Source organism: Roseateles saccharophilus (assembly GCF_004342485.1).
Classification (GTDB): domain Bacteria; phylum Pseudomonadota; class Gammaproteobacteria; order Burkholderiales; family Burkholderiaceae_C; genus Pelomonas; species Pelomonas saccharophila.
In genome coordinates this window covers 54,480-152,666 of the sequence record NZ_SMBU01000011.1, presented here as the reverse complement: position 1 = coordinate 152,666, position 98,187 = coordinate 54,480, and the positions used below count along the sequence as shown (strand labels likewise).

The following is a 98,187-nucleotide window of genomic DNA, read 5'->3' as shown; positions in this document are numbered from 1 at the left end:
AAACTCGGCATGGGCGGGGCAATACGACGTCAGTTCGAGCAAGTAAAACGTCGACACGAAGCCGCGTCGAAATCGTCTACTTGTTCAGCACAGCCTTAAACCGACTGCGCCACGACATCTTGAAGGAGGAAGTACTTCCAGACGTCGTCATCGCCGTGGAGGATTCGCCGAGCATGAGGCGCAAGCCCCGCACCAATCGTCGCCAGGAACGGAGCGAATACCAGAGCAACTGGCCAGTTGCCGTCCTGCGTCCACTCAAGGATCTGCGGAAGCACTGGCTCGACTGCAGGATGCCCGTGTGCAATTAGAGCTTCAGCAGCGGACATGTCGCATTTGCTTTGAGGGAGGCGGTGAATCAGCTCGGAACTCATGGACCCAGGATACCCAGAAGTGGCCGGTCACGGCCGTCGGCTCATGGCCGGGAAGAGCCCCCAAGTCATTCGAATAGCAGTTCGGTCCCGCAGTGCGGGCATTTCTCTACCTCAGGCATTCCTGTGATCGCCTCAATTGGGAACAATTGCTTCCGTCCGGCGGACCAATCAGGTTTCAGTTGAGAGCGCTTCTGCACAATCGCCACGCTCTTGCCACATGTCGGGCATTTCAGCCTGAATGCCAAAACAATGGTGAGAAACCAGAGCGCGACCCACACCAGCAGGCCTCCAATCGCATAGGGTCTTCCGACCCCCAGCGGGATGAAGAAGAGCCAAAAGATGAATGCCCAAGATGCGGTCGCGGCCAGCAACGCCTGTGCGCGGGCAGTGCGAGGATTGGGGAACTTTGTCATGCGTTGACTATGAGCGAGTTGGTTGCAACTGAGCAGGTCGTTGCCGCTCTCATTCGGGCATCAAGCGCGGTGTTGGCTTGCTCCAAAGCTGTCCTTCGCGACAGACTGCTTCTGGCTGATCAGCAACATACACAGTGAACTCGCGTTGCGCTCGCTCATCCGAAGTCATTCAACCCGCTGCCTGATCGCGAAATGGGTTCAGCAGCTTGAGCCCGCTGGCGCGAAAGTGCCGCACATTCCGCGTGACCACGGTCAGATCGTGCACAAGAGCCGTGGCGGCGATCACCTTGTCGAGTTCGTGCTCCGGACGCGGCACGCGCAAACGGCCCCACACCTGGGCCGCCTCGACATCGAAGTCGAGGACCTGATCCTTGTATTCGCGAAGGACGGTTCTCATCCAGCGCTCCAGGAGAACCGCTTGGGGCTCATCGCCGCGGTGTCGGATGAGCTCGATGCCTCGGCGCAACTCGCCGATGGTGACGACCGACAGATACAAGGCTGCGCCTTCAGCCGCCGCTGTGCGGAAGAAGGCCACAACGCCCGCGTCAGCGCGTGCGCCTTTACGCGCCTCGCTGATCACGTTCGTGTCAACCAAATACATCCGGAGCCTTTGCGACGCCTTCGACGCGCTCGAAATCGCTGTCTTCACCGACGTCTGGCATGGCCGCAAGAACCGCTGCAAAAGTCCTCTTCCGAGGACGTCGTAGCGCCGCTGCCAAGATCTCGCGATGTTCCGCCTCGGCGCTGCGGCCGTGCGTCACCGCGCGCTCCTTGAGCGCCTTGACAAGCGCCTCGTCGATCCCGCGCACCAGCAAGTTCGCCATCTGCACCCCTTCGCATTCGAATGCAATCAATGATAGCAATTTGCGATGCGCGTCCGGTGACGGCGGCACCTGTTCGAATGCATCAGCCCGCCGGCCCGCAAGGGCTCAAGCTGCTTCCGCCTGCAACTCCCTGAACTGCCCCGGCGCCAGCCCGTGCCAACGCTTGAAGGCCTTGTTGAACGCTGCCTCGGACTCATAGCCCGTCGCCGCTGCGATCTCGGCCAGCGAGGCGCGGCGTTCGCTGACCAGCCGTGCCGCGGCCTGCATGCGCAGCCGCATCAGATAGGTCTGGGCCGGCTCGCCCACCACCTTGGCAAAGCGTGCCGAGAAGGCCGAGCGCGACAGATGCGCCAGCGCGGCCAGCGCCTCCACGGTCCACGGCTGCTCGGGCCGTTCGTGCACGGCCGCGAGCACCGGGCCGATCTGCGGATGCGACAGCGCGGCCAGCCAGCCCTGGCGCGGCGCGTGTTCGCGCATCCAGGCGCGCAGCACCTGGATGAAGAGCAGGTCGGTCAGCCGCGAGATGACGATCTCCGAGCCCGGCCGCAGTGAGCGCGCCTCCTCGCTCAGCAGGCCGGCGACGGCGCCCAGCCAGTCGGCGCGGTCGGGGCGCAGCCGCATGACGGGCGGCAGCAGCCGGGTCAGCGGGTGGTCGGCCGCGTGCTGCAGCGTGAAGGCGCCGCAGACGATGACGCTGTCCGGCTCGGCTGCGTTGTCGTGGTGCAGCTGCTGCATGCGGCCGGCGTCGTCCTCGGCGGCGAAGACGATGGGCGCCACGGGGCGCTTGCCGGGAAGATCGGCCAGGCGGTGTCCGCCGGGGCTGCGGATGACGAGCACCTCGCCCGGGCGCAGCGGCTCGGGCTCGGGCCGGCCCTCGATGCTCAGCCAGGCCTCGCCCCGCTCGACGAGGTGGAAGTGCAGCAGCTCCGAGCCGCGCACCTCGATGACCCAAGGCCCGGCGAGCTGGGTGCGGCAGTAGACGCGCGAGCGCAGGCCCAGCGTGCCCAGCACTTCGCTGAGCACGTCGAAGCCGGCCAGCTCGGCATGGACCTTGGGGGCTGTCTTCGCCATCGCATCTCTCGCTTGAAAACGGCCGCGATGCTGGCGTCAAGGGGGCCGTTTGGCAAGCCAGAACAATCCGACAACAGATCGCGACGCGCGGACATTGCCGCTGCAAGGGCCGCCTCGCAACATGCCGGCCATCGCAAACGCAGAGGGGATGGTCGCCGATGCCGGCATGGAAGTTGTGGTTCGCGCTGTTGGCCTGCCTGGGGCCGGGCCCCGCGTCGGCGGACGTGGTGGCCGATGCCGCACAGATCACCACGAAGGGCTATGCGCTGCGCGACCTCGGCGGCGGCGCCTGGTGGATCTGCGACGGCGCCTACAACACCCTCTTCGTCGTGAGCGAGACCGGCGTCATCGCCATCGACCCGCTGCCGACGCTGGGCGCCAACTACCTGAAGGCGATTGCCGAGGTCACACCGCTGCCGGTGACCCACATCGTCTACAGCCACGCCCACCTGGACCACATCGGTGCGGCGGGGTTGTTCCCGCGCACGGCCCGTATCGTCGCGCAGCAGCAGGTGGGCGAGGCGCTGGACCGCGCGGCCGACCCGCGCCGCCCGCCGCCGACGCAGCGCTTCGAGCGCCATCTGAGCCTGGACGTCGGCGGGCAGCGCCTGGAGCTGGACTACCGCGGCATCAACCATGCGGCGGGCAATCTCTTCATCCACCTGCCGCGCCAGCGCGTGCTGATGCTGGTGGACGTGGTCTACCCCGGCTATGCGCCCTATCCCGGCCTGGGCATCGCGGCCGATGTGCAGGGCTATCTGGAGGCCCACGAGCAGGCCCTGGCCTATGACTTCGACACGCTGGTGGCCGGCCACGTGGACCGCCTCGGCACGCGCGAGGACGTGCTGGCCTCGCAGCGCTTTGCGCGCGAGCTGCTGGCCACGGCGCGGCGGAACGCGGCGGCACAACCCTTCCCGGCCTTCCTGAAGACCCGCCCACCCGGCTCGACCTGGCTGCTGCACGACGACTACGAGGCCACCCAGGTGCAGGCCTGCGTCGACGCGCTGCTGCCGCGCTGGCGCGAGCGCCTCGTCGGCCTGGAGCGGTCGATCTCCAGCCATTGCTGCGCGGCCGTCGTCGCGCTCGCCGTCGCTCCACCCAAGGAATGAACCCGCCCATGACTGCCCCCCTGCTTCGCCCCGACCCCACGCGCCGCCGCCTGCTGCAGGCCTCGGCCGCGGGCCTGTTCGGCGGCTTCCTCGTCGGCGCCCAGGCCGCGCGCCTGGTGGGTGCCGCGTCGCTCGCGCCCGCTGCCGGCACGGTCGAGCTGACCGCCTGGGTGCGCATCACGCCCGGCAGCCGCGCCGTGACGCTGGTGGTGTCCCAGGCCGAGATCGGCCAGGGCATCAGCACGACGTTGCCGGCCGTGCTGGCCGACGAGCTGGGCGCGGACTGGGCCGCGGTGCAGCTCGTCACGGCGCCGCGGCGGGCGGAGTTCAAGAATCCCAAGTACCAGTGGCAGTTCACCGGCAACAGCGAGAGCATCCAGGGCTTCTACGACCTGGTGCGCCGCATGGGCGCGGCGGCGCGCGAAATGTTGGTGCAGGCCGCCGCCGCGCGCTGGGGCGTGCCGGCGGGCGACTGCGACACCGAAAACTCCGAGGTCGTTCATGTCACGAGCGGCCGGCGCCTGCATTTCGCCGACGTGGCCGAAGCCGCCGCCGTGCTGCCCGTGCCCGCGCAACCGCGGCTGCGCGAGGCCGCGCGCCAGCGCCTCGTCGGCCGTGCGCTGGCACGCGTGGACGTGCCGGCCAAGGTGGACGGCTCGGCCGTCTTCGGCATCGACTTCGCGCTGCCCGGCATGCTGGTGGCGGCCATCAAGACCCTGCCGCTGATAGCCGGCGAGCTGCAGCGCGTGGACATGCGCCGGGCGGCACGCGAGCCCGGCGTCAAGGCCGTGCTGCCGCTGCCCGACTGCGTGGCCGTCGTCGCGACGCGCTACTGGCAGGCGCGCCGCGCGCTGGAGAAGCTCACGGTGACGGCCAGGGCCACGCCCGCCTCGGCGAGCGTGGACTCGGCCGGCATCGAGGCCGGCTACCGGCGCGCGTTGGCCGAGGGGCCGTTCGCGACACCGGTCCACGAGGGCGGGGCGGTGGAGGGCGAGGTCTTCGAGGCCGACTACTTCAACGGCTTTGCCGCGCACGCGACGATGGAACCGATGAACTGCGTCGCCCACGTCACGGCGCAGCGCTGCGTGATCTGGGCGCCCACGCAAGGCCAGGACCTGGCCGCCGCGGCGCTGCAGGCCGTGCTGGGCCTGCCGGCCGAGCGCGTCGAGGTCAACCGCACGCCCTACCTGGGCGGCGGCTTCGGCCGGCGCCTGCTGCCCGACTTCGTCGTGCAGGCTGCGCTGATCTCCAAGGCCGTCGGTGCGCCGGTGCAGCTGATCTGGAGCCGCGAGGAGGACATGCGCCGCGACGCCTTCCGCCCCGCATCGGCGCTGCGCCTGTCGGCCACGCTGGCGGCCGACGGCCTACCCCGCAGCCTGCACGCGCGCCTGGTGTCGCCCACCATCCTGGCCCCGGTCTTCCCGCCCATCCAGAAGGTGCTGGGCGAGCAGCACGTCGACCCGAGCGCGCTCGAGGGCCTGGAGCAGCCGCCCTACCGCTTCGAGGCGCGGCGGCTGGACTTCCACCTCGCGAAGCTGGCCGTGCCGACCTCGGTGATGCGCACGACGGGCTACGGGCCGAATCTGTTCGGGCTGGAGAGCTTCATCGACGAACTCGCGCTGAAGGCCGGCAGCGACGGCCTCGCGCTGCGCCGGCGGCTGCTGGCGCACCGGCCCGACTGCCTGGCCGTGCTGGCCCGCGCGGCCGAGCTGTCGGGCTGGGGCCGGCCGCTGCCGGCCGGGCATGGTCGAGGACTGGCGTTTGCCGAGGCCTTCGGCTCGCTGCTGGCCAGCGTCGTCGAGGTGCAGGTCAAGGGCGATTCGGTGCGGCTGCTGCGCATCGTCAGCGTGGCCGACTGCGGCCGCGTGCTGGACCCCGGCATCGCGCGCGCCAACCTGGAGGGCGGCGCCGTCTTCGGCCTGGCCTATGCGAAGGCCGAGGTCACGTTCGAGCAGGGCCGGCTGCAGCAGGACAACTTCGGCGGCTACATGCCGCCCTTCCTGGCCGAGACGCCGCCCATCGTCGTGGACTTCGTCGAGAGCGGCCGGCCGCTGGGCGGCATCGCCGAGATCGGGCCGGTGACCGTGCCGCCCGCGCTGGCCAATGCCATCCACGCCGCCGGCGGCCCGCGCCCGCGCGCGCTGCCCATCGGCCGCAGCGGCCTGCATTTCGAACAACAGGAGTACGCGTCGTGATCAAGCTGAAGGTCAATGGCCAGCCGCACCAGCTTGCCGTGCCGGCCGACGTGCCGCTGCTGTGGGTGCTGCGCGAGGAGCTGCGGCTCACCGGCACCAAGTTCGGCTGCGGCATCGCGGCCTGCGGCGCTTGCACGGTGCACCTGGACGGCGAGGCCGTACGCAGCTGCAGCTACCCGGTCGGCGCCGCGGCAGGGCACAGCGTCACGACGATCGAAGCCCTGGCGGCCACGCCCCAGGCCGCGCTGCAGCAGGCCTGGATCGCCGAGCAGGTGCCGCAGTGCGGCTACTGCCAGAGCGGCATGCTGATGAGCGCCGCGGCCCTGCTGCGTGCCCACCCGCGGCCGACCGACGCGCAGATCGACACCGCGATGACCAATATCTGCCGCTGCGGCACCTATGGGCGGGTGAGGGCGGCCATCCACCGCGCGGCGGCGCAGATGGCCGCTGGCCCGCCGGGCTGAGTCTCCTGCTTTCCTGCGCTATCCCATGGCGCCATTTCCGCTGTCGTACAGGCTCAAGCTGCTTCTGCTACCGTGTCGCGCCCTGCATCGAACCGGACGCCATGGACGACAAAGAGACATTGCTCGGCATCCGCCGTGGCATCGAGAAGGAAAGCCTGCGTGCCCTGCCCGGCGGCGGCCTCGCGCTGACGCCGCACCCGGTCGCGCTCGGCTCGGCGCTGACCCACCCCCACATCACGACGGACTACAGCGAGTCCCAGCTCGAACTGATCACCGGCGTGCATGCGGGCGTGGACGACGCGCTGCGCGAGCTGACCGAGATCCACCAGGCCGTCTACCACGCCCTCGGCGACGAGCGCCTGTGGGTGGGCTCCATGCCCTGCGGCCTGCCGATCGACGAGACCATCCCCATCGGCCGCTACGGCAGCAGCAACGTCGGCCGCGCCAAGAGCATCTACCGCATGGGCCTGGGCCAGCGCTATGGCCGGCGCATGCAGACCATCTCGGGCATCCACTACAACTGGTCGCTGCCCGGCGTCGGCACGGACGGCTATTTCGGCGCGATCCGCAACTTCCGCCGCGAGGGCTGGCTGCTGCTCTATCTCTTCGGCGCCAGCCCGGCGCTGTGCGACAGCTTCGTCGCCGGCCGCGAGCACGGCCTGCAGCGCCTGTCCGGCCGCACCCTCTACCTGCCGCACGCGACCTCGCTGCGCATGGGGCGGCTGGGCTACCAGAGCGACGCGCAGTCCAGCATCGCCGTCAGCTACAACTGCCTGCAGAGCTATGCCGACTCACTGCAGGACGCGCTGAGCCGGCCCTATCCCGCCTACGAGGCCATCGGCGTGCGCACGCCCGGCGGCGACTACAACCAGCTCTCCACCAGCCTGCTGCAGATCGAGAACGAGTTCTACAGCACCATCCGCGCCAAGCGCGTGATCCGCCCCGGCGAGCGGCCGTTGCACGCACTGCGCGAGCGGGGTGTCGAATACATCGAGGTGAGGCTGATGGACCTCGACCCCTTCGAGCCGGTCGGCATCGGCGCCGACACGATGCGCGTGCTCGACGCCTTCCTGCTGCATTGCCTGAAGGGCGCCAGCCCCGAAGACACGCCCGAGGAGATCGCGGCCAATGCGCGCAACCAGCACCGCGTCGCCGCGCGTGGCCGCGAGCCGGGCCTGATGCTGGAGCACTGGCAGGGCGGCGAGCGCAGCCTCGCCGACTGGGCCGCCGAGATCCTGGCCGCCTGCGCCGCCCATGCCGACGCGCTGGATGCGGCCCATGGCGGCCGTGCCTACCGCGCGGCGCTGGAGCGCATCGGCGAGCGGCTGCGCCGCCCCGAGCTCTGCCCTTCGGCGCGCATGCTGGCGGTGATGGCCCAGGACTTCGACGACAGCTATGTCGGCTTCATCCGCCGCCAGAGCGATGCGACGCGCACGGCCCTGCTGGCCTTGCCCTATCCGGACGCGCTGCAGCAACGCTTCGCGGCCGAGGCGGCCGAATCGCTGGCCGCCCAGGCCCGCATCGAGGCGGCCGACACGCTGCCCTTCGAGGAGTTCCGGCGCTTCTATGTCGCGCCGGCGCGGATGGAAATCTAGACCCCCGCCCCGGCGTCCAGTCCGCCGTACAGCGACGCGCTGAAGCGCAGCCTTTCGGCCGGCGTGTCCTTGGCCCAGCGTGCCAGCTCCTCGGCCGGCATCGGGCGGCCGAACAGATAGCCTTGCAGCTTGTCGCAGCGCATGCCGCGCAACACGGCTGCCTGGCCGGTCGTCTCGACGCCTTCGGCAACGACCTCCAGGCTCAGCGCGTGGGCCAGCTCGACGACGGCCTTGACGATGGCGCGGGCGTCGGCGCTGGTCTCCAGGTCCTGCACGAAGCTGCGGTCGATCTTCAGCTGCGACACCGGCAGCCGGCGCAGGTAGGCCAGGCTGGAGTAGCCGGTGCCGAAGTCGTCGATGGACAGGGCCAGGCCGAGCGCTCCCAGGTGCTGCAGCACGGCCTCGGTCGCGGCGGCGTCCGCCATCGCGACGGATTCGGTGATCTCGCAGGTCAGCTGGCGCGCGTCGATGCGGTACCGGGCCAGCGCCTCCTCGAAGCGCTGCAGCAGCGCCTCGGGCTGGCGCAGCTGCTGCACGGACAGGTTGATCGCGACGCGCATCGTCAGCCCGTCGCTGCGCCAGGCCGCGAGCTGGCGGCAGGCCTCGGCGATGACCCATTCGCCCAGCGCGACGATGAGGCCGAAGCGCTCGGCCACCGGGATCACGGCGGCCGGGCCGACCGGGCCGCGCAGCGGGTGCTGCCAGCGCAGCAGGGCCTCGACGCCGGCGATCTCGTTGGAGCTGCCGTCGACCTTGGGCTGGTAGTGCAGCTGCAGCCGGCCGGCGCCGGCCTCGCCGTCCAGCGCTGCGCGCAGCTCGCGTGCGAGGTCGAGCTGGTCGCGCACGTCGGCCTGCATATGGGCCTCGAAGAAGGCGAAGCCGTTGCCGCCGGCGCGCTTGACCGATTGCGCGGCGGAGTCGGCCTGCGTGATCAGGCTCGCATCCAGCGTACCGCCGTCGTGCAGCGCGATGCCGATGGAGGCCGACAGCCGCAGCGGCTGGCGGCCCGCGCCCGGCACGCCGGCCATGGGTTCGGCCAGCGCGTCCAGCAGGCGCTGCGCGACCTGGGCCAGCGCAGCCTCGCCGACCTCGGTCTCCAGCAGCAGCACGAACTCGTCGGCGCCCAGCCGGGCCAGCGTGTCGTGGCTACGCGCCAGCGACTGCAGCCGCTGTGCGGCCTCGCGCAGCACGGCGTCGCCCGCGGCATGGCCGAAGCTGTCGTTGATGGGCTTGAAGCCGTCCAGGTTGACGGCCAGCAGCGCGAGGCGCTGGCCCTCGCGGCGGCCGCGTGCGGCGGCATGCTGCAGCCGGTCTTCCAGCAACTGGCGGTTGGCCAGGCCGGTCAGCGCGTCGCGCAGGGCCTGCTGCGCCAGCTCGGTGGTGGCCGCCTGCAGCGATTGCTGCAGCCGGCTGGCGCGGCGCTGGTTGCGCGCGTCCATCGCCGAGGTGGCGAGCGTGAGCAGCAACAGCGCGAAGGTGGCGCCGGCGACCAGGGCGACGAGGTTGTCGCCGCCCAGGCCGTCGACACTGCGGCAGACCGAGCCCGCTTCGATGCCGGCCGCGGCCATGCCGGTGTAGTGCATGCCGGCGACGGCCGCGCCCATCACCAGGGCCGCGGCCACCTGCCCCCAGCGCGCCTGGCTGCGCGTCAGCCGGCGCAGCCAGAAGAAGATGCAGAGCGCCGCCGCCGCCGCGCCGGTGGCGACCGCGGCCGAGGCGGCGACCAGGCCCCAGTCCCAGCGGATGCTGGGCGTCAGTTCGAGGGCGGCCATGCCGGTGTAGTGCATCGCGCAGATGCCGGCGCCCATGCTGACGGCGCCGCTGGCCAGCCGCGCCGTCGTCAGCGTGTCGGCGGCGGCCGTGCGCAGCGCGATGGCCGACACGAGGACGGCCGCGAGCCTGCTGATGCCGGTGACGACGGCGTCGTAGCCGACCGGGAAGGGCAGCTGCAGCGCCAGCATGCCGACGAAGTGCATGGCCCAGATGCCGGTGCCCATGGACAGCGAGCCGGCGATCCACCAGCCGCGTGCGACCTGGGCGTCCGGCGAACGCACGCGCTGCGCGAGATCCAGCGCGACGTAGGACGCGAAGGCGGCGGTCAGGTAGGAGAGCACGACGACCATGGGGTCGAAGCGCAGCACGAACTGGGCGGGCATGGCCGGAGTATGCGAGCGCGGCGAACCGTGGCCCCGTCCCGGCCACGGCGGGATGGCGGATTTGCCGCGCGGGCGCAAAAAAAGACCCGGTCAGCAGGCTGCCGGGTCATGAAGCCCTCGGGAGAGGGCGTCGTTGGGATGGGCAGACTTTAGGCCGCGCCATCGCGCCGCGGGGGGCAATATTCACGGCGACCCTGCCGATAATCGCGCCATGCCCAGCCCCCAGCACCGCGCCCCCGAAGCCCTGTCCGAAGCCGATCTGGAGCGCCTGCAGGCCCTGCTGGACGCGCTGCCGGCGCCGCTGGAGCCGCTGGACGTGAGCATGCTGGACGGCTACCTCTGCGGCGTGCTGCTGCAGCCCGAGCCGGTGCCGCTGGCCGCCTGGCTGCCGCCCATCCTCGACAGCGAGGGCCGGCCGACGCCGGCGCGCGTCGACGACGAACTGCTGGCCCTGCTGCGCCGCCGCCACAAGGAGTTGAACGTCGCCATCGCCGGCCGCCAGTGGTTCGACCCCTGGATCTTCGAGCTCGACGACGATGCCGAACCGAGCGAGACCCTGCTGCCCTGGGTGGCCGGCTTCGCGCATGCGCTGGACGCCCACCCGGCGCTGCTGCGCCTGCCCGAGGAGGCGCTGCTGGAGCCGTTGGCGGCCCTCTATCTGCACCTGGACCCGGACGACCTCGAGGACGCCGACGCGCTGCTGGAGGAGATCGAGTCGCTGGAGCCGCCGGCCGACCTGGAGGAGGCCGTGGAAGGCCTGGTCAGCGCGGTGCTGATGCTGGCCGACGTGTCGCGGCCGGTCAGGGCGCCGCCGGGCCGCTCCCAAGGGGACCGCGCCCCCGCAGGGGGCAGGCCGGGCGAGCCCGGCCGTGGGGGCGTCAATGCGCTGCCGCAAACAGCCGCTGGGCGTGCAGGCCCAGGCCGGTCGCGACCGAAGCAAAGCGGTCGCCGGTGACGCGCGCGGCGGCGGGGAAGCCCGCGGCCATGCCGTCCACCAGCAGGCGCAGGCCCGTGGAGCCGCCGGTGAAGTAGAGGGCGTCGATCTGCTGAGGGCGAAGGCCGGCCTGCGCCACCGTCTCGTGGGCCGTCGCGATGATGCGGTCGAGGTCGGCACGCAGCGCGTCCACGGCGGTCTTCTCGCTCAGCGCCAGCACCAGGCCGGGCTCGACATGGCTCAGGTCCACCGTCGTGTCGGCGCCGCCGGAGACGGCGATCTTGGCGCCCTCGGCGCGCGCGGCCAGCTCGTGGCCCAGGCGTTCCTCCAGTACCGTCATCAGCCGTGCGTGCTGGCGCACGTCGCCGAACCAGCTCTTCATGCCGCGCCATTCGGCCACACGCAGCGGCGCATAGCAGGTGTTGATGAGGTGCCAGGTGGCGAGGTCGAAGTAGATGCCGCTGGGCAGCTCGCGGCCGCTCGGACCGGTGGCGCGGTAGCCGAATTCCTGCAGCAGGCCGGCCAGCTCGATGTGGCGGTCGAAGTCGGTGCCGGCGATGTGCACGCCGTGGCTGGCCAAGATGTCGTCGCGGCGTGCCAGGCGCCGCGCGCGCTCGGGGCCGACGCGCACGATGGAGAAGTCGCTGGTGCCGCCGCCGATGTCGGCCACCAGCACGATCTGCTCGCCCCGGCCTTCGCGGATGGCCTGCTGCTCGAAGTCGAAGGCCGCGGCGATGGGCTCGTACTGGAACTGCACGTCGATGAAGCCCACCGCGCGGGCGCAGGCCTCGAGCTGGGCCTGGGCGGCCGCGTCGCGCTCGGGCTCGCCGTCGACGAAGAACACCGGCCGGCCCAGCACGGCACGCGAGGGCTCGCCGGCCAGGCGACGCAGCCGCTTCAGGTAACCGGAGACGATGTCCGAATACTTGGCGCCGCGCCCGCCGCCGACGTCGGTGGTCTGGTCGATGAGGCTGGAGCCGAGGATGCTCTTCATCGAGCGCATCAGCCGGCCGTCGTGGCCCTCGACATAGGCGGCCACGGCGGCGCGGCCGAAGGCGCGCGGCGGGCCGTCGGCATCGTGGCGGCCCTCGGTGAAATAGAAGACGGCCGTGGGCATCGTGCGCTGGCCGGGCTCGAGCTCGACTAGGCGCATCGTGCCCGCGCCATCGGGCACGGCGACCGCCGAATTCGACGTGCCGAAATCGATGGCGCAGAAACTGGGCGAAGTGCTCATGACAACTTGCCGGCCCTGGGGCCAGCCCTGAGAAAGGGCCGGGATTCTAGGAACACAATCCGCGCCGACAAGGAGACCCCATGAAATCGCGCGCCCTCGCCCTCATCCTGCTTGCCGCCCTGGCTGCCTGTGGCCAACGCTCCGAGCAGGACCTGCTCGCCGCCGCGCGCAAGCACCTGGAGCAGAAGGATGCCGCCGGCGCCGCCATCGAGCTGAAGAACCTGCTGCAGCAGAACCCCGACAGCGTGCAGGGCCGGCTGTGGCTGGGCAAGGCGCTGCTGGAGGGGGGCGACATGGCCGGTGCCGAGATCGAGCTGCGCCGGGCGCAGGAGCTGGGCGCGCCGCGCGACGAGCTGATCCCGTTGCTGGCCGAGACGCTGCTGAACTCGGGCCAGTCGCACAAAGTCATCGGCGAGTTCGGCGACCAGAGCCTGGCCGACCCGCAGGCCATGTCCGGGCTGCAGCAGCAGCTGGCGCTGGCCTATCTGAGCCAGGGCAATGTGCCCGATGCCAAGGTCGCCGCCGCGCGCGCGCTGCAGCTGACACCCGATGCCGAGGGCGCCGTCATCGTCAACGCGCGCACCAAGCTGGCCGCCAACCTGCCCGACGAGGCCCTGGCCGCGCTGGACGAGCTGCTGACGCGCAACCCCAAGGCCGCCAAGGCCCTGCTGCTGAAGGCCGAGGTGCTGCTCGCGAGTGGCAAGCCCGAGGCCGCCGAGCCGGTGCTGAGCCGGGTGCTGGAGGTGGAGCCGGGCAGCTACGACGCCCGCTCCCTGCTCGTGCGCCTGGCCTTCGGCCGCCAGAAGCTCGACGTCGCGACCAGGCTGGTCGCCGAGATGCCGCCGGGGCTGGCGAAGAAGCCGCAGGGCCGCTTCCTGCAGGCCCAGCTCGCGCTGGCCAAGGGCGACGCCGCCAAGGCCCGCGAGCTGGCGCTGCCGCTGCTCAAGCTGATGCCCAACTACCTGCCGCTGCTGCGCCTGGCCTCGGGTGCCCACCAGCAGCTCGGCGAGCTGGCCGATGCGGAGAACCTGCTGAACCAGGCGCTCAAGCTGGCGCCCACGGACCTGGCGCTGCGCCGCCAGTACGCCAGCCTGCAACTGCAGCGCCGCGCGCCGGCCAAGACGCTGGAGGCGCTGCGCCCGCTGCTGGACAGCGGCAAGGCCGACGCTGAGAGCCTGTTGCTGGCCGGCAAGGCCCAGCTGATGCAGGGTAATTTCGAGGCGGCCGACCAGGCCTTCGCCGCCGCCGCCAAGCTGCGCCCCGACGACCCCAAGACCAGCGCTGCGCTGGCGCTGTCGGTCATCGCGCGTGACACCGTCGGCGGTGGTGCGTCCAAGGCCAAGGCCGATGCGGCGCTGAACCAGCTGCGCGACATCGCGGCCAAGGACACGGCCGGCAGCAACTACGACCTGATGCTGATCAACGCGCTGACGCGCCGCGGTGACCTGCCCGCCGCGCTGGCCGCCATCGACAAGCTCGCACCCAAGATGCAGGGCAGCCCGGTGCCCGACGGCCTGCGCGGCCGCATCGACCTGGCGCGCAAGGACACGGCCGCCGCCCAGGCCGCCTTCGAGGCCGCGCTGAAGGCCGATGCCGGCTATCTGCCGGCCGTGCTCGGCCTGGTCGCCATCGACATCCAGGCCGGCCGCAACGATGCGGCCATCAAGCGCCTGGAGGGCTTCGTCGCGAGCCAGGCGCATGCGCCGCAGGCGCGCCTGGCGCTGGCCGAACTGCTGCTGCAGACCAAGGCGCCGCCCGAACGCGTCACCGAGGTGCTGGCAGCCGGCGTGCGCGCCGAGCCCACCGAGGCCGGGCTGCGGCTGGCGCTGATCGACCAGAAGCTGCGCCTGGGTGACACCGCCGGTGCGGCCCAGGCCGCGCAGGAGGCCGCGGCCGCGCTGCCGCAGAACCCCGACCTGCTGGAGCGCCTGGCGCGCACCCAGCTCGCGTCCGGCAACAGGGGCCAGGCCGGCAAGACCTACACCCAGCTCACGGCGCTGGCGCCGTCGCGCGCGACCGGCTGGCTGGGCCTGGCCCAGCTGCGCTTCATCGAGCAGGACTACGCCGGCGCCGAGCGCGAGGTCAAGCGCGCGCTGGAGGCCGAGCCCGCCTCCGTCGTGTCCCAGCGCATGCTGATCCAGCTCGCGGTGCGCCAGGGCCATGTCGACGAGGCGCTGGCCGCGCTGCACGAGCGCCAGAAGAAGAACCCGCAGGAGGCCTATGCGCTGATCGCCGAGGCCGACATCGAGGCCGGCCGCCAGCATTTCGATGCGGCCATCGCCGCGCTGCGCAAGGCTGCCGCGCTGCGCGAACCCAACGACGCCGCACCGCGCCTGTTCGCGATGCTGCTGGCCGCGAAGAAGCGCGACGAGGCGCTGGCCTTCGAGACCCAGTGGCAGGCGGCCCATCCGCAGGACGCCGGCTTCGCCGTGGCCGCGGCCGACGTGACGCTGGCGCGTGGCGACATGGACGGCGCGCTGACGCGCTACGAGGCCCTGCTCAAGCGCAGCCCCGACGCCATCCCCTTCATCAACAACGTGGCCTGGCTGCGCAGCAAGGCCGGCAAGCCGGGCGCGCGTGAACTGGCCGAGCGCGGCCTGAAGCTCAAGCCCGACGACAGCGCGCTGCGCGACACCTATGCCACGGTGCTGGCCAACGACAAGGACTTCGCCAAGGCCGTCGGCGTGCAGCGCCAGCTGGTCAGCGACCAGCCGGATCAGCCCATGTACCGCCTCAACCTCGCGCAGATCCTGATCCAGTCCGGCGACAAGGCCGCCGCCAAGGTCGAGCTGGACGGCCTGGCCAAGCTGGGCGCCAAGTTCCCGCAGCAGAAGCAGGTCGAGGCGCTGCTGAAGACGCTCTGATCAGACGCCATAGAAGCCGAAGGCCATGGCCGGCCGGCGGCCGGCGATCAGCTCGGCCAATGCATGGCCCGAGCCGGCGCCATGGGTCCAGCCCAGCGTGCCGTGGCCGGCGTTGATCCACAGGTTGCGCGCCTTCTTGCTGCGGCCGATGCAGGGGATGTTGTTCGGCGTGCTGGGCCGCAGGCCGGTCCAGTAGTTGGGCTCGGTGAGGTCGGCCACGCCGGGGAAGAGTTCCTCGTAGCGCCGCACCAGCGCCGCGCAGCGCACCTTGGCTGTGGCCGAGTCGAGGTTCAGGTCGAAGCCCGACAGCTCGGCCGTGCCGGCGATGCGGATGTGCCCGCCCAGCCGCGAGATCGCGATCTTGCGTGTGTCGTCCAGCAGGCTGACGACGCTGGCCGCCTCGGGTTTCTTCAGCCGCAGCGTGGCCGAATAGCCCTTGGCCGGGTAGATGTTCAGGAACTCGCCGAGCGGGCGTACCAGCGCGGGCGTGTAGGAGCCCATCGCGGCGACGAAGGCGTCGGCTGCAAGCAGCCGGCGTTCGCCGCTGCGGGTGTGGGCGATCCGCGCGGCCTCGACGCCGCCACCGTCATCACGCCGGAGGTCGAGGATGTCGTGCTCGTACAGGAAGGTCGCACCGCGTCCGGCGCACAGGCGCGCGAGCTTCTGCGTGAAGACCTTGGCATCGCCGCTCTCATCGCTGGGTGTGAAGGTGCCGCCGAAGATGCGGCTGCCGAAGGCGGCCAGCGCCGGCTCGACCTTGAGCACCTCGTCGCGGCCGAGCACGCGGCGGTCCACGCCGTGGCGGCGCATGATCTCGGCGCCGGCCGCGCCGTTGTCGAAATCGGCCTGGCTGGAGAAGAAGTGCAGGATGCCGCGCTCCAGCCGGTCGTACTCGATGCCGGTGCGGGCCACGAGGGCCTTCAGCGCCTCGTGCGAATAGCGGCCGAGCTGCACCAGCTCCTCGACATTGCGCTCGAAGGCGGCCGTCGTGCACTGTGTCAGGAAGGCCAGGCCCCAGCGCCACTGGTTGGGGTCCAGGCGCGGGCGGAACAGCAGCGGCGAGTCGTCGCGCAGCAGCCACCTGGCCACCTTGAAGGGCGCGCCGGCATTGGCCCAGGGCTCGCAGAAGCTGACCGAGATCTGCGCGCCGTTGGCGAAGCTGGTCTCCAGCGCGGCGTCGGCCTGGCGGTCGACGACGATGACCTCATGCCCCTCGTCCAGCAGATACCAGGCGGTGGCGATGCCGATGATGCCGGCGCCGAGAACGACGATCTTCATGGCTGTCCTTCGAGTTCTTAGGGCTGGAGCAGCAGTTGTAACCCCAGGCCGCCCATCAGCAAAGCGACGAGGGCGTCGATGACGCGCCAGGTGTTGCCGCCTTGCAGCCAGGGCGCCGCGGCGACAGCGCCAAAGCCGAGCAGCCCGAACCACATTGCCGATGCGAGTCCGGCACCGGCGGCGAAGGCCGCGCGCAGCCCGGCCGGCTGGCGCGCGCCCAGGCCGCCGAGCAGCACGACGGTGTCGAGGTAGACGTGGGGGTTGAGGTAGGTGAGGGCGAGGGTGGCCGACAGCGTCGCGCCCAGGCTTGACGCGCTGCCGGCGGCCTGCAGCCCCGCCATGGGTCGCCAGGCGCGCCGTGCCGCCAGCAGCGCATAGCCGAGCAGGAAGGCCGCGCCGCCGAAGCGGAAGGCGTCCAGCAGCCATGGGCGGGCCTGGATCAGCGCGCCGAGGCCGAAGACGCCGAGCGCGATCAGCAGCCAGTCCGACAGCGTGCAGACCGCGACGACGGCGCCGACATGCTCGCGCCTCAGGCCCTGACGCAGCACCAGCGCGTTCTGCGCGCCGATGGCGAGGATGAGGCCGGCGCCCATGGCCCAGCCCTGGGCGAAGACGGCGGCGGCGGTGGCGGGCGGCGTGTGCATCCGCGGATTCTGCTCAGCCCGGCCTTTGTAAAGAAGCTGCATTCATATTATTCGCAATACATTAGTTGTTCTTATGAACGAGTTCGATCCGGCCGCGCTCGACTGTCTGGCCGCACTGGCCGACGAACAGGGTTTCGAGCGTGCCGCTCAGCGGCTGGCCATCACGCAGAGCGCGGTCTCGCAGCGGCTGCGCGGCCTGGAGGCCCAGGTCGGCCAGCCGCTGGTCGTGCGCTCGCGCCCGCTGCGCCTGACCGAAGCCGGCAAGGTGTTGCTGCGTTTCGCGCGCCAGCTGCAGGCGCTGCGCGTGGACGTGGCGCGCGAGCTGGGCGAGCGCGTCGCGCCGCAGTCGCGACTGGCCATTGCGGTCAATGCTGACAGCCTGGCGACCTGGGTGCTGCCGGCGCTGGACGGTCTGGTGCAGCAGGGCCTGCGCGAGGGCTACGGGCTGGAGCTGGTCGTCGACGACCAGAACTTCACCCATGACCGCCTGCGCCAGGGGGCGGTGCTGGGCTGCGTGTCGACGGTGGCCGAGGCGCTGCAGGGCTGCCGGGTGCAGGCGCTCGGCGTCATGCGCTATATGGCGGTAGCGAGCCCTGACTTTCTGGCTGCACACCTGCCCGACGGCCTGCATGTCGGCAACTTCGCCGACACGCCCTTCCTGGTCTTCAACCGCAGGGACGACAGCCAGCTGCAGTGGGTGTCCCGGGCCTTTGGCGTGCGCTCACCGAGGCTGCGGGAGCGCTTCGTGCCGTCCAGCGAGGCCTATGTGAACGCGACCGTCATGGGCTGGGGCGTGGGCGTGGCGCCGGAAATCCAGGTCAGGCCCTTTGTCGAGGCGGGGCGGCTGACCGTGCTGAAACCGGAGATCGGTGTCGATGTGGCCCTGTACTGGCACCAGTGGCAGTTGCAGGGGCGCTTCGCGCTGCTGGACCAGATCGGCCAGGCCCTGGCCGAGGGAGCGCAAAAAGCCCTGGGCTGATCAGCGGGTGGTGGTGGGCGCCGAGGCGGCGCCATCGGCGGATGCTGCCACCTGGGCCAGCATCAGCGAGGCGGCGTCGCGCGGGCTGGACTGGACCGCCAGGGCCATCCCCAGCGTGCCGGCCACGACGAGGCCGATCACGCCATTGGCGAGCCATTTGAGTACTGCTGAAGTCATACGGGAAAGCCCGGGGGTCAGACGGAGGGCGGAGCTTAATCCCACCGGCGGCCATTTGGATCAACAAACCTGGGGAGCAATGTCTTCGATTTGCAATCGCGCAACGCCCGCCGGCTGACGCAAATCGGCCACAAACCCCGATGCCTATTGGGGCCGCGGCCCCCCCCGAGGTGTGTGGTATTTGCGGATGGGGCAATATTTACTCACAGATGGGGGGTTTTCTTGTCATATGTATCCCCCACACTGGCCGCACGGAGCCGATGCGGTTGTCGGCACTCCACCCCGAGAGGTTTGCCATGCGATTCGTTCCAGCGCTGCGTTTTTTCCGCCGTGACGCTGCCGTGCGCAGCGAACCCGATCCGGCCGACCTGGGTACCGCTTTCGGCCTGGACGCCTGCCTGGATGACGGCGCCATCAGCGAATACCGCAGCCAGCCGCCGAGCGATTTCCTCGAATCGCAATCGCCGCGGGTGGCCCAGGACTCGCCGCTGGGCTGGTTGTCCAGGCGCACCGCCTAGGTCCTGGCGCCCGGAGGACGGATGCGGCTCACCGCCGGTGCCGACGGGCGCTGCTGGAGGCCCGCGCTCCACCCAGCCCCGCGCCGCCCCGGGCTTCCGATCGCCAGGCGCGAAGGCGGCGTGTTTCACGCCCCGGTCGGTGGATTGCGCCTCACCCTGATTGGGGGGGGCGTCGATCCGGGCTCCGCCCGATAATTTGGCCGCGAGCACTGGGCTTGCACACGATAGGCACGCAGGGGAATTGCATGATCAGGAATCAGCTCGAAGGTGACCAGAACACGCCGCCCAGCGCGCCCGAAGTTGTCGACGCCGCGTTGGCGGCGTCCGTGAACGTCGGGCGCCGACGCCTGTTCCGTGGCATCGGCGGTGGCGCTGGCGTGCTGATGGCCGTCAGCGCGAAATCGGCGCTAGGGGGGAGCTGCCAGAGCCCCTCCGCCATGATGAGCGGCAACACCAGCCCGCGGCCTGGCACCGGCACCACCTGCTCCGGCGGCCTGTCGCCCGGCTACTGGGTCCAGCCTCAGCATTCGCCGAACTGGGTGACCGCCGGGGGCGTCTTCCCGCAGTTCGACGGCGCGGTGGTCACCTGCACGACGAGCCTGAACAAGGTCGGGTTCACCGACATCACCAACCAGGGAACGACGCTCCAGAGCGTCTTCACGGGCTGGACCCCTCAGGGCAGCTACCAAGGCCCCGTGAGCATGTGGTGGGTCATCGATTCGCCCAACGACACGATGTTCGGTGGGCCGGGCGGCATAGGCCAATTGCTGCGGGCCCTGAGCTGTGCATGGCTGAACGCCGGCTACTTCCAGAGCTCCTCCGCCAAATACCCGCTCACCAAGGCCCAGGTCGTCGACATGTGGGTACAGCTGAGCACCAAGGGCGGCTATTGCCCCGGCACGCTGACCTGCACCAAGCCCTGGTCGGCTTCCCAAGTCGTCTCGTACATCGAGGGCATGTACGACCAGAATGCGCCGGTCGACAACCTGTGCAAGAAATAGCGGATAGCTGCGCTGCCGGGTCGGCAGTGTGGTCCATCCGCTCGGGGCGCCTGCTCCGCTTCGGGCCGGCCTGGCCGGAGTCAGGCGACCGATTGACCTTTGATGCCTGCTCGGGCGACTACTGGGTGCTCGATGCGCTGGGGCATTACGTGGTGCAGCGCCTGCTCGATACGGGCGTCCTGTCGGCTGCTCAACTGCAGTCCGGCGCCGGTCGGACCCCCGGGTTGGCCGGCGACGTCGCCGAGCTTGAACCTGCGCTCGCGCGGCTGCGCGAGGCGGGGCTGATCCAACCGGCGCGCGTTTGCGTTGCTTGAGTGACGGTGTTCGACGCCACCCTGCACATCCCTCCCTTCAACGTCCGGCTCCGCTCGCCCTTTGCGGCCGTGCGCCGGCATGTGCACACCTTCTATCCTCGGTCCGTCCTGCCGCAGGACAGTCGCGTCTTCATCGACTTCGACATCGAGGTCCTGCCGGGCCGGGGGCTGCGCAGGGTCTGGCGGCCGCAGGCGCGCTTCCTGCTGGATGGTGCCGAACCCTTCTTTCCGCTGCCGGCCGCGCAGGCCGCGCCGATGTTCGAGTGGGGCATGAACTGGTGCGTTGCGCAGCGACCGATGGGCTGGCTCGTCATGCACGGGGCCGTGCTGGCGCGCGACGGCGCCGCCCTCGTCATGCCTGGCTTCCCCGGTGCCGGCAAGAGCACCCTGTGCGCGTCCCTCGCCTTCATCGAAGGCTGGCGCCTGCTCTCGGACGAACTCACCGTGCTGGATCCCTCGGACGGCCTGCTTGTGCCCCATCCCCGGCCCATCAGCCTGAAGAACAACTCCATCGGCGTCGTCACGGCCTTCCCGGGCGCACACCTGGGCCCGATCTACCGCGACACGCGCAAGGGGACGATCACCCACGCGGCCTGTCCACCGGCTTCGATGGCGGACGCAGCCCAGCGCGCACGCGCCGCCTGGATCGTCTTCCCGCGGTTCGAGGTGGGGGCCGCGCTGCGGATCGAGCAGATCAGCCGTGTCGAGGCCTTCACGCTGATCTCCGAGCAGTCCTTCAACGGCGAGCGCATGGGCGGCCCCGGCTTCGATGCCTTGTGTGCGATGTTCGACCACGTCACCTGCCACGAGCTGGTCTATGGGTCGACGGACGGTGGTCTCGAGGGCATCCGGCGGATCTGCACCCCATGAGTGCGTCAACGCAATCCCGCGTCGCGCTGCTGCAGACGCTGCGCGAGCCGCAGCGCGCGAACGCGCTCTCCGACGCCGACTGGTCGGCGCTTGTCGCCACGGCGCGCGACGCCAACCTGCTCGGCGCGCTGGCCAAACGGCTGGACGCCGCCGGTGTGCAGGCCTGCCCTCAGGCCCAGTTACACCTCGAGGGCGTGCGCCGGATGGGCGAGCGGCAACACCTGTCGATCCGCTGGGAAGCCCATCAGCTGCAGTCGGCGCTCGGTGAGCTCGATATCCCCGTCGTCCTGCTCAAGGGCAGCGCCTACGTCATGGCCTACCCGGAGCTCGGCCGGGGGCGCCTCTTTGGCGACGTCGACATCCTGGTGCCGCAGGACACGCTGGGCGATGTCGAGAGCCGCCTGATGCTGCACGGCTGGGTCAGCGCGAAGAGCGACCCCTACGACCAGCGCTACTACCGCGAATGGATGCACGAACTGCCGCCGATGAGCCATGTCCATCGCGGCACCGTGCTCGACGTCCATCACAACATCCTGCCGCGGACCGCCCGCAATGCGCCCGACCCCGCCGCCATCATTGCGCGCTCGCAGCCTCTGCCGGGCCTGCCGGCCCTTCGCATCCCCTGCCCCGAGGACCTGCTGGTGCACTGCCTCACCCACCTGATGCACGAGGGCGAGTTGCAGAACGGCCTGCGCGACCTGCACGATGCCGACCAGATGCTGCGCAGCTTCGCCGAAGTGGCGGGCTTCTGGGAGCGGCTGCAGGCCGTGGCCACCGGCAACGATCTGGCCGGCCCCGTCGCGTTGGGGCTGCGGCTGGTCTCACGCCTCTTCGGTACGCCCTTGCCGCCGGCATTGGTGGAGACGCTCGAAGCCGCGCTGGGGCCGTCCCAGTCTTGGAGCCGGTGGCTGGGCACCTACGAGGCGGCCTTGCTGGCACCAGCCACGGGCGCGGCCGGCCTGTGCGTGGCCTGGGCCCGGCAGCTGATCTATCTGCGCGCCCACTCGCTGCGCATGCCTGTGGGGCTGCTGGTCCGCCACCTGGCGCGCAAGGCCTGGATGCGAAGGCGAGCCGAGGCGGCCGGGAGCGCCGAGGGCTGAGGCGGCCCTCAGAGGGCCGACGCCGAGAACGTGTCGCAGGCCTTCAGGTCGCCGGCCGCGTTGCCGCGCTTGAACCAGCGCACCCGCTGGGCGCTGCTGCCATGGGTGAAGCTCTCGGGCACGACGGTGCCGCGGGAGTGCTTCTGCAGCGTGTCGTCGCCGATCTGGGCGGCGGCGTTCAATGCCGATTCGATGTCACCCTGTTCCAGCCAGCCCTTGCTGCGCTGGGACAGATTGGCCCAGACACCGGCATAGCAGTCGGCCTGCAGCTCCAGGCGCACGCTCATCGCATTGGCCTCGCGCTCGGACTCCTGGCCGCGGGCGCGGTCGACCTTCTCGGTCGTGCCCATCAGGTTCTGGATGTGGTGGCCGACCTCGTGGGCGACGACATAGGCCTGGGCGAATTCCCCTGGGGCGCCCAGGCGATCACGCAGCACGTCGTAGAAGCCCAGGTCGATATAGACCTTGCGGTCGCCCGGGCAGTAGAAGGGGCCCATGGCCGCTTCGCCGGTGCCGCAGGCGGTGGGGATGCTGCCGCGGAAGACCGTCAGCTTGGGCGCCGGATATTGCTGGCCGGCGCGCTGGAAATAGGCGCCCCAGACGTCTTCGGTGTCGGCCAGCACCACCTTGACGAAGCGGTAGGCCGGGTCCTGGGCATGGGAGTCCTGTGCCGGGGCCTGGACGGGTGCGCCGCCGCCGCTGAGCAGGCCCAGCACGGTCAGCGGGTTGATGCCCAGGGCCCAGGAGGCCAGCAGGGCGATGACGATGCCGCCGATGCCGATATGCCGCCCGCCTATGGGCAGGCCGCCGCCGCCGCTGCCGCGGGCGTCCTCGACGTTGTCGCTTTCACGCTGGCCTTCCCACTTCATGCCGGTCTCCTGTTGGTCGCGCCATCCTACGGCCCATCCCCGCCGCGGTGCAGTCCGTCGCCTGAGGCGGGCGGCCCGCTGGCGGGCTGGGGACACTGCGGCCCGCCCTGCCGACCAACGGAGCCCCGCATGAAACGCCTCGCCCTGCTGACCCTTGCCACCGCCCTTGCCGCCGGCGCCGCCTCTGCCGGCGACAACGACTGGCGATTGCGCATCAGGAAGGAGGTCGACGGCTGGTCGGCGAGCTTCAGCGGCCCGATGGACTATGGCAGCGGCAGGAGCCGGGTGCGCGGCTCGGGGGTCAAGGTCGAGAAGAGCCGGGCGCTCGCCGCCTTCACGAAGCTGCGCATCGACGGCCCCATCGACGTGCGGCTGAACCAGGCCGGCAGCGACCAGGCCACGGTCGTCGCGGACGACAACATCGAGCCGCTGATCGAGACGGTCGTGGAGGGGGACGCGTTGATCGTGCGGATGCGGCGCGACGCCGGCTTCACGACGCGTTCGGCGCCGCTCGTGCGCCTGGATGCGCGTGCGCTGCAGGCGATTGCCGTGAACGGCTCGGGCGACCTCGGCGTCGAGCATTTCAAGGGCGACAGCCTCGGCCTGAACGTGATCGGCTCGGGCGACGTGCATCTGGGCGCCGTCGAACTCAGGGAGCTGAACGTCAGCATCAGCGGTTCGGGCGATGTGCGCCTGGCCGGCCGTGCCGAGCAGCAGAGCTGGAGCGTCAGCGGCTCCGGCGATGTCGACGCCCGCTCGCTGTCGGGGCGCGCGGCCAAGGTCAGCATCAACGGCTCGGGCGACGTGGAACTGGGCGTCACCGAGCAGCTGGACGTGCAGCTGAGCGGCTCGGGCGACCTGAACTACGCCGGCCGGCCGCAGTTGCGCCAGAGCGTCAGTGGCTCGGGCGAAATCCACCGCCGATGACGCGACGGCCCAGAATCGGGCCGTGAACCAAGACAAGCCCTGGCCGCAGACGCAGGCCGATGGCCCGCTGCTGCTGGCCCTGTTCGATGCCGGCGACGGCCTGCTGCAAGCCAATGCCGCTTTCCGCCAGGCCTGGGGCCTGGCCGACACGGTCGCGCCGACCTGGGCCGGGATGGCCGAGGCGGCCCGCCGGGCCGGCGCCGGGCCGGTGGAACAGCTGCCGCGGCGAGGGCGCATCGCCCAGCGTGGCTACGAGCAGGCCTGGAGCGATGGCCGGCGGCTGTGGTGGGTGGAGCAGCGCCTGCCCGATGGCGGCCTGGCGCTGACCGGCGTGGACATCAGCGCGCTGGACCGGCCGCGCCCGCTGACGGGCCAGCTGCTGGCGGCGCAGGCCGGCCGCGAGCTGCTGCAGGCGCTGCTGGCCGACCCGCGCGCCTGGCCACTGTCCGTCGCGACGCTGGCGGCCGATGCGGACGCGGCTACGCTGCTGGCGCGCATCCGTGGCGAGGACGGCTGCATGCGGCTGGACGACGGGCGGCTGCTCGTCATGCTGCCGTCCACCGGGCCAGCCCAGGCCGCGGCCCTGGGTGAGCGGCTGGGTGCGCTGGTGCTGACCGAAGCCGTCTGGGGCGAACCGGCCGCGGCGTTGATCGCTAGGGCTTGAGTTTCAGGTCGTGACCCTGGGCCTGGGCCGGCGCGGGCAGGCCGGCGAGCGCGGCCAGCGTGGGTGCCAGGTCCGCGATCTCGACGCGCTCCTTCATTTCGCCCTGGCCGACATAGGCCGGACCCCAGAACAGCAGGGGCACATGGGTGTCGTAGCGGTGCGGGCTGCCGTGGGTGCTGCCGCCCGGGCGGTAGCTGAAGATCCAGTTGGGCTTGAGCACGATCTGCAGCTGGGCGGCGCGGCTCGGGTCGTAGGACTTGCGCATGGCCTCCAGGTAAGGCGTCGTCGTGTCGCTGCCCAGCAGCTGCTCGCGCGCGAACACGGCCGCCACGCCCGGCAGCTTCAGCAGCTCGTCGCGGGCGGCGGCTTCGACATCGATGAACTTCAGGCCGCGCTCGGTCGCCAGCTTCTCGTTCAGCAGCAGGCCCGAGGCGGAGAAGTTCCAGGCCAGCCTGTCGACGCCGAACTTCGCGGCCAGGCCGGCGTTCACGATGGCCAGCGACGGGCCGCTCGTGAAGCGCCCGGCATCGCGACCCTGGGTGGCGGCCCACTCGGGCGTGTCGGTGAAGCCGTGGTCGGCCGTCAGCGCCAGCACATAGTTGCCGGCGCCCACTTCCCTGTCGAGGAACTGGAAGAAGGCCTGCAGATGGCGGTCCAGCTGCAGCAGATGGTCGTGAGACAGGCGCGACTCGGGGCCGAAGGCGTGGTTGATGTAGTCGTGGCTGGACAGGCTGACCGACAGGATGTCCTGGGCGCCGCGCTGGCCCAGCTTCTCGTTCTTCACCGCGGCGCGGGCGAAGGCCAGCGTCAGCTCATCGCCGAAGGGCGAGGCCAGCAGGTTGCCGTAGAAGCGCGGGCCGGGCGCGTCCAGCTGGTCGCCGATGACGGCGGGCAGCCTGTTGCCATTGCCGCTGGCGATCTGCCAGGGCTGGCCGTCCGGCACGGAACGGGCGTAGGCGGCCTCGGGCAACAAGGGCGCCCAGGTCTTCTTGAAGAAGGCATCGGCCGGCTTGGCGGCGTTGAAGTCCTTCACCCATTGCGGCAGCGCGGCCATGTAGTAGGTGCTGGACGAGAACTGGCCGGTCTCTCCCATGTACATATAGGCCGTGCCCTTGTGGCCCGCAGGCAGGATGGCGCCGCGGTCCTTGCCCGAGATGCCGATGACCTTGGACTCCGGCGAGCGCTTGCGCAGCACATCGCCCAGCGTCTCGACCTTGAGGTTGCGCGGGCTGGTGCCGGCCAGCGGCGCCGTCGGGTTGTCGAGGTAGGTGTAGGCGGTGTCGCCGGTGTTGTAGACGGGCTCGTTGGTGAGCGGGTCGCGCCACTCGTTGCTGATGATGCCGCTGCGTTGCGGGTAGGCGCCCGACAGCATCACCGAGTGGCCGGCCGCCGTGACCGTGTGGCCGTGGCCGTAGTTGGCGTCGGAGAACCAGCGGCCGTGGTCCAGGAAGCGGGCGAAGCCGTCGGTGCCCAGCTGGTCGCGGTAGCCGGTGACCTGGCGCATCGGCAGGCCGTCGATGGCCACCAGCACGAGCAGCTTGGGCCGTTGCGGTGCGGGGGCCGGCGACGGCGCCGTGGCGCAGGCGCAAAGGGCGAGGGCGAGCGCCAGGCCCAGCAGGCGGCGGCGGGTATGCAACATGAAGGTTTCATGACGACGAAGGGGCTGCAAGCTTACGTCGTCACAATGCCCCGCTTGCCGATCCCATGATGCAGTCCACCGAACCTACCCCCAGACGCGCGCCGCTCGGAGGCTTCGCATGAGCCTCGGCCAGCCTCCCATGCTGCAGGTCGATGGCGGCGTTGCCCGCATCACGCTGCGGCGCCCGCGCCAGGCCAACCGCCTCGCGGTCGGCGACCTCGGCGTCTTGCGCCAGCTGCTCGAGGAGGTGGATGCAACGCCGTCCGTGCGGGCGCTGGTGCTGGCCGGCGAGGGGCGCCACTTCTGCAGTGGCTTCGACCTCGGCGCGCTCGGCGCCATCGATGCCGGCGCGCGCTTCGGCGAACTGGCCGATGCGCTGGAGGCCGTGCGCCCCATCACCATCGCGCGCCTGCACGGCGGCGTCTACGGCGGCGCGTCCGACCTGGCGCTGGCCTGCGACTTCCGGCTCGGCGGGCCGGCCGTCGAGATGTTCGTGCCGGCGGCGCGCATCGGCCTGCATTTCTACGCCGGTGGCCTGCGCCGCTTCGTCGATCGCCTGGGCCTGGCGACCGCCAAGCAGGTGCTGCTGGCCGGCCGCACGCTGGATGCGCACGCGCTGCTTTCCTGTGGCTATCTGGACCAGCTGCTGCCCGACGTCGACACGCTGGACGCTGCGCTTGCCGCCCTGACGACCGAACTGCTCGGCATGGCGCCGCTGGCCCTGCTGCCGATGAAGCAGCACCTCAACGCCATCGCCGCCGGCCGGCTCGACGCGGTGCGGCTGCAGGCCGACATCGAGAGGGCGCGCGACTCCGCCGATCTGGCCGAGGGACAGGCCGCCTGGGCGGGCAAAAGACCGGCCCAATTCAAGGGGTGTTGAAAGCCCTAGGGCGGATGGTTCGCTCATGGTGGAAAATACGGGGCCCGTGCGCCTGCCCGGCGCCTCCCCTACAACACTCTTCGACAGGACCAGCGTGGCCAAAGAAACCACCAAGACCACCATCGAAGCGGATGGTCTGCGCTACCGCTCCAAAGCCCCGGGCTCGCCGTTCGCGGCGACCTCCTCCTTCGGCGCAGCGACGATGTCATGCTTCCTCTGCGGCAAGCATCGCCCCCGCGCGATGCTCAAGTCCAAGAAGCTGCTGGGCAAGTCCCAGCCCGTCTGCTCGCCGTCCTGCAAGGAACTGGACGCGCAGATCGCCGCCAAATAGTGGCCCCCGGCCCGCGGGTAAGCGGGCTGACCCCCGAGGGGGTCGATTCATTGATGGGTCTTGGCCCCTCAATGAATCGAGCAGCGCCGTCTTGGGGCGGCCCGGCGGCGACGCTATTCAGGCACTACGCCTTGCATGTGCCCATGGGCGGCCGGCGGCCGCCTATCCCTGGCGGAAGCAACGGCCGCAGACCGAGCGATAGCGTGCATTGCCGCCGATCTCGACCTGGGCGCCCTCGGTGACCTTGCGGTTGCTCGCGTCGACGCGCATGTTCATCGTCGCCTTGCGGCCGCAGTCGCAGATGGTCTTCATCTCGTCCATCTCGTCGGCCATGGCCAGCAGGGTGGCCGAGCCCGGGAAGAGTTCGCCCTGGAAATCCGTGCGCAGCCCGTAGCAGATGGCCGGCAGATTGCGCAGATGCGCCATCTCGTGCAGCTGCTGCACCTGGCGCTTGGACAGGAACTGCGCCTCGTCGACGAGGATGCAGGCGATGCCGGGGCTGTCGTCCATCAGTGCGATGAAGTCGGTGCCGGCGTCGAACTGCTCGACCTCGCGCTGCGGCCCCAGCCGCGACGTGACATAGCCGCGGCCATAGCGGTCGTCCAGCCGGGCGGTGAAGATGCGCACGCGGTGGCCGCGCTCCTCGTAGTTGTGCGCCACCTGCAGCAGAGCGGTGGATTTGCCGGCGTTCATCGCCGCATAACGGAAAAACAGCTTGGCCATGGGGTCGGGGGGAGCAGGCGCGCATTGTCCTGCGGCCCGCCCCCTCAGGTCGGGGCAGGGAAAGCCCGCGATTTCGGGCGGCGGGGGCAACAACCTGGGGCTTGCGAGGTGGTGCTGTCATCTTCCCTGTGCGTCAATGTTCGTTTCGTCCTGACCCGAACGAAGATGAGCAAAGACACCGTGACCGCGGTTCGCGAAGATGGCCTGCGCTACCAGTCCAAAGTGGGCGGATCGCCCTTCCTTGGCAGTGGCCACACCCGCTCCTGCTTCAAGTGCGGCAAGCACCGCGCGCCGACCAGCCTGCAGTCCATCCGGCTGCTCGGCCGCAACGAGGTGGTCTGCAAGCCCAGCTGCAAGACCCTTCCATAGCTCGCAGGCTTCGTTAGTCGGAAGGATGTGGCGGCCGAGGCCGCCCGCCTAAGCTCCGCCGGTCAAATCTGACCGGGAGCCTGGAATGCCGATTCCATTGATCGCTGCGGCGCAGTCGGCGATTGCGCCCCGGCTCGCCCAGAAGGGGCTGGACCTGCTCAGCGGCGTGTTCCGCGGCCCGCCCGACCAGGGCGCCGCCGAAATTGCCCAGCTCATCCACGACAAGACCGGCATCGACATCAACGACGCCGCCGAGAACAAGCTGACGGACGCCCAGTGGGCCCGGCTGAAACAGTTCGAGTTCGAAACCCAGGACCGGCTGCTCGCGCTGCGCCAGCAGGGCGACGGCGATCGCATCGAGCTGGAACGCATCGCCGCCGCCGACCGTGCCAACGCGCGCCAGCTGCAGCAGGCGGCGATGGCGAACCAGGACCCCTGGGTGAGGCGCTTCATCTACGTCTACGCCAGCGTCATCACGCTGCTGACCTTCGCCTTTATCTTCGTGGCCGCCTTCGGGCCGCGCTACGAGGCCAATGACCCGCGCTCCCGCGTCATCGACACGGTGCTGGGCTTCCTGCTCGGCGTGTCGCTGTCGGCCATCATCCAGTACTTCTTCGGCTCCAGCGCCGGCAGCAAGGCCAAGGACGAGAGGATAGGTCAGCTCGGCGACGCGATTCGCGCGCAGAGCCACGCCATCCAGGGCGATCCCGGCAGCGACCGTGGAGGCCGCTCGTGAACGGCCTGGTGCGCGAGCAGTCGGTCTTCATGCAGCAGCTCGGCGAACTTCTGCGCCGGGCCGATGCCGAGGGCTTCGGCGTCGCCGGCGGCGAGCTCTACCGCACGCCCGAGCAGCAGGCGCTCTACATCCAGAACGGCCGCAGCGCGACGATGTCCAGTCAGCACCTGAAGCGCCTGGCCATCGACCTGAACTTTTTCCGTGAGGCGGGCGACGGCAGCGCCCAGCTCGTCAGCGACGCCGAGGCGCTGCGGCCGCTGGGCCAGTACTGGGAGGGGCTGGACCCGGCCAACGTCTGGGGCGGCAACTGGGGCAGCTTCAAGGACCTGACGCATTTCGAGCGCCGCGATGCCCCGGCTGCCGCGCCCGCGCCCGCCGCCGCGTTGGCGGCGCCTGCGGCGGCCGGCCCGGTGCGCGGCAAGGGCCTGACGACGGGCAGCGTGGGCGTGCAGTGCAGCAACGTGCACGACGACGTCGAGACCGTGCAGCAGCTGCTCAACCTCTGCGGCGAGGCCGGCCGGATGACTCTGCCGGACGGCCCGCTGACCTGCGACGGCGCCTTCGGCCAGAAATCCCTCACCGCCATCATGGCCTTCCAGCGCAGCGCCCTGGCCCAGGCCGAGCCCGACGGGCGCGTCGACGCCAACGGCGCGACGCTGCTGAGTCTGTGCGAATCCCTGCCCGACGCGATGCTGCCACCCTGGTTGGAGCTGCTCTTCCTGCGCGCCAAGGACAGCGATGCGGAAGACTTCTCGCCGCGCCTGCAGCAGGTCATGGCGGACCGCCACATCGACTCGCCGCTGCGCCAGGCCCATTTCCTGGCTCAGGTGGGGCACGAGTCCGGCGAGTTCCGCTTCCGCGCCGAGATCGCCAGCGGCCAGGCCTATGAGGGGCGGCTGGATCTGGGCAACACCCAGCCCGGCGACGGCCAGCGCTACAAGGGTCGCGGCCTGATCCAGCTGACCGGCCGCGCCAACTACGCCGAATACGGCCGCGCCATCGGCCGCGAGGCCGAGCTGCTCGAACACCCCGAGCTGGTCGAGACCGACCCCGGGCTCTGCGTCGACGTGGCCGGCTGGTTCTGGGCCCAGAAGAACCTGAACAGCCTGGCCGACGCCGACGACCTGACGACGCTGACCCGGCGTGTCAACGGCGGCCTCAACGGCCTCGACGACCGCCGCCGCCTGCTCATGCGCGCCAAGGCGCTGTTCGGCATCTGACGATCTCTGCTGCCGTGCCGCCGTTGACGGCTCTCGATCTATTGCATAGCATGATATGCATATGGATATCGAAGACGTCGTCAGGGAGCTGGGGCATCTAAGCCTGGGCACGCGGCTGAAGCGCATCGGCGAGACGCTGCAGGCACAGACGCAGGAGGTGCTGGCCGCGCGCGGCTTCGAGCAGCCGGCGGCCTGGTTTCCGCTGCTCGCGGCGCTGGACCGGCTCGGGGCCTTGAGCGTCGGCGAGCTGAGCCAGGCGGTGGGCGTCAGCCAGCCGGTCGTCACGCGCTCGCTGCGCGGGCTGGAGGACGACGGCCTCGTCGAATCTGGGACCGCCGAGGAAGACCGGCGCGTGCGCCGCATCGCGCTGAGCCGCAAGGGCCGCGGCCTGGTGCAGCGCTCCAAGGACCGGGCCTGGCCCGTCATCGAGGCCGCCGTGGCCGAGGCCTGCATCGGATTGAGGGGAGACCTGCTGGCCCAGCTGGCGGCGCTGGAGGACGCGCTGGCCGAGCAGCCGCTCGCCGAGCGCGTCAGGAGGCAGCAAGCATGAATCACGATCTCGATCAGCCTGTCTGGGCCAGCCTGCAGCATCAACCGCACTGGGCCGATGGCGGCGCGCTGGCGCGGCGCTTCAAGCCCGACATCAACCGCTTCGCCGCCGCGCGCGACGATGGCGCCGCCAGCCTGGCCGCGCTGGCCGAACTCGTGCGGCCGGGCGACGATGTGGTCTACCTGGCCCAGTCGCGGCCTGTCGCCGTGCCGCCGGGCCTGGTGGCAGTCAAGACTGCGGCCGCGGTGCAGATGGTGGCGATGCGTGCCGTCGAGGGCGACGAGGCCGGCATGCAGTTGCTGGGCGACGCCGATGCGGCCGAGATGCTGGCGCTGGCGACGCTGACCGAGCCCGGGCCCTTCCTGCCCCGCACGCACACGATGGGGCGCTTCGTCGGCATCCGCATCGATGGGCGCCTGGCCGCGATGGCCGGCGAGCGCATGCGCTTCCCCGGTTTTGTGGAGGTCAGCGGCGTCTGCACCCACCCCGATTTCCGCGGGCGTGGCCTGGCGCGCCGGATGTCGGCCGCCGTGACGGCCGACATCCAGCGCCGTGGCGCGCAGGCCTTCCTGCACGCCTGGGCGACGAACACCGCCGCGATCGCGCTCTACGAAAGTCTGGGCTTCGTCACGCGCACGGCAATGAACATCGCCGTGCTCAAGCGCCAGGGCTAGACCAGCCGCCGCCCAGCGCGCGGATCAGGCCGACCGTGGCCTGGTATTGCGCCGAGCGCACCTGCAGCGCGGCACGCTTGTTGGCGAGCTCGGTGCGGCGCGCATCCAGCAGTTCAAGCTGGCTGATGAAGCCGTTGCGATAGCGCGTGTCCGACAGCTTCAGCGCCTGTCCCGCTGCCGACACGGCGCGGGCGCTGGCCTCGGCCTGGGCCTGCAGCAGCGCCAGCGCGCCGAGCTGGTCCTCCACGTCCTTCAGCGCCAGCAGAAACTGCTCGCGCAAGGCGATGGTCTCGCCGTCGAGCTGGGCCTGGGCCGCGTTGACGCCGGCCTCGCGGCGGCCGCCGTCGAAGATCGGCAGCGCGCCGAGCAGGCCGACGCCCCAGGTGCCGGCGCCGCTCTTCAGCAGCCTGGACAGCTCGTTGGACACGCCACCGCCCTGGGCCGTCAGCTGCAGGCTGGGCCACCAGGCGGCGCGGGCCTCGCCGACGCGGGCCTGCGCGGCCTCGACCTGGCTGCGCGCGGCGGCCAGGTCGGGGCGGCGCTGCAGCAGCTCGGAGGGCAGGCCGGCAGGCACGGCGGGCAGGGCCGTCGCCCAATTGGCGGGCGCCAGGCTGAAGCTGGACGCCGGTTCGCCGACGAGGACGGCCAGGGCCGTCTCCAGCTCGATGCGGCGGCGGTCCAGCGCCAGCGCCTCGGCCTCGTTGGCGGCCAGCTCGGCGCGCACGCGGGCCAGGTCCAGGTCGGCCACGTCGCCGGCGCGGGCACGCTTCTCGGTCAGCGTCAGCGTCTCGCCGTAGGCGGCCACGGTGTCGCGCACGATGTCGCGCTCGGTGTCCAGCGCCCGCAGCGCGAGATAGCCGCGCGCCACGTTGGCCTGCACGAGCAGGCGGGCATCGGCCAGCAGCTGCTCGCGGGCCTGCACATCCAGCGCGGCGGCATTGCGCTCGTGCAGCAGGCGGCCGCCGAGGTCCAGCTCATAGGCCAGGTTCAGGCCGGCGCTGTATTGCGTCGCGGGCTGCGGCAGGAGCTGGCCCGGCGTGGACGAGCGGCCTGCGCCGGCCGACACGCCGACCTGCGGCAGGCGCGCCGCCTGCGCCGTGCCCAGCGCGGCGCGGGCCTGGGCCAGCCGGCTGGCGGCCGCCTGCACGCTGGTGTTGGCGGCCATCGCGCGGCCGACGAGGTCGTCCAGCACGGGGTCGGCAAAAGGCTGCCACCAGCTGGCGGTCAGCGCAGACGCGCCGTTCGCGGCCTGAGCCTTGTAGGCGGCGGGTGCCTGCGGCAGCTGCGACGGGCCGACGCTGCCGACCGAGGCGCAGCCGGCCAGCAGCAGGGCCGCAAAAAGCGGGGTCAGGTTCAATTTCATGATGAGGCTCACTTTCCTCGTTGCGGCAGGGCGTCGACGATGGCGGTGGCGGGCTGCGCGGGCGCTGCGGGCGCGGCCACCTGGCCGCCGTGGTGGCGCAGCGGTGCGTTGCCGGTGATGCGACGCACGATGACGTAGAACAGCGGCGTCAGGAACAGGCCGAACAGCGTCACGCCGATCATTCCGGCGAACACCGCCACGCCCATGGCCTTGCGCATCTCGGCGCCGGCACCGGTGCTGAGCACCAGCGGCAGCACGCCCATGACGAAGGCCATCGACGTCATCAGGATGGGGCGCAGCCTGAGGCGCGCGGCCTCCAGCGCCGCCTGCACCGGTGTGCGGCCGGCGAACTCCAGCTCGCGGGCGAACTCGACGATGAGGATGGCGTTCTTCGCGCTCAGGCCGACCAGCACGATGAGGCCGATCTGCGTGAACACGTTGTTGTCGCCGTGGCTGAAATACACGCCCGCCATCGCCGCCAGCAGGCCCATCGGCACGATGAGCAGGATGGCGATGGGGAGGGTCAGGCTCTCGTACTGCGCGGCCAGCACTAGGAAGACGAGCAGGATGGCCAGCGGGAACACCCACACGGCCGAGTTACCGGCGATCTTTTCCTGGTAGGTCAGGTCGGTCCACTCGTAGCCGATGCCCGGGGGCAGGGTCTCGGCGGCGATGCGCTCGACGGCGGCCTGGGCCTGGCCCGACGAGAAGCCGGGCGCGGCGCCGCCGTTGATGTCGGCGGACAGGAAGCCGTTGTAGCGCATCGCGCGCTCGGGGCCGAAGCTGGGCTTGACCTTCATCAGCGCCGACAGCGGCACCATCTCGCCCGAGGCCGAGCGCACCTTCAGCGCGCCGATGTCCTCGGCCCGCGCGCGGTAGGCGGCGTCCGCCTGCACGCGCACGGAGTAGGTGCGGCCGAACTTGTTGAAGTCGTTCACATACAGGCTGCCGAGGTAGATCTGCATCGTGTCGAACACGTCCGTCACGGCCACGCCGAGCTGGCGGGCGCGGGTGCGGTCGAGGTCGGCATAGAGCTGCGGCACATTGACCTGGTAGCTCGAGAACAGGCCGGCCAGTTCGGGCGTCTTGTAGGCCTTGGCCATGAAGGCCTTGAGCGCCTGGTCCAGCGCCTCGTAGCCGACGCCGCCGCGGTCCTGCAGCTGCAGCTTGAAGCCGCCCGTCGTGCCCAGGCCCTGCACGGGCGGCGGCGGGAACATGACGATGAAGGCGTCTTCGATGGCGCCGTACTGCGCGTTCAGCTTGCCCGCGATGGCGCCGGCGGACAGGTCCGCGGTCTTGCGCTCGTCGAAGGGCTTCAGCGTCGCGAACACGATGCCGGAGCTGGAGCTGTTCGTGAAGCCGTTGATCGACAGGCCGGGGAAGGCCACCGCGTGCTCGACGCCGGGCGTCTTCAGCGTGATGTCGGTCATGCGGCGGATGACGTCCTCGGTGCGGTCCAGCGTGGCGCCGTCGGGCAGCTGGGCGAAGCCGATCAGGTACTGCTTGTCCTGGCCGGGCACGAAGCCGCCGGGCACGGCCTTGAACAGGCCGGCCGTGGCCGCGACCAGGCCGAGATAGATGAGCAACATCACGGCCTTGCGCGACATCAGCGCCTTCACGCCGCCGCCGTACTTCGTCGAGCCACTCGCGAACAGCCGGTTGAAACGGCCGAAGAAGCCGCCCAGCACGCGGTCCATGCCGCGGGTCAGCGCGTCCTTCGGAGCCGCGTGGTCCTTCAGCAGCAGCGCGGCCAGGGCCGGCGAGAGTGTCAGCGAGTTGATCGCCGAGATCACCGTCGAGATCGCGATGGTCAGCGCGAACTGCTTGTAGAACTGGCCCGTCAGGCCGGTGATGAAGGCCAGCGGCACGAACACCGAGATCAGCGTCAGCGCGATCGCGATGATGGGGCCGGAGACCTCGCGCATCGCGCGGTAGGTCGCCTCGCGCGGGCTGAGGCCCGACGCGATGTTGCGCTCCACGTTCTCCACCACCACGATGGCGTCGTCCACGACGATGCCGATGGCCAGCACCAGGCCGAACAGGCTCAGCGCATTGATCGAGAAGCCGAAGCCGTGCATCACCGCGAAGGTGCCGATGATGGACACCGGCACGGCCAGCAGCGGGATGATGGATGCGCGCCAGGTCTGCAGGAACAGGATGACGACCAGCACCACCAGCGCGACGGCTTCCAGCAGCGTGTGGATGACGGACTCGATGGACGCGCGCACGAACTGCGTCGGGTCGTAGACGATGGTGTAGTCCACGCCCTCGGGCATCGCGGCCTTCAGCTCGGCCATCGCCGCGCGAACGTTGGTGGAGATGTCCAGCGCATTGCCGCCCGGGGCCTGGAAGATCGGCACCGCGACGGCGGGCTTGTTGTCCAGCAGCGAGCGCAGCGCGTATTCGCTGGCACCCAGCTCCAGCCGGCCCAGGTCGCGCAGCCGCGTCACGGCGCCGTTGGCGCCGGTCTTCACGATGATGTCGCCGAACTCCTCGACCGACTGCAGCCGGCCCTGGGCGTTGACCGACAGCTGCAGGGCGATGCCCTGCAGGCCCGGCGATGCGCCGACGACGCCGGCCGCGGCCTGCACGTTCTGCTCGCGGATGGCCTGCACCACGTCATTGGCCGACAGGCCGTGCTCGGCCACCTTCTGCGGGTCCAGCCAGACGCGCATCGAGTAGTCGCCCGCGCCGAACAGCTGCACCTGGCCCACGCCCGGGATGCGCGCGAGGCGGTCCTTCACGTTGAGCAGCGCGTAGTTGCGCAGATAGGTCATGTCGTAGCGGCTGTTGGGCGAGGTCAGGTGCACGACCATGGTCAGGTCGGGGCTGCTCTTGACCGTCGTCACGCCCAGGCGCCTGACCTCCTCGGGCAGGCGCGCCTCGGCCTGCGAGACGCGGTTCTGCACCAGCTGCTGGGCCTTGTCGGGGTCGGTGCCGAGCTTGAAACTGACGGTCAGCGTCATCAGGCCGTCGGTCGTGGCCTGGCTGCTCATGTAGAGCATGTCCTCGACACCGTTGATGGCCTCTTCGAGCGGCGTGGCCACCGTCTCGGCGATGACCTTGGGGTTGGCGCCGGGATACTGGGCGCGCACGACGACCGAGGGCGGCACGACGTCGGGGTATTCCGAGATCGGCAGCGCGCGGATCGACAGCAGGCCGCCGATGAAGATCAGCAGCGACAGCACGCCCGCGAAGATCGGACGGTCGATGAAGAATTTGGAGAGATTCATGGGGGGCTCCAGGCAACACGCGCCCCGCGGGCCGGCTGAACCGGCCCGCAAAGCGGAGCGCGCGGTGAGAGGTGGGCTAGATCAGGAGTTCTTGGCGCTGGATTGCTGCGCGGCCAGTTCCGGCTTGGCGTCCATCGCGACGTCCTTGGGCGCCAGGACCGAACCTGGCCGCACCCGCTGCACGCCACCGACGACGACCCGCTCGCCGGCTTTCAGGCCCGAAGTCACGACGCGCAGTCCGTTCACGTCGGCGCCCAGCGTCACCGGCCGCCACTCGGCCTGGTTGCCCGCGCCGACGACGATGACATAACGCTTATCCTGGTCGGTGCCGACGGCACGCTCGTTGACCAGCAGCGCGGCCTCCCGCGAGGCCTGGCCCATGCGCAGCTTGGCGAACTGGCCCGGGATCAGCGAGCCGTCCTTGTTGTCGAAGACGGCGCGCACGCGCAGCGTGCCGCTCTTGGCGTCCACCTGGTTGTCGACCAACTGCAGGCGGCCGGTGACGGCCTTGTCGCTGCCCGCGAGCATCTCGACCGGGATGCGCTCCATGCCGCGGCGCTCACCCCCGGCCGGGCCATTCGCGCCCGGCAGCGAGGCCAGCGCATCGCGCACGACCTTCTCGTCGGCATCGAAGCTCGCGTAGATGGGGCTGACCGACACCAGCGTCGTCAGCACTGGCGCGCCGGCGCCTGCGGCGACGAGGTTGCCGGTCGTCACCTCGATCTTGCCGACGCGGCCGGCCACCGGCGCGCGCACCTGGGTGTAGCCGAGGTTGAGCTGGGCCGTCTGCAGCGCGGCCTGGGCGGCGCGCAGATTGGCGGCGGCCTCGCGGGCAGCGTTGTCACGCTCGTCGAAGTCGCGGCGGGCGACGGCGCGTTCCTCCAGCAGGGCCTTGGCGCGTGCCAGCTCGCTCTGCGTGTAGCTCACGCGGGCCTGGGCGGCGCTCACCTGGGCCTCGACGCGGGCGACCTCGGCCTGGTAGGGCGCGGGGTCGATGCTGACGAGCAGGTCGCCGGCCTTCACCAGGCTGCCCTCGCGGAAGTGCAGGGCCTGCACGGCGCCCGACACGCGGGCCCGCACGTCGACGCGCTCCACGGCCTCCAGCCGGCCGGAGAACTCGTTCCAGGCCGACACGTCCTGGCTGACGACCTGGGCGACCGACACCGGCGTGGCCGGCGGCGTGGCGGGGCCGGAGTTGGCGTGGGCGGCAGGGCTGCCGAACTGGCCGAGGCCCATGGCACCGAGGGCGACGAAGGCGGCCGCGCCGGCCACGAGGCCGAGGCGACGGTTGAAGCGGGGGGTGGATGGCATTTCTATTTCTCTCCGAAGGGTCTGGCAGGAATCAGGCGGGAAGCGACAGCGCGCGGCGGGCCGCCTCGCGCAGGAAGTCGTGGATGGGGTTCAGCACCTGCTCGGGCGCGATGGCGGGCAGGCTCAGGTCGCGCACGCAGCCGCCGTGCTGGCGCAGTGCCGCGGCATAGCGGCGCGACTCGTCGTTCAGCGGGTGGCCGGCCAGGCTCAGCACCAGGGCGGGCGCGAGGCCGTTGAGCCGGCTGGCGTTGACGGGCGTGGCGTAGGGGTGGTCGGCGCGGATGCCGTCGCCCAGATAGGCCTGCCAGCCCTTGGCATAGCTGCATTCGCAGCCGCCGCACTCGCCCTTGCGCATGGAGGCGCTGCCGAGCTGCGGGTCCAGCATGGGCGAGACCAGCAGCTGGCCGGCCAGCGTGGGGGCGTGCTGGTCGCGCGCCATCAGCGCCAGCGCCGCGGCGAGGTTGCCGCCGGCCTCCTCGCCGCCGACGAACAGCGCGGTGCGGGCCGAGCCGGTCAGCCTGGCCGGCTTGGCGGCCAGGGCCTGCAGCGCCTCGAAGCTGGCGGACAGGCCGGCAGGGAAGGGGTGCGCGGGGGCGAGCGGGTAGTCCAGCGCGACGACATCGGCGCCGGCCTCGGCCAGCAGCTCGCTGCGGGCGCGGGCCGAGGCCAGCGAGCCGTCGGTGAAGCTGCCGCCGTGCAGCCACAGCAGCAGCGCGCGCGCATCGCCGTCCAGCGGCCGGCGCGCCGTGTAGACATGGGCCAGCTGGCCCGGCGCGGGGCCGAGGCGCAAGCTGGCAGGGGCGACGGTCTTGTCCATGGAGCGAACCATAGAGATTGACGGCCTAGGGATAAACGGGCGCGAAAGCGACTCACTTTTCCTTCGCGTGGAACAATGACCTCATCCCCGCCTGCCCTGGGGCCTTTGGGCCCGCCGAAGCTCCGATGGACCGTCTCACCGCGATGCAAGCCTATGTCCGGGTCGTCGAGGCCGGCACCTTCACCAAGGCCGCCGACTCGCTGGGCCTGCCCAAGGCCACCGTCACGCGCCTGATCCAGACGCTGGAAACGCATCTGCGCACCAAGCTGCTGAACCGCACGACGCGCCGCGTCACGGTCACGCCCGACGGCGCCGCCTACTACGAGCGCGCGACGCGCCTGCTGTCCGACCTGGAGGAACTGGAAGGCAGCATGAACCAGGCGCGCGTGACGCCGCGCGGGCGCATCCGCATCGACGTGCCCGGCGTGGTGGGGCGCGAGATGATCATTCCCCACCTGCCGGACTTCTACGCCAAATACCCCGACATCCAGATCGAGCTCGGCGTCAGCGACCGCACGGTGGACCTCATCAGCGACAACATCGACTGCGTGATTCGCGGTGGCGAGCTGACCGACCAGAGCCTGGTGGCGCGGCGCATCGCCGAGTTCCGCTTCATCACCTGCGCCACGCCCGAATACCTGCGCCGCCATGGCACGCCGGCCCACCCGCGCGAGCTGGGCGAGGCGCCGCACCGCATGGTGGGCTATTTCTCGGCGCGCAGCGGCAAGGTGCTGCCGGACGTCTTCCGCCGCGGCGAGGAGGCTGTGGAGATCGTCGGCAACCATGTGCTGGCCGTGAACGACGCGAGCGCCTACCTGAACGCCGGCCTGGCCCACCTGGGCCTGGTGCAGCTGACCTGCTTCATGGCCGCGCCGCTGATCAGGAGCGGCGGGCTGGTGCGGGTGCTGGAGGACTGGGACGCCGAGCCGGTGCCGGTCTACGTCGTCTACCCGCCCAACCGCCACCTCAGCAGCAAGCTGCGGGTCTTCGTCGACTGGGTCGTCGAGCTGATCGGCCGCGAGGCGATGGGCGGGCTGAAGCTGCGCTGCACGACGGCCTGAGGCCATCGTGCAAGCCGTCTTCAGGCCTTGTCGGGCGCGCTGCTGGCGAACATCGCCTGGCCGAAGTCCTCGGCCGCGGGCGCCGGCGCGCTGATTGCCAGCAACATGCCCGCCGCCAGCGCCGTGACGGCCGTCGCGGCGGTGATCAGCGTGAAAAGGGATCGGGTGTTCATGTGACTCTCCTGCTCGGCGCCCTCTTGGTGGGGATGGGGTGTGCCGATAGGTTGCCACTTTAGGTATTCGGCCCCGCGAGAAAAAGCGGGCTGGATAGAACGGCGAGTTGCTGCGGGCGGAACAATCCGCCGCGATCAGGCCTTGCGCGGCGCGCCGCGCCCGCGCTCCTCCAGCCAGGCCTTGGCCGTCGAGAAATGCCCGCAGCCGATGAAGGGCCGCGGCGGCTTCAGCGCCGACAGCGGCGACGGATGGTTGGCCTTCAGCACAAGGTGGCCCTGGCGCGCGGCCTCGATCAGCGGCGCCTTGGCCTGGGCGTAGGCGCCCCACAGCATGAAGACCTTGGGGGCAGCATCTTCGGCCGCGGCCTTGATGAGGGCGTCGGTCAGGGCCTCCCAGCCGCGGTTGGCGTGGCTGGCGGCCTGGCCGTCCTCCACGGTGAGCACGGCGTTCAGCAGCAGCGTGCCGCCTTCGGCCCAGCGCACCAGGCTGCCGGTCGGCGGGAAGGGCTTGCCGAGGTCGCGCTGGATCTCCTTGAAGATGTTGCGCAGGCTGGGCGGAAAGGGCACGCCCTCGGGCACGCTGAAGGACAGGCCCTCGGCCTGGCCGGGCCCGTGATAGGGGTCCTGGCCGAGGATGACGACGCGCGTGCCGGCCAGCGGCGTCAGCCTCAGCGCGCGCAGCGGCTCGGGCGGGTAGATGGTGGCGCCGGCGGCCTGGCGCTCGGCCAGATAGGCCTGCAGCTTCTGACCCACGGGGCTGGCGGCCCAGTCCTCGACGACGGGGCGCCAGTCGGTGTCGGGAATCTCGAGCGGGAGCTTCATCCGAACAAGTTTGCCAGCGCCTGGCCCGGGTCCGGCGCGCGCATGAAGGCCTCGCCGACGAGGAAGGCATGCACGTTGGCGTCGCGCATGCGCTTCACGTCCGCGGCGCCGAGGATGCCGGATTCGGTCACCAGCAGCCGGTCGGCCGGCACGCGCGGCAGCAGGCCCAGGGTGGTGTCCAGCGTCACGTCGAAGGTGCGCAGGTTGCGGTTGTTGATGCCGACCAGCGGCGTCTTCAGGCGCAGCGCGCGGTCCAGCTCCGCGCCGTCGTGCACCTCGACGAGCACGTCCAGCCCGATGGCATGGGCAGCGGCCTCGAGGTCGGCCATCTGCGAGTCGGCCAGGCAGGCGGCGATCAGCAGGATGCAGTCGGCGCCCATCGCGCCGGCTTCCATGACCTGGTAGTCGTCGACCATGAAGTCCTTGCGCAGCACCGGCAGCTCGCAGGCCGCGCGGGCCTGCTGCAGATAGGCCACCGAGCCCTGGAAGAAGCGCTCGTCGGTCAGCACGGAGAGGCAGGCGGCGCCGTTGCGCGCATAGCTCTCGGCGATCTGCGCAGGCTTGAAGTCCTCGCGGATCACGCCCTTGCTGGGGCTGGCCTTCTTAATCTCGGCGATGACGCCGGCATGGCCCGCAGCGATGGTGGCGCGCAGCGAACGCTCGAAGCCGAGCTGCTCACCGCGGCGCGCCTCGGCCTCCTCGCGTTGCGAGGCCAGCGAGCGCTTGAGCCTGGCCGCGGCGACCTCTTCCCACTTGACCTCGACGATCTTGTTGAGGATGTCGGCCATCACTGCGCTCCCAGGCCCTGCGTGGTCTTCACGAAGGCATCCAGCTTGGCGCGCGCGGCGCCGTTGTCCAGCACCTCGCGGGCGCGCCGGATGCCGTCGGCAATCGAGCTCGCGACGTTGGCCGCATACAGCGTCGCGCCGGCGTTCAGCAGCACGATGTCGCGCGCCGGGCCAGGCTGGCCGTCGAGCACGCCGATCAGCATCTGGCGCGACTGCTCGGGGCCTTCGACCTTGAGGCTGCGGTTGCTGGCCATCGCGAAGCCGAAGTCCTCGGGATGCACCTCGTACTCGCGCACGGCGCCGTCCTTGAGTTCGCCAACCAGCGTCGTCGCGCCCAGCGAAATCTCGTCCATGCCGTCCTTGCCGTAGACCACCAGCGCATGCTCCGCGCCCAGGCGCTGCAGCACGCGCACCTGGATGCCGACGAGGTCGGGGTGGAAGACGCCCATCAGGATGTTGGGCGCGCCGGCCGGGTTGGTCAGCGGGCCCAGGATGTTGAAGATGGTCCGCACGCCGAGCTCGCGGCGCACCGGCGCGATGTTCTTCATCGCCGGGTGGTGGTTGGGCGCGAACATGAAGCCGATGCCGCATTCGGCGACGCTCGCGGCCACCTGGCGCGGCGTCAGCTGGATGTTGGCGCCCAGCGCCTCCAGCACGTCGGCGCTGCCGGTCTTGCTGCTGACGCTGCGGTTGCCGTGCTTGGCCACCTGGGCGCCGGCCGCCGCCGCGACGAACATCGAGCAGGTCGAGATGTTGAAGCTGTGCGCGCCGTCGCCGCCCGTGCCGACCACGTCGACCAGATGGGGCAGGGGGCCGAGCGGCACCTTGTTGCTCAGCTCGCGCATGACCTGGGCCGCGGCGGTGATCTCGCCGATGGTCTCCTTCTTCACGCGCAGGCCGGTGATCAGCGCCGCGGCGATGACGGGCGACATCTCGCCGGCCATGATGCGGCGCATCAGCGTCAGCATCTCGTCGTGGAAGATCTCGCGATGCTCGATGACGCGGGTCAGGGCTTCGTTGTCGGTGATGGGCATGGCTCAGCTCTTGAAGAAGTCGGCGGCGGCGGCGATCGCGTGGTCGATGCCGGCGGCATCGACATCGAGGTGGGTCACGAAGCGCAGGCCGATCATCCCCGTGGCCAGCACGCCGCGCGACTTCAGGTGCTCCAGCAGCGCCGGGCCCCGGTCGTCGCTGACCTGCACGAAGACGATATTCGTCTGCGGTGGCGTGACCGTGACACCGGGCAGCGCCGCCAGGCCCTCGGCCAGGCGCCGGGCCAGCGCGTGGTCGTCGGCCAGGCGTTCGACATGGTGGCTCAGCGCATGGTCGGCCGCGGCGGCCAGCAGGCCGACCTGGCGCAGGCCGCCGCCCACCATCTTGCGCACGCGGTGGGCGCGGCGGATGAGCTCGCGCGAGCCGACGAGCATGGAGCCTATCGGCGCGCCCAGGCCCTTGCTGAAGCAGATGGAGACGGAGTCGAAATGCCGCGCCAGCTCGGCCACCGTGCGGCCGGAGGCGACCGCCGCGTTGAACAGCCGCGCGCCGTCCAGATGCGTGAACAGGCCGCGCGAATGGGCCAGCTCGCAGGCGGCGGTCGTGTAGCTGGCCGGCAGCACATTGCCGCTCCAGGTGTTCTCCAGCGCCAGCAGCCGCGAGCGCGCGAAGTGCGGGTCGTCGGGCTTGATGGCCGCGGCGATGTCTTCGAGCCGGATCGTGCCGTCGGGCTGGTTGGGCAGGGGCTGGGGCTGGATGCTGCCCAGCACCGCGCCGCCGCCACCCTCGTAGCGGTAGGTGTGGGCGAGCTGGCCGACGATGTATTCGTCGCCGCGGCCGCAATGGGCCAGCAGGCCGCAGAGGTTGCTCTGCGTGCCGCTGCTCATGAAGAGGGCGGCCTCCTTGCCGAGCAGGGCGGCGACGCGCTCCTGCAGCGCGTTGACGGTGGGGTCGTCGCCGAACACGTCGTCGCCGACCTGGGCGCACGCGATGGCCTCGCGCATGGCCGGCGTCGGCTTGGTGACCGTGTCGCTGCGCAGGTCGACGACGGCGTTGCCGCCGCTGCCGCCGGAACCGGGCGCGTAGCCGCTCATTGGCGCACCCTTCGCGCTTCGCGCTGTCCCGCCGTGCGGGAATGAGCCCCTTCGGGCGGCCGTGCGTGGCTCATGCCTTCAGCTCCAGGAAGTTGCGCAGCATCGCGTGCCCATGCTCGCTGAGGATGGATTCGGGGTGGAACTGCACGCCCTCCATCGGCGTGGCCGTGCCGGCCAGCTCGCGGTGGCGCACGCCCATGATCTCGCCGTCGTCGCTGCGCGAGGTGATCTCCAGCACCGCCGGGCACGTCGCCTCCTCGATGACGAGGGAGTGGTAGCGGATGACGGAGAAGTCCTGGGGCAGGCCGGTGTAGACGCCGCGCTGGTCGGTCGTGATGGTGCTGGCCTTGCCGTGCATCTGGCGCTTGGCGCGGACGATCCTGCCGCCCAGCGCCTGGCCCATGGACTGGTGGCCCAGGCAGACGCCCAGCAGCGGCTTCTTGCCGAGGAAGTGCCGGACGGCCTCCACGCAGACGCCCGCCTCGGTGGGCGTGCAGGGGCCGGGCGAGAAGACGATGTGGTCGGGGTCCAGGGCCGCCATCTCGGTGACCGTGATCTCGTCGTTGCGCACCACCTTCACGTCCGCGCCCAGTTCACCGAAGTACTGGACGATGTTGAACGTGAAGCTGTCGTAGTTGTCGATCATCAGCAGCATGTCAGAACCCCTCTTCCACCAGTTCGGCCGCTCGGAGCAAGGCGCGTGCTTTCGCCTCGGTTTCCTGCCACTCCAACTCGGGGACTGAGTCCGCCACGATGCCCGCCGCGGCCTGTACATAGAGCATGCCGTTCTTGACGATGCCGGTGCGGATCGCGATGGCCAGGTCCATGTCGCCGGCAAAGCTGAGGTAGCCGCAGGCGCCGCCGTAGATGCCACGCTCGACCGGCTCCAGCTCGTCGATCAGCTCCATCGCGCGCACCTTGGGCGCGCCGCTGAGCGTGCCGGCCGGGAAGGTGGCCTTCAGCACGTCGAGCTGGCCCACTTCGGGGCGCAGCACGCCCTCGACGTTGGAGACGATGTGCATCACATGCGAGTAGCGCTCGACGTCGAAGGCCTGCGTCACCTGCACGCTGCCGGTGCGGGCGATGCGGCCGATGTCGTTGCGCGCCAGGTCGATCAGCATCAGGTGCTCGGCGCGTTCCTTGGGGTCGGCCTTGAGTTCGACCTCCAGCTGCTGGTCGCGCTCGGGCGTGCTGCCGCGCGGGCGGGTGCCGGCCAGCGGGCGGATGGTGACCTTGCGGCTGTCCTTGCCCTGCGCATCCACGGCATGCTCCTCGCGCACCAGGATCTCGGGGCTGGCACCGACGACCTGGAAATCCCCGAAGTCGTAGAAGTACATATAGGGGCTGGGGTTCAGCGCCCTGAGGGCCCGGTAGAGCGCGATGGGCTCGGCCTTGTAGGGCTTGGCCAGGCGCTGGCCGATGACGACCTGCATCAGGTCGCCTGCGGCGATGTACTCCTTGGCGCGCTCCACGGCGGCCATCAGCCCGGCCTTGGAGAACTCGCGCTGCACGGCGTGCGACTCGCTGCGCGGCACGCGCGGCACGCTGACCGAGTAGCTCAGCTTGTCGCGCAACGCGCTCAGCCGCTTGGTGGCGCGGAAATAGGCCTCGGGCTGGCGCGGGTCGGCCCAGACGATGAGGTAGAGCCGCCCGGACAGGTTGTCGATGACGGCCACCTCCTCGGTCAGCAGCAGCAGGATGTCGGGCGTGCCCAGGCCGCCTTGCTTGCGGGTGTCGGCCAGGCGCTTCTCGATGGCGCGCACGGCCTCGTAGCCGAAGTAGCCGGCCAGGCCACCGCAGAAGCGCGGCAGGCCGGCCGGGATCCTGGGCTTGATGCGCTCCTGGTAGGCGGCGATGAAATCCAGCGGGTTGCCCTCGTGCGTCTCGACGACCCGGCCGTCGGTGACGACCTCGCAGAGCGTGCCGGTGGCGCGGACCAGCGTGCGCGCCGGCAGGCCGATGAAGGAGTAGCGCCCGAAGCGCTCGCCGCCGACGACGGACTCCAGCAGGAAGCTGTTGCGGCCCTGGCCGCCGCCGGCGCAGAGCTTGAGGTAGAGGGACAGCGGGGTTTCGAGGTCCGCAAAGGCCTCGCTGATCAGCGGGATGCGGTTGTAGCCCTCGGCGGCGAGGCTCTGGAATTCGAGTTCGGTGATCACGTCAAACCTTGAAAGAAGCAGTCTTCAGGGCTTGGCGTGCAGCCCGGTGGAGAACGGGCAACGCGAGGAAGAGCGCGTCAGTGCGCGCCAAGCAGCATCAATCGGCAGTGAACCAGCGACGCCAGGGCCAGGCTCCCCGGTCGCTCGACCCCGTGATGTACTTCCGCGTGATGAACATGATCGGGCCAGTGTATCAGCCGGGTTTTTGGCGTGTCGGGCCATACTTCGGCACACGAAGATGCCGCCATCGCGGCACGACAACGGAGCGAGACATGCGCGCATTTTTTGTCGCGGCCCTGCTGGCCGCGGGCAGCCTGGGGAGCGCTGCAGCCTGGGCGGACACGGTCGAAGTGGCCAATGTGAAGTACGAGACGGCGCTGGACCTGGCCGGCCAGAAGCTGCAGTTGAATGGCGTCGGCATCCGCTACAAGTTCGTCATCAAGGTCTACACGGCGGGGCTCTACCTGAGCAGCAAGGCCGGCACGACGGCGGAGGTGCTGGCCGCCCACGGCCCCAAGCGCATCCACATCCAGATGCTGCGCGAGGTCGACGGCAACGAGCTCGGCAAGCTCTTCACCAAGGGCATGGAGGCCAACGCGCCGCGCGAGGAGTTCGTCAAGTCCATCAACGGCGTGCTCAAGCTCAGCGAGGTCTTCGCCAGCCGCAAGGCCCTGGTGGCCGGCGACAACTTCTCGGTCGACTTCGTGCCCGGCGTCGGCTCGACGCTGCAGCTCAACGGCAAGCCGCTGCTGAGCGAGCCCATCAAGGAGCCCGAGTTCTTCTCGGCGCTGCTGCGCATCTGGCTGGGCGACAAGCCCGCCGACGAGAGCCTCAAGGAAGCCCTGCTCGGCCTGAAGAAGGCGCGCCGCTGACGCGCGCTTCAGTCGAGGAGGCGCAACTGGTCCAGCCGGTCCAGATGCTGCAGTGCCGCCACGGCGCGGATGTCCTCGCCTTGGTTGTAGCCATAGCTCACCAGTACCAGCGGGCAGCCGGCCGCGTGCGCGGCCTCGGCGTCGTTGCGTGAGTCGCCCACCATCCAGGTCGCCGCTGGCGCCGTGCCTAAAGCAGCACAGGTCTTGAGCAGCGGCAGCGGGTCGGGCTTTTTGCGCTCGAACGCGTCGCCGCCGAAGACCTGGCCGAAATAGCCGTCCAGCCCCTTGCGCCTGAGCAGCTCGCGCGCCGGTTCGCCGGGCTTGTTGGTCAGCACGGCCAGCGGCAGGCCGCGCGCGCGCAACGCCTCCAGCCCCTCGACGACGCCGGGGTAGACGGCGGCGTGCTCGCCGTTCACGGCCGCGTAGTGCTGCTGGTAGAGCTGCCAGGCGTGGTCGAACAGCGCTGCGTCGGCGCCGACCTCGGCCAGCGTCGTGCGCACGAGGTGCTCGCTGCCGCGGCCGATGGTGTGCTCGACGAAGCCCCGCGTGACGCCCGGCAGGCCGAGGTCGGCCAGCACGAAGCCGAGCACGGCGACGAAGTCGCCCAGGGTGTCGACGAGGGTGCCGTCGAGGTCGAGGATGCAGGCCTGTGGCGCTTGCGGAGTCGTCATGGTTTCAGCAGTCCATCGGCCTTGAACATGGCCTTGATGCCGCGCACCGCCTGGCGGATGCGCGCCTCGTTCTCGATCAGCGCGAAGCGCACATGGCCGTCGCCGTGGTCGCCGAAGCCGATGCCGGGCGACACGCAGACCTTGGCCTTCTCCAGCAGCTGGCGCGCGAACTCCAGCGAGCCCAGCTCGCGGTAGGGCTCGGGGATGCGCGCCCAGATGTACATGCTGGCCTTGGGGCAGTCCACCGCCCAGCCGGCCTCGGTGAGGCCCTTGTGGAGCACGTCGCGGCGGCGCTGGTAGCTGGCGGCGATGTCCTTCACGCATTGCTGGTCGCCCTCCAGCGCGGCAATGGCCGCGACCTGCAGCGGCGTGAAGCTGCCGTAGTCGTGATAGCTCTTGATGCGGGCCAGCGCCGCGACGAGGTCGGCATTGCCCACCATGAAGCCGACGCGCCAGCCGGCCATGTTGTAGCTCTTGCTCAGCGTGAAGAACTCGACTGCCATGTCCTTGGCGCCGGGCACCTGCATGATGGATGGCGCGACATAGCCATCGAAGACGATGTCGGCATAGGCCAGGTCGTGCACCACGAGGATGTCGTGCTTCTTGGCCAGGGCCACGACGCGCTCGAAGAAGCCGATATCCACGCACTGCGCCGTCGGGTTGGACGGGAAGCCGAAGACCATCATCTTGGGCTTGGGGTAGCTGCCGCGGATGGTTCGCTCCAGCTCGGCGAAGAAGTCCACCTCGCTGCTGACCGGGATCGCGCGGATGTCGGCGCCGGCGATGACGGCGCCGTAGATGTGGATGGGGTAGCTGGGGTCGGGCACCAGCACGGTGTCGCCGCGGTCCAGCGTGGCCAGCATCAGGTGGGCCAGGCCTTCCTTGGAGCCGATGGTGACGATGGCCTCGGTGTCGGGGTTGATGTCGACGCCGTAGCGGCGCTGGTACCAGTGCGAGATCGCGCGGCGCAGCCGCGGGATGCCCTTGCTGGCCGAGTAACCGTGGGTGTCGGGCCGTTGCGAGACTTCGTTGAGCTTGGCGACGATGTGGGCCGGCGTGGCCCCGTCGGGGTTGCCCATGCTCATGTCGATGATGTCCTCGCCACGCCGTCGGGCCGCGAGCTTGAGCTCTGCGGTGATGTTGAAGACGTAGGGCGGGAGGCGGTCGATGCGCGCGAAACGGCGCTTGCCGCCGGAAGCGGAAGAAGAGGTCATTGCAGTGTTCACGTGAGCGCCCGGAACCGTCCGAGCGACGTGGGCGGCGTGGCGCCGCGCCGGGGCGGAACTTAGCACGGCTTTCTAGAATCGTGCGATGAACCCTTCTGCCGCCCCCATCGTCTGCATTGGCGGCCTCAATATCGATCGCAAGCTGCGCCTGCTGGCGCATGCGCTGCCGGCCTCCTCCAACCCCTGCGAGTCGCACGAGACGCCCGGCGGCGTCGTGCGCAACGTGGCCGAGAACCTCGCCCGCCTGGGCCTGCCGGTGGCGCTGATCGCCGTCGTCGGCGACGACGCCGGCGGCCGCCTGCTGCTGGAGCAGGCGGCCCAGGTCGGCATCGACACGCGCGCCGTCATCCGGCTGCGCCGCCACGCCAGCGACAGCTACACGGCCGTGCTCGCGCCTGACGGCAACCTGGTGCTGGGCCTGGCGGCCATGCCGCTGGTCGAGAGCCTCAGCCCCTGGGCGCTGGAGGCCAGCAAGGCCCTGCGTGCCGCGGCGGCCCTGGTCGTGGCCGACGGCAACCTGCCGCCCGACGCCTGGCCGTTGCTGCTCGCCGAGGCCCGGGCCGGCGGTGGCCGCCTCGTCGGCGTCGCGGTGTCCGAGGCCAAGATGGAGCGCCTGCCCGAGCAGCTCGCCGGCCTGCACCTGCTGATCCTGAACGTCGGCGAGCTCGGCACCGTGGCCGCCGACCGGGCCGCGGCCTTCGCGGCCCTGCATGCGCGCGGCGTCGAGCGCGTGCTGGTTTCCGAGGGCGCCAGGGGGTTGCAGCTCAGCGAAGCCGGCCGGCCGCTGCGCCATTGGCCGGCGCCCGAGGTCGACGTCGTCGACGTGACCGGCGCCGGCGACGCGCTGGCGGCCGGCATCTGTGCGGCCCTGCTGCGCGACGGCGGCGACTTCGCCACCGCCGCCCGCCTGGGCCTGGACCTGGCCGCGCTGACGCTGCAGACCGAGGACAGCGTCCACCCCGAACTCGACCCCAGCTTCCTGAAAGACCGATAGGCCCGCGATGAACGAACTGATCCAACTCTCGCCCGAAGTGGCCGCGGCCCGTGCCGAGGGCTGGCCCGTCGTTGCGCTGGAGTCCACCATCATTGCCCACGGCATGCCCTGGCCGCAGAACCTGGAGACGGCCCGCGAGGTCGAGGGCGTCATCCGCGCCGAGGGCGCCGTGCCGGCCACCATCGCCGTCATCGGCGGGCGCATCCGCATCGGCCTGACCGACGCGGAGCTGCAGCAGCTGGCGCAGTCGCCCGACGCGATGAAGCTCAGCCGGCGCGACCTGCCCTATGCCGTCGCCACCGGGCGCCTGGGCGCGACGACGGTGGCCGCGACGATGATCTGCGCCCAGCTGGCCGGCATCGAGGTGTTCGTCACCGGCGGCATCGGCGGCGTGCACCGCGGCGCCGAGACGAGCTTCGACATCTCGGCCGACCTGCAGGAACTCGCGCGCACGCCGGTGGCGGTGATCTGCGCGGGCGCCAAGTCCATCCTCGACCTGGCGCTGACGCTGGAATACCTGGAGACCCACGGCGTGCCGGTGCTCTCCATCGGCCAGGACAACTTCGCCGCCTTCTTCACGCCCGACAGCGGCCTGAAGGCCGACTTCCGCATGGACACAGCCGATGAACAGGCCCGCTTCATCCGCGCCAAATGGGCGCTGGGCCTGGGCGGCGGCGTCGTCGTCAGCAACCCGGTGCCGGCGGCCGCAGCCATGCCACGCGAGGAGATGGCCGCGATCACGGCCCAGGCGCTGGCGGAGGCCGAGGCGCAGGGCATCCAGGGCAAGGCCATCACGCCCTTCCTGCTGGCGCGCATCAAGGCGCTGACGGGCGGGCGCAGCCTGGCCACCAACATCGCGCTGGTGAAGCACAACGCGGTGGCCGGCACCCGGCTGGCGCGGGCGCTGCAGGGCTGAGGGCGCACAGGGAAGGGGTGACTGAAGTCTGGGCGGAGCCGGGCGATTAAGCTGGTCCGCTTTTGCCGTCAATCCCTCACTTTTGGTAGACCAGCCTCATGCGCGCGATTTCTCCTGCTTCCTTTCCCGTTCCGGCGCTGCTGCTTGCCACCGTCGTTCTGGCCGGCTGTGGCCGCAAGGCCGATGGCGACGGGGCTGCGGCGCCCGCGGTGGCGGCCAGCGCCGCGGTGCAGACGGTGGGCGTCGTCAAGGTGCTGCAGGCCGACGTGCCCGTCGCCGTCGAGGCCAGCGGTACCGTCACCGCGCTGCAGAGCGTGGACCTGCGCGCGCAGACGACTTCGACGGTCGCCCAGGTGCACGTGAAGGACGGGCAGATGGTGAAGAAGGGCGAGCTGCTGTTCCGCTTCGACGACCGCGCCGACCGCGCTGCGCTGGACAAGGCCCGCGCCCAGCTGGCGCGCGACCGCGCGGCCCAGGCCGACCTGGAGCGCCAGCTCGGGCGCGCCCGCGAGCTGGTGGCGCAGAACTTCATCGCCCAGAGCGCCGTCGACACGGCCCAGGCCAACCTCGACGCCGGTCTGGCCCTGGTGCGCAGCGACGAGGCCGTCGTGCAGGCCGCCCAGGTCGCGCTGGGCTACAACGAGCTGCGCGCGCCCATCAACGGCCGTGCCGGCATCGTCGGCGTCTTCCCCGGCAGCCTGGTGCAGGCCAGCGCGACGGCCGCGCCCCTCGTCAACATCGCGCAGCTGGACCCGATCAGCATCGCCTTCAGCCTGCCCGAGACCCAGCTGGGCGCGCTGCTGGAGGCCACGCGCAACGGCCGCCTGGACGTCGAGGCCCTGCCGCCGCCCGGCTCGCCGCGCGGCGCCGCGGCCGTGAAGGGTCATGTCACGGTCGTCGACAACCTCGTCGACACGACGACCGGCACCATCAAGGTCAAGGCCGAGTTCGACAACAGGGCCCAGGCGTTGTGGCCCGGCCAGTACCTGCGCGTGCGCGTGACGCTGCAGACGCTGAAGGGCGCCACCGTCATCCCGCAGGTGGCCGTCATCCTGCGCGGCAGCGAGCGCTTCGTCTACGTCGTCGCGGCCGACAACACGGCCCGGCTGCTGCCGGTGCAGCTGCGCGCCGGTCTGGGCGAGCAGGCCGTCGTCGAGGGCCTGGAAGCGGGCCAGCAGGTCGTCGTGGACGGCAAGCAGAACCTGCGCCCCGGCACGCCGGTGAAGTTGCAGGCGCCCATCGTGAAGCCGGCGGGCGTGGCCGCGTCCGGGGCGGGTCAATGACGCGGGCCGAGCGCTGGGCCGCCATTGGCCAGAGGCCAATGGCCTTCCGTAGGCACAAGCAGTCCGCAGGGACTGCTTGTGTCCGACTCCAGCTCGCCGAGCCGGCCCGCATCCCCTCGGGGGCTGAGGCCGGACATGGCAAGTCCAGTGGACTTGCCATGCCTGCCGAAGAGCAGCAGCTCCGCCCGCCGCGCGGCCTGCAAGGCCGGCCGATGTACTCATCGGACGAGGGGCAGACATGAGACTGACGGAGCTCTTCATCCGGCGGCCGGTGATGACCGTGCTGCTGAACATCTCGCTGGTCATCGGCGGCCTGGCGGCCTGGAGCCGCATTCCGGTGGCGGCGCTGCCCTCCTACAACACGCCCATCATCAATGTGCAGGCCGTGCTGCCCGGCGCCTCGCCGGACACCATGGCCTCCTCGGTCGCGCTGCAGCTGGAAAAGCAGTTCTCGACCATCGCCGGCCTGCAGACCATCTCGTCGGTCAACACGCTGGGCAACAGCTCGCTGACGCTGGAGTTCGACCCTGCGCGCGACATCGACGCCGCCGCCGTCGACGTGCAGGCCGCGCTGTTCCGGTCTTTGCGCGCGCTGCCGGCGGAGATGACGACGCCGCCGAGCTACCGCAAGGTCAACCCGGCCGACGCGCCGGTGCTGCTGGTGGCGCTGACCTCGCCGTCCATCAACCTGTCCGAACTGAACGACTACGCGGAGAACCTGCTGTCGCCGGGCCTGTCCACCATCGACGGCGTGGCCCAGGTGATGATCTTCGGCCAGAAGCGTTTCGCGGTGCGCATCAAGGCCAGGAACGAGCTACTGATCCAGCGCAATCTGACGCTGGAGGACCTGCAGAACGCCATCCGCCTCGCCAATGCGAACACGCCGGTCGGCGTGCTGGACGGCGCGCGCCAGACGCTGACTATCCAGGCCAACAAGCAGCTGCGCAATGCGCAGGAGTTCGGCGACGTGGTGGTGGCCTCGCGCAACGGCGCGCCGGTCTATCTGCGCGACGTGGCCGACGTGCAGGACAGCTTCGAGACCGTGAAGAGCTTCGGCAGCTTCCAGGGCGAGCGTTCCATCGTGCTCGCCATCCAGCGCCAGCCGGACGCCAACACCGTCAAGGTCGTCGATGCCGTGAAGGCCATGCTGCCGCGCTTCGCCGCGCAGATGCCGGCCTCCATCCACATGGACACGCTGAACGACCGCTCGGTGTCCATCCGCGAGTCCCTGCACGACGTCTACTTCACGCTGGGCCTGACCGTCGTGCTGGTGGTGCTGGTCATCTTCATCTTCCTGCGCCGCGCCATCGCGACGCTGATCCCGACGCTGTCGCTGCCGATCTCGCTGATCGGCGCGCTGACACTGCTGTTCGCGCTCGGCTACAGCCTGGACAACATCTCGCTGCTCGGCATCACGCTGGCCGTGGGCCTGGTGGTGGACGACGCCATCGTCATGCTGGAGAACATCCACCGCCACATCGAGGACGGCATGGCGCCCTTCGACGCGGCGATACGCGGCGCGCGCGAGATGGCGTTCACGATCATGTCGATCTCGATCTCGCTGTGCGCGGTGCTGATCCCGATCTTCTTCATGCCCGGCGTCATCGGCCTGCTCTTCCACGAGTTTGCGGTCGTCGTGTCGCTGTCCATCCTGGTCTCGGCCGCCGTGTCGCTGACCCTCGTGCCCATGCTGTGCAGCCGCCTGCTCAGGCATCACGACGCGCACGAGGAAGGCTGGCTGGGCCGCCACTTCGAGCGCGGCTTCAACGCCGTGCTGGGCGCCTACACGCGCACGCTGGACGTTGCGCTGCGCCGCCGCTGGTGGGTCATGGGCGTGGCCGTGCTCAGCTTCGCGGCCACCATAGGCTTCTACGTCAGCATCCCCAAGGGCTTTTTCCCCGAGGAGGACATCGGCCAGATCCAGGGCAGCACCGAGGCGTCCGAAGACATCTCCTTCACCGCGATGACGGCGCTGCAGGAGAAGGTCGCCGCCATCGTGCAGGCCGACCCGGCCGTGGCCAGCGTGTCGGCCGGCATCGGCGGCGGCGGCAATGCGACCAACACCGGCCGCCTCTTCATCAACCTCAAGCCCCGCAAGGACCGCCCGGGCATGGCCGCCGTGGTGGAGGGCCTGCGCCAGAAGCTGCGCGCCGTGCCCGGCATCGCCGTCTACCTGCGCCCGGTGCAGAACCTGCAGCTCGGTGGCCGGCAGAGCAAGAGCCGCTACCAGTACACGCTGCAGTCGGTGTCGGCGGGGGAGCTGAACTCCTGGTCGGTCAAGCTGCAGGACCGGCTGCGCGAGGACCCGCGCTTTCGCGACGTGACCAGCGACTCGCAGCTGCGCGGCCTGCAGGCCAACCTCGTCATCGACCGCGAGCGCGCGGCCGTGCTCGGCGTGCAGATGGGCGACCTGCGCAATGCGCTCTACGACGCCTTCGGCGAGCGCCAGGTGTCCAGCATCTATGCCGAGAGCAACACCTACCAGGTCATCATGGAGGCCAGCGACCCCGACCGCGCCAGCGAGGACGCCTTCGGCAAGATCTATCTGCGCGGCCGCAACGGCGCCCAGGTGCCGCTGACCGCCTTCGCCACCGTGCAGCGCGGCCTCGGCCCCACGGCCGTCAACCACCAGGGCCAGCTGCAGGCGATCACGATCAGCTTCAACCTCGGCCCAGGAGTGCCGCTGGGCGATGCGACCAAGGCGCTGGAGGGCTATGCGCGCGAGATCCATCTGCCGGCCAGCGTCATCACCAGCTATGGCGGCGACGCGGCCGTCTTCCACGACTCCCAGGGCGGCCAGCTGCTGCTGATCGGCCTGGCGCTGGCCGTCATCTATGTGCTGCTGGGCGTGCTCTATGAGAGCTACATCCACCCCATCACCATCCTGGCCGGCCTGCCCTCGGCGGCGGTGGGTGCGCTGATCACGCTGCAGCTCGCCGGCATGGAGCTGACCATCATCGCCACCATCGGCATCGTCATGCTGATCGGCATCGTGAAGAAGAACGCGATCATGATGATCGACTTCGCGCTGGACGCGCAGCGCAACCAGGGCCTGACGCCGGCCGAGGCCATCCGCGAGGCCTGCGTGCTGCGCTTTCGGCCCATCATGATGACGACGCTGGCCGCGCTGATGGGCGCGCTGCCGATCGCGCTGGGCCTGGGCGCCGGCGCCGAGCTGCGCCAGCCGCTGGGCCTGGCCGTGGTGGGCGGCCTGATCCTGTCGCAGGCCGTGACGCTCTACATCACGCCGGTCATCTACCTGGCGCTGGACCGCTTCAGCGGCAGCGGGCCGGACGTGCGCGAGGTCGCGGAGTTCGCCAGTAAAGCTGTCTGATCGATGCGGCCGTCGTGTCTTTGGCGGGCCGAGCGCCGGGCCTGCCATTGGCCAGAGGCCAATGGCCTTGCGTAGGCACAAGCAGTCCGCAGGGACTGCTTGTGTCCGACTTCAGTTCCCAAGCCGGTCCGCTCTGGCGATGTGCTTGCGGCTCGATGCCGCAAGCATCGCCATCCCCTCGGGGGATCGGCCAAGTATTCCTTGGACGAGGGGCTCATACCAAGTTGCATTCATTAATTTAGATATCATCTTGATTCACGGACTTCAAGGAGTCGTGGATGAAGAGTCTGATCGTGGGCGACAGGCCGACCGTGGAGCGGTTGGCCGAGAGGCTGAAGAGCGCGAGCAGCCGCACTGAGTACCAGCGCATCCAGTGCATGCTGATCAGAGCCACGTTGGGCAGCTCGGCGGCAGAGATCGCGCAGTTGCTGGGCTGGTCGACCGCCACGGTGCACGTGATGCACTCGCGCTGGGCCAAGGAGGGCGAGGCGCTCTTCGACGTGCGGGAGCGCGGCGGCCGGCACCACCAGCACCTCAGCGCAGAGCAGGAGCAGGAACTGTTGGCACCGTTCGTCGCGCGCGCCCAGGCCGGCGGTCTGCTCACCGTGGCCGAGATCCAGCAGGCCTACCAGGAGCGCACCGGCAAGACGGTGGCGCGCTCGACGGTGTACCGGTTGCTGGAGCGGCATGGCTGGCGCAAGCTTGTGCCGCGCCCCAGGCACCCGAAGGCTGATGTGCAGGCGCAGGCCGCTCTAAAAAAAACTCCGCCGCGCGGTACGCCGCGAGGTCTGGCGCCAGGCTGAGCAAGGCCGCCGCGTGCGGCTGATGTTCCAGGACGAGGGGCGCTTCGGGCTGCTGGGCACACCGCGGCGCTGCTGGGCGCCAAGAGGCATGCGCCCGGTGGTCGGCGCGCGACTGCAGCGCAAGTACATCTACGCCTTCAGCGCCGTGAGTCCGCACGACGGCGTGCTCGACAGCCTCGTGCGGCCGTGGGTTAACGCCCAGACGATGTCACTGTTCCTGGCTGAAGTGGCCAGGCGTCACGCCGATGAGTTCATCTTCATGGTGATGGACCAGGCCGGCTGGCACATCGCCGGCGAACTCGCGGTGCCGTCCAACATGCGGCTGATGTTCTTGCCGCCCTACAGCCCCGAGCTGAATCCGGCAGAACACCTGTGGAAAGCAATCCGCGAGGACTGCTTCGCCAACCATGTCTTGCGCGATCTCGATGCTGTCGAGGCCGCACTGACCGGCGGCATCAACGCTCTCGAAGCCAACCCCGTCCGAACCCAGTCAATGACCGGGTTCAAGTGGATTACGTCTATATCTTTGAACGCGACTTAGTATCAGTTGAACTTCAGGCGACCCTCGCGGGCGGCCATCTGCAGGCTGCCGGCGGCGCGTTCGATCATGGCGATGACGGCATCAAAGCCGGCGGCCGGGCCGAAATAGGGGTCGGGGATGTCCTGGCCGGCCAGCTCGGGCACGAAGTCGGTCAGCATCAGGATGCGTGCGTGCAGCTCGGCCGCGGCCTTGCTGCGCAGCGCCTCGACATGCTCGGCCTCCATCGCCAGCACGAGGTCGTACTGGCCCAGCTGTTCGGGGTCCGCGCGCTGCGAGCGCCATTTGCGGTCGAGGCTGTAGTTGTGGCGCGCCAGCGCGGCGGCCGCACGCGCATCCACCGGGCCGCCCCGCGGGTCGGCGTTCACGCCGGCCGAGGCGATGGTCCTGAACAGGTCGCCCAACCTGGCCTTGAAGATGGCCTCGGCCATCGGCGAGCGGCAGATGTTGGCGGTGCAGACGAGCAGGATGGCGGCCATGTCAATGCCGCCCGGCCGCACTAAGGCTATGACGCGCCCCCTCGGGGGGCAGTGAGCGGAGCGAACGTGGGGGCTTCATGTCTTCAGGCCTTGGCGAGTTCCGCGCGCATTGCGTCGATGACGGCCTTGTAGTCGGGCTTGCCGAAGATGGCCGAGCCGGCGACGAAGGTGTCGGCGCCCGCCGCGGCGATCTCGCGGATGTTGTCGACCTTCACGCCGCCGTCGATCTCCAGGCGGATGTCGCGGCCGCTCTTGGCGATGAGCTCGCGTGCCTTCTGCAGCTTCTTCAGCGCGCTGGGGATGAAGCTCTGGCCGCCGAAGCCCGGGTTGACGCTCATCAGCAGCACCATGTCGACCTTGTCGATGACCCACTCCAGCACGTCCAGCGGCGTGGCCGGGTTGAAGACCAGGCCGGCCTGCTTGCCCTCGCCCTTGATGACCTGCAGCGTGCGGTCCACATGAGCGCTGGCGTCGGGGTGGAAGGTGACCATGTCGGCGCCGGCGCGGCAGAAGGCCTGGGCCAGGCTGTCGACCGGCTGCACCATCAGGTGCACGTCGATGACGGCCGGGCTGCCGTCGGGCTTGACCGCGTGCTTGCGCAGCGCCTCGCAGACCATCGGCCCGAAGGTCAGGTTGGGCACGTAATGGTTGTCCATCACGTCGAAGTGGATCCAGTCGGCGCCCGCGGCCAGCACATTGCGGACCTCCTCGCCCAGGCGAGCGAAATCGGCGGACAGGAGGCTGGGGGCGATGAAGTGTTGGGCGGCGCGCATGGGCGCGGATTCTAGGAGGCTGTCGGGCTTGGGGCCGGCCCGGCCCCAAGCCCGACAGCCTCCTAGCCCAGCCGTCTGAACGCTTCGCGCGCCCGCTGCGCCTCGGCCCAGTGATGGCAGCCGGGCTGGTGGTCGTTGATCAGGCCCATGGCCTGCATCAGCGCGTGCATCGTCGTCGGGCCGACGAACTTCCAGCCGCGCTTCTTCAGGTCCTTGGACAGGGCCTCGGAGGGGGCCGACTGCGCCAGGTTGTGGGCTACCGAGTTCTGCGGCGGCTCGAAGCGCCACAGGTAGGCGGCCAGCGAGCCCTCCTGCGCCACCAGCTCCACGCAGCGCCCGGCGTTGTGGATGGCGGCCTCGATCTTGCCCCGGTGGCGCACGATGCCGGCGTCGCCCAGCAGGCGGTTCACGTCCTTCTCGCCGAAGCGGGCCACCTCGTTGTAGTCGAAGCCCGCGAAGGCCGCGCGGAAGGCCTCGCGCTTGTTCAGGATGGTGCGCCACGATAGGCCGCTCTGGAAGCCCTCCAGGCAGAGCTTCTCGAACAGCCGGAAGTCGTCCGCCACGGGGCGGCCCCATTCCTCGTCGTGGTAGCGCAGATAGAGCGCGTCGCCGGCCGCGGCGGCGCACCAGGCGCAGCGCGGGCGGCCGTCGGGTGGCAGGTACAAGGGCTTTGCGGTCATCGGTATTTGTCGGCCAGCTGGCGCAGCGTGCCGTCGCGCTCAAGCCGGCGCAGGGCCTGGGTCAGGCGTTCCGCCTGGGCCGCCGGCAGGTCGGCGCGCACGGCGAGGTATTGCTCCTCCTCCTGGAAGGCGCTGCGGCCCATCCTGAGCCCGTCGGCAACACGGCTCTCGGCAATGTAGCGCCGCAGGTTGATGTCCTGGCCGTAGAGGGCGTCGGCGCGCCCGAGGGCCAGCATCTGCAGCGCCTCGCGTTCGGAGCCGACCTCGGCGATGGCCACATCGGCCGCCGCCAGGCGGCGCGCCAGCACGGTGCCGCGCACGACCAGCACGGGCTTGGCGCGGCTCAGCATGGCGAGCTCGGCCAGGCTGCCCACCCCGCGCGGGTCGTCGGTGCGCTGCACGACGACATGGCGTATGCGGTACAGCGGCACCGGCAGATAGCGCCACTGCTGTTCGCGCTCGGGCGACTTCAGCAGGCAGAAGAAGGCGTCGACGAGGCCGTCGGCCAGCAGGCGCTCGACGCGCTTGAGCGGCACCTGCTGCTCCAGGCCGGTGAAGCGCAGCCCCGGGTCCTGCTTCTCGACGGCGTGCAGGATCTCCACGCACAGCCCCGGCTTCTGCGGGCCGGCGTCGGGGTCGTACTTGACCGTCGAGCTGGACTGCTGGACCGTGCGCAGCGCAAGCTCCTGGGCCGGCACTGCCAAGCTCAGCAGTGCGCCCAGCAGGCAGAGCCAGCGCAGCACTTAGGATCGCATCCCGACGAACATGCGCCCAGCATAGCGTTTGAGCACGACAATCCACCGATGGCGAATCCCCGTTTCAGCTGCAGCGCCGCGGTGCAGGCCCTGCCCGAGCAGACCCACCTCGAGCAAGGTCTGTACGCCTACAGCTACACGATCACGATCGAGAACACCGGCGACGTGCTGGCCCAGCTCATCGGCCGGCACTGGGAGATCACCGACGCGCGCGGCCAGGTGCAGCGCGTCGATGGCCTGGCCGTCGTCGGCCACCAGCCGGTGCTGGCGCCGGGCCAGAGCTTCCAGTACAGCTCCTGGGCCCAGATCGGCACGCCGCAGGGCACGATGCGCGGGCGCTTCCTGTGCGTGACCGAGGGCTGCGAGATCTTCCACGCCGAGGTCGCCGAGTTCCTGCTCGCCGACAGCGCCAGCCTGCATTGAAGCCCCTCGTCCAAGGCATACCTTGGCCGGTCCCCCGAGGGGACGGCGATGCCTGCCGGATTGACCGGCTAGCACATCGCCCAAGGCGGGCCGGGTTGGGAGCGGCCCGGCGCTCGGCCCGCTAAAGCCAAGGACAACAGAATTGATCAACCAGACCTGGGACCTCACCGCGCTGCTGAACGCGGCCGACCCGCAGGCCGTGCTGGCCGAGCGCAATCTGTGGCTGGTGCGCCTGCTCGAATGGCTGCGCCAGGCGCCGCGCGATGAAGGCGCTGGCACGCCGCGGCCGGTCGTGCGCCTCAAGCACCTGCTCAATGTGCTGGAGCGCCACCCCGAGCACGCCCAGCGCTTCGCGGCCGTCATCGCCGGCGTCTGGAACGACGTCGATGCGGTCAGCCTGTTCGCCGAGGTCGGCTTTGCGCCGCGCATGGCGCTGTGGCACGAGTTCCTCGGCCGGCTGCGCCGCCGCCTGCTGCCCGCCACCACCGACACGCGCGACCTCGCGGCGCTGTTCGAACTGCTGTTCGGCGACGAGGCCGACGAGGCCTGGATCGCCGCCATCGACGACGAGCTGCTCGGCCGGCTGAGCCTGCTGTTCGCCGCCGCGCCCGACGACGGCTGGCGCGTCGAAGCGAACGCCGCGGTCACGGTGCTCGTCAGCAGCGTGCATGCGGCCGGCCTGTCCGGGGCGCTGCGCGTGCGCATGGACGAGCAGCTGCTGCAGGACCGCCCCTTCCACCAATTGCCGGCGGCCTGGGAGGCCGTCGAGCGCGCGCTGCAGCCGGGCGCCACCGAGCCGCCCGGGCCGCCGCTGCAATATCTGCGTGCGCTGCTGGACCGCTGCCGCGCCGCCGCGCAGAGCGTGCCCGAGCACCTCGAGGCCCACGGCGTGTCGGTGGACCTGATGTTCTCCGTCGAGCAGCTCACCGCAAGGCTGGACCGCATCGAGGCGCTGCTGGCCTGCCTGGCGTCGAGTGAACCACAGCGCGACCTGCTGCGCCTCGTTGCAGGCCTGGTGCGCGTCGTGCACGAGCGGCGCAGCCTGCGCACGCTGTTCGCGCGCCACTACTCGCTGCTGGCGCGCAAGCTGGCCGAGCGCAGCGCCGAGGCCGGCGAGCACTACATCACCCGCAGCCGCGACGAGTACCGCGACATGCTCGGGCGCGCGGCCGGCGGCGGCGCCGTCATCGCCGGCACCACCTTCGTCAAGTTCTTCATCGCGCTGCTGGGATTCACGGCCTTCTGGGGCGGCTTCTGGGCCGGTCTGAACTACGCGCTCAGCTTCGTCCTCATCCATCTGCTGCACTGGACCGTGGCCACCAAGCAGCCGGCCATGACGGCGCCGGCCATGGCCCACAAGCTGCTGCACATCGAGCGCGACGACGGCCTGCAGGGCTTCGTCGACGAGGTAGCCCACCTCGTGCGCTCGCAGGTGGCGGGCATCCTCGGCAACCTCGCGCTCGCGGCGCCCCTGGTGCTGGCCGTGCAGCTGCTGTGCCGCGCGGCCTTCGGCGCGCCGCCGGTGGGCGAGAAGGAGGCCCACTATGTGCTGCATTCGCTGAGCCTGGCCGGGCCCTCGCTGCTGTTCGCCGCCTTCACCGGCGTGCTGCTGTTCTCGTCCAGCCTGATTGCCGGCTGGGTGGAGAACTGGTTCGTCTTCCACCGCCTGGACAGCGCCATTGCCTGGAACCCGCGCATCATCACCGCCCTCGGCCGCGCGCGGGCGCAGCGCTGGTCGCAGTGGTGGCGGGCCAATATCTCGGGCCTGGCGGCCAACACCAGCCTGGGCTTGATGCTGGGCCTGGTGCCGGCGCTGACCGGCTTCTTCGGCCTGCCGGCCGAGGTGCGCCACGTGACGCTGGCGACCGGCCAGCTGGCCGCGGCCGTGGGCGCCCTCGGTTTCGGCGTGATGACGACCTGGGCCTTCTGGTCCTGCGTGATCTGCATCGCCGGCATCGGCGTGCTCAATGTCGGCGTCAGCTTCTTCTGCGCCTTCAAGGTGGCGCTGCGCTCGCGCGGCGTCAGGCTGGCGGACCGGCGGCGCGTCTACGCGGCCATCCGCACGCGGCTGTGGCAGGAGCCGCTGAGCTTCCTGATCCCGCCGCGCTAATCCTCTCGGCGTTCGCCGCGCTTGCGGCCCGAGAACATGGTCCACCAGACGATGAACACAAAGATCAGCAGCGCGCCGAGGGCTTCGAGGGCAAGGAGCAGCATGGGATGGTGGGCGCGTGGAGTTCTGGCCCTGATTCTAGGAAGCCTGGCGGCCTGTTCGGCGCCGCCGTTGCAGCCGCCCGGTCAGCCCGTCGCGCAGCAGTCGGGTCCGCGCTGGGCCGCTGTCGACTGGAAGGAGCTGCCTGGCTGGGGCAGCGACGACCTGCTCACCGCCTGGCCGGCGCTGCTGGCCAGCTGCCTGCGCCCAGCGCCAGGCTGGGCCGAGTTCTGCGCCCGCGCCGCGCTGCAGGCGCCGGCCGACGCGATGGAGGCCACGCTCTTCCTGATGAAGCATCTGCGCCCCTGGCGGCTGGCCGCCGACGGCGGCGAGACGACCGGCCTGCTGACCGGCTATTTCGAGCCCCAGGTGGCCGCCAGCCGCAGCCGCCAGGGCGCCTTCCAGTGGCCCTTGCTGGCGCTGCCCGCCGACCCGGCCCTGCGCCGCACGCCGCGCCGCGACATGGAAGCCGACCCGCGCTTCGCCGCGCTGGCCCTGGCCTATCTGGACGACCCCTTCGCACTGCTGCAGCTGCAGGTGCAGGGCTCGGGCCGCCTCGTCATGCACGATGCGGACGGCGGCGAGCGCATCAGCCGCGTCGCCTTCGCCGGCCACAACGACCAGCCCTTCCGATCCGCCGTGCGGCCCCTGCTCGACCGCGGCGAGATCCGCGACGCGACGCCGCCCAGCCTGAGCGACTGGGCGCGCCGCAACCCTGCCAGGGTGCGTGAGGCGCTGGCCGTGAACCCGCGCGTCGTCTACTTCCGCGAGGAGGCGCTGGCTGACGGGAGCCAAGGCCCGCGCGGCGCCCAGGGCGTGCCCTTGATGCCGGGGCGCTCAGTCGCGGTGGACAAGGCCTTCATCGGCCTGGGGACGCCGCTGTGGCTGGAAAGCACCGAGCCCTGGTCGCCGGGCGCAACGCCCTCGCCGTTGCGCCGCCTCGTGCTGGCCCAGGACACCGGCGGCGCCATCCAGGGCGCCGTGCGCGCCGACCTGTTCTGGGGCTGGGGCGACGAGGCGGCCCAGCGCGCCAGCCGCACCAGGCAGCCGCTGCGGTTGTGGGCGCTGCTGCCGCTCGAGGGGCGCCCGGCCGCTCCGTAGCCCTCGAACCCCCTCGGGGGGCGGGCGAGGCATCGCCTCGACCTGGGGGCCTCAGGTTCGTCACTCCGTGACCTTGACCCCCTTCCAGAACGCGTAGCGGCCCTTGATCTCGGCCGCCGCGGGCAGCGGGTCGGGGTAGTACCAGACCGCGTCGGTATTCATCTCGCCGTTGATCAGCAGGCTCAGGTACTTGGCCTCGCCCTTCCAGGGGCAGCGGCTGACGTGGTTGCTGAAGCTCGTGTACTGCTTGTTCAGCGACTCGGCCGGGAAGTAATGGTTACCTTCGACGACCACCGTGTCGTCGCTCTCGGCGAGGGTCACGCCGTTCCAGACTGCTTTCATTGCAGGCTCCATGAAAATCGCACCGATGCGACGCTACCACTCCCACCTCGGCCGCGACATCGTCGTCACCGGCGGCAGCGCCCGGGACCTCCAGCCCGGGCAATTCGGCGTGCTCGCCATCGACGGCGGCGCAGGCGGCTGGTCCGTCGTGCACAAGGGGCCGGACGGCGACGTCGTCGACCTCAACAACGAGATGCATTTCGAGACGCCGGAGGAGGCGCTGGCGTTTGCCAAGGAACTGATCGGGATGCTGGCCTCTGGCGCGGAGGGACCTTGAAGCGCCGGACTGCGCTGCGGCAGGCCAGCTTGGCAGCGGGGGACAGGCGGGATCCCCTAGTCAACGATTGCCGCCGGGCGACTTCTGTCTAGCATGCCGGAGCCTCATTTCAGGAGACGGCCATGGGTTACGACCGCCAGTACACGCGCGAGGAGATTCACCAGATGCTCTACCTCAGCGAGCGCCGCTTGCGGCCCAGCAGCCCGGCGGCCAAGGCGCATGAGGGCCACGCCATCAGCCGCCACACGGAGCAGCGTGACAACCCCTTCGACCGCCGAGCCATCAAGCAGGACTCCACCTTCTGCGGCCGCAAGGATCTGGTGCTGGCCGTCGAAGAGGCCCTGCACGACGTCAAGGGTCAGCAGGAACTGGCCACGCTGAACAGGCTGGGCGTGGACAGCTGTGCCATCACCGTCCAGCTAAGCGCCGCCCTCGGCAAGATCACGGCCAATGTTGTGCAGAGCCCCATGGCCAAGATCGGCAAGAAGCAGCTGCCGGCCTCAGGGCCGCAGAACTACCTGCAGAAGGTGCTGGTCAGCTCGGTCTTCGTGCTGGTGGACAAGCTTGGGTCGGCGGAGTCCTGGGCGCCGCTGCACATCCAGACGGCGTATCCCAAGGATCTGGCGTGAGCACATGCCGTCGGATCGCAATGGTGTCGCTGGCTGCTAGAAGATTGGACGGGCAAGCTTAGTGGGGTGGGCTTGGCGGGTCCGGAGAATCCGCCCTACACCTGCCCGCCCGCCTTCGCCCCCTTGCCCTGCAGCACCGCCGCATCCGGCATGCCGAGCAGATCCGCCGCCAGCGCCTCGGCGACCTCGATGCCATCGACGCCGGCCGACATGATCCCGCCCGCGTAACCGGCACCCTCGCCGGCCGGGAACAGGCCGCGCACATTGACGCTCTGGTAATCGCGCCCGCGGTTGATGCGCAATGGCGATGAAGTGCGCGTCTCCACGCCGGTCAGCACCGCGTCCGGGCGATCGAAGCCGCGGATCTGGCGGGCGAAGGCGGGCAGCGCCTCGCGGATCGCGTCCAGGCAGTAGCGGGGCAGGGAGCCGCGGTCCTTCTGCTGCAGATTGGTCAGCGTGACGCCGGGCTTGTAGCTGGGCTGCACGTCGCCGAATTCCTGGCTGACCTGGCGCTTGATGAAGTCTCCCACCAGCGAGCCCGGCGCGAGATAGCCGCCGCCGCCGAGTTCGTAGGCGCGGCTTTCCCAGATGCGCTGGAAGGCCATGCCGTCCAGCGGGTTCACCGGGCTGCCGTCGCGACGGCCGTCCTGGCGGTAGTCCTCGGGCGTCAGGCCCACGACGATGCCGGCGTTGGCGTTGCGTTCGTTGCGCGAATACTGGCTCATGCCGTTGGTGACGACGCGCTCGGGTTCGCTGGTGGCCGCGACGACGGTGCCGCCGGGGCACATGCAGAAGCTGTAGACCGAGCGGCCATTCTTCGCGTGGTGCACCAGCTTATAGTCGGCGGCGCCGAGGATGGGGTTGCCGGCGTTGGCGCCGAAGCGGGCCGCGTCGACGAGGCTCTGCGGGTGCTCGATGCGGTAGCCGATCGAAAAGGGCTTGGCCTCCATCTGCACGCCGCGCGCATGCAGCATCTGGAAGGTGTCGCGGGCGCTGTGGCCCAGCGCGATGACGACATGGCTGGTGCTGATCTGCTCGCCCGACTCCAGCTGCACGCCGCGCACCGCGCCGTCCTCGATCAGCAGGTCCGTCATCTTCTGCTGGAAACGGATCTCGCCGCCCAGCGCCTCGATGTCGGCGCGCATCTTGATGATCATGCTGACCAGGCGGAAGGTGCCGATGTGGGGCTTGCTGACGAACAGGATCTCCTCCGGCGCGCCTGCCTTGACGAACTCGGTCAGCACCTTGCGCGTGAGGTGGCGCGGGTCGGAGATCTGGCTGTAGAGCTTGCCGTCGGAGAAGGTGCCGGCGCCGCCTTCGCCGAACTGCACATTGCTCTCGGGGTTGAGCCTGTGCTCGCGCCACAGGCCCCAGGTGTCCTGGGTGCGCTCGCGCACCGACTTGCCGCGCTCCAGCACGATGGGGCGCAGGCCCATTTGCGCCAGGATGAGTGCGGCGAACAGGCCGCAGGGCCCGAAGCCGACGACGACGGGGCGTGGGCCGCCGTAGTCGCCCACCTGGGCCAGGAAGTGGTAGCCGGTGTCGGGCGTGGGGCGGATCTGGTGGTCGCCGGCGAAGCGGGCGAGGACGGCGACTTCGTCGAGGCCATCGGCCAGCGTGCAGTCCAGCGTGTAGACGAGCTGGATGTCGCTCTTCTTGCGCGCGTCGTAGCCGCGGCGGAAGACGTGGATGCCGGCCAGTTCGGTGTCGGCCAGCTTGAGGCGCGCCAGCACGGCGGGGCGCAGCGCGTCCTCGGCGTGGTTCAGCGGCAGGCGGAGTTCGGTGATGCGGATCATGGTCAGCGGTGCCCGGCCGCCCGAAACCGCTGACGCGCCCCCTTGGGGGGAGTGAGCGAATGCGAACGTGGGGGCATCTTGTTGGGTCAGGACTTAGCCGACAACAAAAACAAACAGGCCCCGCGGGGCCTGTGTGCTGAGGATCTTCAGGCGCCTGGCCCGATGATCAACCCGAATGCGGGCGCTTGCCCGGGTTCTTCTTCGAGCGGGTGTGCGAGCCGCGCTCCAGGCTGCGCTTCTGGCCCTTGCCGGCCGTGAAGGTGACGCCCTTGGGGGCGGTGGGGCGGGGGGTGGCGCGGGCGGCCGCTTCGGTGATGATCTTGTTGCCCATGTTGGCTCCAGTAGAAACTTAGCCCGCAGCAGGGGCAAAACGACGGAAAGCCGTGATTTTAGCCTGTGGCGGCGTGCCAGGCCTCGAAGTCCGGCAGGTCCATGGGCCGGGCCAGCAGATAGCCCTGGATCTGGTCGCAGCCGCAGGCCTCGATGACGGCCTGCTCGGCCGCATTCTCGACGCCCTCGGCCGTCACCGTCAGGCCCAGGCCCTGGCCCAGGCCGACGATGGATTTCAGCAGGGCCTGGCGGCGCGGGTCGGCATCGACGTCCTGCACGAAGCTGCGGTCGATCTTCAGCTCGTCCACCGGCAGATGCTGCAGATAGGCCAGCGAGGACTGGCCGGTGCCGAAGTCGTCGATGGCCAGGCGCACGCCCCAGCTCTTGAGCGCGTGCAGCACGGCGATGGGATCGGCGCCGCCGGCCATCAGGCCGGTCTCGGTGACCTCCAGCTGCAGCCGGCCGGGGTCGACGCGGTATTCGGCCAGCAGGCTGGCCAGGCGGGCGGGCAGGCTGCGGTCCTGGATGTCGAGCGTCGAGATGTTGACGGCGATGGTCAGCGGCGCCCGGCCGGCGGCCTCCCAGGCGGCCAGCGTGCGCACGGCGCGGGCCAGCATCCAGTCGGTGATCTGGCGGATGCGCCCGCTGCGCTCGGCGAAGGGGATGAAGTCGCCCGGCGGCAGCCAGCCGCGCTGCGGATGCTGCCAGCGCACCAGCGCCTCGGCGCCGACGATGCGGCCGGTCCCGATGTCGCGCTTGGGCTGCAGGAACTGGCGCAGCTGGTCGTGCTGGATGGCGGTGGCCAGGTCGGACAGCAGGCTCAGGTGCAGCGCGCGCGCGGCCTCGGCGCCGGGGTTGTAGACGGCCACTGCCTGGTGCAGGCGCTTGGCCTCGAACATGGCCTGCTCGGCGCGGCGCAGCAGGGTCTCGGTGTCGGCCGCATGTTCGGGCCAGTGGGCCACGCCCAGCGACACCGACAGGTCCAGCGACTGGCCCTGCCAGCTGAGCTTGTGCTCGACTTCCTCGCGCAGCTGGTTGGCCAGCACGACGCCGTGCTCCAGGCGCAGCACCGGGGCCAGCGCCGCGAAGGTGCCGCCGGCCAGGCGGCCGTAGGCGGCCACGCCCTCGAACAGCACCTGCAGCTTGGCCGCGGCGCCCCGCAGCAGCGCATCGCCGGCGTCGAAGCCCAGCACGCCGTTGACGGCCTTGAGCCGGTCCACGTCGATGCAGATCAGCACGGCCAGCTGCTCGCGCTCGGGCAGGTTGGCCAGCAGCCGGTCGCCGTCGGCGATGAAGCGGGCGCGCTGCGGCAGGCCGGTCAGCAGGTCGACGTCGGCCAGGCGGCGCAGTTCGGCCTCGCGCTCGCCCACGGCCGCGGCCATCGTGTTCATCGCGCCGGCCATATGGCCCACCTCGTCGGCCGAGTCGACCGTGATGCGGTGGCCGTACTGGCCCCGGGCGATCAGCTCGGCGCCGTCCTCGGCGCGCTTGAGCGGGTTGACGATGGAGCGCGTGACGCCCACGGCCAGCAGCGCACCGGCGGCGAGGCCGCCCAGGCACAGCGCGAGCACGCCGGTGCGGTCGGCGTCGATCTGGTCGCGCAGCTCGCGGGCCTGGGCCATGCCGGCGCGCTCCTCGCTGGCGGCGAGCTGGTGGACGGCGCCCACGAACAGGCTCAGCGCCGCTTCGGTGTCGCCACCGAGCTGGGCGCGCGCGGCCTGGAAGTCGTCGCTCTCGATCAGGTCGCGCACGCCGACATAGCTGGCGCGGTAGTCCGTCAGCCGCTGCCTGACCTCGTCCAGGCGTTCGCGGCGCGGGCCCGGCGGCAGCACCAGGGCCAGGCGCTGCATCGCGTCGTCGAGCCGGCTGTTGGCCGAGGCGATCTCGGGGTAGGCCGCCACGCGCAGCTCGGCGTCGGGGCTCATCAGCGCGAGCAGCTTGCGCGCGACCGCCTCGGCGTTGCGGCTGATCTCGTTGACCGAGTCGCGGATGACGGCCTGCTCGTCGACGATGCGGTTCAGCGCCTCGGACAGGCCGCTGAGCCGGTGGACCGACTGGGCCGCGAGTGCCAGCAGCAGCAGCAGCAGCACGGCGAAGGCCAGGCCCAGCCGGGTGCGGATGCGCAGCCGCCGCGTCAGGCCGCGGGTGGGCGCCTGCGGCGCGTTCATGCGTCGCAGGACCGCCGTGGCGCCTGCGTCAAGCGCCGCTCCAGCGCGCCAGCAGCAGCCGCGCGGTGGCGACGTTGGTGGCGCAGGGTACGTCGTGCACGTCGCAGGCGCGCACCAGGGCATTGATGTCGGGCTCGTGGGGCTGGGGCGTCATCGGGTCGCGCAGGAAGATGACGCCGTCCAGGTCGCCCGCGGCCAGGCGTGCGCCGATCTGCAGGTCGCCGCCCATCGGGCCGCTGAGCATGCGCTCGATGACGAGGCCATGGGCCGCGGCCAGCCGCGTGCCGGTCGTGCCGGTGGCCATCAGCGTGCAGCGGCGCAGCAGCGGCAGGTAGTCGCCGGCCAGGGCGATCATGGCGTCCTTCTTGCCGTCGTGGGCGATCAGCGCGAGTTTCATGAGAGATTGCGGGGCTGCAAAGGATCGACGTTACACGCAAGACCGGGCCCGGAATGGGCAAGACTTGGCACATTGGCGCACCGCCTCACGGCTGTTACGCGGATGTACCCGCCGCGGCGCCCGGTGCCCATGCTGCCAGGAGCTGGCAGCGGCCTCGCGCAGCATCACGAACTTACTCCCCAAACCTGCGGACCGCCATGAACTTTCGCCAACTCCACCTGGGCCCCGGCCTGCTGAAGATCGCCAACGTCTGGGACGCCGGCAGCGCCGTCCTCGTGCAGGGCCTGGGCGTGCCGGCGCTGGCGACGACCAGTGCCGGCCTGGCCTGGGCCCTGGGCTATGCCGACGGCAACCAGATGCCCATCGACGAGCACGCGGCGGCCATCCGCCGCATCGCCCGCGTCGCGCGGGTGCCGCTCAGCGCCGACAGCGAGGCCGGCTACAGCGACGACCCGGCGGTGGTGGCCGACAACATCCTGCGCCTGGCCGAGGCGGGCGCCGCCGGCATCAACCTGGAGGACGGCAGCGGCGCGCCCGTGCTGCTGTGCCGCAAGATCGAGGCCATCAAGGCCGCGGCGGCGCGTGCCGGCGTCGACGTCTTCGTCAATGCGCGCTGCGACGTCTGGCTCAAGCGCCTGGCAGCCGGCCGCGAGGCCGAAGAGACGCTCCAGCGCGCCCGCCAGTACGCCGCGGCCGGTGCCGACGGTCTGTTCGCGGCCGGCGTGACGGCGGTGGCCGACATCCAGGCCCTGGTGGCCGGCCAGCCCCTGCCGCTGAACGTGATGGCCAGGCCGGCCCTGCCCGGCCTGGCCGAGCTGCAGCGCCTGGGCGTGCGCCGCATCAGCGCCGGCAGCGCCATCGCCGAGGCAGCCTGGGGGCGTGCGCAGCGGGCGGCGGCCGGCTTCCTGGCCGAGGGGGCCTGCGATGCGCTGTTCGACGGCGCCGCGCCCTATCCGGAAATCAACGGCGCGCTGAACGCCGCCAACGCCCCTCAGGGCTGAACGCTGACGCGCAGCTGCAGCTCGCGCTCCGGGTGGCCGGCGGCGTCGGCGCTGCTCAGCGTGCCGCGCGGCGCCGGGGCCATGCCGCCGCCGCTGCGGGCGACGGTCTGCCAGCGCTCCATCGGCAGATCCAGCGTGGACTGGAAGGCGCTGTCGCCGTCGTCGATGTCGAACTCGATACGCACCGGTGCGCGCCCGCCCGGCCAGGTCGGCGTGACGACGAAGCTCTGCGTGCGGCGGCGCTCGCCCTGGCGCGGGCTGGCGTAGATGCGGCGTGGCGCGCTGGCGGGGCCGGCGGCGCTGGCCGCGGGGTCGATCTCGACGACAGCGTCCACCCACTGCAGCGGTTCGCGCGTCGTCAGCCGCAAGCCGGCGCGGTGGCCGTTCAGCACCAGCAGGCGCTGGGCGGGCTGGGGCGCGGCGGCGGCCGTGGACGTGACCACGCCCGGCCCGCGCGGCGACACCGAGCCGGCCGTGCCGATGACGACGGCGCCGTCGCGCACGCCGGCCTGGGCGGCGGGCGGCAGCTGGCTGTCCACCCAGCGCAGCTCGACGAGGAGCTGCACGGCCGGCGGCGCGGCCACGGCGGGGCGGAAGGGCGCAAGGGGCGCGAGCAGCGCGGCGGCGAGCAGCAGGCGGCGGGGCGTCATGCCTCCAGCATAGGCCCGGCCGGCGCCGCCAGCGCGCGAAAGGCCTGGGCGCTCGGGCTCAGGCCCTGGCCGCGGCGCCAGATCATCGCCAGCTCGCGCCGGATCTGCAGCCCCGGCAGGGGCAGCTCGACGAGCAGGCCGGCGGCGAGCTCGTCGGCCACCGAGCGGCGCGACACCCAGGACACGGCGCCGCCCAGGCGCAGCAGCTGCTTGATCGCCTCGGGGCTGCCCAGGGTCAGCCGCGGCCGCAGCACCAGGCCGCGGGCCGCATAGGCCTGCTCGACGACGCTGCGCGTGCCCGAGCCGGGCTCGCGCATCACCAGCTCGGCGGCGTCCAGCGCGGCGGCATCCAGCGGGCCGCGCCCGGCCAGCGCGTGGCCGGTGGCGGCGACCGCGACGACCTCGTCCTCGCCCAGGGCCAGGCGCTCGAAGGCGGCGGCGTCCGTCGGCCCCTCGACGAGGCCGAGCTGGGCCTCGAAGGCCAGCAGCCGCGCCTGCACCTGCTCGGTGTTGGAGACCGACAGGCTGAGCTCGACGCCGGGATGGCGCTGCCGGTAGGCCGCGACGATGGGCGGCAGCAGATAGGCGCCGGTGGTGCGGCTGGCGGCCACCGCGAGCCGGCCGCGCACCAGGCCGCCGAGTTCGGTCAGCGCGGTCTCGGCCGCGTCGGCGAGCCGGAAGATCTGGCTGGCATAGCCGGCCAGCAGCCGGCCGGCCTCGGTGGGCTGCATGCCGCGTGGCAGGCGGTCGAACAGCACCAGGCCCAGGCGCTCCTCGAGCTGGCGGATCTCGCGCGTCAACGCCGGCTGGCTGACATGCAGGCGCTCGGCCGCGGCCGTCACGCTGCCGGTCTCGACGACGGCCTGGAAAGCGGCCAGATGCGTGAAATTCATGGCCTGTAGATGCCTTGTTGATATGGATTCGATCTTAAATATGTATTTTTCTTATCCGATGCAGGTTTCTAGAGTGGCGCCATCCCGTTTGCCGAGAGCCCCGCGATGTCCTCCGTCCTGCCCGCTCCCTCGCCCGCACGCCTGCTGCACGGCGCGGTGAGCCACTTCACGCCCAACTGGTTCGCCGTGACCATGGGCACCGGCGCGCTGGCCCTGGTGCTGGCGGCCCAGCCCTGGGGCGGCGCGGCCCGGCTCGCGCTGGCCGAGACGCTATGGCGGGCCGACGCTGTCGCCTTCGCGCTCTGCCTGGCGCTGCTGCTGGCCCGGCTGACGCTGTTCCCCCAGGCGCTGGCCGAGCTGCTGAGGCACCCGCTGCAGTCGCTGTTCTTCGGCGCGCTGCCGATGGGCGCGGTGCCGCTGATCAATGGCCTGGTGCTGTTCGCCGGCCCGCGCACACCGGCCGCCTACACGCTGGCCGAGGCGCTGTGGTGGCTGGACGCGGCCTTGTCGCTGCTGGTGGCCGTGGGCGTGCCCTACTGGGTCTTCACCAGCCAGGAGCACCGGCTGGAGCGGCTGACGGCGGCCCTGCTGCTGCCCATCGTCGCTCCCGAGGTGGCGGCGTCGAGCGCGGCCGTCATCGCGCCGCATCTGGCGCCGGCCGCGGCCCAGCGTCTCGTCGACGCCGGCTATGTGCTGTGGGGCGTGTCGGTGCCGCTGGCCTTCTCGGTGCTGACCGTCGTGCTGGTGCGGTTGATCCTGCACAAGCTGCCGGGGCGCGAGCTGGGCGTGACGAGCTGGCTGACGCTCGGCCCCATCGGCACCGGCGCGCTGGGCCTGATCACGCTTGGCGAAGCCGGCGTGCCGGCCTTCGCGGGCACGCCGCTGGCAGGGGTGATGGCGGCGGCACGCGACCTCGGCGTGCTCGGCGCGCTGCTGCTCTGGGGCGTGGGCCTGTGGTGGCTGGCCTGCGCGCTGCTGTTCACGGCCCACTACCTGCGCGACGGCCTGCTGCCCTTCAACCTGGGCTGGTGGGGCTTCACCTTCCCGCTCGGCGTCTATGTGCTGGCCACGCTGGCGCTGGCGCGCACGACGGGCTCGCCGCTGCTGGCCGGCCTGGGCCAGGCGCTGGCGCTGCTGCTGGCGGGGCTGTGGCTGCTGGTGGCCGGCCGCACGCTGGCCGAACTGGCGCGGCTGGCCCGCCGCTGACTCAGCGGCCGCTGCCCTGCGCGGCCCGGGCGGCCAGCAGGCGCGGCCCGAGCAGGTTGATCGCCAGGCCGGCCAGCACCAGGGCCGCGGCGACCAGCTTCCAGGCCGGCAGCGGCTCGCCCAGCAGCAGCGCCGCCGAGCCCATGCCGAACACCGGCACCAGCAGGGCCATGGGCACGATGCGCCCGGCCGGGTGGCGGGCCAGCAGCCAGCTCCAGGCGCCGTAGCCGAACAGCGAGTTGGCCACCGACTGCCATAGCACCGCGGCCCAGGTGCCCAGGTCGGCCGCGGCCAGGCCGGCGGCCATCGGCCCGGGGCCGTCGAGCAGCAGGGCCAGCACCAGCAGCGGCGGCACCGCGAAGGCGCTGCTCCAGACGACATAGGCCAGCATGTCGATGCGGCCGGCGCGCTGGGTCAGCAGGTTGGCGCAGGCCCAGCAGAAGGCGGCGGCCAGCACCATGCCGACGCCCAGCGCCGTCGTCGTGCCGTCGACATGGGCGGCGATGACGGCGATGCCGCCGGCCGCCAGCGCGAGGCCCAGCCACTGGGTGCGCAGCACGCGCTCCTTGCGGATGCGCACGGCCAGCAACAGCGTGAAGAAGACCTGGGTCTGCACGACCAGCGAGGCCAGGCCGGGCGAGATCTGGCTGCGCATCGACAGGTAGAGCAGGCCGAACTGGCCGACGCCGATGAGCACGCCATAGCCGGCCAGGTTGCGCCAGTCCACCTGCGGGCGGCGCAGGAAGAAGCAGGCCGGCACCAGCGCGAAGCTGAAGCGCAGCACGGCCAGCGTCATCGGCGGCAGCGTGTGCAGCGCGTACTTGATGACGACGAAGTTGCTGCCCCAGATCGCGACGACGGCGAGGGCGAGCAGGAAGTGGCGCGGCGGCAGCGTGGTGGCCATGCGGGGCAGGCGAGGGCGGGGCGCCCGACTATGCCAGCCCGTCGATGTCCGCGGAGGCCTCGGTGCCGATGCGGTCCCGCCCCTGGTGCTTGGCCTGGTAGAGCAGCTGGTCGGCGCGCTGCAGCGTCTGCGCCAGCGTGTCGCCGGGGTGGTGGCCGGTCAGGCCGATGGAGACGGTGATCGCGACCGCCTCGCCGCCGCCGACATCGACGCGCAGCGCGGCGACCTGCTGGCGCAGCCTCTGCATGCCGGCCAGGGCCGGCGGCATGGCCGTGTCGGGCATCAGCACGATGAACTCTTCGCCGCCCCAGCGCGCCAGCACGTCGGTGGCGCGCAGCGCGGCCTGGCCGGCCTGGGCGAAGGCGCGCAGCACGGCGTCGCCGGCCGCATGCCCGTGCAGGTCGTTGACGCGCTTGAAGTGGTCCAGGTCGAGCAGCGCGATGCAGAAGTCGTGGCCATGGCGGCGCGAGCGCAGCAGCTCCTGGTCCATCAGGGCCTGCATCTGGCGGCGGTTGGGCAGGCCGGTCAGCTCGTCGCGCGTGGCGATGGCCTGCAGCTGCGCGAGGGCCCGGGCCAGCTCCTCGCGCTGCTGCGACAGGCGGTGGCGGATGCGGCTCAGTCGCGCCGTCAGCACGGCGACGGCAGGCAGCATGCAGGCCAGCATCAGGAAGTGGCCGAATTCGACCGCGGGCACGTAGACCGCCGGCCGCAGCCAGGCCATCGCCGCCATCGCCAGGCCGAACAGCGTCAGCGCGAACAGGCTCAGTGCGTAGGCGCTGCGCGCGCGCAGCTGGAACATGCCGAACATCAGGACCAGCGTCAGCACCGGGAACACGGCGCCGCGCATCGGCCCGGCCAGCGCATAGCCGGCAGCCCCGCTGGTGATCGCGAAGGCGATCTGCAGGCTGGTCAGCGAAGGGTCGGCGAAGCGCCGCGACCAGCCGCTGCGGATGGCCGCGTAGACCAGGGCCATGCCGCCCAGCGATGCGGCCGTCCAGGCCCACAGCAGCGGGCCGCGTGGATCGTGGGCGACGCTGACGGCATAGTGCAGCAGTGGCGCGCACAGGCCCATCAGCGCCATCGCCAGCGAGGTCTGGCGCAGCCTCAGGCGCTGGGCGGGCTCGATGCCCAGCCACAGGTCCAACAGCCGATGCATGCGTGACGCCGCCATGGCGCCGGAGACTAACCGGCGCGGGCGGTCGCGCGGCGTCGGGGCCTGCCCGGTGGGGCAGCGTGGCGGTGCTTGTTCACGTCAATCCTTCAGATGCCCCAGCGGCAGCGCTCCGCCGGCCTTGACCTCGCCGAGCGAGAAGCTGGTGTGGATGTCCTTCACATTGGGCAGCTTCAGCAGCGTGTTGATGGAGAAGCGCGAGAAGGCGTCGAGGTCGGTGGCCATGACCTGCAGCTCGAAGGTGCCGGTGCCCGAGATGTAGTGGCAGGCGATGACCTCGGGCAGGCGGCGGATCTCGTCCTCCAGCGCCTTGGTGGCCGCGCCGGCGCTGCGCTCGGCGTCCACGCGCACGAAGGCCAGCACCCCGAGGCCGATCTTGCGGCGGTCCAGCTCGGCGCGGTAGCCGGTGATATAGCCCTGGTCCTCCAGCCACTTCACGCGCCGCCAGGTCGGCGCCGCCGACAGGCCGATGCGCTGGGCCAGCTCGGCATTGGACTGGCGGGCGTCGCGCTGCAGCTCGGCCAGGATGGCGATGTGATAGCGGTCCAGCGCGTCGGGCGTGGCTTCTTCGGTGCTCATGGTTTGCCCTGATTTGCGGGTTGTCGAAGCGAATCTGATTTTCACGCCATATTTGAGCAAGGAGTTTGCCGAAGGCGGCCAGATTCGGCGTGAAAGAGAAAGCACCCCGCGCCCCGCTTTTCCTACACTGGCCGGTCGAGCCAAGTTGGACCACACTGGCTTATCAGCCCGCGCCTCGCCTCACAAGGGCGGCGGCGCCCGCCACCTCCCAGGAGCAACCATCGATGAACGCCCCGCTACCCGAGCACATCCTGAAGGCCCTTCAGACCGTCACGCTCGACGACAAATACGCGCTCGACCACGGCCGCGCCTTCATGAGCGGCGTGCAGGCCCTGGTGCGGCTGCCGATGCTGCAGCGCACGCGCGACGCGATGGCGGGGCTGAACACGGCCGGCTTCATCAGCGGCTACCGCGGCTCGCCGCTGGGCAGCTACGACCAGGCGCTGTGGCAGGCCAAGAAGCATCTGGCCAAGCAGAACATCGTGTTCCAGCCGGGCGTGAACGAGGAGCTCGGCGCGACCGCCGTCTGGGGCACGCAGCAGCTGGACCTCTTTCCCGAGAAGGCCAAGTTCGACGGCGTGTTCGGCCTCTGGTACGGCAAGGGCCCGGGCGTGGACCGCTGCATCGACGTGTTCAAGCACGCCAACATGGCCGGCACCAGCAAGCACGGCGGCGTCATCGCCATCGCGGGTGACGACCACATCGCCAAGAGTTCCACCGCCGCCCACCAGAGCGACCACGTCTTCAAGGCGGTCGGCTTCCCGACCTTCTTCCCGAGCAGCGTGCAGGACATCCTCGACATGGGCCTGCACGCCTTCGCGATGAGCCGCTTCTCGGGCCTGTGGGCCGGCATGAAGACCATCCAGGAGATCGTCGAATCCTCGGCCTCGGTCAGCGTCGACCCCGACCGCGTCAACATCATCCTGCCCGAGGACTTCGTCGTGCCCGAGGGCGGCCTGCACATCCGCTGGCCCGATCCGCCGCTCGAGCAGGAGTCGCGGATGATGAACTTCAAGTGGTACGCGGCCCTGGCCTATATCCGCGCCAACCGCCTGAACTACAACGTGCTGGAAGGCCCCAACGACCGCTTCGGCATCATCACCAGCGGCAAGGCCTTCAACGACACGCGCCAGGCGCTGCATGACCTGGGCCTGGACGACGACACCTGCCGCCGCATCGGCATCCGCCTGCACAAGGTCAACGTCGTTTGGCCGCTGGAGGCGCAAGTGGCGCGCGAGTTCGCCAAGGGCCTGCAGGAGATCCTGGTCGTCGAGGAGAAGCGCCAGATCATCGAGTACCAGGTCAAGGAAGAGCTCTACAACTGGCGCGCCGACGTGCGCCCCAATGTGCTTGGCAAGTTCGACGCCGGCGACGCCGACGGTGGCGAGTGGAGCGTGCCCAACCCCAGCGACCACTGGCTGCTGCGCCCGCAGGCCGACCTGACGCCGGCCATCATCGCCCGCGCCATCGCCAAGCGCCTGAAGAAGCTGGGCGTGGACAGCGACATCCGCGCCCGCCTGGACGCGCGCCTGGCGGTCATCGATGCCAAGGAGGCGTCCCTCAAGGCCGAGGAGAAGACCGCCGGCGGCGCCGACCGCACGCCCTGGTTCTGCTCCGGCTGCCCGCACAACACCTCGACGCGCGTGCCGGATGGCAGCCGCGCCGTCGGCGGCATCGGCTGCCACTACATGGTGACCTGGATGCCCGGCCGCAACACGGCCACCTTCACGCAGATGGGCGGCGAGGGCGTGCCCTGGACGGGCCAGGCGCCGTTCACGAACGAGAAGCACATCTTCTCCAACCTCGGCGACGGCACCTACTTCCACAGCGGCAGCCTGGCCATCCGCCAGAGCATCGCGTCGGGCGTCAACATCACCTACAAGATCCTCTACAACGACGCCGTCGCGATGACCGGCGGCCAGACGGTCGGCGAGCGCCCCGAGGGCCACACCGTCATCCAGATCATGAACAGCGTGATCTCGGAGGGCGTGAGGAAGCTGGTCATCGTCACCGACGAGCCGGCCAAGTACCAGGGCGTGGCGCTGGCGCCCGGCGTGAGCGTGCACCACCGCGACGAGCTGGACAGCATCCAGCGCCAGTTCCGCGAGATCGAAGGCACGACGGTCATCATCTACGACCAGACCTGCGCCACCGAGAAGCGCCGCCGCCGCAAGCGCGGCAAGATGGTGGACCCGGCCAAGCGCGTCGTCATCAACGAGCTGGTCTGCGAGGGCTGCGGCGACTGCTCCGTGCAGTCCAACTGCCTGTCCGTGGAGCCGCTGGAGACCGACTTCGGCCGCAAGCGCCAGATCAACCAGAACACCTGCAACAAGGACTACTCCTGCGTGAAGGGCTTCTGCCCCAGCTTCGTCACCGTCGAGGGTGGCGAGCTGAAGAAGCCCAAGAAGGAAGGCCGCAAGAGCCCCTTCGACGCGGCGCTGGGCGTGCTGCCGCTGCCGGTCATCCCGAACGCGGAAGAGGCCTGGGGCATCGTCGTCGCCGGCGTGGGCGGCACGGGCGTCATCACCATCGGCCAGCTGCTGGGCATGGCGGCCCACCTGGAGGGCAAGGGCGTCATCACGCAGGACGCCGCGGGCCTGGCGCAGAAGGGCGGCGCGACCTGGAGCCACATCCAGATCGCCAACCAGCCCGAGGCCATCTACTGCACCAAGGTCGGCACGGCCGAGGCCGACCTCGTCATCGCCTGCGACGCCATCGTGGCCGCCAACAAGAGCACGCTGGCCGTCATGCGCGAGGGTCGCACCTTCGTCGCGCTGAACACGCATGGCTCGCCGACGGCGACCCTCGTCAACGACGCGAACTGGAGCTTCCCCGGCGCGGCCTGCGAGCAGGCCCTGGGCAAGGCCGTGGGCCAGGATCACCTGGGCGCCTTCGATGCCGAGGAAGTGGCCGTCAAGCTGCTGGGCGATTCGCTCTACACCAACCCGCTGATGCTGGGCTATGCGTGGCAGCAGGGCCGCATCCCGCTGAGCTATGACGCGTTGATGCGCGCCATCGAGCTCAACGGCGTGCAGATCGACAACAACAAGGCCGCCTTCGAATGGGGCCGCCGCTGCGCCCACGACCTGAAGGCCGTGCAGGCCCTGTATGCGGCGCAAGCGGTGATCCAGCTCGTCAAGCGCCAGGGCCTGGACGAGATCGTCGCCAAGCGCGTCGACTTCCTGACCGGCTATCAGAACGCCGCCTATGCGGCCGAGTACAAGGCCTTCGTCGACAAGGTGCGTGCCGCAGAAGCGAAGCTAGGCGGCACGACCAAGCTGACCGAAGCGGTGGCCCGCTACCTGTTCAAGCTGATGGCCTACAAGGACGAGTACGAGGTTGCCCGCCTGCACACCGACAAGGCCTTCACGGACAAGATCGCGGCCCAGTTCGAGGGCGACTACAAGCTGGTCCACCATCTCGCGCCGCCGCTGCTGGCGAAGAAGAACGACAAGGGCGAGCTGGTGAAGCGCCCCTTCGGCGCCTGGGTGCGTCCGGCCTTCGGCCTGCTGGCGAAGATGAAGGGCCTGCGCGGCACGGCCTTCGACATCTTCGGCCACAGCGAGGAGCGCCGGATGGAGCGCCGCTGGATCGGCGACTACCGTGCCGGCATCGACAAGGCGCTGGCCGGCCTCACGGCCGAGTCGCTGGCGACGGCCGTCGAGCTGGCCCGCGTGCCGGAGGACATCCGCGGCTACGGCCGTGTGAAGGCCCGCCATGAGAAGGCGGCCAGGGCCAAGTGGGACGGGCTGCTGGCCAGGATGTAAATCCCGGCCCGGGAGGGCGATGCCTGAGCCGGGCACGCCCTCCAAGCCCCCGGTTTTCGTCGGCCCTCGCTTCGCGGCGCGCGCAGGATGGCCGCCCTAGACTCTGCGCCGCCATGATGCGCCGCCGCTCCCTGCTTGCCGCCCCGCTGGCCCTGGCCGCCGCGCGGGCCGGCGCCGTTGAATCGCCGCGGGCATCGGCCCGGGCCGGCGCCGTGCTGAAGTGCAATGTCGGCGGCGACGGCCCGCCGGACTTCTGCGTCGACTACATCCGGGCCCTGCAGCGCGTCGACCCCGCCCTGCAGCTCACCGGCCTCGAGGAGGCGCTGCCGATGGCGCGCGTCGAGGCCGACCTCGCGGCCGAGCGGCTGGACCTGTTCTTCGCGCTGCTGAAGACCCGCGAGCGCGCCGCGCGCTTTGGCTTCGTCGAGGCGCCGGCCCTTTACAACGTGCGCCACCAGGTCGCCGTGCGCGCGGATGATCGCATCGACGTGCGCGGCTTCGACGACATCCGCGCCCTGGGCGCCCAGGGTGTCGTGCTGGCCACGCGGGCTTCCGGCTGCCTGAGCTTCCTGGCCGAGCAGCCCGGCCTCATCGTCGATGCCGGCGCGGCCGACAATCTGCAGAACCTGCGCAAGCTGCTCGGTGGCCGGGGCCGCTTCTTCTACCAGGCCGACGCGACGCTGCGCCACCTCGTCGAGGCCGAGGGCCTGCAGGACCGCGTGCGCATCCTGCCGGCCGTCTTCCATGCCGACGCCGAGCTGCTTGCCCATGCGCCCGGCCTGGCGCCCGAGCGGCTGGCGCGCATCACCGCGGCGATGCGCGCCCTCGAGCTCAACGGCACGGCGGCGCGGCTGCGCTCGGCCTACGGCCTGCTGTGACGGGTGCCGTGAAAGGCGGCCAGCGCCTGTGGCCCGGCCTGCTGCTGGCGGTGCTGGGCGCCATCGGCTTCTCGGGCAAGGCCATCATCGTCAAGCTGGCCTACCGCCACGGCGTGGACGCGGTGACGCTGCTGATGTGGCGCATGCTGCTGGCCCTGCCCTTCTTCCTGGCGCTGGCCTGGTGGGCGGGCCGCAACCAGCCGCGGCTGGGCGCGCGCGACTGGCGCGACATCGCCGTGCTGGGCTTCTCGGGCTACTACCTCGCCAGCTTCCTGGACTTCGCCGGCCTGGCCTACATCACGGCCAGCCTCGAGCGGCTCATCCTCTACCTCAACCCGACGCTGGTGCTGCTGATCTCGGCGGCGTTCTTTCACCACCGCATCGAGCGCCGCCAGCTGCTGGCCCTGGTCGTCAGCTATGCCGGCGTCGTCGCCGTGTTCGCGCACGAGCTGCACTTCGAGGGCATGGGCACGGCCATCGGTGCGGCCCTGGTGTTCGGCAGCGCGGTCAGCTATGCCGTCTACCTGGCGCTGAGCGGGCGGGTCGTGCAGCGCCTGGGCGCGCTGCGCCTGACCGGCCTGGCGAGCAGCGTGGCCTGCGGGCTGTGCATCGCGCAGTTCGCGCTGCTGCGGCCGCTGTCGGCGGCCTGGGTGGCCGAACCGGTGCTGTGGCTGTCGCTGCTGAACGCGACGGCCTGCACCGTGGCGCCCGTGCTGATGCTGATGCTGGCCATCGCCCGCATCGGCGCGCCGCTGTCGGCTCAGGTCGGCATGGTCGGGCCGATGAGCACCATCCTGATGGGCTTTCTCATCCTCGGCGAGCCGATGAACGCGTGGATAGCGCTGGGCACGCTGCTGGTGCTGGGTGGCGTCTTCCTCGTCGGGAAGCGCTGACTCAAGCCTGGTGGGCGTCGAAGCAGGCGTCGACGCTGCGCTCGATCGTGTCGTAGAGCGGCCGGATCAGCGGCCTCAGGCCGGGCGCGAACCGGCTCGTAATGAACAGCGATGGCACGCGCTGGCCGCGGTGCTCGATGCTGCCGCCGATGGACTGGATGTGCACGCCGAGCCGCGAGAAATGCGCGGCCAGGCGCGGCTCGGTCAGCACCAGCACATGCTCGCGGCCGAGCCGGCGCGCGATCGCGGCCGCACCGAAATACAGGCTCACCGGGATGTAGGGGAAGCGCGCGTGCTGGCCGCGCGACTGGAAGTCATCGTCGCTGACCGTCGCGGCCGACTGCGATTCGCCCTTGCGCTGGCGGAAGTTGCGCATCACGGCCAGGCGTGACACCTCGGCCACGGTGCGGCGCGGCAGCTGCGCGGGGTCGACGATGCTGCGGTCCAGCACCGCGGCGCAGCTGCTCTCGACCGGCAGCAGCGCTTCGGGATGGGCCGCGTCGGCCAGGATCAGCCGCGTGCAGCCCACCGGCTCGCCGGTGACGCGGTGGCGCAGCAGGCAGTGCACGGACTGGGCGTCGAAGGCGTCGCGCTCGAGGCCGTCCTCGCGGATGGGCTCCCAGCCCAGGTCGCGGCAGTAGACCTCGTGGCGGATGCGGAAGACCGCTTCGCGGCTGGCGTCGTCGAGTGCCGGCAACAGCTCGAAATATTCGTTGAAGCTTTCGCCCAGATTTCGGCTGGAAGACATCGCGTCGGACACTTCACCCCCTTGTCGGCCTCGCGGACCCGCCCCCAGGCGGCGCCGGGCCAGTGGTTGCATTTTGAATCGTCTTGAACCCTAGTGTCACCGGTTTGGGTTGGGGTGGCAGCGAGGAGCGTTGGGGGGGCGCGCGAATGCCCTGATGCCGCGCCAGGGCGCCCGGCGGGGCGGCCACGGTGGCATTCAAAATCGCTGAACATTGGCAACAAGGCCGGTGAACCGCTTTGGGGCCTGCCGGCCACACACTCCTTCCACCATGAGCCCTGCCAACCGCTACACCTCCGTCGCCATCGTCCTGCACTGGCTGCTCGCGCTGGCCATCGTCGGCGCGTTCTGCGTGGGCCTGTACATGGCCGACCTGCCGTTCTCGCCGCTGCGGCTCAAGCTCTTCAACTGGCACAAGTGGGCCGGCGTCGGCATCCTGGCGCTGTCGGCCCTGCGCCTGCTGTGGCGCCTGACGCACCGCCCGCCGGCCGACATCCCCATGCCGCCTTTGCAGGCGCGCGCCGCGCATGCAATGCACGGCCTGCTCTACCTGGCCTTCTTCGCCGTGCCGCTGCTGGGCTGGGCCTACAGCTCGGCGGCGGGCTTTCCCATCGTCTGGTTCGGCGTGCTGCCGCTGCCCGACTTCGTGCCCAAGGACAAGGCGCTGGCCGACCTCTTCAAGGAGCTGCACGAGCTCGCCGCCTATGGCCTGGCGGCCCTCGTGCTGGCCCATGTCGGCGCCGCGCTGAAGCACTATTTCGTCGACCGAGACGGCCTGCTCGCCCGCATGTGGCCCGGCCGCGCCTGAAAGGACACCATGAAACGACTCCTCCCCGCCCTGCTGCTCGCCGCCGGCGCCGTGGCTGCCCATGCCGCCACGCTGCAGCCCGACAAGAGCGACCTGAGCTTCACCTTCAAGCAGATGGGCGTGCCCGTCGATGGCAGGTTCAAGAAGTTCGAGGCCCAGCTCGACTTCGACGCCAAGAAGCCCGAGGCCGGCAAGATCGCCTTCGCGGTCGACCTCGGCAGCGTGTCCCTTGGCGACCCGAGCTTCGACAAGGAGCTGGCCGGCGCCCCCTGGTTCGACACCAAGCGCAACGGCCGCGCCAGCTTCGTGTCCAGCGGCATCAAGGCCGCCGGGCCGGGCAAGTACGACGTGGCCGGCAAGCTGACGATCAAGGGCGCCACGCGCGACGTCGTCGTGCCGATCACGCTGGCGTCCGGCGTTGCCAGCGGCAGCGTGGCCATCAAGCGCCTGGATTTCAAGATCGGCGACGGCGAATGGGCCGACACGTCGATGGTCGCCAACGACGTGACCGTCAAATTCAAGCTGGCCTTCAGCGGCCTGTAATCCCACCGATTTTCCCCCACCCCCTGGAGACCCTCCCGATGAAGAAAGCCCTGTACCTGGCCTCGCTGATTGCCTTGACTGGCCTCGCCCACGCCACTACTTCTCCGGCATCGGTCGACGCCGCGCAATCCCAGAGCGCCACCTACGCGATCGACCCGACGCACACCACCGTGTTCTTCGAGGCCAAGCACTTCGGCACCAGCACCAACCGCGGCCGCTGGGACAAGAAGGAAGGCACGATCACGCTGGACAAGGCCGCCAAGACCGGCAAGGTCGACGTGACTCTCGACATGAACTCCATCTCCAGCGGCTTCGGTCCCTTCGACGGCCACCTGAAGAGCAAGGACTTCTTCGCCGCCGCCGAGTTCCCGACGGCCAAGTTCGTCGGCGACAAGTTCACGTTCAACGGCGACAAGCTGGCCAGCGTCACCGGCGAGCTGACGCTGCGCGGCAAGACCAACCCGGTCACGCTGACCGCCAGCGGCTTCAACTGCTACGAGAACCCGATGCTCAAGCGTGAGGTCTGCGGCGGCGACTTCGAGACCACCATCCAGCGCAGCCAGTGGGGCATCAACTACGGCGTGCCGGGCATCCCGGACAACGTCCGCATCGTCATCCAGGTCGAGGCCGTCAAGCAGTAAAACCTGCCTCGCCCACCTGCCCGAGCCCGCCTTGCGCGGGCTTTTTGCTGCCCGCGAGGCAGCGATCCGTGAACTATTGCCGAGGCCTCCACGAGGGCGTCACAACGGGACTCACGGCCTGTCGCCCCCCCATGCAGTTCGTCCCCCGACCCGGCCGGAGCGTCGCTCCGGCACCACGCCGCGCGGAACGCATGCGTACAGTGGCTTCCAACGACGATTCGCAGCCATGACTCCCTCCTTCACCCCCAGCCCCCAGCAGCAGCTCTGGATCGAGCGCTGGCAGCGTTTCTCCGCCGCCGTGGTGCGCTATTTCCACGTCTATGCGGGCTGGCTGGTCGGCATCAGCTGGAAGCGCTTCGTGCTGCTGGCGCTGGCCCTGCTGATCGGCGTCAACGTGCTGAAGAACCTGCCGCCCTTCACCTGGCATATCAGCGAGACGGTCGAGGAGCGCGACAGCGGCGCCTCGGCCCGCAAGGCCAGGCTCGAGGCCCAGGCCAGGAAGGCGGCCGAGCAGGCCCGCAAGGCGGCCGAGAAGAGCGGCAGCAGGCAGGAGGCCGACAAGGGCAGCCACTACGAGATCAAGGTCGACGAACGCGGCGTGCGCATCCTGCCGGTGCGCCCGGCCGCCTCGGCCGCCAGCGCCGCCGACGGTGAGGACGGCGAGGCCAAGGCCGACGAGGCTCCCGCCATCGCCATCGACTTCCCGAAGAGCACCAGGCCCGAGGACATCCGCGCCGCCATCGAGCAGGCCAAGGAGCAGCTCGGCCAGCTCAAGCGCGACGCCGAGGCCACCAAGGCGGCCCAGGACGCCGCCGCCGAGGCCCAGGCCGCGCTGCAGGCGGCCACCGACGAGATGGCCTCCGACACCCCGAGCCGCCGCCGCGTGACCGTGGTGCAGCTGGGCGACACCCTCGTCGACCTGGCCATTCTGTGGATCCTGGCCTCGGCCGTCATCAAGGCCATGTACAAGGGCCGCATCCAGGCCGAGGTCAAGGCCGCGCAGGCCACCGAGACTGCCGAGGCCGAGAGCCTGAAGCGCCAGGTCGTCGAGGCCCGCATGGCCGCGATGCAGGCCCAGGTCGAGCCGCATTTCCTGTTCAACACGCTGGCGTCCATCGACCACCTGATCGAGACCGACCCGCCGCGCGCCAGCCAGATGCAGCGCAACCTGATCGCGCTGCTGCGCGCCTCCATGCCGACGATGCGCGAGGCCAATGCCAACGGCGGCCTGCGCGACCTGGGCCGCGAGCTGGCCGTCATCCGCCCCTACCTCGAGATCCTCAAGGTGCGCATGGAAGAGCGCCTGCAGACCGAGATCGACGTGCCCGAGGGCCTGATGTCGGCCGAGTTCCCGCCCATGATGATCCAGGGCCTGGTCGAGAACGCGATCAAGCATGGCTTGGAGCCCAAGGCCGAGGGCGGCAAGCTGACCGTCAAGGCCGAGATCGTGCACGGCAAGCTGGCCGTCACGGTTGCCGACACGGGCCTGGGCTTCGGCCGTGCCGCGACGAGCGGCACCGGCGTGGGCCTGGCCAACATCCGCGAGCGCCTGCAGCTGCTGCACGGCAACCGCGCCAGCGTCACCGTCACCGAGAACCAACCCTCGGGCACCGTGGTCACCATCACCGTGCCCTACCGCAGCCGCAACGACGAAGGAGCCGCAGCATGAAGACCCTGTTCAAGATCCTGTTCATTGGCACCGCGCTGATGGTGCTGGCCGCGATGTTCGGTGGCTTCGCGCTGCTGCATCACGGCGGCCCCGACATGCACATCGTGCTGAACGACGAGGAGCTGTCGCTCGGCAGCGGCGACTTCGGCGACTGGCTGGGCGCCGGCATCGGCCTGCTCGTCGCCGGCGTCGTCTGCGCCGTCGTGCTGCCCCTGGTGCTGCTGCTCGGCGTGGCCCTGCCGCTGCTGATCGTCGGTGGCGTGGTGGCCATGGTGCTGGCCGGCGTGCTGGGCGTCGGCGCCGTGCTCGGTTCGCCGCTGATCCTGTTCGGCCTGCTGCTCTTCGTCGTGTTGCGCAACCGCCGCCGCTCGATGAGCGCCAAATCGGGTGTGGTCTGAACTAGCATCGCCGGCCATGAACAATGCCCCCATCCGCGCCGTTCTGGCCGACGACGAACGACTGATGCGCGAGCAGCTGCGCAGCCGCCTCACCGAGGTCTGGCCCGAGCTGGAGATCGTGGCCGAGGCCAAGAACGGCCTCGAGGCGGTCGAGCTGACGAAGGAGCACAGGCCCGACCTCGTCTTCCTCGACATCCGCATGCCCGGCCTGACCGGCGTGGAGGCCGCGCGCCAGATCGCGCAGCTGCCGGACGACGACGACTGGCTGGTGCCCGAGATCGTCTTCATCACCGCCTACGACCAGTACGCCGTCGAGGCCTTCGAGCAGGGCGTGGCCGACTATGTGCTCAAGCCCGCCGAGCGCGAGCGCCTGCAGCTGACGGTGGCCCGCATCAAGAAGCGCCTGGCCCAGCGCGAGGGCGCGGAAGGCGCCGACACCGGCCCGATGCCGCTGCAGCAGCTGCTGCACAAGCTGTCCTCGCAGATGAACCCGGCCGCCAAGCCGCAATACCTGCAATGGATCCAGGCCACCGTCGGCCAGGCCATCCAGATGATCCCGGTCGAGGACGTGCTGTTCTTCATCAGCGACGAGAAGTACACCCGCGTGCAGACGGCCAAGGTCGAGGCGCTGATCCGCAAGCCCATCAAGGAGCTGGTGGACGAGCTCGACCCGCAGCTGTTCTGGCAGATCCACCGCTCCACGCTGGTCAATGCCCGCGCCATCGACGGCATCACCCGCGACTTCCGCGGCCGCCAGCTCGTCGGCGTGAAGGGCCTGACCGAGAAGCTCGAAGTCAGCCGCAGCTACACCCACCTGTTCAAGGGCATGTAGCCAGCTCGGCGATCAGCGCCCACAGCCGCTGCGCCGCGGGCGCGAGCGAGCGCTGGCGGCGCCGGGCCAGTACCACCTGGCGGCTGAAGGCCGGCTCGAGCGGCACGGCGCACAGCGCGCCGGCATCGGGCAGCGGCAGCGACAGCGCCGGCAGCACCGACACGCCCAGCCCCGCCTGCACCATGCGGAAGGCCGTGGCCGGGTGGCCCACGTCGATGGCCACCTGCGGCGCGACGCCCGCACGGGCGAAGGCGCGGTCGATCAGCGGCCGGCTGCCGGAGCTGTGGTCCAGCAGCACCAGCGGCTGGCCGGCGAGCTCGGCCAGCGCGAGCTGGCGCCGTTTCGCCAGCGCATGGCCGGCGGGGCAGACGAGCACGAAGCCCTCCATGAACAGCGCCTGCTGTTCCAGCTCCGGCTCGGGCGCCTCGATGCCCACCAGCACCGCGAAATCCACGGCGCCCTCGCGCACGGCCTCGACGGCGAGTTGCTGCGGCTGGTCGCTGAGCCGCACCTGCAGCTCCGGGTAGCGCTGCCGCGCCGCGGCCAGCACCTGGGGCATCAGCCCGCCCGAGATCGTCGGTGCGCTGGCCACGTGCACGATGCCGCGCGCCGCGGCGCCCGAGCCGCGGGCCTCGTCGAGCACGCCGTCCAGCTCGCCCAGCAGGCGGCGCAGCGGGCCGACGAGGGCCTGGCCGGCCGCGCTCAGCACCACCTCGCGCGTCGTGCGGTCCAGCAGCCTGAGGCCCAGCGCCGCCTCCAGGCCGCGGACGGCCTGGCTGACGGCCGGCTGCGACAGCCCGATGTCGTCCCCCGCGCGGCCGAAGCCGCCGTGCTCGGCCACGGCGAGCAGCACGCGCAGCTGGCGCAGCGTGACGTGAGGGGCGGTCATGGTCCGGCAGGCGATTGATTGGTTTGGTGGATTAAATCATCCGATCTATCCATTTCACAATCGGCGCCGGCTCCGCTTCAATGCCCAGCCATGAAACGCCCCGCCTGGCTTCCCGACAACCTCGTCCTGCTGCTCATCGCCACCGTGGCGCTGGCCACGTTGCTGCCCGTTCACGGCCAGGGCGTCGCGGCGCTGGACGTGCTGACCGAGGCAGCCGTCGCGCTGCTGTTCTTCCTGCAGGGCAGCAAGCTGTCGCGGCGTGCCGTGTGGGAGGGGCTGCTGCACTGGCGGCTGCACGCGCTCGTGTTCGCGGCCACCTTCGTGCTGTTCCCGCTGCTGGGCCTGGCACTGCGCCCGTGGCTGGAGCCGCTCGTGGGGCCGACGCTCTACCTCGGCGTGCTGTTCATCTGCGCGCTGCCGTCCACGGTGCAGTCGTCCATCGCCTTCACGTCGCTGGCGCGCGGCAACGTCGCCGCGGCGATGTGCAGCGCCTCCACGTCCAACATCCTCGGCATGGCGCTGACGCCGTTGCTGATGGCCGGTCTGGGCCGCTGGGTCGGTGCGTCGGCAGGGTCCGGCGCGACGCAACTGTCGTGGCACACGTTCGAGGGCATCGTCTACACGCTGCTGCTGCCTTTCGTCGCCGGCCAGGTGCTGCAGCGCTGGACGGGGCCCTGGGTTGCAGCGCACAAGTCCTGGGTGCGGGTCAGCGACCAGAGCACCATCCTGTTGATCGTCTACGGCGCGTTCAGCGCGGCGACGGTGCAGGGCCTGTACCGGCACCTGCCGCCGGCCACGCTGCTGGCGCTGCTGGGCATCTGCGCGCTGCTGCTCGCCATCGTCATGCCGCTGCTGACGGTGCTGAGCCGGGCCCTGGGCTTCTCCCGCGAGGACGAGATCGCCATCGTCTTCTGCGGCTCCAAGAAGACGCTGGCCAGCGGCGTGCCGATGGCGCAGATCCTGTTCGCCGGCCAGGCCGTGGGCCTGCTGGTGCTGCCGCTGATGGTGTTCCACCAGCTGCAGCTGATGGTCTGCGCGTCGGTCGCGCGGCGCTATGCGCGCGGGCCGCAGATTGGGGTGGCAGCAACGGGTTGAATCTGCGGACTGGCGCAGGGCCGCCCCAAGCCGGCCCGCAGGCGATGTGCAAGCGGCCCTATGCCGCTTGCATCGCCATCCCCGCGGGGGCTGAGGCCGGACACATTGCGCCCAGTGGGCGCGATGTGCCTGCCGAAGAGCTGCGGCCCAAGCCGCAGCGCGGTCCGCAGGACCGACTGGGCTTGCCCGCGTTCAGCGTGGCAAGACCGGGCGAGGGGCTTATTTTTCGACGAAGGCGCGCTCGATGACGTAGTCGCCCGGCGTCGTCGTGCTGCCTTCCTTGAAGCCGCGGATCTCCAGCATCTCCTGCATGTCCTTCAGCAGCGCGGGGCTGCCGCACAGCATGATGCGGTCGTTCTCGGGGTTCAGCGGCGGCAGGCCCAGGTCGGCCTGCAGCTTGCCGGTCTGGATCAGGTCGGTGATGCGGCCCATGTTCTTGTAGGGCTCGCGCGTGACCGTGGGGTAGTAGAGCAGCTGCTCGGCCGCGAACTCGCCGAGGAATTCGTGCTGGTGCAGGTCCACGGTGAGATGGTCGTGGTAGGCCAGCTCGGCCACCTCGCGCACGCCGTGCACGATGATGACCTTCTCGAAGCGTTCGTAGGTCTCGGGGTCGCGCACGATGCTGATGAAGGGCGCCAGGCCCGTGCCGCTGCCCAGCAGGTAGAGGTTCTTGCCTGGCAGCAGATAGTCGATCAGCAGCGTGCCCGTGGGCTTGCGGCCGACGATGATCTTGTCGCCCGGCTTGATGTGCTGCAGCTTGGAGGTCAGCGGGCCGTCCGGCACCTTGATGCTGAGGAACTCCAGGTTCTCCTCGTAGTTGGCGCTGACGATGCTGTAGGCGCGCAGCAGCGGTTTGCCGTTCTCGCCCTTGAGGCCGATCATCGTGAAATGGCCGTTGGAGAAACGCAGCGCCTGGTCGCGCGTCGTCGTGAAGCTGAACAGGCGGTCGGTCCAGTGGTGGACGGTCAGGACGGTTTCTTCGTGGAAGGCACTCATGGCGATGAAAGTGACGGGTTAACCCGGGGGATTTTCGCCGGGAAGTGGATGGCCGCCGTTGTGATGGGTCAAGACGGCGTTTCGATGCGCAGAAGCCTCGGGCCGGCGCCCTGGGCGGCGACCTGGTCCTGAGGGTTGTAGAGGGCGCAGGCCTTCAGCGACAGGCAGCCGCAGCCGATGCAGCCGGTCAGCCGCTCGCGCAGCTGCTGCAGGGCCGCGATGCGGGCATCCAGCAGCGGCGCCCAGCTGGCTGACAGGCGTGCCCAGTCGGCCTTGGTGGGCGTGCGGCCATCCGGCAGCGTGGCCAGCGCGGCCCGGATCTGCGGCAGCGTCAGCCCCACGGCCTGCGCCGCACGGATGAAGGCGACGCGGCGCAGCGCGTGGCGCGGGTATTGGCGATGGCCGCCGGCGCTGCGGCTGCCGGCGAGCAGGCCTTCGGCCTCGTAGAAGCGCAGCGCGCTCGTCGCGACACCAGCGCGCCGGGCCAACTGGCCGATGGTCAGCGGGGCGGCGCTTGACTTCAAGTCCACTTCAACTTCGAGCATGGCGCCATGTTCCCACGGAAGCCCCGCCCATGCTGACCAAGACCGCCACCCCCGCGCCCGCCACGCTCGCCCAGCTGCACTGTCTGCTGGACGCCGGCCAGGCCCTGTCCGCCACCTACCGCGGCGGCCTGAGCAACCACCTGCCCATGGCCCAGCAGGCCCTGCTGGAGCTGGGTGCCTCGGCCGCGCGCCTGCAGGCCTTCACCGAGGCCCGCGAGGCGCTGCTGGAGCCGCGCAGCGCGGGCCGCCCGGCGCGCATCGCCGTCGAGCGCGACCTGGGCCGGCCCGACAGCGATGCCGCATGGCGTATGCACTTCGGCAGCCGCATCGAGGCACAGGGCATGGCGGCGGCGCTGCGTGAGGCGCTGACCCTGCTGCTGCCGGGCGCTGGCGCCATCGCCTTCCACGGCCTGATCCGCACGGCCCACGCGGTGCTGGCCGGCCACGAGGCCGAGTTGGCCGCCGGCCTGGCCCACTGGGCCGCGCACTTCCTGCCTCTGCCCGCCGTGGTCGACGGCCCGGCGCTCGACCTGCCCGACTGGCTGCAGGCGCTGGCCCGGCTGCCGCGCCCGGCCTGGCCGGCCGGCACGCTGATCTCCGGCCGCATGCAGGCCTGGGGCACGGTGCCCGGCTTTGCCGCCGTCGCCGGCCGCCTGCGCCATGGGCCCGACACGCTGCGCCAGCTCGCCCTGCTGGCCGCACGCACCTATGCCGCGAGCGGCAACTTCACCGTGCTGCACCTGCTGACGGCCAGCCATGCGATGAGCGTGCTCGAGCCCTGGTGGCCGGCGCCCGAGCTGGCGCGCGGCTTCAGCGTCGCCGCCGCGGCCGGCCTGCTCGCCAGCGGCGCCGCGCCGGCCCTGGGGCTGGACCGGGAGCCCAGCCGCCCCTGGCCGGCCCTGATCTCCGCCGCCTGCGACCAGGACGACGAGCACGTCATCAAGCTGACCCACGCTGCATGGCGCCTCGGGCGGCGCTGGCCCGACCCGGCCTGGCGACGGGCCGCGGAACGCGCCATTCCAGTTTGATGGATATAAATTCCATCAAACGGGAAATTCCAGTAAACTGGAATGCATGGACCTCACCCAACGCATCGGCCGCCGCCTGCATGAGCTGCGCAGCGCCGCCGGCCTGTCCCTCGACGCGCTGGCCCAGAAGAGCGGCGTCAGCCGCTCCAATATCTCGCTGATCGAGCGCGGCCAGAGCAGCCCGACGGCCGTCGTGCTGGACAAGCTTTCGTCGGCGCTGGGCGTCAGCGTCGCCTCGATGTTCGAGGCAGCTCCCGCGCCGGCGGCGGCGCCCTCGCCGCTGGCCCGCGTGGCCGAGCAGCCGGTCTGGAGCGACCCGGCCTCCGGCTATGTCCGCCGCAATGTCTCGCCGCCCGGCGTGTCGCCGCTGCAGCTGGTGGACGTCGTCTTCCCGGCCGGCCAGCGCGTGTCCTTCGAGAGTGCCGAGCGCAGCGCGGACATCCACCAGCTCGTCTGGATGATCGACGGTGTCATGGAGATCGGCCATGGCGATGAGCTCTGGCAGCTGAATCCGGGCGACTGCCTGGCGATGCGGCTGGACGCGCCCATCCGCTTCCACAACCCCGGCGCGAAGCCGGCGCGCTATCTCGTCGCGCTGACCGGAGCCCGGCCATGAACATCCGCGAACTCGACGGCGCCGAGGCGCTGACCCGCGCCGATGAACTGGCCGAGGTGCTGCGCGACTGCGTCGAGGGCGGGGCGTCGGTGGGCTTCATGCTGCCGCTGCCTGCAGGCCGGTGCGAAGCGTTCTGGCGCAGCGTCGCTGCCGCCGTCGCGGCCGGGGATCGCCACCTCTTCGTCGCCGAGGACGAGGCCGGCCGCATCTGCGGCACGCTGTCCCTCGTCGTCGACATGCCCGACAACCAGCCGCACCGGGCGGACGTCAGCAAGATGCTGGTCCACCGCCGCGCACGGCGTCAGGGTGTGGCCGAGCGGCTGCTGCGTGCATTGGAAGCGCGGGCCCGGGCGCTGGGCCGCACGACACTGGTGCTCGACACCGTCACCGGCAGCGATGCATCGCGGCTCTATGAGAAGACGGGCTGGCAGCGCTCCGGCGACATCCCGAACTACGCGCTGATGCCGGACGGGCCTCCGTGCTCCACGACCTACTACTTCCTTCACCTGTGATCCAGGAGAACCGCATGGAATTCATCGCCTGCACGCTGGAGGCGCATGGCGACGCCATCCTCGACATCTTCAACGAGGCCATCCTCAACTCGACCGCGCTCTACGACTACAAGCCGCGGCCGCGCGAATCCATGGACGGCTGGTTCAGGACCAAGCAGGCCAACGGCTTCCCGGTCATCGGCGCGGTCGACGAGCAGGGGCGCCTGCTCGGGTTCGCGAGCTACGGCAGCTTCCGCGCCTTTCCGGCCTACAAGTACACGGTCGAGCACTCGGTCTATGTGCACAAGGACCAGCGTGGCAAGGGCCTGGGCCTGCTGCTGATGGAGCGTCTCATCGCGGCAGCGCGGCAGCAGCAGCTGCATGTGATGGTGGGCGCCATCGACATTGCCAACCAGGGCAGCATCGCGCTGCACCGCAAGCTCGGCTTCGTGCATTCGGGGACCATCGGCCAGGCCGCGTTCAAGTTCGGCCGCTGGCTGGACCTGGGCTTCTATCAGCTCGTGCTGGACACGCCGGCGCAGCCGGTCGACGGCTGAGGGCTCAGCCGGCCCGAAAGCCGATGCCGCGCCTTTCGCGCACCTCGGGCTTGGCCCGATGCTCGGCCTCCAGCTGGGCCAGGAACTCGTCCGGCGTGAACACCTCGCCGAGGATCTCGACCTGCTGGCGCACCGCGGCGAAGTCGCCATGCGTGAGGCAGTCCATCGCCACCAGCCGCGAGCGCTGCTCGTCGGTCGGCGCGGCGCCGGCCTCGCGCTCGAACATCGCCGCGCGCTGCTCGGGCTTCAGCGCCTTGAAGCGGATCTTGAAGGCGAAGCGCCGCAGCGCGGCCTCGTCCAGGTCGTCGAAGAGATTGGTCGTGCAGATGAAGAGGCCGCCGAAGCGCTCCATGCCGGCCAGCATCTCGTTGACCTCCGACACCTCGTAGTTGCGCTCGGCGTGCTTGCGGCTGCGCAAGAAGCTGTCGGCCTCGTCCAGCAGCAGCACGGCGCCTTCGGCCTGCGCCGTCTCGAACATGCGCGCCATGTTCTGCTCGGTCTCGCCGACGAACTTGCTGGCGATGTCGCTGGCGCGCTTGACCATCAGCGGCCGGGAGAGGGCCTGGGCGATGTGCTCGGCCAGGGCCGTCTTGCCGCTGCCCGGCGGGCCATAGAAGCAGAGCTGGCCGGTGCCCTTGCGGCGCAGCGCCTCGACGATGCGCGGGATCTCGAAGCGGCTCTCGCAGTTCAGCAGATCCAGCGCATAGCGGGTCACGCAGGGGCGCGCGAGGCTGGCGCCGTCGTCGCGGCCGAGGGCCTTGTCGGCGTTGAGCAGCTGGCGTTCGATGAGCTTCTCGGCGTCGCCCGTGCCGCCGGCCAGCTGGGCGAAGCGCACCGCGGTGCGGATCTGCGCCGGCGTCAGGCCGGGGCGTTCGGCCAGCTTGGCGACGAAGCCCTCGCTGACGGCCACCTCGCCCAGCGCCCGCGCGACCAGGCCCTTGCGCGCGCCGGGCGGCGGCGACTTCAGCTCCAGGTGGTACTGGAAGCGGCGCCGGAAGGCCGGGTCGATCTGCTCGATGCGGTTGGTGACCCAGATCACCGGCACCGGGTTGGTTTCGAGGATCTGGTTGACCCAGGCCTTGCCGCTGACCGAGTTGCCGATGCCGCCTTCGGCGCTGGCGTCCAGCCGATTCAGCAGCGAGGCCGTGTCGCTGGACAGCGGCGGGAAGACGTCCTCGACCTCGTCGAACAGCAGGGCCACATTGGCGCTGGCCTTCAGGAAGACCTGGCTGATCTGCAGCGAGCGGTAGCGGTCGCGGCCGGACAGCGAGTTGCCGTCGCGGTCGGCGTACTCGACCTCGTACAGGTCCAGGCCGGCGGCAGCGGCGGCCACCTTGGCCAGCTCGGTCTTGCCGGTGCCCGGCGGGCCGTAGAGCAGGATGTTGACGCCGGTGGCATGGGTCGCGACGGCCTGGCGCAGCAGGCCCTTCAGCAGGTCCAGGTCTTCGACGACGAACTGGAAGTCGCCGGGCGAGAGCGTGCTCGGCGCGGCCGGGCGGGTGAACACGGCCATCAGGTCGTGCGGCCCCTGGTATTCGCGCATCAGCACCGGCGGCAGCTGGTCGCTGACCTTCATCAGGTCGGCGAGGTCGGTGATGTTGTGCTCGGAGATCAGGTTTTCGACCATGCCGATGCGTTCCAGCCGCGAGCCGGCGCGCAGCGCCTCGGCCACCTCGCGCTCGTCCACGCCGGCCACCGCCGCGATGGCTGCGAAGGCCTCCTGGGCGGTGTTGACCTTGAACTCCACCAGCGCGCCGCGCAGCTCGCGCTGGTAGCGCGCCAGCGTGCCGTAGAGCAGGATGGCGCGCTCGGCCGGGTTGAGCTGCAGCAGCTGGCCCAGCGCATCGATGTTCTTCTCGACCAGCGTGGACTCGCGCTTGAGCTGGCGGTCCAGGTGCTCGCAGGTGGTGGCCAGCAGGGCCAGCATGTCCTTGGGCGCGTCCTTGACGTATTCGTCGAGGTAGAAGAACAGCGTGCCCTCGGAGAAGGGCCCGCTCCACTGGCCGAATCGCTCGAGGAAGGCTTCGTCGTTCAGGCCTTCGTGGCCGCGCCACAGCTCGTTGCCGGCACAGCGCTGGGCCAGGTAGGCGCGCAGCCGCTGCAGCACGCGCGTGGGCCAGACGAGGTGGCGGCCGGTGAAGGACAGCAGGCCGTTGAAATCGCGCCGCAGGTTGAAGCGGCCGGCGTGCTTGACGGTCAGCGTCAGCACGAACTGCGAGCACATGCGGTCCAGCACCGGGGCGCTGTCCAGGCCGGGCGAGGGCAGCACACGACCCGCGGCCCGGGGGGCTGTCTCAGCGGCGGCTCGCTTCACCATGTCGATGGGCTCCTTGCGCGGCCCGGAGCGGCCGGCGCGAACCCATCTTGTATCAGGCTTGGCGGCAGATCAATGCAAGTTCAGTCCAGAAGTGTTCAGTGCATCACGACCGGCTGCTGGCCCATCACGGCATAGCGCTCGATGAAGGCGTCCAGATCGTCCTCGGAAGGCTCGCCTTCGTTGATGAGGGCCTGCACGCCCTGCTCGAAGGATTCCGCCAGCGCACCCTCGATGAAGATCTCCTTGCGCGCGAACTTGTCGACGATCTCGAAACCGCCGCGGTTCAGCTGCGGCCCGGCGGCCACCGTCTGCGGCTCGACCGTCGGCACGTCGAACTGGACGACGATGAAGCTGTCGGAGTTGTAAAGCATGTGCATGGAGTGCTCCTCGTGGCTTCAGCTGCGGTTGCGGAGCGGGTTTTCAAGCCCGGTCGATGGAGATACTGGCAGAAGGCCCTGCAGTTCGGGTCATCCCCCGGTCCTTCAACGCGCGAGAAGCGTCAGGAGTTCACAAGGGAGGCTGCCCGATAGGGAAAGTCGCCCGCGTTGGGCCTGGCAAGGGCGCAGGCAAGGCGTGAGGAGGCCGCGGGCTCGTGCCCGCAACGACGAGCAACGCAGCATGCGCCCTTGCCAGGCCCAACCCTTCGGGCCGGGGCGATTTGCGGGGCCATGCGGCGTTGCCGGCTCGTTGTGGGTCCCCGACCCACGCCTCGCCGGCGCCTGGCCTGGCCCTGCAACTCGCCCCGGCGCGGGCGACTTTCCCTATCGGGCAGCCTCCAGTAGGCCGATTTCGAAACCGCGGGTTTCCGGGTCGCCCTGGCGCAGCCGCACCGGCCAGTAGCCGCGGGCCGGGTCCAGCCACAGCTCGATGCCCGGGTCGTGCGGGCCCAGTGTCTGGCGGCGCAGGTGCAGGGTGCCGGCGTCGTCGGGCTCGGCGTCCACGGCGTCGAAAACCCATTCGCGCAGCTCGCCGCGCGGGCTCGCCACCCAGACGCGCCAGCGCCCGCCAGGTGCCGGCGCGGCTTGCACCAGGGCGGCGAGCTGCAGCCACCACGAGAGCCTGTCCTGCGCGCCCTCGGGCAGCTCGAACTGGGCCGGGCTGGCCGAGAAGCTGACGCGCCGGCCCTCGGCGTCGAAATTGACGGCCTGGCGGTCCTGGCCGCCGCGCTGCAGCGCGAAGCGCTCCGGCGCCAGGCCGGCGCCGCCGGTGCGGCCCAGGCTCGCCCATGCTGGCAGCGCGCGCTCGCCGACCTGGCGCGTCAGGCGCAGGCTGTAGCGGCCGTCGGCCTCGGGGCGCCAGTCCAGCAGGGCCTCGCCGTCCTGGCCGGCCTGGCGCAGCCGGTAGCGCCAGGTGGCCGGGCCGGCCAGGCGCAGCAGCGGCGCGTCCGGCTCGGCCAGTGGCGCATCGGCGATGGCGGGCGGCGGCGGGCGTTCGCCCGGCTGCGTGGTGCGAGGCCGGGCGGCCGGTGGTGGCGCTGCGGCGGCTTCGGGCAGGGCCACGGGCGGCGCGGGCGGTGGCAGCAGCGCGATGCTGACGGCGCGTGCAGGCCGTGCGCTGGCATCTTCGCGTGCACGCTCGCCGCCCAGCAGCGCAGCGTGGGCAAGCAGGCTGGCCGCCAGCGCGAGCGCGGCGGCGCGCGGGGAGGGCAGGGCGGCGCGCATCGCACAATGCTGCCATCAACCCCGGACCTTGCTGGAACACCACTTCATGAAACTCGCCAGCTATGCCGACGGCTCGCGCGACGGCCATCTGGTCGTCGTGTCGCGCGACCTGACCCAGGCCCACTACGCCACCGGCATCGCCACGCGGCTGCAGCAGGTCCTCGACGACTGGGGTTTCGTCGCCCCCCAGCTCGAAGACCTGGCCGTGCAGCTCAACCACGGCAAGCTGCGCCATGCCTTCCCCTTCGAGCCCGACAAATGCGTGGCGCCGCTGCCGCGCACCAGCGGCTGGGCCGTGCTCGACGCCGACGGCGGCGTGCAGCGCGACGTCGGCCAGTTCTCGGCACCCCACCAGCCGCTGCGCGCGCCGGCCGAGGGGCGGCCCGCTCTGGCGGCCATCGCTGGCGACCTGGCCGCCGCCAGCGACCCGGCCGCCGCGCTGGACGCGCTGCGCCTGCTGACGTTGGCCGTCGACTGGCGCATAGCCGGCGAGCTGATCGTCACCCAGCTCGCGCCGTTGGCCGTCACGCCCGATGAACTCGGCGCCGGCTGGGCTGCCGGCCGGCTGCAGGCCCGCCTGCACTGCCTGCACAACGGCAGCCGGCAGGAGGTGCGCGACATCGACGCCCAGCCCGGCGCCGCGCTGGCCCGGCTGGCACGGCTGCGCCCGCTGCGCGCCGGCCAGGTGGCCGGCATCGCCCTCGGCGCGCTGGATCTGGCCCTGGCCGCCGGCGACAGCCTGCACCTGGACCTCAAGACCGCCGAGGGCGCCGGCCTGTTCGGCGCCATCGACCTCGACATCGCGCCCGACGTCCAATGAATCGCCAGCCCATCATCATCGACACCGACCCCGGCCAGGACGACGCCGTCGCGCTGCTGCTGGCCGCTGCCAGCCCCGAACTGGAACTGCTCGGCGTGACCACCGTGGCCGGCAATGTGCCGCTGGCGCTGACGACGCTGAACGCACGCAAGGTGCTGGAGCTGGCCGGCCGGCGCGACGTGCCGGTCTGCGCCGGCGCCGACCGGCCGCTGGACGTGCCGCTGGTCACGGCCGAGCATGTGCATGGCGACACCGGCCTGAACGGCGTCGAACTGCCCGAGCCCATGCTGCCGGTGGACGGCCGCCATGCGGTGGACTTCATCGTCCAGACCTTGCGCGAGCGCGAGGCCGGCACGGTGACGCTGTGCCCGCTGGGGCCGCTGATCAATATTGCGCTGGCCCTGCGCCGCGCGCCCGACATCGCGCCGCGCATCCGCCGCATCGTGCTGATGGGCGGCGGCTTCTTCGAGGGCGGCAACGTCACGCCGGCCGCCGAGTTCAATTTCTATGTCGACCCGCAGGCCGCGCACGAGGTCTTCACGAGCGGCGTGCCGATCACGATGGCGCCGCTGGACGTCACGCACGAAGTGCTGACAACCGCCGCGCGCATCGCCGCCATCCGCGCGCTGCCCAACCGCGTCGGTACGGTGGTGGCGGCCTGGATGGAGTTCTTCGAGCGCTACGACGAGGAGAAGTACGGCCAGGACGGCGGCCCGCTGCACGACCCCTGCGTGATCGCCTTCCTGCTCAAGCCCGAGCTCTTCATGAGCCGCGACTGCAATGTGCGCATCGAGACGCACAGCGAGCTGACGCGCGGCATGAGTGTCATCGACTGGTGGGGCGTGACCGGGCTGCCCGCCAACGCCCAGGTGCTGCGCCATGCCGACGCGGACGGCTTCTTCGCGCTGCTGACGGAGCGACTTGCCCGGCTGGGCTGAGCTTTGTGGGCCGAGCGCCGGGCCGCTCCCAAGCCGGCCCGCTCCGGCGATGTGCTTGCGGCTCAATGCCGCAAGCATCGCCGTCCCCACGGGGGACCGACTGGACTCGCCCGCGTTCAGCGAGGCGAGACTGGGCGAGGGGCTCTCTGTGTCAGC

100 protein-coding genes (1 of these 100 cut by a window edge) are annotated in these 98,187 nt (G+C 70.6%); 52 read left to right on the top strand and 48 right to left on the bottom strand.

The features are described 5' to 3' along the window. Positions 1-95: 95 nt before the first annotated feature. The 5 genes from EV671_RS27960 to EV671_RS12010 form a co-directional block, all read right to left on the bottom strand. A complete protein-coding gene (locus tag EV671_RS27960; RefSeq protein WP_424511158.1) occupies positions 96-326 on the bottom strand; it encodes a DUF5071 domain-containing protein in 231 nt (76 codons plus the stop codon). A 110-nt stretch (positions 327-436) separates the two neighbouring features. After that, positions 437-784: a hypothetical protein gene (locus EV671_RS12025; RefSeq protein ID WP_132571557.1), complete on the bottom strand. Its 348-nt coding sequence runs from the start codon at positions 782-784 to the stop codon at positions 437-439. Between the two features lie 169 nt (positions 785-953). Beyond that, positions 954-1,385, bottom strand: coding sequence for a type II toxin-antitoxin system VapC family toxin (locus EV671_RS12020; protein ID WP_132571556.1), 432 nt, complete (start codon positions 1,383-1,385; stop codon positions 954-956). After that, entirely contained in the window at positions 1,372-1,608 is a 237-nt protein-coding gene (locus tag EV671_RS12015; RefSeq protein ID WP_132571564.1) for a FitA-like ribbon-helix-helix domain-containing protein, read from the bottom strand. The genes EV671_RS12020 and EV671_RS12015 overlap by 14 nt, the downstream gene beginning before the upstream one ends. 105 nt (positions 1,609-1,713) lie before the next feature. Then, a complete protein-coding gene (locus tag EV671_RS12010; RefSeq protein ID WP_132571555.1) occupies positions 1,714-2,679 on the bottom strand; it encodes an AraC family transcriptional regulator in 966 nt (321 codons plus the stop codon). Positions 2,680-2,837: 158 nt separating this feature from the next. Between EV671_RS12010 and EV671_RS12005 the strand changes: the two genes are divergently transcribed. From EV671_RS12005 to gshA, 4 genes are all read left to right on the top strand, one after another. Next, a complete protein-coding gene (locus EV671_RS12005; RefSeq protein ID WP_132571554.1) occupies positions 2,838-3,788 on the top strand; it encodes an MBL fold metallo-hydrolase in 951 nt (316 codons plus the stop codon). A gap of 8 nt (positions 3,789-3,796) precedes the next feature. Then, positions 3,797-5,983: a xanthine dehydrogenase family protein molybdopterin-binding subunit gene (locus EV671_RS12000; protein WP_165917542.1), complete on the top strand. Its 2,187-nt coding sequence runs from the start codon at positions 3,797-3,799 to the stop codon at positions 5,981-5,983. Next, a complete protein-coding gene (locus EV671_RS11995; protein WP_277592369.1) occupies positions 5,983-6,447 on the top strand; it encodes a (2Fe-2S)-binding protein in 465 nt (154 codons plus the stop codon). The genes EV671_RS12000 and EV671_RS11995 overlap by 1 nt, the downstream gene beginning before the upstream one ends. Before the next feature lie 101 nt (positions 6,448-6,548). Next, positions 6,549-8,042 carry a glutamate--cysteine ligase gene (gene gshA, locus EV671_RS11990; protein WP_132571551.1) on the top strand — a complete coding sequence of 498 codons (1,494 nt, stop codon included), beginning with the start codon at positions 6,549-6,551 and terminating at the stop codon, positions 8,040-8,042. Here the strand turns inward: gshA and EV671_RS11985 are convergent. Next, positions 8,039-10,198, bottom strand: a complete 2,160-nt coding sequence (locus EV671_RS11985) for a putative bifunctional diguanylate cyclase/phosphodiesterase (RefSeq protein ID WP_243655693.1) — start codon at positions 10,196-10,198, stop codon at positions 8,039-8,041. The two genes, gshA and EV671_RS11985, sit on opposite strands and share 4 nt — an antisense overlap. Positions 10,199-10,409: 211 nt before the next feature. On the opposite strand from EV671_RS11985, the gene EV671_RS11980 reads away from it, so the two are divergent. After that, positions 10,410-11,153 (top strand): YecA/YgfB family protein, encoded by a 744-nt coding sequence (locus EV671_RS11980; protein WP_132571550.1) that lies wholly within the window; start codon positions 10,410-10,412, stop codon positions 11,151-11,153. On the opposite strand, the gene EV671_RS11975 is transcribed toward EV671_RS11980, so the two are convergent. After that, complete coding sequence (locus EV671_RS11975; RefSeq protein WP_132571549.1) at positions 11,077-12,366, bottom strand: Hsp70 family protein; 1,290 nt, start codon at positions 12,364-12,366, stop codon at positions 11,077-11,079. The two genes, EV671_RS11980 and EV671_RS11975, sit on opposite strands and share 77 nt — an antisense overlap. 80 nt (positions 12,367-12,446) lie before the next feature. Between EV671_RS11975 and prsT the strand changes: the two genes are divergently transcribed. Further along, positions 12,447-15,230 (top strand): XrtA/PEP-CTERM system TPR-repeat protein PrsT, encoded by a 2,784-nt coding sequence (gene prsT / locus EV671_RS11970; protein ID WP_132571548.1) that lies wholly within the window; start codon positions 12,447-12,449, stop codon positions 15,228-15,230. Here the strand turns inward: prsT and EV671_RS11965 are convergent, their stop codons facing one another. Continuing rightward, entirely contained in the window at positions 15,231-16,508 is a 1,278-nt protein-coding gene (locus tag EV671_RS11965; RefSeq protein ID WP_132571547.1) for a D-amino acid dehydrogenase, read from the bottom strand. It abuts the gene before it with no gap. Between the two features lie 17 nt (positions 16,509-16,525). Next, on the bottom strand, positions 16,526-17,152 hold the full coding sequence (locus EV671_RS11960) for a LysE/ArgO family amino acid transporter (protein ID WP_132571546.1): 627 nt from the start codon (positions 17,150-17,152) through the stop codon (positions 16,526-16,528). 73 nt (positions 17,153-17,225) lie between these two features. Here EV671_RS11960 and EV671_RS11955 point away from each other — a divergent pair, with 73 nt between their 5' ends. Further along, positions 17,226-18,131 carry a LysR family transcriptional regulator ArgP gene (locus EV671_RS11955; RefSeq protein WP_132571545.1) on the top strand — a complete coding sequence of 302 codons (906 nt, stop codon included), beginning with the start codon at positions 17,226-17,228 and terminating at the stop codon, positions 18,129-18,131. Here the strand turns inward: EV671_RS11955 and EV671_RS26735 are convergent, their stop codons facing one another. After that, entirely contained in the window at positions 18,132-18,308 is a 177-nt protein-coding gene (locus EV671_RS26735) for a hypothetical protein (protein WP_165917541.1), read from the bottom strand. Between the two features lie 296 nt (positions 18,309-18,604). Here EV671_RS26735 and EV671_RS11950 point away from each other — a divergent pair, with 296 nt between their 5' ends. From EV671_RS11950 to EV671_RS11930, 5 genes are all read left to right on the top strand, one after another. After that, complete coding sequence (locus EV671_RS11950; protein WP_132571544.1) at positions 18,605-18,826, top strand: hypothetical protein; 222 nt, start codon at positions 18,605-18,607, stop codon at positions 18,824-18,826. A 245-nt stretch (positions 18,827-19,071) separates the two neighbouring features. After that, positions 19,072-19,827 carry a hypothetical protein gene (locus EV671_RS11945; RefSeq protein WP_132571543.1) on the top strand — a complete coding sequence of 252 codons (756 nt, stop codon included), beginning with the start codon at positions 19,072-19,074 and terminating at the stop codon, positions 19,825-19,827. A gap of 92 nt (positions 19,828-19,919) precedes the next feature. Continuing rightward, positions 19,920-20,141 carry a PqqD family protein gene (locus EV671_RS11940; protein ID WP_132571542.1) on the top strand — a complete coding sequence of 74 codons (222 nt, stop codon included), beginning with the start codon at positions 19,920-19,922 and terminating at the stop codon, positions 20,139-20,141. 6 nt (positions 20,142-20,147) lie between these two features. Continuing rightward, complete coding sequence (locus EV671_RS11935) at positions 20,148-21,011, top strand: HprK-related kinase A (RefSeq protein ID WP_132571541.1); 864 nt, start codon at positions 20,148-20,150, stop codon at positions 21,009-21,011. Then, a complete protein-coding gene (locus EV671_RS11930) occupies positions 21,008-22,111 on the top strand; it encodes a nucleotidyltransferase domain-containing protein (protein ID WP_132571540.1) in 1,104 nt (367 codons plus the stop codon). The genes EV671_RS11935 and EV671_RS11930 overlap by 4 nt, the downstream gene beginning before the upstream one ends. A gap of 8 nt (positions 22,112-22,119) precedes the next feature. On the opposite strand, the gene ypfJ is transcribed toward EV671_RS11930, so the two are convergent. Next, on the bottom strand, positions 22,120-22,980 hold the full coding sequence (gene ypfJ / locus EV671_RS11925) for a KPN_02809 family neutral zinc metallopeptidase (RefSeq protein WP_132571539.1): 861 nt from the start codon (positions 22,978-22,980) through the stop codon (positions 22,120-22,122). Between the two features lie 129 nt (positions 22,981-23,109). On the opposite strand from ypfJ, the gene EV671_RS11920 reads away from it, so the two are divergent. Both EV671_RS11920 and EV671_RS11915 read left to right on the top strand, forming a co-directional pair. After that, entirely contained in the window at positions 23,110-23,907 is a 798-nt protein-coding gene (locus EV671_RS11920; RefSeq protein ID WP_165917540.1) for a head GIN domain-containing protein, read from the top strand. Between the two features lie 22 nt (positions 23,908-23,929). Further along, on the top strand, positions 23,930-24,571 hold the full coding sequence (locus EV671_RS11915) for a hypothetical protein (RefSeq protein ID WP_132571537.1): 642 nt from the start codon (positions 23,930-23,932) through the stop codon (positions 24,569-24,571). On the opposite strand, the gene EV671_RS11910 is transcribed toward EV671_RS11915, so the two are convergent. After that, positions 24,561-26,210: an alkaline phosphatase family protein gene (locus EV671_RS11910; RefSeq protein WP_132571536.1), complete on the bottom strand. Its 1,650-nt coding sequence runs from the start codon at positions 26,208-26,210 to the stop codon at positions 24,561-24,563. The genes EV671_RS11915 and EV671_RS11910 overlap by 11 nt on opposite strands. A 118-nt stretch (positions 26,211-26,328) precedes the next feature. Between EV671_RS11910 and EV671_RS11905 the strand changes: the two genes are divergently transcribed. Continuing rightward, complete coding sequence (locus EV671_RS11905) at positions 26,329-27,090, top strand: enoyl-CoA hydratase/isomerase family protein (protein WP_132571535.1); 762 nt, start codon at positions 26,329-26,331, stop codon at positions 27,088-27,090. Positions 27,091-27,184: 94 nt separating this feature from the next. Continuing rightward, entirely contained in the window at positions 27,185-27,421 is a 237-nt protein-coding gene (locus tag EV671_RS11900; RefSeq protein WP_056266878.1) for a hypothetical protein, read from the top strand. 162 nt (positions 27,422-27,583) lie between these two features. On the opposite strand, the gene EV671_RS11895 is transcribed toward EV671_RS11900, so the two are convergent. Continuing rightward, positions 27,584-28,144: a thymidine kinase gene (locus tag EV671_RS11895; RefSeq protein WP_132571534.1), complete on the bottom strand. Its 561-nt coding sequence runs from the start codon at positions 28,142-28,144 to the stop codon at positions 27,584-27,586. Between the two features lie 180 nt (positions 28,145-28,324). Here EV671_RS11895 and EV671_RS11890 point away from each other — a divergent pair, with 180 nt between their 5' ends. The 5 genes from EV671_RS11890 (at position 28,325) to EV671_RS11870 (ending at position 31,693) form a co-directional block, all read left to right on the top strand. After that, positions 28,325-28,513, top strand: a complete 189-nt coding sequence (locus EV671_RS11890; RefSeq protein WP_338139932.1) for a hypothetical protein — start codon at positions 28,325-28,327, stop codon at positions 28,511-28,513. Positions 28,514-28,598: 85 nt separating this feature from the next. After that, entirely contained in the window at positions 28,599-29,249 is a 651-nt protein-coding gene (locus tag EV671_RS11885; protein WP_132571532.1) for a hypothetical protein, read from the top strand. Beyond that, the gene (locus tag EV671_RS11880) at positions 29,246-30,469 is read left to right on the top strand and encodes a glycoside hydrolase family 19 protein (protein ID WP_132571531.1); all 1,224 of its coding nucleotides are present in this window, start codon (positions 29,246-29,248) and stop codon (positions 30,467-30,469) included. Before EV671_RS11885 ends, EV671_RS11880 begins: the two co-directional genes overlap by 4 nt. Positions 30,470-30,530: 61 nt before the next feature. Beyond that, positions 30,531-31,019, top strand: a complete 489-nt coding sequence (locus EV671_RS11875) for a MarR family winged helix-turn-helix transcriptional regulator (protein WP_132571530.1) — start codon at positions 30,531-30,533, stop codon at positions 31,017-31,019. Continuing rightward, on the top strand, positions 31,016-31,693 hold the full coding sequence (locus EV671_RS11870; RefSeq protein WP_132571529.1) for a GNAT family N-acetyltransferase: 678 nt from the start codon (positions 31,016-31,018) through the stop codon (positions 31,691-31,693). Before EV671_RS11875 ends, EV671_RS11870 begins: the two co-directional genes overlap by 4 nt. Here EV671_RS11870 and EV671_RS11865 read toward each other — a convergent pair. The 4 genes from EV671_RS11865 to EV671_RS11850 form a co-directional block, all read right to left on the bottom strand. Beyond that, positions 31,677-33,056 (bottom strand): efflux transporter outer membrane subunit, encoded by a 1,380-nt coding sequence (locus EV671_RS11865; RefSeq protein WP_132571528.1) that lies wholly within the window; start codon positions 33,054-33,056, stop codon positions 31,677-31,679. The two genes, EV671_RS11870 and EV671_RS11865, sit on opposite strands and share 17 nt — an antisense overlap. A gap of 8 nt (positions 33,057-33,064) precedes the next feature. Continuing rightward, positions 33,065-36,289, bottom strand: coding sequence for an efflux RND transporter permease subunit (locus EV671_RS11860; protein WP_132571527.1), 3,225 nt, complete (start codon positions 36,287-36,289; stop codon positions 33,065-33,067). Between the two features lie 81 nt (positions 36,290-36,370). After that, a complete protein-coding gene (locus EV671_RS11855) occupies positions 36,371-37,600 on the bottom strand; it encodes an efflux RND transporter periplasmic adaptor subunit (protein ID WP_132571526.1) in 1,230 nt (409 codons plus the stop codon). Positions 37,601-37,631: 31 nt separating this feature from the next. Next, positions 37,632-38,417, bottom strand: coding sequence for an alpha/beta hydrolase fold domain-containing protein (locus EV671_RS11850; RefSeq protein ID WP_165917539.1), 786 nt, complete (start codon positions 38,415-38,417; stop codon positions 37,632-37,634). 125 nt (positions 38,418-38,542) lie between these two features. Here EV671_RS11850 and EV671_RS11845 point away from each other — a divergent pair, with 125 nt between their 5' ends. Next, complete coding sequence (locus EV671_RS11845; protein ID WP_132571524.1) at positions 38,543-39,478, top strand: LysR family transcriptional regulator; 936 nt, start codon at positions 38,543-38,545, stop codon at positions 39,476-39,478. 20 nt (positions 39,479-39,498) lie between these two features. On the opposite strand, the gene EV671_RS26730 is transcribed toward EV671_RS11845, so the two are convergent. From EV671_RS26730 to trpE, 7 genes are all read right to left on the bottom strand, one after another. Next, a complete protein-coding gene (locus tag EV671_RS26730; RefSeq protein WP_165917538.1) occupies positions 39,499-39,651 on the bottom strand; it encodes a hypothetical protein in 153 nt (50 codons plus the stop codon). A gap of 135 nt (positions 39,652-39,786) precedes the next feature. After that, on the bottom strand, positions 39,787-40,473 hold the full coding sequence (locus EV671_RS11840; RefSeq protein WP_132571523.1) for a uracil-DNA glycosylase: 687 nt from the start codon (positions 40,471-40,473) through the stop codon (positions 39,787-39,789). Continuing rightward, entirely contained in the window at positions 40,470-41,261 is a 792-nt protein-coding gene (gene trpC, locus EV671_RS11835) for an indole-3-glycerol phosphate synthase TrpC (protein WP_132571522.1), read from the bottom strand. The genes EV671_RS11840 and trpC overlap by 4 nt, the downstream gene beginning before the upstream one ends. Then, the gene (gene trpD, locus EV671_RS11830) at positions 41,261-42,295 is read right to left on the bottom strand and encodes an anthranilate phosphoribosyltransferase (protein WP_132571521.1); all 1,035 of its coding nucleotides are present in this window, start codon (positions 42,293-42,295) and stop codon (positions 41,261-41,263) included. Before trpD ends, trpC begins: the two co-directional genes overlap by 1 nt. Positions 42,296-42,298: 3 nt before the next feature. After that, positions 42,299-43,348, bottom strand: coding sequence for a low-specificity L-threonine aldolase (gene ltaE, locus EV671_RS11825; protein WP_132571520.1), 1,050 nt, complete (start codon positions 43,346-43,348; stop codon positions 42,299-42,301). Positions 43,349-43,418: 70 nt separating this feature from the next. After that, a complete protein-coding gene (locus tag EV671_RS11820) occupies positions 43,419-44,003 on the bottom strand; it encodes an anthranilate synthase component II (RefSeq protein ID WP_132571519.1) in 585 nt (194 codons plus the stop codon). Between the two features lies 1 nt (position 44,004). After that, positions 44,005-45,504: an anthranilate synthase component I gene (trpE, locus tag EV671_RS11815; protein ID WP_132571518.1), complete on the bottom strand. Its 1,500-nt coding sequence runs from the start codon at positions 45,502-45,504 to the stop codon at positions 44,005-44,007. 272 nt (positions 45,505-45,776) lie between these two features. On the opposite strand from trpE, the gene EV671_RS11810 reads away from it, so the two are divergent. Further along, on the top strand, positions 45,777-46,376 hold the full coding sequence (locus tag EV671_RS11810) for a chalcone isomerase family protein (RefSeq protein WP_132571517.1): 600 nt from the start codon (positions 45,777-45,779) through the stop codon (positions 46,374-46,376). A gap of 8 nt (positions 46,377-46,384) precedes the next feature. Here EV671_RS11810 and gph read toward each other — a convergent pair whose 3' ends face one another. Together gph and alaC are read right to left on the bottom strand one after the other, a co-directional pair. After that, positions 46,385-47,047: a phosphoglycolate phosphatase gene (gph, locus tag EV671_RS11805; RefSeq protein WP_132571516.1), complete on the bottom strand. Its 663-nt coding sequence runs from the start codon at positions 47,045-47,047 to the stop codon at positions 46,385-46,387. Then, positions 47,044-48,261, bottom strand: a complete 1,218-nt coding sequence (gene alaC, locus EV671_RS11800; protein ID WP_132571515.1) for an alanine transaminase — start codon at positions 48,259-48,261, stop codon at positions 47,044-47,046. Before alaC ends, gph begins: the two co-directional genes overlap by 4 nt. A 97-nt stretch (positions 48,262-48,358) precedes the next feature. Between alaC and EV671_RS11795 the strand changes: the two genes are divergently transcribed. From EV671_RS11795 to EV671_RS27395, 6 genes are all read left to right on the top strand, one after another. Next, on the top strand, positions 48,359-49,267 hold the full coding sequence (locus EV671_RS11795) for a carbohydrate kinase family protein (protein WP_132571514.1): 909 nt from the start codon (positions 48,359-48,361) through the stop codon (positions 49,265-49,267). A 7-nt stretch (positions 49,268-49,274) separates the two neighbouring features. Next, on the top strand, positions 49,275-50,183 hold the full coding sequence (locus EV671_RS11790; RefSeq protein WP_132571513.1) for a pseudouridine-5'-phosphate glycosidase: 909 nt from the start codon (positions 49,275-49,277) through the stop codon (positions 50,181-50,183). Positions 50,184-50,281: 98 nt separating this feature from the next. Beyond that, a complete protein-coding gene (locus EV671_RS11785) occupies positions 50,282-51,466 on the top strand; it encodes an efflux RND transporter periplasmic adaptor subunit (protein WP_132571512.1) in 1,185 nt (394 codons plus the stop codon). A 238-nt stretch (positions 51,467-51,704) separates the two neighbouring features. Then, entirely contained in the window at positions 51,705-54,800 is a 3,096-nt protein-coding gene (locus EV671_RS11780; protein ID WP_132571511.1) for an efflux RND transporter permease subunit, read from the top strand. Positions 54,801-55,078: 278 nt separating this feature from the next. Next, positions 55,079-55,603 (top strand): winged helix-turn-helix domain-containing protein, encoded by a 525-nt coding sequence (locus EV671_RS11775; protein WP_132571510.1) that lies wholly within the window; start codon positions 55,079-55,081, stop codon positions 55,601-55,603. Positions 55,604-55,625: 22 nt separating this feature from the next. After that, positions 55,626-56,144, top strand: coding sequence for an IS630 family transposase (locus tag EV671_RS27395; protein ID WP_243655696.1), 519 nt, complete (start codon positions 55,626-55,628; stop codon positions 56,142-56,144). Positions 56,145-56,146: 2 nt separating this feature from the next. Here the strand turns inward: EV671_RS27395 and EV671_RS11765 are convergent, their stop codons facing one another. The 4 genes from EV671_RS11765 to EV671_RS11750 all read right to left on the bottom strand — a co-directional run bounded on the left by EV671_RS11765 (position 56,147) and on the right by EV671_RS11750 (position 58,816). Beyond that, positions 56,147-56,620, bottom strand: a complete 474-nt coding sequence (locus tag EV671_RS11765; RefSeq protein ID WP_132571509.1) for a low molecular weight protein-tyrosine-phosphatase — start codon at positions 56,618-56,620, stop codon at positions 56,147-56,149. A gap of 83 nt (positions 56,621-56,703) precedes the next feature. Further along, positions 56,704-57,393 (bottom strand): ribulose-phosphate 3-epimerase, encoded by a 690-nt coding sequence (gene rpe / locus EV671_RS11760; protein WP_132571508.1) that lies wholly within the window; start codon positions 57,391-57,393, stop codon positions 56,704-56,706. Between the two features lie 62 nt (positions 57,394-57,455). Further along, on the bottom strand, positions 57,456-58,073 hold the full coding sequence (locus EV671_RS11755) for a DNA-3-methyladenine glycosylase I (protein ID WP_132571507.1): 618 nt from the start codon (positions 58,071-58,073) through the stop codon (positions 57,456-57,458). Next, entirely contained in the window at positions 58,070-58,816 is a 747-nt protein-coding gene (locus tag EV671_RS11750) for a substrate-binding periplasmic protein (RefSeq protein WP_132571506.1), read from the bottom strand. The genes EV671_RS11755 and EV671_RS11750 overlap by 4 nt, the downstream gene beginning before the upstream one ends. A 60-nt stretch (positions 58,817-58,876) precedes the next feature. Here EV671_RS11750 and apaG point away from each other — a divergent pair, with 60 nt between their 5' ends. The 3 genes from apaG to mltA all read left to right on the top strand — a co-directional run bounded on the left by apaG (position 58,877) and on the right by mltA (position 62,561). Then, complete coding sequence (apaG, locus tag EV671_RS11745) at positions 58,877-59,251, top strand: Co2+/Mg2+ efflux protein ApaG (RefSeq protein ID WP_132571505.1); 375 nt, start codon at positions 58,877-58,879, stop codon at positions 59,249-59,251. A gap of 142 nt (positions 59,252-59,393) precedes the next feature. Next, on the top strand, positions 59,394-61,361 hold the full coding sequence (locus EV671_RS11740) for a site-specific recombinase (protein ID WP_132571504.1): 1,968 nt from the start codon (positions 59,394-59,396) through the stop codon (positions 61,359-61,361). Positions 61,362-61,532: 171 nt separating this feature from the next. Then, positions 61,533-62,561 carry a murein transglycosylase A gene (gene mltA, locus EV671_RS11735; RefSeq protein ID WP_243655692.1) on the top strand — a complete coding sequence of 343 codons (1,029 nt, stop codon included), beginning with the start codon at positions 61,533-61,535 and terminating at the stop codon, positions 62,559-62,561. 60 nt (positions 62,562-62,621) lie between these two features. Here the strand turns inward: mltA and EV671_RS11730 are convergent, their stop codons facing one another. Further along, entirely contained in the window at positions 62,622-62,903 is a 282-nt protein-coding gene (locus EV671_RS11730; protein ID WP_132571502.1) for a DUF427 domain-containing protein, read from the bottom strand. Positions 62,904-62,913: 10 nt separating this feature from the next. On the opposite strand from EV671_RS11730, the gene EV671_RS11725 reads away from it, so the two are divergent. Further along, positions 62,914-63,180 (top strand): hypothetical protein, encoded by a 267-nt coding sequence (locus tag EV671_RS11725; RefSeq protein ID WP_132571501.1) that lies wholly within the window; start codon positions 62,914-62,916, stop codon positions 63,178-63,180. Between the two features lie 122 nt (positions 63,181-63,302). Then, on the top strand, positions 63,303-63,809 hold the full coding sequence (locus EV671_RS11720) for a hypothetical protein (protein WP_132571500.1): 507 nt from the start codon (positions 63,303-63,305) through the stop codon (positions 63,807-63,809). 95 nt (positions 63,810-63,904) lie between these two features. Here the strand turns inward: EV671_RS11720 and EV671_RS11715 are convergent, their stop codons facing one another. The 4 genes from EV671_RS11715 to EV671_RS11705 form a co-directional block, all read right to left on the bottom strand. Next, positions 63,905-65,605 carry an NAD(P)/FAD-dependent oxidoreductase gene (locus EV671_RS11715; RefSeq protein WP_132571499.1) on the bottom strand — a complete coding sequence of 567 codons (1,701 nt, stop codon included), beginning with the start codon at positions 65,603-65,605 and terminating at the stop codon, positions 63,905-63,907. A gap of 166 nt (positions 65,606-65,771) precedes the next feature. Beyond that, entirely contained in the window at positions 65,772-65,936 is a 165-nt protein-coding gene (locus EV671_RS26725) for a hypothetical protein (RefSeq protein WP_165917537.1), read from the bottom strand. A gap of 58 nt (positions 65,937-65,994) precedes the next feature. Then, on the bottom strand, positions 65,995-68,103 hold the full coding sequence (locus tag EV671_RS11710) for a putative bifunctional diguanylate cyclase/phosphodiesterase (protein ID WP_165917536.1): 2,109 nt from the start codon (positions 68,101-68,103) through the stop codon (positions 65,995-65,997). A gap of 28 nt (positions 68,104-68,131) precedes the next feature. Next, positions 68,132-68,500: a methylglyoxal synthase gene (locus EV671_RS11705; RefSeq protein ID WP_132571497.1), complete on the bottom strand. Its 369-nt coding sequence runs from the start codon at positions 68,498-68,500 to the stop codon at positions 68,132-68,134. Between the two features lie 197 nt (positions 68,501-68,697). Between EV671_RS11705 and EV671_RS11700 the strand changes: the two genes are divergently transcribed. After that, the gene (locus EV671_RS11700; protein ID WP_132571496.1) at positions 68,698-69,501 is read left to right on the top strand and encodes an isocitrate lyase/PEP mutase family protein; all 804 of its coding nucleotides are present in this window, start codon (positions 68,698-68,700) and stop codon (positions 69,499-69,501) included. Here EV671_RS11700 and EV671_RS11695 read toward each other — a convergent pair. Together EV671_RS11695 and EV671_RS11690 are read right to left on the bottom strand one after the other, a co-directional pair. Next, a complete protein-coding gene (locus EV671_RS11695; protein WP_132571495.1) occupies positions 69,492-70,151 on the bottom strand; it encodes a hypothetical protein in 660 nt (219 codons plus the stop codon). The two genes, EV671_RS11700 and EV671_RS11695, sit on opposite strands and share 10 nt — an antisense overlap. Beyond that, positions 70,148-71,044, bottom strand: coding sequence for a LysR family transcriptional regulator (locus tag EV671_RS11690; RefSeq protein WP_132571494.1), 897 nt, complete (start codon positions 71,042-71,044; stop codon positions 70,148-70,150). The genes EV671_RS11695 and EV671_RS11690 overlap by 4 nt, the downstream gene beginning before the upstream one ends. Before the next feature lie 105 nt (positions 71,045-71,149). Between EV671_RS11690 and EV671_RS11685 the strand changes: the two genes are divergently transcribed. Then, entirely contained in the window at positions 71,150-72,250 is a 1,101-nt protein-coding gene (locus tag EV671_RS11685; RefSeq protein ID WP_132571493.1) for an SLAC1 family transporter, read from the top strand. 1 nt (position 72,251) lies between these two features. Here the strand turns inward: EV671_RS11685 and EV671_RS11680 are convergent, their stop codons facing one another. The 3 genes from EV671_RS11680 to EV671_RS11670 form a co-directional block, all read right to left on the bottom strand. Beyond that, a complete protein-coding gene (locus EV671_RS11680; RefSeq protein WP_132571492.1) occupies positions 72,252-73,154 on the bottom strand; it encodes an EamA family transporter in 903 nt (300 codons plus the stop codon). Positions 73,155-73,182: 28 nt separating this feature from the next. After that, on the bottom strand, positions 73,183-74,310 hold the full coding sequence (locus tag EV671_RS11675; RefSeq protein ID WP_165917535.1) for a diguanylate cyclase: 1,128 nt from the start codon (positions 74,308-74,310) through the stop codon (positions 73,183-73,185). A 96-nt stretch (positions 74,311-74,406) separates the two neighbouring features. Further along, a complete protein-coding gene (locus EV671_RS11670) occupies positions 74,407-74,904 on the bottom strand; it encodes an Lrp/AsnC family transcriptional regulator (protein WP_132571490.1) in 498 nt (165 codons plus the stop codon). Between the two features lie 224 nt (positions 74,905-75,128). On the opposite strand from EV671_RS11670, the gene EV671_RS11665 reads away from it, so the two are divergent. The 3 genes from EV671_RS11665 to EV671_RS11655 all read left to right on the top strand — a co-directional run bounded on the left by EV671_RS11665 (position 75,129) and on the right by EV671_RS11655 (position 80,442). Continuing rightward, positions 75,129-78,671 carry an indolepyruvate ferredoxin oxidoreductase family protein gene (locus tag EV671_RS11665; protein ID WP_132571489.1) on the top strand — a complete coding sequence of 1,181 codons (3,543 nt, stop codon included), beginning with the start codon at positions 75,129-75,131 and terminating at the stop codon, positions 78,669-78,671. Positions 78,672-78,784: 113 nt separating this feature from the next. Then, positions 78,785-79,549: a type 2 periplasmic-binding domain-containing protein gene (locus EV671_RS11660; RefSeq protein WP_132571488.1), complete on the top strand. Its 765-nt coding sequence runs from the start codon at positions 78,785-78,787 to the stop codon at positions 79,547-79,549. A gap of 8 nt (positions 79,550-79,557) precedes the next feature. Beyond that, positions 79,558-80,442 (top strand): DMT family transporter, encoded by an 885-nt coding sequence (locus EV671_RS11655; protein ID WP_243655691.1) that lies wholly within the window; start codon positions 79,558-79,560, stop codon positions 80,440-80,442. Between the two features lies 1 nt (position 80,443). On the opposite strand, the gene EV671_RS11650 is transcribed toward EV671_RS11655, so the two are convergent. Further along, positions 80,444-81,190, bottom strand: coding sequence for a PEP-CTERM/exosortase system-associated acyltransferase (locus tag EV671_RS11650; RefSeq protein WP_132571487.1), 747 nt, complete (start codon positions 81,188-81,190; stop codon positions 80,444-80,446). Between the two features lie 268 nt (positions 81,191-81,458). Here EV671_RS11650 and EV671_RS11645 point away from each other — a divergent pair, with 268 nt between their 5' ends. The 6 genes from EV671_RS11645 to EV671_RS11620 all read left to right on the top strand — a co-directional run bounded on the left by EV671_RS11645 (position 81,459) and on the right by EV671_RS11620 (position 86,078). Next, a complete protein-coding gene (locus EV671_RS11645; protein WP_132571486.1) occupies positions 81,459-81,995 on the top strand; it encodes a cytochrome b in 537 nt (178 codons plus the stop codon). Positions 81,996-82,004: 9 nt separating this feature from the next. After that, on the top strand, positions 82,005-82,538 hold the full coding sequence (locus EV671_RS11640) for a YceI family protein (RefSeq protein WP_132571485.1): 534 nt from the start codon (positions 82,005-82,007) through the stop codon (positions 82,536-82,538). A gap of 38 nt (positions 82,539-82,576) precedes the next feature. After that, on the top strand, positions 82,577-83,179 hold the full coding sequence (locus tag EV671_RS11635; protein ID WP_132571484.1) for a YceI family protein: 603 nt from the start codon (positions 82,577-82,579) through the stop codon (positions 83,177-83,179). 226 nt (positions 83,180-83,405) lie between these two features. Continuing rightward, complete coding sequence (locus EV671_RS11630) at positions 83,406-84,848, top strand: sensor histidine kinase (protein ID WP_132571483.1); 1,443 nt, start codon at positions 83,406-83,408, stop codon at positions 84,846-84,848. Continuing rightward, positions 84,845-85,246 carry a hypothetical protein gene (locus tag EV671_RS11625; protein ID WP_132571482.1) on the top strand — a complete coding sequence of 134 codons (402 nt, stop codon included), beginning with the start codon at positions 84,845-84,847 and terminating at the stop codon, positions 85,244-85,246. Before EV671_RS11630 ends, EV671_RS11625 begins: the two co-directional genes overlap by 4 nt. A 16-nt stretch (positions 85,247-85,262) precedes the next feature. Continuing rightward, positions 85,263-86,078, top strand: coding sequence for a LytR/AlgR family response regulator transcription factor (locus tag EV671_RS11620; protein ID WP_132571481.1), 816 nt, complete (start codon positions 85,263-85,265; stop codon positions 86,076-86,078). On the opposite strand, the gene EV671_RS11615 is transcribed toward EV671_RS11620, so the two are convergent. After that, positions 86,065-86,967, bottom strand: a complete 903-nt coding sequence (locus tag EV671_RS11615; protein ID WP_132571480.1) for a LysR family transcriptional regulator — start codon at positions 86,965-86,967, stop codon at positions 86,065-86,067. The genes EV671_RS11620 and EV671_RS11615 overlap by 14 nt on opposite strands. Before the next feature lie 90 nt (positions 86,968-87,057). On the opposite strand from EV671_RS11615, the gene EV671_RS11610 reads away from it, so the two are divergent. Beyond that, the gene (locus EV671_RS11610) at positions 87,058-88,062 is read left to right on the top strand and encodes a bile acid:sodium symporter family protein (RefSeq protein WP_132571479.1); all 1,005 of its coding nucleotides are present in this window, start codon (positions 87,058-87,060) and stop codon (positions 88,060-88,062) included. A gap of 219 nt (positions 88,063-88,281) precedes the next feature. On the opposite strand, the gene EV671_RS11605 is transcribed toward EV671_RS11610, so the two are convergent. Together EV671_RS11605 and soxR are read right to left on the bottom strand one after the other, a co-directional pair. Next, positions 88,282-89,058: a ferredoxin--NADP reductase gene (locus tag EV671_RS11605; RefSeq protein ID WP_132571478.1), complete on the bottom strand. Its 777-nt coding sequence runs from the start codon at positions 89,056-89,058 to the stop codon at positions 88,282-88,284. A 68-nt stretch (positions 89,059-89,126) separates the two neighbouring features. Beyond that, positions 89,127-89,603, bottom strand: coding sequence for a redox-sensitive transcriptional activator SoxR (soxR, locus tag EV671_RS11600; RefSeq protein ID WP_132571477.1), 477 nt, complete (start codon positions 89,601-89,603; stop codon positions 89,127-89,129). A 29-nt stretch (positions 89,604-89,632) separates the two neighbouring features. Here soxR and EV671_RS11595 point away from each other — a divergent pair, with 29 nt between their 5' ends. Genes EV671_RS11595 through EV671_RS11580 form a run of 4 tightly spaced genes read left to right on the top strand, consistent with a single transcriptional unit; the run spans position 89,633 to position 92,295 of the window. Continuing rightward, a complete protein-coding gene (locus EV671_RS11595; RefSeq protein ID WP_132571476.1) occupies positions 89,633-90,631 on the top strand; it encodes a questin oxidase family protein in 999 nt (332 codons plus the stop codon). 46 nt (positions 90,632-90,677) lie between these two features. Continuing rightward, a complete protein-coding gene (locus EV671_RS11590; RefSeq protein ID WP_132571475.1) occupies positions 90,678-91,247 on the top strand; it encodes a helix-turn-helix domain-containing protein in 570 nt (189 codons plus the stop codon). Further along, entirely contained in the window at positions 91,244-91,759 is a 516-nt protein-coding gene (locus EV671_RS11585) for a GNAT family N-acetyltransferase (protein ID WP_132571474.1), read from the top strand. Before EV671_RS11590 ends, EV671_RS11585 begins: the two co-directional genes overlap by 4 nt. A 14-nt stretch (positions 91,760-91,773) precedes the next feature. After that, positions 91,774-92,295 (top strand): GNAT family N-acetyltransferase, encoded by a 522-nt coding sequence (locus tag EV671_RS11580; protein WP_132571473.1) that lies wholly within the window; start codon positions 91,774-91,776, stop codon positions 92,293-92,295. 4 nt (positions 92,296-92,299) lie between these two features. On the opposite strand, the gene EV671_RS11575 is transcribed toward EV671_RS11580, so the two are convergent. From EV671_RS11575 to EV671_RS11565, 3 genes are all read right to left on the bottom strand, one after another. Then, positions 92,300-94,612 carry an ATP-binding protein gene (locus EV671_RS11575; RefSeq protein ID WP_132571472.1) on the bottom strand — a complete coding sequence of 771 codons (2,313 nt, stop codon included), beginning with the start codon at positions 94,610-94,612 and terminating at the stop codon, positions 92,300-92,302. 95 nt (positions 94,613-94,707) lie between these two features. After that, positions 94,708-94,989, bottom strand: coding sequence for a BTH_I0359 family protein (locus EV671_RS11570; RefSeq protein ID WP_132571471.1), 282 nt, complete (start codon positions 94,987-94,989; stop codon positions 94,708-94,710). A 384-nt stretch (positions 94,990-95,373) separates the two neighbouring features. Continuing rightward, positions 95,374-96,273 (bottom strand): hypothetical protein, encoded by a 900-nt coding sequence (locus EV671_RS11565; protein WP_132571470.1) that lies wholly within the window; start codon positions 96,271-96,273, stop codon positions 95,374-95,376. Between the two features lie 46 nt (positions 96,274-96,319). Between EV671_RS11565 and EV671_RS11560 the strand changes: the two genes are divergently transcribed. Together EV671_RS11560 and EV671_RS11555 are read left to right on the top strand one after the other, a co-directional pair. After that, the gene (locus tag EV671_RS11560) at positions 96,320-97,093 is read left to right on the top strand and encodes a fumarylacetoacetate hydrolase (RefSeq protein ID WP_132571469.1); all 774 of its coding nucleotides are present in this window, start codon (positions 96,320-96,322) and stop codon (positions 97,091-97,093) included. Beyond that, positions 97,090-98,031, top strand: a complete 942-nt coding sequence (locus tag EV671_RS11555) for a nucleoside hydrolase (RefSeq protein WP_132571468.1) — start codon at positions 97,090-97,092, stop codon at positions 98,029-98,031. The genes EV671_RS11560 and EV671_RS11555 overlap by 4 nt, the downstream gene beginning before the upstream one ends. Positions 98,032-98,182: 151 nt before the next feature. On the opposite strand, the gene EV671_RS11550 is transcribed toward EV671_RS11555, so the two are convergent. Beyond that, positions 98,183-98,187: the end of a bifunctional acetate--CoA ligase family protein/GNAT family N-acetyltransferase gene (locus tag EV671_RS11550; protein WP_132571467.1), read on the bottom strand. 2,695 nt of this gene lie beyond the right edge of the window; 5 of the gene's 2,700 nt are visible here — the last part of the coding sequence; the start codon falls outside the window, past its right edge; it ends in the stop codon at positions 98,183-98,185.

Coding starts and splice junctions, on each gene's coding strand:
- gshA (WP_132571551.1), top strand. CDS start 6,549: ATGGACGACAAAGAGACATTGCTCGGCATCCGCCGTGGCATCGAGAAG.
- EV671_RS12015 (WP_132571564.1), bottom strand. CDS start 1,608: ATGGCGAACTTGCTGGTGCGCGGGATCGACGAGGCGCTTGTCAAGGCG.
- EV671_RS11680 (WP_132571492.1), bottom strand. CDS start 73,154: ATGGCCACCACGCTGCCGCCGCGCCACTTCCTGCTCGCCCTCGCCGTC.
- EV671_RS11570 (WP_132571471.1), bottom strand. CDS start 94,989: ATGCACATGCTTTACAACTCCGACAGCTTCATCGTCGTCCAGTTCGAC.
- EV671_RS11840 (WP_132571523.1), bottom strand. CDS start 40,473: ATGAAGCTCCCGCTCGAGATTCCCGACACCGACTGGCGCCCCGTCGTC.
- soxR (WP_132571477.1), bottom strand. CDS start 89,603: ATGCTCGAAGTTGAAGTGGACTTGAAGTCAAGCGCCGCCCCGCTGACC.
- apaG (WP_132571505.1), top strand. CDS start 58,877: ATGGCGAATCCCCGTTTCAGCTGCAGCGCCGCGGTGCAGGCCCTGCCC.
- EV671_RS11755 (WP_132571507.1), bottom strand. CDS start 58,073: ATGACCGCAAAGCCCTTGTACCTGCCACCCGACGGCCGCCCGCGCTGC.
- EV671_RS11765 (WP_132571509.1), bottom strand. CDS start 56,620: ATGGCCGCCATCCTGCTCGTCTGCACCGCCAACATCTGCCGCTCGCCG.
- EV671_RS11705 (WP_132571497.1), bottom strand. CDS start 68,500: ATGAAACTCGCGCTGATCGCCCACGACGGCAAGAAGGACGCCATGATC.
- EV671_RS27960 (WP_424511158.1), bottom strand. CDS start 326: ATGTCCGCTGCTGAAGCTCTAATTGCACACGGGCATCCTGCAGTCGAG.
- EV671_RS11945 (WP_132571543.1), top strand. CDS start 19,072: ATGATCAGGAATCAGCTCGAAGGTGACCAGAACACGCCGCCCAGCGCG.
- EV671_RS11860 (WP_132571527.1), bottom strand. CDS start 36,289: ATGAATCTCTCCAAATTCTTCATCGACCGTCCGATCTTCGCGGGCGTG.
- EV671_RS11585 (WP_132571474.1), top strand. CDS start 91,244: ATGAACATCCGCGAACTCGACGGCGCCGAGGCGCTGACCCGCGCCGAT.
- EV671_RS11975 (WP_132571549.1), bottom strand. CDS start 12,366: ATGAGCACTTCGCCCAGTTTCTGCGCCATCGATTTCGGCACGTCGAAT.
- EV671_RS11950 (WP_132571544.1), top strand. CDS start 18,605: ATGCGATTCGTTCCAGCGCTGCGTTTTTTCCGCCGTGACGCTGCCGTG.
- ypfJ (WP_132571539.1), bottom strand. CDS start 22,980: ATGAAGTGGGAAGGCCAGCGTGAAAGCGACAACGTCGAGGACGCCCGC.
- ltaE (WP_132571520.1), bottom strand. CDS start 43,348: ATGAGCGGCTACGCGCCCGGTTCCGGCGGCAGCGGCGGCAACGCCGTC.
- EV671_RS11690 (WP_132571494.1), bottom strand. CDS start 71,044: ATGAATTTCACGCATCTGGCCGCTTTCCAGGCCGTCGTCGAGACCGGC.
- EV671_RS11665 (WP_132571489.1), top strand. CDS start 75,129: ATGAACGCCCCGCTACCCGAGCACATCCTGAAGGCCCTTCAGACCGTC.
- trpD (WP_132571521.1), bottom strand. CDS start 42,295: ATGCCCATCACCGACAACGAAGCCCTGACCCGCGTCATCGAGCATCGC.
- EV671_RS11595 (WP_132571476.1), top strand. CDS start 89,633: ATGCTGACCAAGACCGCCACCCCCGCGCCCGCCACGCTCGCCCAGCTG.
- EV671_RS11885 (WP_132571532.1), top strand. CDS start 28,599: ATGCCGATTCCATTGATCGCTGCGGCGCAGTCGGCGATTGCGCCCCGG.
- EV671_RS11670 (WP_132571490.1), bottom strand. CDS start 74,904: ATGAGCACCGAAGAAGCCACGCCCGACGCGCTGGACCGCTATCACATC.
- EV671_RS11820 (WP_132571519.1), bottom strand. CDS start 44,003: ATGCTGCTGATGATCGACAACTACGACAGCTTCACGTTCAACATCGTC.
- EV671_RS26735 (WP_165917541.1), bottom strand. CDS start 18,308: ATGACTTCAGCAGTACTCAAATGGCTCGCCAATGGCGTGATCGGCCTC.
- EV671_RS11985 (WP_243655693.1), bottom strand. CDS start 10,198: ATGCCCGCCCAGTTCGTGCTGCGCTTCGACCCCATGGTCGTCGTGCTC.
- EV671_RS11920 (WP_165917540.1), top strand. CDS start 23,110: ATGAAACGCCTCGCCCTGCTGACCCTTGCCACCGCCCTTGCCGCCGGC.
- EV671_RS11780 (WP_132571511.1), top strand. CDS start 51,705: ATGAGACTGACGGAGCTCTTCATCCGGCGGCCGGTGATGACCGTGCTG.
- EV671_RS11795 (WP_132571514.1), top strand. CDS start 48,359: ATGAACCCTTCTGCCGCCCCCATCGTCTGCATTGGCGGCCTCAATATC.
- EV671_RS11685 (WP_132571493.1), top strand. CDS start 71,150: ATGTCCTCCGTCCTGCCCGCTCCCTCGCCCGCACGCCTGCTGCACGGC.
- EV671_RS12000 (WP_165917542.1), top strand. CDS start 3,797: ATGACTGCCCCCCTGCTTCGCCCCGACCCCACGCGCCGCCGCCTGCTG.
- EV671_RS26725 (WP_165917537.1), bottom strand. CDS start 65,936: ATGGGCAACAAGATCATCACCGAAGCGGCCGCCCGCGCCACCCCCCGC.
- EV671_RS11615 (WP_132571480.1), bottom strand. CDS start 86,967: ATGACCGCCCCTCACGTCACGCTGCGCCAGCTGCGCGTGCTGCTCGCC.
- EV671_RS26730 (WP_165917538.1), bottom strand. CDS start 39,651: ATGAACACCCGATCCCTTTTCACGCTGATCACCGCCGCGACGGCCGTC.
- EV671_RS11560 (WP_132571469.1), top strand. CDS start 96,320: ATGAAACTCGCCAGCTATGCCGACGGCTCGCGCGACGGCCATCTGGTC.
- EV671_RS11905 (WP_132571535.1), top strand. CDS start 26,329: ATGAGCCTCGGCCAGCCTCCCATGCTGCAGGTCGATGGCGGCGTTGCC.
- EV671_RS11895 (WP_132571534.1), bottom strand. CDS start 28,144: ATGGCCAAGCTGTTTTTCCGTTATGCGGCGATGAACGCCGGCAAATCC.
- EV671_RS11695 (WP_132571495.1), bottom strand. CDS start 70,151: ATGACGCCCCGCCGCCTGCTGCTCGCCGCCGCGCTGCTCGCGCCCCTT.
- EV671_RS11605 (WP_132571478.1), bottom strand. CDS start 89,058: ATGAGTGCCTTCCACGAAGAAACCGTCCTGACCGTCCACCACTGGACC.
- EV671_RS11870 (WP_132571529.1), top strand. CDS start 31,016: ATGAATCACGATCTCGATCAGCCTGTCTGGGCCAGCCTGCAGCATCAA.
- EV671_RS11645 (WP_132571486.1), top strand. CDS start 81,459: ATGAGCCCTGCCAACCGCTACACCTCCGTCGCCATCGTCCTGCACTGG.
- EV671_RS11855 (WP_132571526.1), bottom strand. CDS start 37,600: ATGCCATCCACCCCCCGCTTCAACCGTCGCCTCGGCCTCGTGGCCGGC.
- EV671_RS11710 (WP_165917536.1), bottom strand. CDS start 68,103: ATGAACGCGCCGCAGGCGCCCACCCGCGGCCTGACGCGGCGGCTGCGC.
- EV671_RS11590 (WP_132571475.1), top strand. CDS start 90,678: ATGGACCTCACCCAACGCATCGGCCGCCGCCTGCATGAGCTGCGCAGC.
- EV671_RS11555 (WP_132571468.1), top strand. CDS start 97,090: ATGAATCGCCAGCCCATCATCATCGACACCGACCCCGGCCAGGACGAC.
- gph (WP_132571516.1), bottom strand. CDS start 47,047: ATGACGACTCCGCAAGCGCCACAGGCCTGCATCCTCGACCTCGACGGC.
- EV671_RS11715 (WP_132571499.1), bottom strand. CDS start 65,605: ATGATCCGCATCACCGAACTCCGCCTGCCGCTGAACCACGCCGAGGAC.
- EV671_RS12020 (WP_132571556.1), bottom strand. CDS start 1,385: ATGTATTTGGTTGACACGAACGTGATCAGCGAGGCGCGTAAAGGCGCA.
- EV671_RS11810 (WP_132571517.1), top strand. CDS start 45,777: ATGCGCGCATTTTTTGTCGCGGCCCTGCTGGCCGCGGGCAGCCTGGGG.
- EV671_RS11660 (WP_132571488.1), top strand. CDS start 78,785: ATGATGCGCCGCCGCTCCCTGCTTGCCGCCCCGCTGGCCCTGGCCGCC.
- EV671_RS11785 (WP_132571512.1), top strand. CDS start 50,282: ATGCGCGCGATTTCTCCTGCTTCCTTTCCCGTTCCGGCGCTGCTGCTT.
- EV671_RS11730 (WP_132571502.1), bottom strand. CDS start 62,903: ATGAAAGCAGTCTGGAACGGCGTGACCCTCGCCGAGAGCGACGACACG.
- EV671_RS11580 (WP_132571473.1), top strand. CDS start 91,774: ATGGAATTCATCGCCTGCACGCTGGAGGCGCATGGCGACGCCATCCTC.
- EV671_RS11720 (WP_132571500.1), top strand. CDS start 63,303: ATGGGTTACGACCGCCAGTACACGCGCGAGGAGATTCACCAGATGCTC.
- trpC (WP_132571522.1), bottom strand. CDS start 41,261: ATGGCCGACATCCTCAACAAGATCGTCGAGGTCAAGTGGGAAGAGGTC.
- EV671_RS11630 (WP_132571483.1), top strand. CDS start 83,406: ATGACTCCCTCCTTCACCCCCAGCCCCCAGCAGCAGCTCTGGATCGAG.
- EV671_RS11675 (WP_165917535.1), bottom strand. CDS start 74,310: ATGCATCGGCTGTTGGACCTGTGGCTGGGCATCGAGCCCGCCCAGCGC.
- alaC (WP_132571515.1), bottom strand. CDS start 48,261: ATGACCTCTTCTTCCGCTTCCGGCGGCAAGCGCCGTTTCGCGCGCATC.
- EV671_RS11965 (WP_132571547.1), bottom strand. CDS start 16,508: ATGAAGATCGTCGTTCTCGGCGCCGGCATCATCGGCATCGCCACCGCC.
- EV671_RS11725 (WP_132571501.1), top strand. CDS start 62,914: ATGAAAATCGCACCGATGCGACGCTACCACTCCCACCTCGGCCGCGAC.
- EV671_RS11775 (WP_132571510.1), top strand. CDS start 55,079: ATGAAGAGTCTGATCGTGGGCGACAGGCCGACCGTGGAGCGGTTGGCC.
- EV671_RS11865 (WP_132571528.1), bottom strand. CDS start 33,056: ATGAAATTGAACCTGACCCCGCTTTTTGCGGCCCTGCTGCTGGCCGGC.
- EV671_RS11930 (WP_132571540.1), top strand. CDS start 21,008: ATGAGTGCGTCAACGCAATCCCGCGTCGCGCTGCTGCAGACGCTGCGC.
- EV671_RS11575 (WP_132571472.1), bottom strand. CDS start 94,612: ATGGTGAAGCGAGCCGCCGCTGAGACAGCCCCCCGGGCCGCGGGTCGT.
- EV671_RS11960 (WP_132571546.1), bottom strand. CDS start 17,152: ATGCACACGCCGCCCGCCACCGCCGCCGCCGTCTTCGCCCAGGGCTGG.
- prsT (WP_132571548.1), top strand. CDS start 12,447: ATGAAATCGCGCGCCCTCGCCCTCATCCTGCTTGCCGCCCTGGCTGCC.
- EV671_RS27395 (WP_243655696.1), top strand. CDS start 55,626: ATGTTCCAGGACGAGGGGCGCTTCGGGCTGCTGGGCACACCGCGGCGC.
- EV671_RS12005 (WP_132571554.1), top strand. CDS start 2,838: ATGCCGGCATGGAAGTTGTGGTTCGCGCTGTTGGCCTGCCTGGGGCCG.
- EV671_RS11565 (WP_132571470.1), bottom strand. CDS start 96,273: ATGCGCGCCGCCCTGCCCTCCCCGCGCGCCGCCGCGCTCGCGCTGGCG.
- EV671_RS11620 (WP_132571481.1), top strand. CDS start 85,263: ATGAACAATGCCCCCATCCGCGCCGTTCTGGCCGACGACGAACGACTG.
- EV671_RS11980 (WP_132571550.1), top strand. CDS start 10,410: ATGCCCAGCCCCCAGCACCGCGCCCCCGAAGCCCTGTCCGAAGCCGAT.
- EV671_RS11790 (WP_132571513.1), top strand. CDS start 49,275: ATGAACGAACTGATCCAACTCTCGCCCGAAGTGGCCGCGGCCCGTGCC.
- EV671_RS11955 (WP_132571545.1), top strand. CDS start 17,226: ATGAACGAGTTCGATCCGGCCGCGCTCGACTGTCTGGCCGCACTGGCC.
- rpe (WP_132571508.1), bottom strand. CDS start 57,393: ATGCGCGCCGCCCAACACTTCATCGCCCCCAGCCTCCTGTCCGCCGAT.
- EV671_RS11850 (WP_165917539.1), bottom strand. CDS start 38,417: ATGGACAAGACCGTCGCCCCTGCCAGCTTGCGCCTCGGCCCCGCGCCG.
- EV671_RS11640 (WP_132571485.1), top strand. CDS start 82,005: ATGAAACGACTCCTCCCCGCCCTGCTGCTCGCCGCCGGCGCCGTGGCT.
- EV671_RS11625 (WP_132571482.1), top strand. CDS start 84,845: ATGAAGACCCTGTTCAAGATCCTGTTCATTGGCACCGCGCTGATGGTG.
- EV671_RS11875 (WP_132571530.1), top strand. CDS start 30,531: ATGGATATCGAAGACGTCGTCAGGGAGCTGGGGCATCTAAGCCTGGGC.
- EV671_RS11610 (WP_132571479.1), top strand. CDS start 87,058: ATGAAACGCCCCGCCTGGCTTCCCGACAACCTCGTCCTGCTGCTCATC.
- EV671_RS11635 (WP_132571484.1), top strand. CDS start 82,577: ATGAAGAAAGCCCTGTACCTGGCCTCGCTGATTGCCTTGACTGGCCTC.
- EV671_RS11650 (WP_132571487.1), bottom strand. CDS start 81,190: ATGTCTTCCAGCCGAAATCTGGGCGAAAGCTTCAACGAATATTTCGAG.
- EV671_RS11700 (WP_132571496.1), top strand. CDS start 68,698: ATGAACTTTCGCCAACTCCACCTGGGCCCCGGCCTGCTGAAGATCGCC.
- EV671_RS11845 (WP_132571524.1), top strand. CDS start 38,543: ATGGACCGTCTCACCGCGATGCAAGCCTATGTCCGGGTCGTCGAGGCC.
- EV671_RS11910 (WP_132571536.1), bottom strand. CDS start 26,210: ATGTTGCATACCCGCCGCCGCCTGCTGGGCCTGGCGCTCGCCCTCGCC.
- EV671_RS12025 (WP_132571557.1), bottom strand. CDS start 784: ATGACAAAGTTCCCCAATCCTCGCACTGCCCGCGCACAGGCGTTGCTG.
- EV671_RS12010 (WP_132571555.1), bottom strand. CDS start 2,679: ATGGCGAAGACAGCCCCCAAGGTCCATGCCGAGCTGGCCGGCTTCGAC.